Annotated in this window: 103 protein-coding genes (2 of these 103 only partly in view); 55 read left to right on the top strand and 48 right to left on the bottom strand. The window is 71.5% G+C overall.

Going from position 1 to position 114,318, the window contains the following annotated elements:
• The 3 genes from AB0K15_RS05865 to AB0K15_RS05855 form a co-directional block, all read right to left on the bottom strand.
• Positions 1–50, bottom strand: partial view of a hypothetical protein gene (locus tag AB0K15_RS05865; RefSeq protein ID WP_364046023.1) — the 5' portion only. Its footprint begins 160 nt before the window's first position; only the first 50 of its 210 coding nucleotides appear in the window; it begins with the start codon at positions 48–50; its stop codon lies off the left edge, out of view.
• 25 nt (positions 51–75) lie between these two features.
• Positions 76–285: a hypothetical protein gene (locus tag AB0K15_RS05860; protein WP_364046021.1), complete on the bottom strand. Its 210-nt coding sequence runs from the start codon at positions 283–285 to the stop codon at positions 76–78.
• A 668-nt stretch (positions 286–953) separates the two neighbouring features.
• A complete protein-coding gene (locus AB0K15_RS05855; protein ID WP_364046019.1) occupies positions 954–1,526 on the bottom strand; it encodes an ABATE domain-containing protein in 573 nt (190 codons plus the stop codon).
• 297 nt (positions 1,527–1,823) lie between these two features.
• Between AB0K15_RS05855 and AB0K15_RS05850 the strand changes: the two genes are divergently transcribed.
• The 9 genes from AB0K15_RS05850 (at position 1,824) to AB0K15_RS05810 (ending at position 8,477) form a co-directional block, all read left to right on the top strand.
• Positions 1,824–2,285, top strand: coding sequence for a DUF664 domain-containing protein (locus AB0K15_RS05850; RefSeq protein ID WP_364046017.1), 462 nt, complete (start codon positions 1,824–1,826; stop codon positions 2,283–2,285).
• 45 nt (positions 2,286–2,330) lie between these two features.
• A complete protein-coding gene (locus AB0K15_RS05845; RefSeq protein WP_364046015.1) occupies positions 2,331–2,756 on the top strand; it encodes an Ohr family peroxiredoxin in 426 nt (141 codons plus the stop codon).
• Between the two features lie 29 nt (positions 2,757–2,785).
• Complete coding sequence (locus tag AB0K15_RS05840) at positions 2,786–3,796, top strand: alpha/beta hydrolase (RefSeq protein WP_364046013.1); 1,011 nt, start codon at positions 2,786–2,788, stop codon at positions 3,794–3,796.
• A gap of 57 nt (positions 3,797–3,853) precedes the next feature.
• Positions 3,854–4,870: a helix-turn-helix domain-containing protein gene (locus AB0K15_RS05835; protein WP_364046011.1), complete on the top strand. Its 1,017-nt coding sequence runs from the start codon at positions 3,854–3,856 to the stop codon at positions 4,868–4,870.
• A 15-nt stretch (positions 4,871–4,885) separates the two neighbouring features.
• On the top strand, positions 4,886–5,119 hold the full coding sequence (locus AB0K15_RS05830) for an antibiotic biosynthesis monooxygenase (RefSeq protein WP_364046009.1): 234 nt from the start codon (positions 4,886–4,888) through the stop codon (positions 5,117–5,119).
• Between the two features lie 37 nt (positions 5,120–5,156).
• Positions 5,157–6,092, top strand: coding sequence for a polysaccharide deacetylase family protein (locus tag AB0K15_RS05825; RefSeq protein ID WP_364046007.1), 936 nt, complete (start codon positions 5,157–5,159; stop codon positions 6,090–6,092).
• 36 nt (positions 6,093–6,128) lie between these two features.
• The gene (locus tag AB0K15_RS05820; RefSeq protein ID WP_364046005.1) at positions 6,129–6,986 is read left to right on the top strand and encodes an alpha/beta hydrolase; all 858 of its coding nucleotides are present in this window, start codon (positions 6,129–6,131) and stop codon (positions 6,984–6,986) included.
• A 66-nt stretch (positions 6,987–7,052) separates the two neighbouring features.
• Positions 7,053–7,466, top strand: coding sequence for a hypothetical protein (locus tag AB0K15_RS05815; RefSeq protein WP_364046003.1), 414 nt, complete (start codon positions 7,053–7,055; stop codon positions 7,464–7,466).
• 36 nt (positions 7,467–7,502) lie between these two features.
• Positions 7,503–8,477: a zinc-dependent alcohol dehydrogenase family protein gene (locus AB0K15_RS05810; protein WP_364046001.1), complete on the top strand. Its 975-nt coding sequence runs from the start codon at positions 7,503–7,505 to the stop codon at positions 8,475–8,477.
• A gap of 76 nt (positions 8,478–8,553) precedes the next feature.
• On the opposite strand, the gene hpnH is transcribed toward AB0K15_RS05810, so the two are convergent.
• From hpnH to hpnC, 7 genes are read right to left on the bottom strand one after another with little or no spacing between them, the layout of a single operon-like run.
• The gene (hpnH, locus tag AB0K15_RS05805; RefSeq protein WP_364045999.1) at positions 8,554–9,555 is read right to left on the bottom strand and encodes an adenosyl-hopene transferase HpnH; all 1,002 of its coding nucleotides are present in this window, start codon (positions 9,553–9,555) and stop codon (positions 8,554–8,556) included.
• 3 nt (positions 9,556–9,558) lie between these two features.
• Entirely contained in the window at positions 9,559–11,025 is a 1,467-nt protein-coding gene (gene ispH, locus AB0K15_RS05800) for a 4-hydroxy-3-methylbut-2-enyl diphosphate reductase (RefSeq protein WP_364045997.1), read from the bottom strand.
• On the bottom strand, positions 11,022–12,944 hold the full coding sequence (shc, locus tag AB0K15_RS05795) for a squalene--hopene cyclase (protein ID WP_364045995.1): 1,923 nt from the start codon (positions 12,942–12,944) through the stop codon (positions 11,022–11,024). Before shc ends, ispH begins: the two co-directional genes overlap by 4 nt.
• Positions 12,945–13,994, bottom strand: coding sequence for a polyprenyl synthetase family protein (locus tag AB0K15_RS05790; RefSeq protein WP_364045993.1), 1,050 nt, complete (start codon positions 13,992–13,994; stop codon positions 12,945–12,947).
• Positions 13,991–15,343, bottom strand: a complete 1,353-nt coding sequence (hpnE, locus tag AB0K15_RS05785; protein ID WP_364045991.1) for a hydroxysqualene dehydroxylase HpnE — start codon at positions 15,341–15,343, stop codon at positions 13,991–13,993. The genes AB0K15_RS05790 and hpnE overlap by 4 nt, the downstream gene beginning before the upstream one ends.
• Entirely contained in the window at positions 15,340–16,197 is an 858-nt protein-coding gene (hpnD, locus tag AB0K15_RS05780; RefSeq protein WP_364045989.1) for a presqualene diphosphate synthase HpnD, read from the bottom strand. The genes hpnE and hpnD overlap by 4 nt, the downstream gene beginning before the upstream one ends.
• The gene (hpnC, locus tag AB0K15_RS05775; protein ID WP_364045987.1) at positions 16,194–17,069 is read right to left on the bottom strand and encodes a squalene synthase HpnC; all 876 of its coding nucleotides are present in this window, start codon (positions 17,067–17,069) and stop codon (positions 16,194–16,196) included. Before hpnC ends, hpnD begins: the two co-directional genes overlap by 4 nt.
• A gap of 199 nt (positions 17,070–17,268) precedes the next feature.
• Here hpnC and AB0K15_RS05770 point away from each other — a divergent pair, with 199 nt between their 5' ends.
• Positions 17,269–18,420 carry a helix-turn-helix domain-containing protein gene (locus tag AB0K15_RS05770; protein WP_364045985.1) on the top strand — a complete coding sequence of 384 codons (1,152 nt, stop codon included), beginning with the start codon at positions 17,269–17,271 and terminating at the stop codon, positions 18,418–18,420.
• Between the two features lie 160 nt (positions 18,421–18,580).
• Here the strand turns inward: AB0K15_RS05770 and AB0K15_RS05765 are convergent, their stop codons facing one another.
• Both AB0K15_RS05765 and AB0K15_RS05760 read right to left on the bottom strand, forming a co-directional pair.
• Positions 18,581–19,342, bottom strand: a complete 762-nt coding sequence (locus tag AB0K15_RS05765; protein ID WP_364045983.1) for an SDR family NAD(P)-dependent oxidoreductase — start codon at positions 19,340–19,342, stop codon at positions 18,581–18,583.
• Complete coding sequence (locus tag AB0K15_RS05760) at positions 19,342–19,995, bottom strand: VC0807 family protein (RefSeq protein WP_364045981.1); 654 nt, start codon at positions 19,993–19,995, stop codon at positions 19,342–19,344. The genes AB0K15_RS05765 and AB0K15_RS05760 overlap by 1 nt, the downstream gene beginning before the upstream one ends.
• A gap of 115 nt (positions 19,996–20,110) precedes the next feature.
• On the opposite strand from AB0K15_RS05760, the gene AB0K15_RS05755 reads away from it, so the two are divergent.
• A complete protein-coding gene (locus AB0K15_RS05755) occupies positions 20,111–21,079 on the top strand; it encodes a DMT family transporter (RefSeq protein WP_364045979.1) in 969 nt (322 codons plus the stop codon).
• 10 nt (positions 21,080–21,089) lie between these two features.
• Positions 21,090–23,540 (top strand): WS/DGAT domain-containing protein, encoded by a 2,451-nt coding sequence (locus tag AB0K15_RS05750; RefSeq protein WP_364045977.1) that lies wholly within the window; start codon positions 21,090–21,092, stop codon positions 23,538–23,540.
• A gap of 3 nt (positions 23,541–23,543) precedes the next feature.
• Here AB0K15_RS05750 and AB0K15_RS05745 read toward each other — a convergent pair whose 3' ends face one another.
• The 4 genes from AB0K15_RS05745 to AB0K15_RS05730 all read right to left on the bottom strand — a co-directional run bounded on the left by AB0K15_RS05745 (position 23,544) and on the right by AB0K15_RS05730 (position 26,482).
• The gene (locus AB0K15_RS05745) at positions 23,544–24,308 is read right to left on the bottom strand and encodes a DUF427 domain-containing protein (RefSeq protein ID WP_364045976.1); all 765 of its coding nucleotides are present in this window, start codon (positions 24,306–24,308) and stop codon (positions 23,544–23,546) included.
• Between the two features lie 166 nt (positions 24,309–24,474).
• Positions 24,475–24,981 carry a peptide-methionine (S)-S-oxide reductase MsrA gene (gene msrA, locus AB0K15_RS05740; RefSeq protein ID WP_364045974.1) on the bottom strand — a complete coding sequence of 169 codons (507 nt, stop codon included), beginning with the start codon at positions 24,979–24,981 and terminating at the stop codon, positions 24,475–24,477.
• 9 nt (positions 24,982–24,990) lie between these two features.
• Complete coding sequence (gene msrB, locus AB0K15_RS05735) at positions 24,991–25,464, bottom strand: peptide-methionine (R)-S-oxide reductase MsrB (RefSeq protein ID WP_364045972.1); 474 nt, start codon at positions 25,462–25,464, stop codon at positions 24,991–24,993.
• 91 nt (positions 25,465–25,555) lie between these two features.
• A complete protein-coding gene (locus AB0K15_RS05730; protein ID WP_364045970.1) occupies positions 25,556–26,482 on the bottom strand; it encodes a LysR family transcriptional regulator in 927 nt (308 codons plus the stop codon).
• 109 nt (positions 26,483–26,591) lie between these two features.
• Here AB0K15_RS05730 and AB0K15_RS05725 point away from each other — a divergent pair, with 109 nt between their 5' ends.
• Positions 26,592–27,848 carry an MFS transporter gene (locus tag AB0K15_RS05725; RefSeq protein WP_364045968.1) on the top strand — a complete coding sequence of 419 codons (1,257 nt, stop codon included), beginning with the start codon at positions 26,592–26,594 and terminating at the stop codon, positions 27,846–27,848.
• On the opposite strand, the gene AB0K15_RS05720 is transcribed toward AB0K15_RS05725, so the two are convergent.
• From AB0K15_RS05720 to AB0K15_RS05695, 6 genes are all read right to left on the bottom strand, one after another.
• Positions 27,820–28,239, bottom strand: a complete 420-nt coding sequence (locus AB0K15_RS05720) for an ATP-binding protein (protein WP_364045966.1) — start codon at positions 28,237–28,239, stop codon at positions 27,820–27,822. The two genes, AB0K15_RS05725 and AB0K15_RS05720, sit on opposite strands and share 29 nt — an antisense overlap.
• Complete coding sequence (locus AB0K15_RS05715; RefSeq protein ID WP_364045964.1) at positions 28,236–29,801, bottom strand: GAF domain-containing SpoIIE family protein phosphatase; 1,566 nt, start codon at positions 29,799–29,801, stop codon at positions 28,236–28,238. Before AB0K15_RS05715 ends, AB0K15_RS05720 begins: the two co-directional genes overlap by 4 nt.
• Complete coding sequence (locus AB0K15_RS05710) at positions 29,798–30,178, bottom strand: STAS domain-containing protein (RefSeq protein WP_364045962.1); 381 nt, start codon at positions 30,176–30,178, stop codon at positions 29,798–29,800. The genes AB0K15_RS05715 and AB0K15_RS05710 overlap by 4 nt, the downstream gene beginning before the upstream one ends.
• 102 nt (positions 30,179–30,280) lie before the next feature.
• Positions 30,281–30,742, bottom strand: coding sequence for a hypothetical protein (locus AB0K15_RS05705; protein ID WP_364045960.1), 462 nt, complete (start codon positions 30,740–30,742; stop codon positions 30,281–30,283).
• A 221-nt stretch (positions 30,743–30,963) separates the two neighbouring features.
• Entirely contained in the window at positions 30,964–31,146 is a 183-nt protein-coding gene (locus tag AB0K15_RS05700) for a CsbD family protein (protein WP_360595731.1), read from the bottom strand.
• 72 nt (positions 31,147–31,218) lie between these two features.
• Positions 31,219–31,374, bottom strand: a complete 156-nt coding sequence (locus tag AB0K15_RS05695) for a hypothetical protein (RefSeq protein ID WP_326834498.1) — start codon at positions 31,372–31,374, stop codon at positions 31,219–31,221.
• A 311-nt stretch (positions 31,375–31,685) separates the two neighbouring features.
• Here AB0K15_RS05695 and AB0K15_RS05690 point away from each other — a divergent pair, with 311 nt between their 5' ends.
• Positions 31,686–33,047, top strand: a complete 1,362-nt coding sequence (locus AB0K15_RS05690) for a PLP-dependent aminotransferase family protein (protein ID WP_364045958.1) — start codon at positions 31,686–31,688, stop codon at positions 33,045–33,047.
• A 4-nt stretch (positions 33,048–33,051) separates the two neighbouring features.
• On the opposite strand, the gene AB0K15_RS05685 is transcribed toward AB0K15_RS05690, so the two are convergent.
• Positions 33,052–33,339: a putative quinol monooxygenase gene (locus AB0K15_RS05685; RefSeq protein ID WP_364045956.1), complete on the bottom strand. Its 288-nt coding sequence runs from the start codon at positions 33,337–33,339 to the stop codon at positions 33,052–33,054.
• Positions 33,340–33,464: 125 nt separating this feature from the next.
• Here AB0K15_RS05685 and AB0K15_RS05680 point away from each other — a divergent pair, with 125 nt between their 5' ends.
• Entirely contained in the window at positions 33,465–34,214 is a 750-nt protein-coding gene (locus AB0K15_RS05680) for a polysaccharide deacetylase family protein (protein ID WP_364045954.1), read from the top strand.
• Here the strand turns inward: AB0K15_RS05680 and AB0K15_RS05675 are convergent.
• Positions 34,174–34,860, bottom strand: a complete 687-nt coding sequence (locus AB0K15_RS05675) for a histidine kinase (protein WP_364045952.1) — start codon at positions 34,858–34,860, stop codon at positions 34,174–34,176. The genes AB0K15_RS05680 and AB0K15_RS05675 overlap by 41 nt on opposite strands.
• 434 nt (positions 34,861–35,294) lie before the next feature.
• Between AB0K15_RS05675 and AB0K15_RS05670 the strand changes: the two genes are divergently transcribed.
• Both AB0K15_RS05670 and AB0K15_RS05665 read left to right on the top strand, forming a co-directional pair.
• Complete coding sequence (locus AB0K15_RS05670) at positions 35,295–35,891, top strand: response regulator transcription factor (RefSeq protein ID WP_364045950.1); 597 nt, start codon at positions 35,295–35,297, stop codon at positions 35,889–35,891.
• 64 nt (positions 35,892–35,955) lie between these two features.
• Entirely contained in the window at positions 35,956–36,951 is a 996-nt protein-coding gene (locus tag AB0K15_RS05665) for an NAD-dependent epimerase/dehydratase family protein (protein ID WP_364045948.1), read from the top strand.
• 409 nt (positions 36,952–37,360) lie between these two features.
• Here the strand turns inward: AB0K15_RS05665 and AB0K15_RS05660 are convergent, their stop codons facing one another.
• On the bottom strand, positions 37,361–37,720 hold the full coding sequence (locus tag AB0K15_RS05660; RefSeq protein ID WP_364045946.1) for a hypothetical protein: 360 nt from the start codon (positions 37,718–37,720) through the stop codon (positions 37,361–37,363).
• Positions 37,721–38,106: 386 nt separating this feature from the next.
• Here AB0K15_RS05660 and AB0K15_RS05655 point away from each other — a divergent pair, with 386 nt between their 5' ends.
• A complete protein-coding gene (locus tag AB0K15_RS05655) occupies positions 38,107–38,439 on the top strand; it encodes a hypothetical protein (RefSeq protein WP_364045944.1) in 333 nt (110 codons plus the stop codon).
• A gap of 1,703 nt (positions 38,440–40,142) precedes the next feature.
• Here the strand turns inward: AB0K15_RS05655 and AB0K15_RS05650 are convergent.
• On the bottom strand, positions 40,143–40,751 hold the full coding sequence (locus AB0K15_RS05650; RefSeq protein WP_364045942.1) for an XRE family transcriptional regulator: 609 nt from the start codon (positions 40,749–40,751) through the stop codon (positions 40,143–40,145).
• 258 nt (positions 40,752–41,009) lie between these two features.
• Here AB0K15_RS05650 and AB0K15_RS05645 point away from each other — a divergent pair, with 258 nt between their 5' ends.
• The 11 genes from AB0K15_RS05645 (at position 41,010) to rpmG (ending at position 53,071) form a co-directional block, all read left to right on the top strand.
• A complete protein-coding gene (locus tag AB0K15_RS05645) occupies positions 41,010–42,005 on the top strand; it encodes a 2-oxoglutarate and iron-dependent oxygenase domain-containing protein (RefSeq protein ID WP_364045940.1) in 996 nt (331 codons plus the stop codon).
• A 52-nt stretch (positions 42,006–42,057) separates the two neighbouring features.
• On the top strand, positions 42,058–43,059 hold the full coding sequence (locus AB0K15_RS05640; RefSeq protein WP_364045938.1) for a 2-oxoglutarate and iron-dependent oxygenase domain-containing protein: 1,002 nt from the start codon (positions 42,058–42,060) through the stop codon (positions 43,057–43,059).
• Positions 43,056–43,472, top strand: a complete 417-nt coding sequence (locus AB0K15_RS05635) for a VOC family protein (protein ID WP_364045936.1) — start codon at positions 43,056–43,058, stop codon at positions 43,470–43,472. Before AB0K15_RS05640 ends, AB0K15_RS05635 begins: the two co-directional genes overlap by 4 nt.
• Complete coding sequence (locus tag AB0K15_RS05630; protein WP_364045934.1) at positions 43,469–44,224, top strand: SDR family oxidoreductase; 756 nt, start codon at positions 43,469–43,471, stop codon at positions 44,222–44,224. Before AB0K15_RS05635 ends, AB0K15_RS05630 begins: the two co-directional genes overlap by 4 nt.
• A gap of 161 nt (positions 44,225–44,385) precedes the next feature.
• The gene (locus AB0K15_RS05625; RefSeq protein ID WP_364045932.1) at positions 44,386–45,474 is read left to right on the top strand and encodes a sugar ABC transporter substrate-binding protein; all 1,089 of its coding nucleotides are present in this window, start codon (positions 44,386–44,388) and stop codon (positions 45,472–45,474) included.
• On the top strand, positions 45,471–47,072 hold the full coding sequence (locus tag AB0K15_RS05620) for a sugar ABC transporter ATP-binding protein (RefSeq protein ID WP_364045930.1): 1,602 nt from the start codon (positions 45,471–45,473) through the stop codon (positions 47,070–47,072). The genes AB0K15_RS05625 and AB0K15_RS05620 overlap by 4 nt, the downstream gene beginning before the upstream one ends.
• Positions 47,069–48,088: an ABC transporter permease gene (locus AB0K15_RS05615; protein ID WP_364045928.1), complete on the top strand. Its 1,020-nt coding sequence runs from the start codon at positions 47,069–47,071 to the stop codon at positions 48,086–48,088. Before AB0K15_RS05620 ends, AB0K15_RS05615 begins: the two co-directional genes overlap by 4 nt.
• Before the next feature lie 15 nt (positions 48,089–48,103).
• Complete coding sequence (locus AB0K15_RS05610) at positions 48,104–49,426, top strand: amidohydrolase family protein (protein ID WP_364045926.1); 1,323 nt, start codon at positions 48,104–48,106, stop codon at positions 49,424–49,426.
• A gap of 118 nt (positions 49,427–49,544) precedes the next feature.
• The gene (locus tag AB0K15_RS05605) at positions 49,545–51,098 is read left to right on the top strand and encodes an amidase (protein WP_364045924.1); all 1,554 of its coding nucleotides are present in this window, start codon (positions 49,545–49,547) and stop codon (positions 51,096–51,098) included.
• The gene (locus AB0K15_RS05600) at positions 51,095–52,165 is read left to right on the top strand and encodes an acetamidase/formamidase family protein (protein WP_364045922.1); all 1,071 of its coding nucleotides are present in this window, start codon (positions 51,095–51,097) and stop codon (positions 52,163–52,165) included. The genes AB0K15_RS05605 and AB0K15_RS05600 overlap by 4 nt, the downstream gene beginning before the upstream one ends.
• 741 nt (positions 52,166–52,906) lie before the next feature.
• Positions 52,907–53,071 carry a 50S ribosomal protein L33 gene (gene rpmG, locus AB0K15_RS05595; protein ID WP_364045920.1) on the top strand — a complete coding sequence of 55 codons (165 nt, stop codon included), beginning with the start codon at positions 52,907–52,909 and terminating at the stop codon, positions 53,069–53,071.
• A gap of 88 nt (positions 53,072–53,159) precedes the next feature.
• Here the strand turns inward: rpmG and AB0K15_RS05590 are convergent, their stop codons facing one another.
• Complete coding sequence (locus AB0K15_RS05590; RefSeq protein WP_364045918.1) at positions 53,160–54,668, bottom strand: sialidase family protein; 1,509 nt, start codon at positions 54,666–54,668, stop codon at positions 53,160–53,162.
• 281 nt (positions 54,669–54,949) lie between these two features.
• Here AB0K15_RS05590 and AB0K15_RS05585 point away from each other — a divergent pair, with 281 nt between their 5' ends.
• Entirely contained in the window at positions 54,950–57,799 is a 2,850-nt protein-coding gene (locus AB0K15_RS05585; RefSeq protein WP_364045916.1) for a BTAD domain-containing putative transcriptional regulator, read from the top strand.
• A 4-nt stretch (positions 57,800–57,803) separates the two neighbouring features.
• On the opposite strand, the gene AB0K15_RS05580 is transcribed toward AB0K15_RS05585, so the two are convergent.
• Complete coding sequence (locus AB0K15_RS05580; RefSeq protein WP_364045914.1) at positions 57,804–58,421, bottom strand: LuxR C-terminal-related transcriptional regulator; 618 nt, start codon at positions 58,419–58,421, stop codon at positions 57,804–57,806.
• A gap of 206 nt (positions 58,422–58,627) precedes the next feature.
• Here AB0K15_RS05580 and AB0K15_RS05575 point away from each other — a divergent pair, with 206 nt between their 5' ends.
• The 13 genes from AB0K15_RS05575 to fgd all read left to right on the top strand — a co-directional run bounded on the left by AB0K15_RS05575 (position 58,628) and on the right by fgd (position 72,539).
• Entirely contained in the window at positions 58,628–59,659 is a 1,032-nt protein-coding gene (locus AB0K15_RS05575; RefSeq protein ID WP_364045912.1) for a hypothetical protein, read from the top strand.
• 93 nt (positions 59,660–59,752) lie between these two features.
• Positions 59,753–61,438, top strand: a complete 1,686-nt coding sequence (locus tag AB0K15_RS05570) for a sulfatase-like hydrolase/transferase (RefSeq protein ID WP_364045910.1) — start codon at positions 59,753–59,755, stop codon at positions 61,436–61,438.
• A gap of 46 nt (positions 61,439–61,484) precedes the next feature.
• A complete protein-coding gene (locus AB0K15_RS05565; RefSeq protein WP_364045908.1) occupies positions 61,485–62,111 on the top strand; it encodes a TetR/AcrR family transcriptional regulator in 627 nt (208 codons plus the stop codon).
• Between the two features lie 154 nt (positions 62,112–62,265).
• On the top strand, positions 62,266–63,105 hold the full coding sequence (locus AB0K15_RS05560; RefSeq protein ID WP_364045906.1) for an alpha/beta hydrolase: 840 nt from the start codon (positions 62,266–62,268) through the stop codon (positions 63,103–63,105).
• A gap of 315 nt (positions 63,106–63,420) precedes the next feature.
• Positions 63,421–64,140, top strand: coding sequence for a class II aldolase/adducin family protein (locus tag AB0K15_RS05555; protein WP_364045904.1), 720 nt, complete (start codon positions 63,421–63,423; stop codon positions 64,138–64,140).
• A gap of 219 nt (positions 64,141–64,359) precedes the next feature.
• A complete protein-coding gene (locus tag AB0K15_RS05550; protein WP_364045902.1) occupies positions 64,360–65,223 on the top strand; it encodes an ABC transporter permease in 864 nt (287 codons plus the stop codon).
• Positions 65,224–65,251: 28 nt separating this feature from the next.
• Complete coding sequence (locus AB0K15_RS05545; RefSeq protein WP_364045900.1) at positions 65,252–66,034, top strand: ABC transporter ATP-binding protein; 783 nt, start codon at positions 65,252–65,254, stop codon at positions 66,032–66,034.
• A gap of 70 nt (positions 66,035–66,104) precedes the next feature.
• Positions 66,105–67,151 (top strand): ABC transporter substrate-binding protein, encoded by a 1,047-nt coding sequence (locus AB0K15_RS05540; RefSeq protein ID WP_364045898.1) that lies wholly within the window; start codon positions 66,105–66,107, stop codon positions 67,149–67,151.
• A gap of 161 nt (positions 67,152–67,312) precedes the next feature.
• The gene (locus AB0K15_RS05535; RefSeq protein ID WP_364045896.1) at positions 67,313–68,086 is read left to right on the top strand and encodes a GntR family transcriptional regulator; all 774 of its coding nucleotides are present in this window, start codon (positions 67,313–67,315) and stop codon (positions 68,084–68,086) included.
• 126 nt (positions 68,087–68,212) lie between these two features.
• Complete coding sequence (locus AB0K15_RS05530; RefSeq protein WP_364045894.1) at positions 68,213–69,157, top strand: alpha/beta fold hydrolase; 945 nt, start codon at positions 68,213–68,215, stop codon at positions 69,155–69,157.
• Positions 69,154–70,545, top strand: a complete 1,392-nt coding sequence (locus tag AB0K15_RS05525) for a dihydroorotase family protein (protein WP_364045892.1) — start codon at positions 69,154–69,156, stop codon at positions 70,543–70,545. The genes AB0K15_RS05530 and AB0K15_RS05525 overlap by 4 nt, the downstream gene beginning before the upstream one ends.
• Positions 70,542–71,525: an LLM class flavin-dependent oxidoreductase gene (locus tag AB0K15_RS05520; protein WP_364045890.1), complete on the top strand. Its 984-nt coding sequence runs from the start codon at positions 70,542–70,544 to the stop codon at positions 71,523–71,525. The genes AB0K15_RS05525 and AB0K15_RS05520 overlap by 4 nt, the downstream gene beginning before the upstream one ends.
• 15 nt (positions 71,526–71,540) lie before the next feature.
• Complete coding sequence (gene fgd, locus AB0K15_RS05515) at positions 71,541–72,539, top strand: glucose-6-phosphate dehydrogenase (coenzyme-F420) (RefSeq protein ID WP_364045888.1); 999 nt, start codon at positions 71,541–71,543, stop codon at positions 72,537–72,539.
• A 52-nt stretch (positions 72,540–72,591) separates the two neighbouring features.
• Here fgd and AB0K15_RS05510 read toward each other — a convergent pair whose 3' ends face one another.
• On the bottom strand, positions 72,592–73,755 hold the full coding sequence (locus AB0K15_RS05510) for an MFS transporter (protein WP_364045886.1): 1,164 nt from the start codon (positions 73,753–73,755) through the stop codon (positions 72,592–72,594).
• Positions 73,756–73,905: 150 nt separating this feature from the next.
• The gene (locus AB0K15_RS05505) at positions 73,906–75,192 is read right to left on the bottom strand and encodes a D-arabinono-1,4-lactone oxidase (protein ID WP_364045884.1); all 1,287 of its coding nucleotides are present in this window, start codon (positions 75,190–75,192) and stop codon (positions 73,906–73,908) included.
• A gap of 121 nt (positions 75,193–75,313) precedes the next feature.
• On the opposite strand from AB0K15_RS05505, the gene AB0K15_RS05500 reads away from it, so the two are divergent.
• The 4 genes from AB0K15_RS05500 to AB0K15_RS05485 all read left to right on the top strand — a co-directional run bounded on the left by AB0K15_RS05500 (position 75,314) and on the right by AB0K15_RS05485 (position 83,674).
• The gene (locus tag AB0K15_RS05500; RefSeq protein WP_364045882.1) at positions 75,314–76,174 is read left to right on the top strand and encodes an NAD(+)/NADH kinase; all 861 of its coding nucleotides are present in this window, start codon (positions 75,314–75,316) and stop codon (positions 76,172–76,174) included.
• Between the two features lie 179 nt (positions 76,175–76,353).
• Complete coding sequence (locus AB0K15_RS05495; protein ID WP_364045880.1) at positions 76,354–79,200, top strand: AAA family ATPase; 2,847 nt, start codon at positions 76,354–76,356, stop codon at positions 79,198–79,200.
• An 87-nt stretch (positions 79,201–79,287) separates the two neighbouring features.
• Positions 79,288–79,476, top strand: coding sequence for a hypothetical protein (locus AB0K15_RS05490; RefSeq protein ID WP_364045878.1), 189 nt, complete (start codon positions 79,288–79,290; stop codon positions 79,474–79,476).
• A 28-nt stretch (positions 79,477–79,504) separates the two neighbouring features.
• Positions 79,505–83,674 (top strand): carboxypeptidase regulatory-like domain-containing protein, encoded by a 4,170-nt coding sequence (locus AB0K15_RS05485; protein WP_364045876.1) that lies wholly within the window; start codon positions 79,505–79,507, stop codon positions 83,672–83,674.
• 70 nt (positions 83,675–83,744) lie between these two features.
• Here the strand turns inward: AB0K15_RS05485 and AB0K15_RS05480 are convergent, their stop codons facing one another.
• From AB0K15_RS05480 to AB0K15_RS05430, 11 genes are all read right to left on the bottom strand, one after another.
• On the bottom strand, positions 83,745–84,911 hold the full coding sequence (locus AB0K15_RS05480) for an acyl-CoA dehydrogenase family protein (protein WP_364045874.1): 1,167 nt from the start codon (positions 84,909–84,911) through the stop codon (positions 83,745–83,747).
• A 50-nt stretch (positions 84,912–84,961) separates the two neighbouring features.
• Positions 84,962–85,618, bottom strand: a complete 657-nt coding sequence (locus tag AB0K15_RS05475) for a GntR family transcriptional regulator (RefSeq protein ID WP_364045872.1) — start codon at positions 85,616–85,618, stop codon at positions 84,962–84,964.
• Entirely contained in the window at positions 85,611–87,830 is a 2,220-nt protein-coding gene (locus AB0K15_RS05470; RefSeq protein WP_364045870.1) for a penicillin acylase family protein, read from the bottom strand. The genes AB0K15_RS05475 and AB0K15_RS05470 overlap by 8 nt, the downstream gene beginning before the upstream one ends.
• Entirely contained in the window at positions 87,827–88,792 is a 966-nt protein-coding gene (locus tag AB0K15_RS05465) for an oligopeptide/dipeptide ABC transporter ATP-binding protein (protein WP_364045868.1), read from the bottom strand. Before AB0K15_RS05465 ends, AB0K15_RS05470 begins: the two co-directional genes overlap by 4 nt.
• The gene (locus AB0K15_RS05460; RefSeq protein ID WP_364045866.1) at positions 88,792–89,745 is read right to left on the bottom strand and encodes an ABC transporter ATP-binding protein; all 954 of its coding nucleotides are present in this window, start codon (positions 89,743–89,745) and stop codon (positions 88,792–88,794) included. Before AB0K15_RS05460 ends, AB0K15_RS05465 begins: the two co-directional genes overlap by 1 nt.
• On the bottom strand, positions 89,738–90,583 hold the full coding sequence (locus AB0K15_RS05455; RefSeq protein ID WP_364045864.1) for a polysaccharide deacetylase family protein: 846 nt from the start codon (positions 90,581–90,583) through the stop codon (positions 89,738–89,740). The genes AB0K15_RS05460 and AB0K15_RS05455 overlap by 8 nt, the downstream gene beginning before the upstream one ends.
• Complete coding sequence (locus AB0K15_RS05450; protein WP_364045862.1) at positions 90,580–91,356, bottom strand: SDR family oxidoreductase; 777 nt, start codon at positions 91,354–91,356, stop codon at positions 90,580–90,582. The genes AB0K15_RS05455 and AB0K15_RS05450 overlap by 4 nt, the downstream gene beginning before the upstream one ends.
• Positions 91,353–92,207: an ABC transporter permease gene (locus AB0K15_RS05445; RefSeq protein WP_364045860.1), complete on the bottom strand. Its 855-nt coding sequence runs from the start codon at positions 92,205–92,207 to the stop codon at positions 91,353–91,355. Before AB0K15_RS05445 ends, AB0K15_RS05450 begins: the two co-directional genes overlap by 4 nt.
• Positions 92,204–93,193, bottom strand: a complete 990-nt coding sequence (locus tag AB0K15_RS05440; RefSeq protein ID WP_364045858.1) for an ABC transporter permease — start codon at positions 93,191–93,193, stop codon at positions 92,204–92,206. Before AB0K15_RS05440 ends, AB0K15_RS05445 begins: the two co-directional genes overlap by 4 nt.
• 1 nt (position 93,194) lies before the next feature.
• On the bottom strand, positions 93,195–94,715 hold the full coding sequence (locus AB0K15_RS05435; RefSeq protein WP_364045856.1) for an ABC transporter substrate-binding protein: 1,521 nt from the start codon (positions 94,713–94,715) through the stop codon (positions 93,195–93,197).
• An 82-nt stretch (positions 94,716–94,797) separates the two neighbouring features.
• Positions 94,798–96,033 (bottom strand): threonine synthase, encoded by a 1,236-nt coding sequence (locus AB0K15_RS05430; protein WP_364045854.1) that lies wholly within the window; start codon positions 96,031–96,033, stop codon positions 94,798–94,800.
• A 666-nt stretch (positions 96,034–96,699) separates the two neighbouring features.
• Between AB0K15_RS05430 and AB0K15_RS05425 the strand changes: the two genes are divergently transcribed.
• Positions 96,700–97,155: a hypothetical protein gene (locus tag AB0K15_RS05425; RefSeq protein ID WP_364045852.1), complete on the top strand. Its 456-nt coding sequence runs from the start codon at positions 96,700–96,702 to the stop codon at positions 97,153–97,155.
• Between the two features lie 118 nt (positions 97,156–97,273).
• On the opposite strand, the gene AB0K15_RS05420 is transcribed toward AB0K15_RS05425, so the two are convergent.
• Together AB0K15_RS05420 and AB0K15_RS05415 are read right to left on the bottom strand one after the other, a co-directional pair.
• Positions 97,274–98,140: an ABC transporter substrate-binding protein gene (locus tag AB0K15_RS05420; RefSeq protein ID WP_364045850.1), complete on the bottom strand. Its 867-nt coding sequence runs from the start codon at positions 98,138–98,140 to the stop codon at positions 97,274–97,276.
• Between the two features lie 154 nt (positions 98,141–98,294).
• Entirely contained in the window at positions 98,295–98,855 is a 561-nt protein-coding gene (locus tag AB0K15_RS05415; protein WP_364045848.1) for a GDSL-type esterase/lipase family protein, read from the bottom strand.
• Between the two features lie 88 nt (positions 98,856–98,943).
• On the opposite strand from AB0K15_RS05415, the gene AB0K15_RS05410 reads away from it, so the two are divergent.
• Positions 98,944–99,849: a cyclase family protein gene (locus AB0K15_RS05410; RefSeq protein ID WP_364045846.1), complete on the top strand. Its 906-nt coding sequence runs from the start codon at positions 98,944–98,946 to the stop codon at positions 99,847–99,849.
• Between the two features lie 6 nt (positions 99,850–99,855).
• Here AB0K15_RS05410 and AB0K15_RS05405 read toward each other — a convergent pair whose 3' ends face one another.
• Positions 99,856–100,521, bottom strand: a complete 666-nt coding sequence (locus tag AB0K15_RS05405; RefSeq protein WP_285968284.1) for a GntR family transcriptional regulator — start codon at positions 100,519–100,521, stop codon at positions 99,856–99,858.
• Positions 100,522–100,786: 265 nt separating this feature from the next.
• Here AB0K15_RS05405 and AB0K15_RS05400 point away from each other — a divergent pair, with 265 nt between their 5' ends.
• The 4 genes from AB0K15_RS05400 to AB0K15_RS05385 all read left to right on the top strand — a co-directional run bounded on the left by AB0K15_RS05400 (position 100,787) and on the right by AB0K15_RS05385 (position 104,866).
• On the top strand, positions 100,787–101,623 hold the full coding sequence (locus tag AB0K15_RS05400) for an alpha/beta hydrolase (protein ID WP_364045844.1): 837 nt from the start codon (positions 100,787–100,789) through the stop codon (positions 101,621–101,623).
• Between the two features lie 168 nt (positions 101,624–101,791).
• Positions 101,792–102,571: an amino acid ABC transporter permease gene (locus AB0K15_RS05395; protein WP_360595670.1), complete on the top strand. Its 780-nt coding sequence runs from the start codon at positions 101,792–101,794 to the stop codon at positions 102,569–102,571.
• Between the two features lie 2 nt (positions 102,572–102,573).
• Complete coding sequence (locus tag AB0K15_RS05390; RefSeq protein ID WP_364045842.1) at positions 102,574–103,356, top strand: amino acid ABC transporter ATP-binding protein; 783 nt, start codon at positions 102,574–102,576, stop codon at positions 103,354–103,356.
• Between the two features lie 34 nt (positions 103,357–103,390).
• Entirely contained in the window at positions 103,391–104,866 is a 1,476-nt protein-coding gene (locus AB0K15_RS05385; RefSeq protein ID WP_364045840.1) for a serine hydrolase, read from the top strand.
• A gap of 61 nt (positions 104,867–104,927) precedes the next feature.
• Here AB0K15_RS05385 and AB0K15_RS05380 read toward each other — a convergent pair whose 3' ends face one another.
• Genes AB0K15_RS05380 through acnA form a run of 3 tightly spaced genes read right to left on the bottom strand, consistent with a single transcriptional unit; the run spans position 104,928 to position 110,658 of the window.
• Entirely contained in the window at positions 104,928–107,225 is a 2,298-nt protein-coding gene (locus tag AB0K15_RS05380; RefSeq protein WP_364045838.1) for an aminotransferase class III-fold pyridoxal phosphate-dependent enzyme, read from the bottom strand.
• Between the two features lie 33 nt (positions 107,226–107,258).
• Complete coding sequence (locus AB0K15_RS05375) at positions 107,259–107,978, bottom strand: MBL fold metallo-hydrolase (protein ID WP_364045836.1); 720 nt, start codon at positions 107,976–107,978, stop codon at positions 107,259–107,261.
• The gene (gene acnA, locus AB0K15_RS05370) at positions 107,971–110,658 is read right to left on the bottom strand and encodes an aconitate hydratase AcnA (RefSeq protein WP_364045834.1); all 2,688 of its coding nucleotides are present in this window, start codon (positions 110,656–110,658) and stop codon (positions 107,971–107,973) included. Before acnA ends, AB0K15_RS05375 begins: the two co-directional genes overlap by 8 nt.
• 117 nt (positions 110,659–110,775) lie before the next feature.
• Here acnA and AB0K15_RS05365 point away from each other — a divergent pair, with 117 nt between their 5' ends.
• Entirely contained in the window at positions 110,776–111,744 is a 969-nt protein-coding gene (locus AB0K15_RS05365) for a threonine/serine dehydratase (RefSeq protein ID WP_364045832.1), read from the top strand.
• A gap of 68 nt (positions 111,745–111,812) precedes the next feature.
• Here AB0K15_RS05365 and AB0K15_RS05360 read toward each other — a convergent pair whose 3' ends face one another.
• A complete protein-coding gene (locus AB0K15_RS05360) occupies positions 111,813–113,369 on the bottom strand; it encodes a gamma-glutamyltransferase (RefSeq protein WP_364045830.1) in 1,557 nt (518 codons plus the stop codon).
• Between the two features lie 115 nt (positions 113,370–113,484).
• Between AB0K15_RS05360 and AB0K15_RS05355 the strand changes: the two genes are divergently transcribed.
• Positions 113,485–114,318, top strand: partial view of a MurR/RpiR family transcriptional regulator gene (locus AB0K15_RS05355; protein ID WP_364045828.1) — the 5' portion only. The gene runs 36 nt beyond the window's last position; the window shows 834 of its 870 coding nt (coding positions 1–834); its start codon is at positions 113,485–113,487; the stop codon falls past the right edge of the window.

Genomic DNA, 114,318 nt, shown 5'->3' with positions numbered 1-114,318 from the left:
TCGCCCGACGCGGTCCAGGTGCCGTCGAGGTCCGCGCCCGCGCCGTCCACCTCGTCCTCGGCGGCACGGGCACGCTCACCGTCGAGGACACCGGCACCCGCACGACCGGATGCCGGTGGGCTCGGGCGCGGCGATGAGCCGGTGCAGGATCGCAGATGCGGAAGTGCCGGCCTCGAACGACTTCTGCAGCGCCGCGGTGTAGTCGGGTACGGCGCGCTGCAGGCCGGCGGTGAGGTCGAACGCCGTGGCCGCCGCGACCGTCAGCAGCGCGACGCCGGTGGTCACGCGGATCGCCCGGGCGCGGGCGCGCAGGTACCGGACGCGGCGGGTCCGCGCGTCGCCGTCCGGCGACGCGCGCGAGCAGCGGGATCCCGGCCCCGACGCCGAACGCCCCGGTGAGGACGAGTGCGCCGAACCCGATCCGGTGCGTCGCGCCGAGCACGGCGATGGTCGCGAGCACCGGGCCCGCGCACGGCACGTAGACCAGGCCGAGGGCGAGGCCGACGGCGAACCCGCCCGCGTCCGGGCCGGCCGCGCGTCCGCGAAGACGTGCGAACGGCCGTTCCAGCAGCGCGCCGCGAGACCAGGCCCAGCCCGAGCAGGGCGAGGACCGCGATCCCGGCGTCGCGCAGCAGGTCCTGCGGCAGGTGGAACGCGCTGAGCACGAGTGAGCCGAACAGCGTCGCCAGGCTGAATCTCACCACGCGCACCGGCCGGCGCGACCCGGCCGTGAGGACCACGGGCAGCACCGGCAGCACACACGGCGAAATGCTCGTGACCGCGCCCGCGAGCAGACCGGCGAGCACAAGAGTGAGCATGGTTGCTCCGCGGGGTCGAATTGCTCGCAGCCTAGCGGCTTTTCGTAACCTGTCAGAGTGGTTATGATTTGTGGCACCAAAAAGGCTGGTGAAGGCGGAGTGCCTTCACCGGCCTGGTCGTGCCGGGGGAGTGGGTCAGCCGGCCTGTCGCGACGGGGACAGGGGCGGGTTGCCGCGCTGGCGCGCCCGGTAGGCGGCGGCCTTCATCTTGTTCCCGCAGGTCGCCATGGCGCACCACTCGCGCCGTGACCCGCGGGAGCGGTCGAGGTAGACCTGGGTGCACTCGGGCCTGCCGCACTCCTTGAGCAGGTCGGCGTCCGGCCCGCCGAGGATCTCCACGGCCTCGCGGGCCACCGACGACAGCGCCTGCGCGGGGGTCGCCTCGAGCCGGCGGCCCTCCGGCGCGAGCTGGGGCACGGTCGAGGGGTGTGCTGCGAACTCGTTGACCACGTCCATTGCCCGCAGGTCGGGCTCGTGGTGGGTCAGTCGCGCCGCGACCAGCGCGTAGATCGCCTCACGCAGCTCGATCGCGGCGGCCACGTCCTGTGGCCGGCTCCCCGGGCCGGTGTCGGTGACCCCCGACTCGCGGAACCACGCGTCGAGGTTGCGCGGTGAGCCGAGCTTCTCCAGGGGGTCGGCGTTGCGCCGGGCGCGCAGGGTCCCGACGAAATCGAGTGCCGGGTTCCCGCAGGGGAAGGCGTGTTCCATCGCACCAGTCTGACAGGTGACGAAAGAGAACGCAACAATCGCTAACCGGTAAAAGTAATTTAACTGGAATGTGCGGTAAAAATACATAACTGCCTTGACTGGTGACGAATAATCGTGCGAAAGTTTCGGCATCGCCACCGGGGCCCCGCGGAAACCGCGGTTCCGGGCCCCGTCCGGAAAGGTCTCGCCTTCGATGGATCCGACTGTCTCGTTCCTGCTCGTCCTCCGGAACCTGCTCGCCGTGCTGGGCGCGTTCACCGGCACCCCGGTGCCCGGCTTCGAGCCGGGGGAGTGCCGGTGATCACCGCCGGCCAGTACCTGCACGTCGTCACCCGGGCGCTGACCGGCATGGCGGCGATCGTCGAGCAGCTCGGCGACGACCTGGCCAACACCCGTCTCGCGCTGCCCGGCGCCAACACGCCGTACGCGGTGCTCAACCACTGCCTCGGCGCTACGGCCTACTGGGCCGGCGAGGTCGTCTCCGGCCGCGCGGCCCACCGCGACCGCGACGCCGAGTTCACCGCCGCCGGCCCGGTCGCGCCGCTGCTCGGCCGCGTGCGCAAGACCGTGCGGCAGCTCGAGAAGGACGTGATCCGCGCGGATCCCCACGCGCCCGTGTCCGCCGCGCCGGCCGGCCTCGGCGACCCGCCCGACGCCGGCGGCGCGCTGCTGCACCTGTGCGCCGACCTCGTCCAGCACCACGGCCAGCTCGAAATCCTGCGCGACGTCCTGCTCGCGCAAACCCGCATCCCCGCCTGACCCCCCGAAGTTCCCCCGAAGTTTTGTCGAGAAAGGACAGTTGCCATGACTGAAACCACCTACACCGCGGTCGTCACCGCCACCGGCGAAGGCCGCAACGGCGGGCGGGCCACCGCCGCCGACGGTTCGCTCGACGTCACCCTCGCCATCCCGAAGGAGCTCGGCGGCAACGGCGGCGCGACCAACCCGGAGCAGCTGCTCGGCGCGGGCTGGGCCTCGTGCTTCCTCGGCGCGGTGAAGATCGTGGCCGCGCAGAAGAAGGTGAAGCTCGCCGACCTCGCCGTGGTCGCCGACATCACCCTGCACAACGAGGTGGCCGACTTCTGGCTCAGCGCCGCCCTGCATCTCGAAGTGTCCGGTGTGGACCAGGCGACCGCCGAAGAGCTGGGCCACGCCGCGCACCAGATCTGCCCGTACTCGAAGGCGACGCGCGGCAACGTCGAGGTCACCATCGACGCCACTGTCGCCTGACAGTGCGCTCGGCCGACGAGGAGCACACCATGATCTCCCGGCGGGCGTTCGGGAAGGCCGTGGGCGCCGAGGCGGTCGCCGCCTCGCTCCCGGCCTTCCCCGTGGCGGCCGCGGCCGGCCCGGCCGTGGCCTCCGGGCTGGGCCCGGTCCGTCACGTGCGCACCGACCTGCTCGACCTCGCCCACCACGAGGTCGGCCCGGCCGGCGGCGACGTGGTGCTGCTCGGCAACGGCCGGCCGTGCAGCCCGCACGTCTGCGCCGAGGTCGCACTCGCGCCGGCCCGCCGCGGCTTCCGCGTGCTGGTCCCGTACCTGCGCGGGCACGGTGCCACCAGCTTCAGCGACGCGACGACGATGCGCTCCGGCCGGCAGGCGGCGCTCGGCGCCGACCTGATCGCGTTCCTCGACGCGCTCGGCGCCGAAAGCTCGGTGTTCGGCGGCGACGACTGGGGCGGGCGCGCCCTTGACGTCGCCGCGGTGCGATGGCCGCGGCGGTGCCACGCGCTGGTGTCGGTGAACCGCTACCTGATCCAGAACCCGGACCCGGACGTGCTCGCGTCCTCCCCGGACGCGCCCGGCACCGAATCGGCGCACTGGTACTTCTCCTTCTTCTTGACCGAGCGTGGCCGCACGGCGCTGTCGCGTTCGCGGCGTGACCTGGCGGAAGTCGTGTGGCGGCGCAACTCGCCCCAGTGGCGCTTCACGAGTGCCGACCTCGACATCGCGGCCGCGGCGATGGACAATCCGGACTACGGGGACGTCGTCATCCACAACTACCGGGTGCGCCAGGGCGCGGCGCCGGGCGATCCTCGCTACGCCGGCCTCGAGGCGCGGCTGCCGACGCAGCCACCGGTCACGGTGCCGGCGGTGACGCTCGACGGGCTCGCCGGCGGCAGCTCCCCGGCGACCGACGGCACGGCGTCGGCGAACCACTTCACCGGCCCGCGCGTGCACTACCGCGTGCCCGGCACGGGGCACAACCTGTCCCAGGAGAAGCCGCGCGCGTTCATGGCCGCCGTGCTCGAAGCGGTCCGGCTGTGACCCCGCTCGGCGGCGGGGGCCCCGGTCTCCTGGGCACCCGCCGGATCAGGAGCAGTGATGCACCCCGCGAAGACGCCCGTCACCTCGCGCGGCCGCGCCAAGCACGTGATCGCGGTGCTGGTGGTGCCCGATTCCGTGGCGCTGGAGGTCACGGTGGTGCACCAGGTGTTCGGCCCGCGGATGGCAGCGATCGCCGAGCTGACCGGCGAGGCCGGCAGCGCGTACGAGGTGGTGCTCTGCGGCGAGGAGCCTCGCCAGGTGTTGCCTTCGGGCGTGGACTTCGGGGAGCTCGCGCCGCTGGAGACACTGCTGACGGCCGACACGGTGATGGTGCCGGGGGTCGAGGATCCGCTGGCTGAGCGGCCGCGGTCCGTGGTGCAGGCGTTGCGGGCCGCCGCGGCGGCGGGCGCGCGCATGGTGTCCTTCTGCGGAGGCGCGTTCCTGCTGGCGCGGGCCGGGCTGCTGGACGGACGCCGGGCCACCACGCACTGGCTGTTCACCGAGGAGTTCCGCCGGGAGTTCCCGCAGGTCGAGCTGGAGCCGGGGTGCCTGTACGTGGACGACGGCCCGGTGCACACGTCGGGCGGGATCTTCTCGGCGATCGACTTGGCGTTGCACCTGCTGGCCGAGGACCTGGGCCAGGCCTATGCCGGCGACGTCGGCCGGCTGCTGGTGACGGCGCCGCGGCGTCCGGGCGGGCAGGCGCAGTTCGTGAAGGACTCGATCCGGATCTCGGAGGAGCCGGCGCTCGCGCCGTTCCTGGCGTGGCTGCGGGAGCACCTGCACGAGCCGCTGACGCTGGCCGGGCTGGCGGCGCAGGTGCACCTGAGCGAGCGGAGCCTGGTGCGGAAGTTCCGCCGGGCGACGGGGATGACGGTGTTCGACTGGATCAACCGCGAGCGCGTGGCGGCCGCCAAGGTGCTGCTGGAGACGACGGACCACCGGATCGCGGAGATCGCGTCGATGGTGGGGTTCGGGTCCGCGGAGACGCTGCGTCGCCACTTCGAACGCCAGGTCGGCACCACGGCGGGCAGCTACCGGGCCACCTTTCGCGCCGCTCCGGCCGCGTCGTGACGAACCCGGTGCCGGGTGCGGCTGACCGACGGGAAGTCCCTTGTGGACGCCGAACCGGGCACTCTGGCGTGGTTCGGCTTCCGCCTCGGGCCGTCGTCGGTCCGGATCTTCGACGCGGTCGAGACGGAGGAGGACCACGAGGCGCATCTCCAGGGCCAGGTGTGCCGGCAGATCGAGCTGCGCGGCGACGAGCGTCTCGCCGTGCCGCCCACGATCACGCCGGTGGGCCTGCCGGCTGCGAAGCACTGACCCTGCCGGGACGCGGCGGCCGTGCCACGCTGGATTCGTGCCCGAACCCCGTGAACCGGCCACCGCGTCGCCGCGTGACTTCGTCGGCTACGGCCGGTACCCGCCACGCGTGCGCTGGCCCGGCGACGCCAAGGTCGTGGTGAACGTCGTCGTCAACTACGAGGAGGGGGCCGAGTACTCGATCCCCGACGGCGACGGCCGCAACGACAGCTGGGGCGAATACGCGTCCGAGGTGGGGCCCGAGGTGCGTGACCTCGGCACCGAGACGCACTACGAGTTCGGCAGCCGGGTCGGCATCTGGCGGCTGGCGCGGATCTTCGACCGGTACTCGGTGCCGGTGAGCGTCGGCGCGTGCGCGGTGGCGCTGGAGCGCAACCCGGCCGTCGCGGAGTGGATCCGCGAACGCGGCCACGACGTGATCGGCCACGGCTACCGCTGGCTCGACTACGCGCGCATGTCCGTCGACGAGGAACGCGACCACCTGCACCGCGCCATCGAGTCGCTGGAGCGGACGACGGGGCAGCGGCCGCGCGGGTGGTACGTGCGGTCGTTCCCGAGTGAGCACACGCTCGACCTGCTCGTGGAGGAGGGCGGGTTTCTCTACGATTCGGATCCGTGCAACGACGAGCTGCCGTACTTTTCGGAGCGCGGGCTGTTGATCGTGCCCTACTCCAAGGTGTACAACGACACGCGCTACCTGCTGAGCCCGACCTACGGCTCGCCGGCGCAGTTCTTCGAGAGCCTGCGGCTCGCGCTCGACTACCTGTGCGAGGAGGCCGACGACGGCTTCGGGGCGCGGATGATGACCGTGGGGCTGCACCCGCGGTGGAGTGGTCAGGCGGGGCGCGCGGCGGCCGTGCGCGATTTCGTCCGGTACGCCACGGAGCAGCCGGGTGTCCGCTTCCTGCGGCGGCTCGACATCGCGCGGTGGTGGTCGGACCACCACCGCGAGTGGGAGCCGATCGGGCCGTGACTGTCCACAGTGGTCCTCGGTCGTTACGGTGTCCTCATGGTGGGTGACGCGAGGACGGTGTCGGTGCCGGTCGAGGGCGGCGCGCTGGCCGTGGAGGTGGTGGCCGCGGCCTCGGCGCCGGTGCTCGCCGTCCACGGGGTGACGAGCAACCGCCGGCTGTGGAACTGGCTGCGGGCCGAAGCGCCGGACCTTTCGCTGGTCATGCCGGACCTGCGCGGGCGCGCGGGCAGCTTCGCGGTCGCCGGCCCGTCTTCGTTGCGGCAGCACGCTTCGGACCTGGTGCGGGTGCTCGACGCGCTGGGGCACCCGGTCGTCGACGTGTGCGGGATGTCGATGGGCGGGTTCGTCGCGGTGGAGCTGGCCACGCGCTGGCCGGACCGCGTGCGCGGGCTCGTGCTGGTCGACGGCGGGCTCCCCATGGCCGCGCCGCCGGGTCTCACGCCCGAGACGGTGCCCGCCGCGTTCGCGCCTCAGCTGGAGCGGGTGTCGCGGCGCTGGGCGAACCTCGACGAGTACCTGGCCTATTTCACCCGCACCAACCCGTTGCTCGACGCCGTCGACCCGCTCCTGCGCGACTGCCTCGGCCACGACCTGTCCGAGGGCCGCGTGTACCTCAGCCGCGAGGCCGTACTGGCCGACGCGACCGACGTGTTCTTCGGCGAGTCGCGCTGGCGGGAGATCACCGTGCCGACCGAGCTGGTGTGCGCGGAGTGGAGCTCGGGATCGGGCACGCCGCCCGCGTACAGCGACGAAGCCCTGGCCGGTTTCCGCGCCGCCCTGCCTTCCCTGCGCCGTCCCCGGCGCATCACCGGCGCCGACCACGCGGCCACGATCATGACCCACTCCGGCGCGGCCGTCGTCGGCGCGGCGCTGCACGATCTGCTGGCCCGATAGAGCCGTACTTCGGTCGGGTGTGTCTCCCGCGCTTGACAATTATGACGGTTGTCATAACCTTCGGGGGTGGCTGATCCCTGGTTCTTCTCCCGCCTGTCACCCGACGTCCGCCTCGCCGGCACCATCCTCGAGAGCGTGCTCCGCGGCCCCGAAGAGGTGAAGACGCAGGTCCGCGCCGTGGGGGCGTGCTACTCGGGCATGACGGTCCGCTACCGTCTCGACGCCGGGGACCGGCACGTGGAGGAGTACACGGCCCAGGTCCGCGGCCACACCATCTTCGGCACCGGCACGTTCCACTTCGACGAGCGCGGTGAGATCGACGAGATCGTGGTGAACCACCGCCCGCTGGGGTCGGCGTTGGTCCTGGCGGGCCTGGTCGGGGGTGGGGCCGCGCCGAGTCTTGCGGTTTCTGCGGGCGAGCCGGCCGGCTCCGAGAGCGGTGCCGCGCCCGGCGCCTCGACGCCCGAGGGCTCGCACTGATCCGTTGCTGCCGACTTTTCCGAAAGGACTTCTCCGATGGCCCGTCTGCTGTTGACCGAGTTCGGCGACCCCGTCACCTCCGTCCGCCTCGACGACACCCCGGCTCCGGCGCCCGGGCCGGACGACGTCGTGGTCGAGATGCTCGCCGCCCCGCTCAACCCCGCCGACTTCCTGCTGATGCGCGGCCTCTACGGCGTCCGCCCGGCGCTGCCCGCACCCCTCGGCGCGGAGGGCGTGGGCCGGGTCGTGGCGGGTGATGCCGAACTGGTGGGCAAGCGGGTGCTCATCCTGCCGACCATGGAACAGGGCCTGTGGGCCGACGAAGTGGTGCTCCCGCGGCGCAACGTGCTGCCGGTCCGCGAGGACGCCGACGTGCTCCAGCTGTCGATGCTCGCCGTCAACCCCGCCACGGCCTACCAGCTGCTCCGCCTGCACGGCCGGCTCGAACCGGGCTCGTGGATCGCGCAGACCGCCGCGAACTCCGCCATGGGCCGCTACCTCATCACCCTGGCCCGGCGCGCCGGCCTGCGCACCCTGAACGTCGTCCGCCGCCCCGAAGCCGCCGCCGAGGTCCTCTCCGCGGGCGGCGACCAGGCCGTGGTCTCCGACGACAACCTGCGCGCCTCCCTCAAATCCGCCCTCGCCGGCGAGCGGCTGTCCCTGATCCTCGACGCCACCGGTGGCCCGGTCATCAAGGACCTCACCCGCGCCCTCGAAGACGGCGGCACCATCGTCACCTACGCCTTCCCCGAAGGCGCCCCCCGCGTGTCCCCGGCCGACCTCGTCTTCCGCGGCATCACCCTCACGGGCTTCTGGCTGATGAACTGGCTCCGCACCGCGTCGGCCGACGAGGTGACCACCTTGTACGGCGACCTCGCCGACCTGGTGGCCACCGGCGAGCTGACCGCGCCGGTCGAGGCGACGTATCGGCTGGCGGGCTACGAGGAAGCCTTCGCCCACTCCCTGACACCTGGCCGGCGGGGCAAGGTGCTCTTCACCTTCGGCGGGTGAAGGCCGACATCTCCACCGACGCAAGAAGAAAGCCGCAAGTCCCGAAAGACCTGCGGCTTTCCCTTGCGGCAAAACCTCAGTGCCCCACAGCCGCCCGCACCGACTCCTTCAGGGAGCCCAGCGTGGCGATCACCGCGGTCGGCTCGTAGCCGCAGTGGGCCATGCAGTTGTCGCAGCGCGGGTCCTTGCCGCGGCCGAAGGCGTCCCAGTCGGTGTCCTCGATGAGTTCCTTGTAGGTCTTGGCGTAGCCGTCGTCGAGGAGGTAGCACGGGCGCTGCCAGCCGAGCAGCGAGTAGGACGGGATGCCCCACGGGGTGCACTCCAGGTCGCGTTTGCCTTCGAGGAAGTCGAGGAACACGGGCGAGTGGTTGAGGCGCCAGCGTTTGCGGTTGCCGCCGCCGAAGGCCTTCGAGAAGAGCTCGCGCGTCTGCTGCACGCCGAGCCAGTGTTCCTGGTCCGGTGCCTTCTCGTAGGCATACGCGGGCGAGATCTGCATGTTGTCGACGCCCAGGTCGTTGAGGTAGTTGAGCACGTCGACCACGTCTTCGGCGGTGTCCCCGTCGAAGAACGTCGTGTTGGTCATCACGCGGAAGCCCTTTTCCTTGGCGAGCTTGATCGCCTCGACGGCCGCGGCGAACCCGCCCTCCTTGCGCACCGACGCGTCGTGGCGCTCTTCGAGGCCGTCGATGTGCACCATCCACGCGAAGTTGTGGTGGGGCTTGAACTTGTGGATGTGCTTGTGCAGCAGCAGCGCGTTGGTGCAGAGGAACACGATCTTGCGGCGGTCGAGCAGCTGCCGCACGATCTCGTCGATCTTCGGGTGCATCAGGGGCTCGCCGCCCGCGATGGACACCATCGGAGCGCCGCTCTCCTCGATGGCGCCCACGGCCTGCTCCACCGGCATACGCTGCTTGAGCAGGGTGTGCGGTTGCGCGATCTTGCCGCAGCCGGCGCACTTGAGGTTGCAGGCGAACAGTGGCTCAAGCTCGACCAGCAGCGGGAACTTTTCCTTGCGCAGCAGCTTCTGCTTCATCAGATAACCGCCCAGTCGCACGGACTGACGCAACGGCATGGCCATGGCTCAGAGCACCTCCCGAGGTAGGGTGAAAGTGATTTCTTCGTCCGTCAGCCGGCTTTCGGCGACGGTGACCGGCCCGAGTCCGCCCAGGCCCGCCACGACCTCGTCCACGAGGTGCGGCGGCGCAGAAGCGCCCGCGGTGAGGCCGATCCGGCCCGCGCCCGCCAGGCGGCGCAGGTCGATGTCCGAAACTCCGTCGACCAGCACGGCCGGCGTGCCCTCGCGCTCCGCGACTTCCACGAGCCGGCGCGAGTTGGACGAGTTGGCCGAACCCACCACCAGCACGAGGTCGACCTCGCGCGCGATCGCCCGCAGCGCCCGCTGCCGGTTGGTGGTGGCGTAGCAGATGTCGTCCTTGCGGGGCGCGGACAACCCGGGGAACCGCTCGCGCAGCACGGTCGCGATCTCCTCGGCCTCGTCGAGCGCCAGCGTGGTCTGCATGGTGTACGCGACCCCGCCGGTGGCGGTCACGGTCCGGGCCGCCGCGACGTCCTCCACCACCACGACCGAACCGGGAGCCTCCCCGACGGTCCCTTCCACTTCTTCGTGCTCGGCGTGCCCGATGAGGAACACCGTGTCGCCGCGCCCGCTGTAGCGGCGCACCTCGTTGTGCACCTTCGTCACGAGCGGGCACGTCGCGTCGATCACCGACAGGCCGCGCTCCGCCGCGTCGCGCCGCACTGCCGGGGTCACGCCGTGCGCGGCGAACACGAGCGTCGCGCCCTCCGGCACTTCCCCGACCTCGTCGACGAACACCGCGCCGCGCTCCTGCAGTTGCCGCACCACGTGGGTGTTGTGCACGATCTGGCGCCGCACGTACACCGGCGCGCCGTGCTTGGCCAGCGCCCGGTCCACGATGTCGATCGCCCGCTCCACGCCGGCGCAGAACGACCGGGGGCTCGCCATCAGCAGCTGCCGCGGCGCGGTCGCCGCTGCCCACGCCGTCAGCGCGGGCACGGCCGCACGGAGGCTGCGCAGCCCGGCCAGGCCGTGGAAAACCGTGCTGGGCCGGGCCAGCGGCGCGCCGACGGTGTCCACTATGGACCGTACGACGGCGAACGGCTGCCCGGGAGCGGCCAGCCGGTGTGACTCCATGTCGACCGCCAGCGCCCCCGAAGAGGCGAGCTCGCCGCGTTCCCGTTCCCCCACCACGTGGTCGACGCCGAGGACCGGTCCGAGGTGAACGGTCAACCCGAGCCGCCGCAACGCGCCGGCCAGCAGCGCGGCGGTCGGCACCGCGACCACCCCGTCGGGCCCGCGCACCTCGTCGGCCACCACCAGATCGCCCGGCCGCACGTGGGAGGCCAGCCCGCCGCCGACCCCGGCGACGAGGCGAGGTCCCTCGGGCAGCCGGGCCGCGGTGGCCGCCGCCCGCCGAGGGCCCAGACCCGTGCGCACCACCGGCAGGCCGGCCGAGCGCAACGCCGCTCGCTCGATCCGCAGCGGCACGCACAGCACGGCCGGTCTCACGAGCCGCTCCGCACGTACCGGCCGAGCGCCGACAGCGGGAACACCACGCGGTAGAGGTGGTAGGACAGGTAGAAGTCGCCGGGGAAGCCGGTGCCGGTGTGGAAGTCCTCGTCCCAGCCGCCGTCTTCGCGCTGCTGCCCGCACAGCCAGGCCACGCCCTCGGTCGTCGCGGCCGAGTCCCGCTCGCCGGCGGCGAGCAGCGCGAGCAGCGACCACGCGGTCTGCGACGGCGTCGACTCGCCGCGGCCCGACCACTTCCCCGGGTCGTCGTAGGAGCGCAGGTCCTCGCCCCAGCCGCCGTCGGGGTTCTGGTGCTCGGTCAGGTACCGCACGGCGCGGCGGATCCGGATGTCGGACGCGGGCACGCCGGCGAGGACCAGCGCGGGCACGACCGCGCCCGTGCCGTAGACGTAGTTCGCACCCCACCGGCCGAACCACGAACCGTCGGCTTCCTGGTTGTCCAGCAGCCACTTCACGCCGCGGCGGCACTCGATCGTGTCCGCCTTGCCCTCGGCCGCCAGCATCTCCACGACGTGCGCGGTGACGTCGGCCGACGGCGGGTCGATCACGGCGCCGAAGTCACAGAACGGCAGCTTCGTCGCGAGCACCTGCGTGTTGTCCGCGTCGAACGCGCCCCAGCCGCCGTCGCTGGACTGCATGCCCTCGAGCCACTTCACGCTGCGGTCGATCGCCCCGCGGATGCGCAGGTGGTCGGGCCGGCCCATGCGCCGCAGCGCCAGCACGACCTCGGCGGTGTCGTCGGTGTCGGGGTAGCCGTCGTTGGCGAACTCGAACGCGAACCCGCCCGGCGCCACCGTCGGGCGGCGGACCATCCAGTCGCCCGGCACGGTGATCTCCTCGCCCAGCATCCACTCCGTCGCGCGCACCAAGGTTTCGTCGCCGGGGGAGACGCCGGCGTCGAGCAGCGCGGTCATCGCGAGCGCGGTGTCCCACACCGGCGACTGGCACGCTTCGAGCCGGCGCACCCAGCCCTGCTCGGTCTCCTCGCGGATGGTGAAGCCTTCGAGCCCTTCGAGACCGGCCTTGAGCGCGGGGTGGTCGAGCGGGTAGCCGAGCAGGTGCAGCGCGAGGATCGAATACACCCACGGCGGCTGGATGCCGCCCCACGAACCGTCGGACTCCTGACGCGCGAGGATCCACTCGGCGGCCTGGCGCATCGCGACCTTGCGCACCGGGTTGAACGGCAGTTTCGCGTACGTGTGCAGTGCGGTGTCGAGGTTCTGGAACACCCCGTCCCACGTCCACGGCGCCGCGGACTTCTTCGGGCTCTTGCCGACGCGCAGCTCGGCGACGTCGAAGGGCAGCCGCCGCTGCGGCCGCAGCGTGCCGACGATCGTGAGCGGCACGATGGTCTGGCGCGCCCAGCACGCGAAGTCGTAGACGTTGAGCGGAAACCACGACGGGAGGAAGATCAGCTCCGGTGGGAGGTTCGGCAGCTCGTCCCACGACCACTGGCCGAACATCGCGAGCCAGATCCGCGTGAACACGCGGGTGCTTTCCAGGCCGCCGTTCGCGCGGATCCAGCCGGCCGCCTCGACCAGCCACGGCGCGTCGGCCGGGTCACCCGCCAGCCGCAGGGCGACCCACGCCTCCACCGTGGTCGACAGGTCCGCCGGGCCGCCGGGGAAGGTGGCCCAGGTACCGTCGTCGCGCTGCTGCGAACGGATCCACCGCGCCGACTCGGTCTTCTGCTGCTCGGTGAGGATGCCGAGGAACTGGCGCAGCAGCAGGTCTTCGGCGTCCATCGTGACGTTGGTAGCGAGCTCGCCCTTCCACCAGCCCGACGGGTCCTGCTCGCCGCGCAGGAACCCGACGGCGGCGGTGAGGGTTTCTTCCGGAGTACGCGAGCGTTCACGCGGGGTGTCCGAAGTGGACGTCCCGGGGACGGTCTGCGTCATTCACGCCTCCCTGTGCACGATGAAGCGGGCGATTCCGATGAGCTCTTCGCGCGGCCCGGCGGGGATCGCCGACAGCGCGCGCTCGGCCGTCTCGACGCGGCGCGCGGCCTCGGTCGTGGCCCACTCGCGGCCGCCGGCCGACTCCACGAGCTCGGCGACGCGCGCCAGCTCGGCCTCGTCGGCCGCGCTGCCGGTTTCCTCTCCCGCGAGCCACTGCGCGAGCTCGCGGCCTTTCGCGCCGCCGTGGGTGATCGCGTAGGTGACGGGCAGCGACTTCTTGCGCGCCCGCAGGTCGGAGTACACGGGCTTGCCGGTCACGGCGGCGTCGCCCCAGATGCCGAGGACGTCGTCCACGAGCTGGAACGCGAGCCCCACTTCTTCGCCGAACACCGCGAGGGCGTCGACGGTCTCGGCGGGCGCGCCGGCGAGCACGGCGCCGATCGCGGCGCTGCAGGACAGCAGCGCGCCGGTCTTGCCGCCGGCCATGGTGACGCACTCGGGCAGTGTCACGTCGTCGCGCTGTTCGAACTGGACGTCGAGCACCTGGCCGTGAATGAGCCGGCGGGTGGTCTCCGACAGCAGCCGTGCGGCGGGGATCGCGTGCGGGGAACCGCTGTCCAGCAGCACTTCCTGGGCGAGCGCGAGCATCGCGTCGCCGGTGAGGATGGCGGCAGGCGCGCCCCACAGCGCCCACACGGTGGCGCGGTGGCGGCGTTCGGTGTCGCCGTCCATGAGGTCGTCGTGAACGAGTGAGAAGTTGTGCACCAGTTCGACCGCGACGGCTCCGGGCACCCCGGTCCCGGCGGGCGCGCCGGCGGCCAGTGCCGAGAGCACGGCGAGCGCGGGCCGCACGGCCTTGCCGCCGTTGCCGCTCACCGGCGTGCCGTCGGCGTCGGTCCAGCCGAGGTGGTACGCGCTGATGGCGCGGCTGGTCTCGTCCAGCCGGTCGACGGCCTCGCGCAGCGCCGGCTGCACGGCGTCACGGGTGCGGCCGAGTGTTCCCGGCACGGCAGGGGCCGCCTCGGCGGCGGATCGCATGGTGGCGGTCATGCTCCGACTCCCTCCTTCTCCTCGTGCACGTTCTTCTCGAGGAGGGTGGTCGCCGCGGCCGCACCGCTGCGGGCAGCGCCCTCCATCGTCGCGGGCCAGCCGGTGGCGGTCCACGCCCCGGCCAGGTAGAGCCCGGCCGCGGACGTCTCCGCGCCCGGGCGCAGCGACGCCGTGCCCGGGCCGGGCCGGAACGTCGCGTGCCGTTCCCGGGTCACGAAGAAATCCAGCACCTGCGCGTCGCGGGCTTCGGGCAGCAGCCCGGTGAGCTCCGGCAGCAGGCGCTCGCGCAACGTCGCGGTCGGCAGGTCGATCAGGTCGTCGGCGGCCGACAGCGACATCGCCAGGTACTGCCCCGACTCGAGGCGCGACTGGCGCGTGCGGTCGAAGACCCACTGCACCGGCGTGCGCACGCCGGCGACGAACGGCTCGTCCAGCACGCGCCGGTCGAGCACCACGTGGACGTTCACGATCGGCGAGCTGCCCAGCCCGCCCGACCAGCCGGGCGGCAGCCGGATCGCCCCGGGCGGCGCGAGTTTCTCCGTGACGGGCGGGGGAGCGGCGAGCACGACCTGGCCGAACGTGGCCTCGCCGTCGTCGGTGCGCACGCGCCAGCCGCCGGCCGTCTCTTCGATGCCGCGCACCTTCGTGCCGGTCCGCACGTCGGCACCGGCCGTGGTCAGCGCGTCGAGCGCCGCGTCGCCGTGCAGCTCGCGCAACGGCACGAGCGACCAGCCGATGTCGGCCGCGGCCGGATCGGTGAGCAGGCCCTCCTGGAACACCGTGGCAGCAAGGGAAAGCGACGCTTCGTCGGCCGTCGCGTTGAGCGTCGCGACGCCCACGAGGTCCCACAGCGCCTCGATTGCCGCCGCGCTCTGCCCGTGGCGGCGCAGCCATTCGCCGAACGACTGCCGATCCGTGCGGTCGTCGGTCGGGTCCACGCGGCGCAACGCCAGTGCTGCCAACGCGAAGCGCGCGCGGTCGAGCGGGCGCAGCGGGTCGTAACGCAGCAGGGAAGCGGCCAGGTGCAGCGGCGCGGGCAGGTCGCCGCGGCGCAGCCACGTCGACTCCGTCGAGCCCGGCGTGCGGATCGGGATCTCCAGGCGCGGCTGCAGCATCACGCGGTCGGCGACGCCGAGGCGGTCCAGCAGCGCGAGGTAGGCGGTGCAGCAGCGGAGAAACACGTGCTGGCCGTTGTCCACGTGCAGCTCGCCGCGCGTGAACGAGTGCGTGAGCCCGCCCAGGTGCGGCCGGGCCTCGAACAGCGTCACCGGGCGCCCGGCGTCGGCGCAGCGCAGCGCGGTGGCGATGCCCGCGAGCCCGCCGCCGACGACCGCGACCTCGGAGGTCATCGGCCGATCCCCGTGAGCGCCCGAACCGCGACCACCGCCTTTTCCCGGCCGGACAAGGAAAGCCGGCGGTCGAACACCAGCGAGGGCTGCTCGTCGATGCGGTCGAGCAGCGTGCGGTAGATCCCGGACATCGCCGTGCAGCACGCGGCGCTGCGGCGGTCGAGCGAGGGCACGAGTTTCAGACCGCGGGCGTACCAGTCGCGGGCGCGCGCGGCGCTGAAGTGGACCAGCGCGGTCAGCCCGCCGCCGTCGTCGGCCAGCCGGCCGTCCTCGCCGACCTTGAGCTCCACCCCGAACCTGTCGAGGTCCTCTTTGGGCAGGTACACACGCCCGTTGAGGAGGTCTTCGCGGATGTCGCGCAAAATGTTGGTCTGCTGCAACGCGATCCCGAGCTCGTCGGCATACGTCGGCGCCTCGGGTTCGGGCTTGCTGCCGAACACGCCGAGGCACAGCCGCCCGACCGAACCGGCGACGCAGCGGCAGTACTCCACGAGGTCCTCGAACCGCACGTACTCGCGGCCGGTCACGTCCATCTCCACGCCGTCGAGCAGCTCCTCGAACGCGCCGAGCGGGATCGGGTAGCGCCGGGCCGCGTCGGCGACCGCGACGTACACCGGGTCGGTGCTCGCGGACAGGTCGCCGAGCGACTTGCGGATGTCGGCCAGGCCCTGCAGCTTCGCCTCGGGTGCGAGGTCGCCGTCGCCGATGTCGTCGACGATGCGGGCCAGCGCGTAGACCGCGCACAGCGCCGAGCGCTTGTCGGGCGGCAGCAGCCGGATCCCGTAGTAGAAGTTGCGCGCCTGCTCCTTGGTGACCAGCGCGCAGTGCTCGTACGCCTCTTCGACCGTGCTCATCCCGACCGCCTCCCCGTTTTGGGCTCACCCACCTGCAGCCACACCAGCCACGCCAGCACATCCGCCTTGCCCGGCTTGGCCTGCGTGGCGAGCACGTCTCCGTTCGTCTTCCTCAGCGCGTCGACGGTCGCCAGTCCGCCGGCCACGAACCCGCTCACGGCCAGCCGGCCCCAGCCGGGCAAGAGCCCGACCAGACCAGCGCCGCTGCCCAGAAGGGCCGCGGCGCGGTCGATCTCGAAACGCATCAGCTCTCTCAGCCGGCGAGACGCCCCCGCCGCACCGAGCTCGTCCTCGCTGACCCCGTAGGCCGCGAGATCCTCCTGCGGCAGGTAGATCCGGCCGTTGCCGTGGTCCTCGGCCACGTCCTGCCAGTGCTCCAGCAGCTGCAGCGCGGTGCACACGCGGTCCGAGAGCTCCTCGGCCTCGGGGTCGTGCACGTCGAACAGCCGCAGCACGATCCGGCCCACCGGGTCGGCCGAGAGGCGGCAGTACGCGCGCAGGTCCTCGTAGGTCGCGTACCGCGTCACGTGCTGGTCCTGCAAGTTGGCCTCGACCAGCCGGCGGAACGGTTCGAGCTCCACCCGCCCCGCGCGCATCGCCGGCACCAGGCCGCGGATCACGGGATCGGTGGGTTCGGCGCCGTCGAAGGCGGCCGAGAGCTCGTCGCCGAACGCTTTCAGCAGCGCGATGCGGTCACCCTCGGCCTCGTCGCCGAGGTCGTCGATCGTGCGCGCGACGGCGTAGACGGCCTGCAGATCCGACCGCAGCCGCCGGGGCAGCACTCGGAGCGCGACCGGGAAGTTCTCCGCGTCGCGCTTTTCCCGCAGACCGTCCGTGTCCGCTGCGTGACCGCCAGGTGAAGTCGATCTCATCGAACACAGTCTGACTCGCACTTATGGGCGGCTTCTGCAACCGGAAGAAGAATTTTGCTGGCTTCGACTTGGCACGAGCGGACAAAGTGGGGTCAGGATAAGGCGGACCGACCCCGTAGACCTGCTACCTGCTACGGAAGGACAAGCTGCGGACATGGGATCAGACCAGGTAACCCGTCTGGGTGAGCTGGAAACTGTCGTGACCAGGCGACTTCCGGCCATTCTGAACGAGGTTCGTGATCAGCTCGTCGAGCAGCACCCCGACTACGCTGCGTTCCTGACCGAAGAGCTGGCGGAGATCGTGACGGCCAGCGCCGGGTTCGTGCGCCGGCTCATCAACCTCGCCGAAGAACCGGACGAGGACCTGCCCGAGCTCGGCTCGGGCGTCGAGCAAGTGGTGTTCGAGGAGATCGGGCGGACGCAGTACCGCCAGGGCCGGCGCGTGACGAGCCTGCTCTCGGCCTACCGGGTGGGCGCGCGCGTCGCGTGGCGCCACGTGTCGGAGGCCGCGCTCGACCTCGAGGTGCCCGCGGAGCTGTTCGCCTCGCTCGCCACCACGGTGTTCGCGCTGGTGGACCAGCTGTCGGAGTCTTCGCTCAAGGGTTACCTGCAGGAGCAGTCCGACGCGGTGCGCATGCGCGAGCGGCTGCGCGACGAGCTGACCGAGCTGCTGCTCTCCGACCGCGCCGACGGAGCGGCGGTGCAGGCCGCGGCGCTGCGGGCGGAGTGGCGGCTGCCGCGTTCGGCCGCGGTGGTGCTGGTGGAGGACGAGAACCAGCTGGGCCGCGAGCTCGTGGCGCGGCTCGACGACACCTGCCTGCGGCTGCGCCGGCCGGGCCAGCTCGTGACGATCGTGCCGGACCCGGGTGGTCCGGGCCGGCGCGCGTGGCTGGCCCGGGCGCTGCGCGGCGGTGGCGCCGTGGTCGGCGCGACCGTGCCCGTCGACCGGCTGCCCGCGAGCCTGCGCATCGCCGAGGTGACGGCCCGGCTGCGCCGCGACCGCCTGCTGTCCGACGACCCCGTGTTCGCCGACGAGCACCTCGACGCGATCATCGTGCACCGCGACGACCGGCTGCTGGAGGTCCTGCGCAAGCGGTCGCTGGCCCCGCTGGACGATCTCAACGACTCCTCGCGCGAGCGCCTGCAGACCACGCTCCGCTCGTGGCTGCTGCACCTCGGCGACCGCAAGGCCGTGGCCGAGGACCTGCACATCCATCCGCAGACGGTGTCCTACCGGCTCGGCCGCCTGCACGAGCTGTTCGGGCCCGCGCTCGACGACCCGGAGGCCCGGGCGACGTTGCTGCTGGCCCTGGCCTGGGGACCACCGGGAGGCCGGCCGGATCCGGAATGACGTGCCCCGTGCCACACGGCGCGCGCGGAATAAGGGTTGCCCTCAGAATGGTTAGCAGGGCTAAGTTTATTGACGCCGATGCCAGACTACGGGCAGGGAGACGCTTGGTCGCATGACTCGGTGTGAGGGAGGTTCCGTGCTCGGTCAGCGCGGAGAGCGGTCAGCTTTCGGCGCCGAACCGCGTCGCGAGCGCGCGGTACGCGCCGGGCACCGCGCCCCGCAGCGCGACCGGCACGCGCAGCCAGCGGGGCACGTAGTAATCGCCCGGCCGGCGCGTCGCGCGCACGACCGCGGCGGCCACGCGCTGGGCGGACACCGGCCGTGGGGTCGTGCGGGTGTAGGGCCGGCCGCGCCGCTCGAAGAACGCGGTGCGCACCACGCCGGGCACGACCACGCCGACGTCCACCCCGGTGCCGTGCAGCTCGAAGCGGAGGCTGTCGGCGAACGCGTCGAGGCCGGACTTGGTGGCCGCGTACACGGCTTCGCCCGCGACGCCGGTGCGCCCGGCGATCGACGTCACGAACACGATCCGGCCGTGGCCTCGCGCCAGCATGCCGGGCAGCAGCGCGCGGGTGAGCTCGAGCGGCGCCGTGAGGTTCACCGTGACCAGCCGCGTGAGGAGCTCGAGGGAGAGCTCGGGAAGGGGCCCGGCCCAGCCGAGGCCCGCGTTGTTCACGAGCGTGTCGACGCGGCCGGTGACGGCCAGCGCGCGCTCGGCGAGCTTGCCCGCGGCTTCAGGGTCCGCGAGATCGGCTTCGAGGGCGGTGCCGCCGGTTTCCGCGGCGAGCGCGGTCAGGCGCGCGCGATCACGGCCGTGCAGCAGGACGTGGGTGCCGGCCGCGGCGAGCAGCCGCGCGGTGGCCTCGCCGATTCCCGAGGAAGCGCCGGTGACGAGCGCCGTGCCGCCGCGGGGAGCGGGCATCAGACGGCGGTGAGCGCGGGCTTGCGCGAGGCCATCCGCAGCACGATGCCCTCCGAGCGCAAGGAGCGCCGGAACCACAGCAGCGAGCCGACGATCGCCAGCGCGACCAGGCTGTACGAGCCCGCGGTGCTGACCATGAGGAAGTTGCCGACGGTCGCCTTCGCGAGCATCACCAGCGTCACGGAACCGTTCACGGCGAACACCAGCGCCCACAGCACCGACACGCGCTGGAAGAAGCGCCGCATGCCGGGGTGGCCAGACAGCGTGTCCGGGAACGAGCAGAAGTCACCGGCCAGCCGCGCGAGCAACGGTTTGTTGAACGGCGCGGACACGAGGAACAGGCTGGCGATAACGAAGTTCTGTAGGGTCGGCTGCAGGAAATACAGGAACGCACTGCCGGTGGCCAGGCCCAATGCGGTCCTGGCGATCAGCAGCGCGGAGGTGAGCCACAGGACCGCGGGGACGGGCTTGCGCATCACCACGCGCGTCACGATGACGACGACCGACCAGCACAGCGCCGCGATGACCCCACTGTCGAAGCTGACCAGAGTCAGGAGGAGGTAGAAGAGACCGGCAGGCACGAGCGTGGACTCCAGCAGATGCCGACCCCCGCCCACGACCAGGTTGCGGAACGAGGGGAGGTCGATCGTCATGTGGTGTCGCATGCGGTTCAAGTACCTCCGGTGCGGGGTGACCATCCCCCCACGGCCCACGAATTTTTCAACAGCATAGGCACGGCGGATGGGAATGGTGTGAGGTGAGTATTCCATGAGTGTCACGGGGGTGTCGCTTTTCGTGGCCGTCCCTGCCGCGGTGCTGGGCGCGGCGTGCATGGGAATCGCCAGCGCCGCCCAGGCAAAGGCGGCCAAAGAGGTCGAGCCGGCGAACCCGCTCGATCTCACGTTGTTCAGGCGCCTCGTCGGGCGACCATTGTGGCTCATCGGCATCGTGGCGACCGTACTGGGGCTCGTCCTGCAGCTCGTCGCGCTCGCGTTCGGACCGTTGCTGCTGGTCCAGCCTCTGCTCATCACTTCGTTGATCTTCGCCGGGTTCGTGTTCGCGCGGCTCGAGCGAAGAGGCCCCGACCGGGTGATGAGCGCCGGCTCGGCGTTGTGCGTGGCCGGGCTCGCGGTGTTCCTGCTGATCGCCCGTCCCAGCGGCAACGGCGACGTGCTCGTCACCGGGACGTCGCTGCTCCCGCTCGGCATCGCGCTGGCCACCGTGACCATCGCGGGTCTCGCGCTCGCCGCGCTGAGCCACAACGGGTCCGGGCGCGTGCTCGGGCTCGCCGTGGCCACGGGCGTGCTCTACGGCCTGACGGCCGGCCTGATGAAGGTCGTCGCCGGGCAGTTCCGCCACGGCCTGGACGAACCGTTCAAGCACTGGACGCTCTACATCGTCTGCGTGGTGGGCCCGCTCGGGTTCCTGCTCAGCCAGAACACCTTCCAGCAGGGCCGCTACCTCACGCCGGCGCTGGCCGTGATCACGGCGCTCGACCCGCTCGTGGGGGTCGCGATCGGGTTGTCCTGGATGGGGGAGACGGCCAACGGCACGCCGTGGGGGCTCGCGGGCGAGGCGTTCGCCGGTGCCGTGATCGTGGTCGGTATCGCGATGCTCTCGACGCGCGCGGCTCACCTGGACGTGGCCGCGATCGAGGAAGAACACGAACACGCCGAGGCCGAGCACGCCGGGTCGGACTCCGACGACGGGTACGGTCTGGCCGGATCCACCTGTTAGGAAACAGCTGGTGACCGCCGCTCGCGGCACCTCTGGCGAAGGGGGCGCGTTGGAGCGCGTGCTGATCGTCTCGGCGAACATGGGGGAAGGGCACAACGCCACCGGACGGGCGCTGGAGGGCGCCGTGCGGGAGCGCTGGCCCGCCGCCGAGGTGAAGTGGCTCGACGCCCTCGACCAGCTGGGGCCGGGGTTCGGGGGACTGTTCCGCCGCATCTACGTGGCCAACGTCGAGACCACCCCGTGGCTGTACGAGTTCTTCTACGACGCCATCTGGCGCCTCGCGTGGTTCGCCGCGGCCTCGAAGCGCTTCACCGCGTCCTGGTGCGGGCGGCGGCTCGCGAAACCGGTGGCGGACTTCGCACCGGACCTCGTTCTGTCCACCTATCCGATGGGCACCGCCGGGCTGGCGTGGCTGCGCCGGCGCGGGAAGCTGAAGGCGCCGATCGGCGCGTGGGTGTCGGACTTCGCGCCGCACCCGTTCTGGGTCTACGGGTCGGCCGACCTCACGATGGTGATGCACGAAGTCGCCGTGGGCCTGGCGCGCCGCTGCGCGCCCTCGGCCGTGGTGGGGGTGTCGGCGCCGCCGGTGCGCGCCGAGTTCCGGCCCGGTGACCGCGCGGGCGCGCGGCAGCGGCTGGGGTTGCCGCCGGAAGCGTTCGTGGCGCTGGTTTCGTGCGGCTCGCTCGGGTTCGGCGACGTCGAGGGCACGGTGCGGGAGCTGCTCGCGGCCGGGCCCGAGGTGGTGCCCGTGGCGATCTGCGGCCGCAACGAAGCTCTGCAACGCCGCCTCGAACGGCTCGACGAGCCGCGCCTGCGGGTCGTCGGCTGGACCGACCGGATGGCCGACTACACGATCGCCTCGGACGTCGTGGTGACCAACGCCGGTGGCGCGACCGGTCTGGAGGCCCTGGCGTGCGGGCGGCCCGTGCTCATGCACCGGCCGATCGCCGCGCACGGCAAGGCCAACGCCCGGCTGATGGCCGAGGCCGGTCTCGCGCTCGTGACCGAGCAGGACGGTGAGCTCACCGGCTCCGTCCGCACGCTGCTCGCCGAGCCGGAGCGGCTCAAGGCGATGGCGGAAGCGGCCACCCGCCACTGCGATTCGGCCACGTCGCTCACGGCGGCGCTCGAGTCGCTCGTGGACTCGCCGCTCAACCCGGCACCGCAGCGGCTGCGGCCCGAAGACGCGTTGTTCCTGCACGTCGCGACCCCGCAGGTGCCGCAACAGGTCGGCGCGGTGCTGATGCTCGACCCGAAGGCCGACGGCTCCCGCCCCACGCACGCGGACGCCGTCCACCTGCTGTCGGCGACGCCCGGCCTGCGCGCACGGCTGCTGCCGGGCGGTGGCCTGTGGCGGGCGAAGTGGCAGGAGGATCCGGCGCGCACCGCTGACGGCATTCTCGGCGACGTCGAGCTGCCGGCCGGCAGCGAGCTCGAATCCTCGCTCACCGCCCAGATGGACGACTTCTTCTCCGAGCCCGTCTCCCCGGAGCACCCGGTGCGTGCGCGGCTCGTGACCGGCATCGAGGGCGAGCAGGGCGCGTTGCTCATCGCGCTGCACCACGCGGCGAGCGACGGCATCGCGGTGATCGGCGCCCTCGTCGGGCAGGCCCGCGGCAAACCGCCGCTGGACCCGCCGCCGGCGCCGGTGCGCCGCGGCCGGCTGCGCGGGGCGGCCGACCGCGTCTCGGCCGCGGCGCGGAAACGCCCTGGGCGCCGGAAGGAAGCCGAAGAGCTGGCCCGCGGCGTCTGGGCGCTCGCGCGGGCGGGCACGGCGCCGCGCGTGCCGTGGGAGGCCGGGATCCCGGGGCCGCGGCGGCATTACGCGCGTGCGCACCTGTCGGCACCGCAGGTGCGGGCGGTCGCGCGCAAGGTCGGCGTGCCGACCACCGACTTCGTGCTCGCGCTCGTCGCGGAGGCCGTGCACCGGGAGCTGGGCGCGGCCGCGCCGGAGCGGGTGCGGGTGCTGATCCCGATGTCCATTCGCGACACCGGGACGTTCCGCCAGCTGGGCAACCACACGGGGGCCGCGAGTGTCGACCTGCCGACCGGGGCGATGTCGCTGCCCGAACGCGTGCGGGCGACGCGGGAGCTGCTGGCCGAGCAGGTGACCCGGGGCGCGCCCCGCGCGGGCAACGCCGTGGTGCGGGTGATCGGGATCCTGCCGCCGTGGCTGCACCGGCGCGTGGCGCGGCTGGTCTACCGCGGCACCTGGTTCAGCATGATCGCCTCGGTGCTGCCGGGCGCGCGTTCCCCGGTGGTGCTCAACGGTTCCCTCGTGCGCACCGTTTACCCCGTGCTGTCGCTGGCGCCGGACGTGCCGGTGGCGGTGGGCGTGATGACGTGGGCCGACCGGTTCACCGTGTGCGTGACGGTGCCCGCCGGCCACGCCGCGCGAGGCGACCGGCTGGCGGGCACCGTGATCTCGGCGTTCGCCCGGCTGCAGTCCGAAGTGGACTGACCTTCAGGAGAAGTGCGTGGTCGGCCGCGGGATCTCCCGGCCGTCGACGAAGAGGTCGACCTTCTCGTTGTAGAAGCAGATCAGGTTGGAGATCGCGCTGAGCGAGCGCGTCGGGAAGTCGTAGGACCAGGCCAGGTCCTGGTGCAGCACGTCGCCGGTGCGCACGGACCAGTAGCCGGTGGTGGTGCCCTTGTACGGGCACTCGGTGACGGTGCTCGTGGGCACGAGGTGGGAGAAGTCCACCTCGGTGCGGTTGAGGTAGTACCGCGTCGGCAGGCCGGTCTCGAACAGCAGCACCGGGGACGACGACTCCGCGAGCGTCCGGCCTTCCAGTGCCACGCGCACGTGCCGGGTGGAGCGGAGGGCGTCGACGCGCGTGTACGGGTTGCGCGGGTGGACGAACACCTGCTCGTCCTCTTCGAACCACGCGTCGAGGGCGGTCCACTCGAACCGGACGTGGTCCGCGAGGCCGGCGCCGGCGTCCGCACCATAGAGGCGCGCGGCGGCGGTCTTCACCTCGTCGCCTGCCTTGAGGGTCTGCCGGCGCGCGGTGCCGCGCTTGAGCCGCTGCCGGTGGTTCTCGTCCACGAGCACGCCGGGAGTCACGTCGGCGACCGGGATGTAGTACTGCGGGTAGTACGGCCACTCCCACACGTACAGCGCGCGGGTGGTGTCGAGCACCGTCTCGCCGCCGAGCACGGCGCGGATCCGCCGGGGCACGGGCTCGACGTGGTCGATCTGGGTGATCGCGTCCGGGTAGTCGCGCATCGGGATCTCCTCGGTTCGGCCGGGCCGTGGTCCGTTGTGACATCCCCGGCGGCGCTGGAACGAAGGCGCTGAAAAAGGGCGCCGAAGAAAATGCGCTGAAAAGGGCGGTTGCAAAAGGCGCTGAAAAACGCGCGGCGCGCGGACGTGGGTCCGCGCGCCGTCGTGATCAGGCCGTCGCCCGCTTGGGCAGCTTCCACCCGGGGCGGGGGAAGTGGCAGGTGTAGCCGTTCGGGTACTTCTGGAGGTAGTCCTGGTGCTCGGGCTCGGCCTCCCAGAAGTCGCCGGCGGGGGTGACCTCGGTGACGACCTTGCCGGGCCAGAGGCCGGAGGCCTCGACGTCGGCGATGGTGTCTTCGGCGACCTTCTTCTGCTCGTCGTTCGTGAAGTAGATCGCGGAGCGGTAGCTCATCCCGATGTCGTTGCCCTGGCGGTTCTTCGTCGTGGGGTCGTGGACCTGGAAGAAGAACTCGAGCAGGTTCCGGAAGTCGGTCGTGGCCGGGTCGTAGAGGACCTCGATGGCCTCGGCGTGGGTGCCGTGGTTGCGGTAGGTGGCGTTGGGTGTGTCGCCGCCGCTGTAGCCGACGCGCGTGGACACGACGCCGGGCTGGTGGCGGAACAGCTCCTCCATGCCCCAGAAACATCCGCCGGCGAGGATCGCCTTTTCGGTCGTCACGTCGTCTCCTTACTTGTCGGTGTTGTCGGTGTTGTCGGTGAAGAGGGCACGGAACTCTCCATACCCCTCTTTGTCCAGGTCGTCGAGGTGGATGAACTTCAACGACGCGGAGTTGATGCAGTAGCGCAGGCCGCCCTGGTCGACCGGGCCGTCGTCGAAGACGTGGCCGAGGTGGCTGTCACCGTGCAGCGAACGGACCTCCGCCCGGATCATGCCGTGGCTGAAGTCGTTGCGCTCGACGACGTTGGTCTTCTGGATCGGCCTGGTGAAGCTCGGCCAGCCGGAGTGGCTGTCGTACTTGTCCACGGAGGCGAACAGCGGCTCGCCGGACACGACGTCCACGTAGATGCCGGGCTCGTGGTTGTCCCAGTATTCGTTCGCGAACGCCCGCTCGGTCCCGTCCTGCTGGGTCACGCGGTACTGCTCCGGGGTCAGCCGGGACACGGCTTCCGGGTTCTTGTTGTACTGCGTCTGCTGGGACACAGCTCTCCCTTCGCGGCCTTTCGGCTCGGGCTGGGGAACCAGGTGAAACGCACCTGGACGTGTAGCTGTAAAGACACCGTACGGGCACTTTCTATTCCCTCGGACGGCCGATTGCGCGGCCGTCCGACTTCTGTAAGAAATCGGTCTCCACCAGCAGGTCGAGCAGGGTCCGCAGAGCCCGTCCGGGGGCCTTTTCACCGTGGCTCACCACGGAGAGGGGCCACGTGAGCCCGGCGTCGTCCAGTGGCACCACGGCGGTGCCGGGAGCGGTCAGCGGCACGAGGTCGGGGACCACGGCGACGCCCAGCCCGGCGGCGACGTACAGGGGCGTCACGCGGAGGTCGGCGACCTCCACCGGGACCCGGCGCGCGACACCGAGCGCCTCGCAGGCGCGGTCGATGGCGATCCGGTTGCCGAAGCCGCGCGGCGCGTCCACGAACCGCTCGCCGGTGAGGTCCCGCAACGAGATCGACGTGCGGCCGGCGAGCGGGTGCGCGGCCGGGAGCACGGCGAAGTAGGGGACCGTGACGATCGTGCGCACGGTCAGGCCCGGCAGTTCGCTCTCGGGCAGGCCGAGCAGCGCGACGTCGAGCCGGCCGTGGCGCACGTCCTCGGCCAGGCCGGTCGAGCCCGTGACCGACACCGTGAGGTGCAGGTCGACCAGGGGGTGCCGGTCGTGGAACGCGCCGAGCAGCGCGGGCAGGTCGAGGGCGCCGACGCTGGTGAGCGTGCCCACCCGCAGGCTCCCGCGCACGCCGGCCGAGGCTTCCTGCACCACCTCGCGGGCGCGCTCCACCGCGTCGAGTGCGGCCTTCGCCTCCGGCAGGAACAACGCGCCGGCGGCCGACAGCGCGACCCGCCGGGTGGAGCGGTCGAACAACGTCGTGCCCAGCTCGGTCTCCAGCGTGCGGATCGTGGCGGACACGGTGGACTGGACGGCGAACAACCGCTGGGCCGCGCGCGTGAAGCTGAGCTCCTCGGCCACGGCGACGAAGTACTCGAGCTGACGGGTCTCCACCAGCTGAATTATCGCATTGCACGATAACTGTCGCCAGGACTTTTCGTTGGACGGAATGAGTTGCCGAGGGGATGGTTGAAGGCACAAGGATCTTCCGGGGAAGGCAGCCATGCTCCACACCGTTTCGCCCGTCACAGCCCGCACAATCCGCACCGTCCGTCCGAGGCTCACCCATGACTGGGGCTTCCGCGTGATCGCCCTCGCGTTCGCCGCGTCGCTCGCGTTCTCGACCGTGCCGACGCCGCTGTACGCGATTTATCAGCGCCAGGACGGGTTCCCGGCGTTCGTGGTCACCTTCGTCTTCGTCGCCTACGCCGTGGGCGTGATGGCAAGCCTCTACCTCGCGGGTCACGTGAGCGACTGGCTGGGCCGGCGTCGCGTCATCGTTTTCGCCACACTCGCCGAGGCGCTCGCGGCCGCGCTCTTCCTGTCGTCACCGGAGGTGCCGGTGCTGCTGCTGGCCCGGCTGATCAGCGGCGCCGGCATCGGCGCGCTCACCGCCACCGCCACCGCGCACCTGTCGGAGCTGCGCGCCGTCGCGCGGCCCGGTGAACACGCCGGCCGCGCCGGGCTGATCGCGAGCGTGGTGAACCTCGGTGGGCTCGGCCTCGGCCCGATCGTCGGCGGGTTCTTCGCGAAGTACGCGACGAGCCCGCTCACCACGCCGTTCGCCGTGTTCCTGGTGGTGCTGCTCGTGGCCGCGATCGCCGTGGTGCTGGTGCCGGAGACCGTCGAGCCGTGGGACGAGCCGCCGGCGTACCGGCCGCAGCGGCTTTCGCTGCCGGTCGATGCGAAGCCGAGGTTCTTCGGCGCGGCCATCGCGGTGTTCGCCTCGTTCGCGATCACCGGCCTGTTCACGGCTCTGGCGCCGACGTTGCTCGCCCAGGGCCTGCACCGAACCGGCCACCTGCTCGCCGGGGTCGCGGCGGCGTCCCTGCTGGTCGCCGCGGCGCTCGGGCAGATCGTCTTCGCGCGGCTCACGGTCGCACGCCAGCTGCGGCTCGGCTTCGCGCTGATGGCCGTGGGACTCGTGGTGCTGCCGGTCGCGGCCCTGCTGCCTTCGCTGTGGCTGTTCTTCGCCGGCAGCCTGCTCGCGGGCACGGGCATGGGGCTCGGCTTCCGCGCGTCGGTGACCACCGTGGCCACGCTGGCCGGTCCGCGCTCGCGCGGCCAGGTGCTGGCGGCGCTGTTCCTCTCGGCCTACGCGGGCCTCGTCGTGCCGGTGCTCGCCGTCGGGCTGGCGCTGGTGTGGGTGTCGAGCCCGATGGCGCTGCTGGGCTTCTCCGCGGCCGAGCTCCTGCTGCTCGCGTGGTCGGCCAACCGCATCCTGCGGCCCGCTACCCGGCCGGTTCGAGCTGCCAGCTGAGCGTCACCGTGGTGCCGTCCGGGCGTTGCACGCACTCGCTTTCGTGCGCGAGGCCCTGCATCAGCGGCAGGCCACGGCCGCGCAGGCCGTTGGTCGGGCGGGGCGGCAGCCAGCGGCCGTAGTCGGTGACGACCACGGTGACGGTGCCGTCCACGCAGGTCGCGAGGACGTCGAGCACGCCGGGTTCCCGGCCCTCGTAGGCGTGTTCGGCGGAGTTGGCCATGGCCTCGTAGCTCGCCATCACCACGTCCTCCTGCTGCGTGGTGCTCATGCCGAGCCCCTCGACCCAGCCGGCGAGGGCGCGGCGCAGGCCGATCAGCGGCTCCGGCGCGGCCGCGACGCGGCGGCGGAACTCCGGTGTGGTGCGATCCTCGGTCGCGCGCCCGGTCACGCCGCACCTCCGTCGCGGCGGCGCACGTGGATCAGGGCGATGTCGTCGTCGTGGCTGCCGCCGGTGAGGTCGTGGATCAGGCGGTCCCACGCGGTTTCCGCGTCGGGTCCGGCGCGCAGCCCGCCGAGCGCGGCGAGCAGCCCGGCGATGCCGACGGTGAGGTCTCGGGTGCGGCTCTCGACGAGACCGTCGGTGTAGAGCACGAGGTCGGTCTCCGGCGGGAAAGCCACCTTTTCCTGCGGGAACTCGGTGCCGACGCCGAGTGGCTGGGCCAGCGCCTCGCCGATCTGCTCGGGCGTGCCGTCGGCGTGGACGAGCACGGCGGGCAGATGCCCGGCGTTCGCGTACGTCAGCGAGTGGTCCGCGGGATCGTGCACGGCGTAGAAACAGGTCACGAAGCTCGGCTCGGCGAACCGGCCGGTGAGCTGCGAGACGTTGCGCAGCACTTCCGAGGGCGGCAGCTCCAGCAGCGCGTACGAGCGGATCGCGGTGCGGACCTGGCCCATCACGGTGGCCGCGGTGACGCCGTGGCCGACCACGTCGCCGATCACGAACGCGGTGGCGCCCGAGCCGAGGCGGAGTACGTCGAACCAGTCGCCGCCCACCTTGCTGCCGGTGGCGGCGGGCAGGTACCGCGTGACGAGGTCCAGGCCCGGGATCAGCGGTGCGGCCGGCACCATGCTGCGGGAGAGCTCCGCGGCGAGGGTGCGCTCGCGTTCGAAGAGGCGGGCGTTGTCCAGCGCGATGGCGGCGTAGCCCGCGATGCCTTCGGCGAGGTACTCGTGGCGCTCGGTGAACCGGTCCGTTTCCGGGTGGCCGAAGAAGAACCCGCCGAGCACCTCGCCGCTGGTGGGGCTGACGACCGACACGGCGAGGTAGCTGCGCACGGGCAGGTGGCCTTCGGGCATGCCGCGGTAGGGCGCGTTGTGGCCGAAGCGCGGGTCGGTCGTGATGTCCGGGCTGCGGACGGTGCCGGTGCCGTCGAAGGTCGGGCCGAACACGGCGGTGTTGCGGGGCATGGGGAAGCGGGAGAACGCTTCGCGCGGCACGCCGGAGAGGGTGTAGAGCGTGTACGACTCGCCGAACTGGTCGATCAGGTTGTAGAAGAACGCGCCGAAGGCCGCGCCCGTCGCGCCGGTGGCGGCGTCGGTCGCTTCCTGGACCACGACGTCGAGATCGAGCTGCGCGGTGAGCCTGCGGCCGATGGAGTGCAGGGCGTCGACGACGCCGGCCTCGGCGCGCAGCCGGCTGACGGTGCCGGTGAGCTCGGCCGTCGCGGCGTCGACCCCGGCCGCGGTCGGCGCGAGGCGGGCGCCTTCGGGAGCGTCGGTGTGCAGCAGCACGGTGGCGTCCTCGTCGGCGACGACCACGGCGCCGGTCACGCGTTGAGCCGGGACGAGCTGGGCTACCGTCGCGGCGTCGGGGACCACAACCCGGCCGCGGCCCCGGAAGTCCGCGGCGTCGAGCCGGCGGACCCGTACGGCGACGGGCCGGCCCTCGGCGTCGACGAACGCCTTGCGCACGGCCTCGGCCACGGGCCCGAGGCCGTCGGCGGTCGTCATGCGCCCTCCAGCGCGGCGGGCAGGGACGGGAACACGGCGAGCTCGTCGGTCAGGCGGGTCAGCTCCAGCGGCCGCAGCGTGAGCCGGCTGCTCGCGACCACGCGCACGTCGGCGGGTTCGGCCTGCCGGTGGGCCCACACGAGCACCGCCATCCCCGCCGACGCCAGGAAGTCGACGGCGCTGAGGTCGATCACGAGCACCGGCGCCCCCGTGCGCGCGGCGCGGTCGACGAGCCGGCGCAGCTTGGGGGCGAGCGCGAGGTCGAGGGCGCCGCTCACGGCCAGCACCGCGGCGCCGTCGCTCTCACTCAGCGCGACGGCGCCGCCGGCGGTCTCCACCCGGCCCGCGTCGTCGGCGGGGGCACCGGACTCAGCCATGCGCAAATCATGCCAAGCCCGCGTCCGTCGCGCCCGGCCGTACCCCGTTCGGTGCAATGCCGGGCCTTCTCGGGGCCGCCGACCGGTTCGGTGACCGAATGATCAGGCGTCGTTCAGCGCCCGCGCGAAGGCGGTGTGCACGCGCAGGTACTGGCGCAACGGAAGGGCTTCGCCGGGTGTGGTGGACGCCAGCCGGCGGGTGGCCCACGTGTTCCACGTGAGGTGCGCTTGGGCGACCGACAGCCGTGCGGCCGCGGCGACCTCGGCGGGGCTTTCCCCGGCGAGGACGGCTTCGTGCATGAGAACGGGGCTGCTGCGCCGGATCCAGTCCTGCAGCGAAGCCATGGCCGCGAGGCGGTGCAGCTGCGAGCCGCCTTCGCGGGTGTCGGAGCCCGGGTCCGGGGCGGTCGTGTGCACGCCGGTGAGGTCCGGCGCGGTGGCGCCCGGCGCGCCGGTGTCCGGTGCGGGGGCGGCCGGAGCCGGTGCCGCACGCGGGAATTCGGGGCGTCCGGCGAGTTTCGCGGGCGCCGTTTCGGTGATCTCGGGGGTGAGTGAGGTCGTCATGGCGATTCTCCCAGGTCGGGCGGTCAGCCACACCGCGATCGTGGCCGCGCCGGTCGGGACGGGCGGCGTCCCACGGCTACCCTCTCACCCTTTGGTTCAATCCACGGTTCGGTGAGACCGTGATCTCACTCGTTCGGGCGCGATTTCCGTTGGGGCGCCTGGCATCCCGGGACGCACGAGCGCCGCCGGGCGATACCCGGCGGCGCTCGTTCACCCGCGTGTCAGTCCTTGTTCTTCAGCCCGTCGACGGCGTCCTTCACCTTCTCGCCGGCTTGCTTCAGCGCGCCCTTGGCCTGATCCGCCTTGCCTTCGGCCTGCCACTGCTCGTTTCCGGTGGCGTTTCCGAGTGCTTCTTTGGCGCGGCCTTTCAATTCATCGGCCTTGTTCTGCATTTTGTCGCTCACGACCGCTCCTTTCGCACAGGCGGGGGTTACCCGTTTTTCGGCGGTTCAAACCAGTGGCTCGGTATCAGCGGCTCAGTACCAGTGCGCGCGGCCGCCGACCTTGCGGCCGGTTCCGCCCAGGATGGCCAGGACCGCGCCGATGACCAGCAGGACGATGCCGATCGTCCAAAGGATCGAGATGCCGGTGATGAAACCGACGACGAGCAGGATGACTCCGAGCACGATCATGGATTCTCCAGCTGTTCAGTAATGGGGACCGATGGATGCTGAGTACCCGGCCGAGCGATCCCGCAAACACTTTCGTGTCCGGTCCGGTGTGGACGTACCAGTGGTCTGATCCGGTGGCTGAATCACCGGAACCGGTTCCGGGGGTTTCATTCGGTCACCGAAGGAATGTGCGCACAGGTGGGCGAAACCGCGGTTTTGTACCGCCTTTGCCGGGGCCGACCAGGATGTGAAACCGCTTTGCCGCCGGGTGCGGGCGGCCTAGCTTTCGATCTCGACAGATCGAATTCCCACCGAATGAGGGGAGCCGGTGCGTGGGCTCGGGTGAACTCGCGACGACCGCGCCGGTCGGGCTCGGCTGGCTCGCCGTGCGCATCGGCGAACGCACGGCGCGCGGCATCGCGGGCGCCGTGTCGGGCCTGATCCGTGACGGCGAGGTGCAGCCGGGGACGCGGCTGCCGACGGTGCGCGCGCTCGCGGCCGAGCTGTCGGTGAGTCCCACGACGATCGCGGAGGCGTGGGCGCAGCTGCGCGCGGCCGGGCTGATCGGCACCGGCCGCCGGCGCGGCACGACCGTGCTGGCGCCGCCCGCCGGGCTCCCGCCCGCGCGGATGTTCCCGGGCTGGCAGTCGGTGGACCTGGAGCACGGCTCACCCGACCCCGCGCTTCTGCCGCCGCTGGAGGACGCCGTGGCCGCCGGGGTGCGGTCGGAACGGCCCGCGGTGAAGGAACCGATCAGCTCCCGGCTGCGGGCCGCGGTGAAGCCGGCGTGGCCGTTCGCGGCGGAGGCCTGGACGGTCGCCGCCGGTGGGCAGGAAGGCGTGGCGCTCGCGTGCCGGGCGGTGGCGCGGCCCGGCGACGTGGTCGCGGTCGAGGAACCGACGGCGCCGTGGTTGCTGCGGCACCTGCGCGCGGCGCGCATCCACGTGGTTCCGGTGCGCTGCGACGAATCCGGCCCGCGCGCCGACGCGCTGGAAGCGGCGCTGGCGCACCGGCCCGTCGCTTTCGTCTACCAGCCACGAGCCCAGAACCCGCTGGGCCACACCGTGTCCGCCGCGCGCGTCGCCGAGCTCGCCGCCGTGCTTGCGCGCACCGACACGGCCGTGATCGAGGCCGACGACTTCGGCCCGCTCGCCGCCTCGGCGGGGGCGAGCCTGGGCACGCACCTGCCCGGGCAGGTGCTGCTGGTGCGGTCGTACTGCACGGCGTTCGGCACCGAGCTGCGCAGCTGCGTGCTCGGTGGCTCGGCCGCGCTGGTGGAACGGGTGCGCGCGCAGCGGGCGTTCGGCACCGCGTGGTCCAGCCGCGTGCTGCAGGACGCGCAGGCGTTCCTGCTCACCGACACCGCCACGGACGCGCTGGTCCACCGCGCGCGCTGGCGCTACGCGGGACGACGGACGGTGCTCGCGGAGGCCTTGCGCGAGCACGGCCTCGACGCGGCCGCGGGCGACGGGCTCACCCTGTGGGTGCCGGTGCCGGAGGAGACCCGCACGTTGGTCACGCTGGCCGCGCACGGCGTCTCCGTCGGCGCCGGCAGCCGCTGTTTCACCGGCCGTTCCGGCGCGCCGCACATCCGCGTCGCCGTGGGCCAGCTCCCCGACGACCCGGCCCCGGTCGCCGACCTGGCCGGCATGATCGCGCGGGCGGCCGGTGTCCGGTCCCGCCGCAGCGCCTGAGCCGTCAGACGGCCTCGAAGTGCTCCACCCGCGGCGGCGCGGCGAGGTAGGGCCCGAGCGACGCGCCGTATGCGGCGTAGCGGTCGGTGCCCCGGAAGTGCTCCAGGTGGTGCTGCTTCGACTCCCACTCGACGACGCCGACGAAACGGTCCGGGCTCTCTTCGCTGCGCATCATCCGCGCACTGCGGCAGCCGGGCGTGGTCGCGAGCAGCTCGTGGGCTTTCGCGTACGCGGCGGCGAATTCGTCCCCGGCGCCCGGTTTCACGTCGACGATCGCGATTTCGGTGATCACCCCTGTCGTTCTACTCCGGACTCGGGATCACCGGCACTGCCGGTACCGCCGGCTCGCTGATCGGCCGGAGGGACTAGTACCTCCGGCGCTTCCGGCGGGCGGGCCGGATGGGCAGGGTGGCGCGCATGATCCGTCCCCACCTGTCCCGGCGGGCCCGCCGCTGGACGATCTCGCTCGCCGTCCTGCTCGTGCTGGTGCTCGCCGGCGGGTACGCGCTGTTGCGGGTGGCCGACGTGCGCACATTCCAGTTCTTCGGCGGCCTCACCGACCGGGTCGACACCTCGCAGAAGGTCGTGGCGCTGACCTTCGACGACGGACCCGATCCGGCCGGTGTGGCGCCCGTGCTCGCCACGCTGGCCTCGCGCGGGGTGAAGGCCACGTTCTTCCTCATCGGCCGAGAGCTCCAGGCACACCCCGAGCTGGGCCGCGAGCTCGCTGCCGCCGGGCACGAACTGGGCAACCACACCTATTCGCACGAGCGGATGGTGCTGGTGACGCCCGGCTACGTCGCCTCGGAGATCGAACGCACCGACGCGCTCATCCGCCGGACCGGCTACCGGGGCGAGATCACCGTGCGCCCGCCCAACGGCAAGAAGCTGCTCGCGCTCCCGTACTACCTGAGCCGGCACGGCCGGCAGACGACCATGTGGGACGTCGAGCCGAACTCCTACCCCGATGTCGACGCTTCGGCCACCGCGACCGCGGAGTACGTGGTGAGCCACGTGCGCCCGGGCTCGATCGTGGTGCTGCACGCGATGTACCCGGCCCGCGAGGCGACGCGGCAAGCGCTCGGCCCGGCGATCGACGGGCTGCGGGCCCAGGGCTACCGGTTCGTCACGGTGTCGCAGCTGCTGGCGTTGCGGGGCAAGGGATGACGGCCACCACGGACCAGCCGCCGGCCACGGGGCCGGCCGTGAGCGAGCCGCCGTGCTCGGCCAGCTGCGCGCGCAGGCTGGTGAGGCCCCAGCCCGCGCCGGTGGTGGTCGCCGCCGGCGCGGTCCGGACCTCCGACGCGACGGCGATCCGGACTTGCCCGCCGGTCACGGCGACGTCGACGCCCAGACGCGTGCCCGGGCCGTGGTGGCGCAGGGCGTTGGTGGCGGCTTCGGCGATCACGCGTCCGGCGAGCGGGCGGACGGGGCCGGGGAAGGCCGCGGCGTCCGGCACCGCGTCGAGGACCAGACCGGCCGAGCGCAGCTGGTCGAGCACTTCGGTCAGCGCGGGTTCGGCGGCGGGCTCCTCCTCGTCGTGGAGTTCGCGCAGCGTCGCGCGGACCTGGCCGAGCGCGTCGCGGCCGGCCGACAGCATCGCGTCGACGCGCCGGCGGTCGGCGTCGGTCAGGTCGCCGGCCGCGCGCAGGGCCTCGGCCTGTACGAGCATCACGGTGGTGGTGCGCGCGAGCGTGTCGTGCAGCCGGCGCGCGGTGCGGTCGCGGCGTTCGGCGGCGAGGCGTTCCAGCCGGTGGCGGGTGCGTTGTGCGGCGAACTCCGCGCGCTCGGCGACGTGGCGTTGGCGTTCCACGCCGAGGAGCCACGCGACCACGCAGATGGCGGCGGTGAGCAGCGCCGTCCACGAATCCCTTGGCGGGCACCATCGCCGCGCCGACCGCCGCCGTCGTGGCGCCGCACAGCCAGAACCGCACGAGCGGGCGCGGCGACATCGGCGCGGTGTAGAGGGCGAGCAGGACCGGGAGGTAGTCGAGGTTGCGTGGGGCGGTGGTGAGGAGGTGGGCGACGGTCGCGGCGGCGACCACGGCGAGCACCCAGCCGGGGAACCGCCGGCGAAGCGGCAGCGGCAGCAGCTGTGCCACGACGAGCAGCAGACCGGCCCCGCCGTGCCCCGGCTGCCACGTGCCGCCCAGCGCGAGCAGGAGGGCGACCAGCAGCGTGGTCGCCAGGTCGGCGAGGAGCCGTCGATCGGCGAGTCGGCGCACGGGCCGAGGGTAGACTGCGCCGGTGATCGGGATCCGCGTCGTCGACGACCACGCGCTGGTCCGCGAAGGTCTCGCCCTCATCCTCGCCGCGCAGCCGGACCTCACCGTGACCGGTGTGCACGCCGACGGCGCCGAGCTGCTCGCCGTGCCGGGCGACCTGGGCGACGTGGTGCTGCTCGACCTGAACCTGCCGGCCCTCGACGGCCTCGAGGTGCTGCGGCGGCTGCGGGCGCGCTCGCCCCGTCCGCGCGTGGTGATGCTGACGACGATCGGGCGGGCGCGCGACATCCGGCGGGCACTGGCCGAGGGCGCGGACGGGTTCGTGCTCAAGGACTCCACGGGCGAAGAGCTGGCCGCGGCCGTCCGCGCGGCTCATGCGGGCGTGACCGCAGTCAGCCCGGCCGTCGCCGCGGAGCTCGGGTCCCCGGCCGAGCCGTTCACCCCGCGCGAACGCGACGTGCTGGCGTTGCTCGGCCGCGGACTGTCCAATCGGGACATCGCCGCCGAGCTCGGCCTGGCGGAACGCACGGTCAAGGTCCACGTGGGCAACCTGCTCGCCAAGCTGCAGGTGGGCAGCCGCACGCAGGCGGCGCTGGCGGCGGAGCGGGTGCTGGGCTGAGGGGTGCGTTCGCCCTCCGCGAGACCGGTGGTGGCGCCGGGGCGGGCGCGCCAGGGTGAGGGGCATGAGACTTCTCGTGCTGGGTGGGACGGTGTTCGTCGGACGGGCCGTCGCGGAGGAGGCGCTGCGGCGGGGCCACGAGGTCGTGTGCGCGGCGCGCGGCGAGTCGGGGGCGGTGCCCGACGGTGCGCGCCTGATCAAGGTGGACCGGGACGATCCGGACGGAGTGGCTTCGCTGCCCGAGTTCGACGCCGTGGTGGACGTGGCGCCGATGTCGTTCCCGTGGGTGGAGCGGGCGCTGGCGGCGCTCGCGGACCGCGTGGCGCACTGGACGTTCGTGTCGACGATCAACGTCTACGCCGACGAGGCGACGTCCGGCCAGACCCCGGCGACCGGCCCGCTCGTGGACCCGCTGCCGCGCCACGCGACCCGCGACGACCTGGCCGCGGAAGGCGGTACCGGGCTGTACGGGGGTATCAAGGTCGCCAGTGAGAACGCCGTGCGCGCCGCGCTCGGGGAGCGCGCCTTCGTCGTGCGGCCCGGCCTGATCACCGGCCCCGGCGACGGCAGCGACCGCTTCGGCTACTGGCCCGGCCGCTTCGCCCGCGGCGGCCGCGTGCTCGTGCCCGCCTCCGACCGGCTCGCGCAGTACATCGACGTCCGCGACCTCGCGGCCTGGATCGTCACCGCGTTCGAGACGGGGCTGGGCGGCACGTTCGACGGGATCGGCCCGGCGGTCGGGCTGGGCAAGCTGCTCGCGGACATCGCCGCGGCCGTCGGCACGGACGTCGAGGTCGTGCCCGCCACGGACACCCAGCTGGAGGCCGCCGGCGTCGCCCCGTGGTCCGGTCCACGCTCCCTGCCGCTCTGGCTCCCGCCCGCCTACGCCGGCGTCACCTCCCACGACCCGGCCCCGTCACTCGCGGCAGGCCTGGACGTACGCCCCCTCGCCGACGCCGTCGCGGGCGCCCTGGCGCGCGAACACGAACTGGGCCCGCACCGCGACCGCCGCTCGGGCCTGTCGGCGGCCGAGGAGGCGGAGGTGCTGGCGGGGCTGTGATCCCGGTGTGGGCCGGGAGAGGAGTGGCTGCCGGGGCAGCCGCTTCGCCGCCGGGCCCGCCCCCGCGCGGCGTCGAGCCGCGGCGAAATCTTGCCCCGCAACCCCGCGGCGGCCACCTTGGCCGGCGCGGGGTTGCCGACTGGCGCACCCTGCGCCGACGCGCCCGACGCACCGCCGCGCCGGGCCGCGGCAAGCGACTTCGCGGGCGGAAGGTCGCACGGCACATGGGCGGCACCGCCTGTTGTCAGGCGCTGTGGTGCCGGGTCAGCTGGCGGCGAGCCAATTCGCCGTGCCGGGGCAGCTGGGGGTCCTGCATTCGTGCGCGGCGCCGGGGAGGGTGGCTGCTGGTCGGAGCTGGGTCGGTTCGCGGGCGGCGGCTGTGCTGCCGGGCCTGCGTTGTGGTGTCGGGTCAGCTGGCGGCGAGCCATTTCGCCGTGCCGGGGCGGCCGGGGATCCAGCAGCCGCCCGCGGTGCCGGGGGTGGTGTCGTCCGGGAGGGCGAGGAGGTCGGCCAGCACGCGGGTGGCGGGGCCGGCCGCGCGCCACAGCCAGGTGGTCGGCGTGAAAACGTTTTCTTCGTCCGCCGGCATGCGGGTGGCGGTGGCGTCGTCCTCGGCGTCGAGGCGGAAGACGTCCACGATGTCGCCGTGGACGCGGACGCCGACGACCGCGAGGACTTCGCCGGTGGCGTCGCTGGGGTGCACGAACTGGTAGCCGCGGGCGATGAGGGCGCGCAAGCCGGACTCGACGTCGCAGGGTGGGTGGTCCATCGTCCCCGCCTTCCGTTGCCAGCTCGGGAATCCGCACGTGCATCCGCGCGCTGGCGCGGACGTTAGCACGACCTCCCCGGACGTAGGACAGACACACTTCTCTTTTCGGTCCCGCCTCCGCGCTTCTGTAGAAGATGGGTCCGCGCACGAAAAGGGTCGTTCGTACCACGGCTTCGTGGTCGACCGGGCAATGGCGACACGGGCGTGACGAATCTCCCTCACCATGTCAAGTGACGTTCACGAGGCGGACGCCACCACGGCCGGGTGGTGATCCTGTTGGCCACGTGGCAACCGGCGCTAGCATCGGCTACTCCGCGAAGCACGGGGGACGGACCGCCGAGCCGAGCGGTCACGGTGCCGGTGTCCGCGCACCTCTGGGGTCGGTGATGGAACTGTTCGCGACGGTGGCCGCCGGTCTGCCGCTGGCAGGCGGGCCACTCGCGGCTGCGCTGCTCGTGCTGCGCCGCCGCCCTGCCGTGCGCACCGCCGCCGCGCTCCGCACGCAGGCCCGGCTCGCCGAGGAGCTGCGCGCCGTCGCCGAGGTCCTGCCGCGCGTGCGGCCCGCGCCCGTGGCACCGCGCACCCCGCCGAAACGAGCCGAACCCGCACTTCTGGCCGGCTCGTGCCCGCCGTGCCTCGCAGCCGCCGTGCCCCAGCCCCGGCGCCCACCTGCCCCGGCCGAGCACCCGGCGGAGTCCTGCGCCGCCTGCACCCACTGACCGGCGCTTCGAACCAAGCCGGCACCTCCAGCGACCACCGCACCGCTCACCGGTGCATCCACCACAGTGCTCCAACCCAGCTCGACAGTGCTCCGCCTTCGCCGCCGCCCGCCTCCGCGCCCTGCCGCCCCACACCTCGCCCCCAATGCGCCATTGGCTGCGTTCAACGCACCGAACGCCGCATTGGGTGCGTTGAATGCACCGAACGCCACATTGGGTGAGTCGAGCGCATCGAACGCCACATTGGGGTGCTTTGGCCCCACCCAACTGCCGGTCGCCGAACCCAGCTCGCCGCTCACGCAAGTCACGCGCCGCACCTGCCAACTGCCGGCCGCCGAACCAGCTCGCCATTCACCCAAGCCACGCGCCTCACCTCCAACCCTCGGCCGACAACGCAACCAAGCCCAGCACCCAGCCCCACCCGGGCACCCCGATCCGAAGCCTCCCTGCGGCCGCCGACTCTGTGTCAAGGCGCGCTTCGCGGTCATTGTTTTGTTGACCTACTCTCGGCTACCTGGTCAACACGGACGAGGTTAGCGCTGGTAGGCGCGGTCGGCGGAGTGCTTGGCCGGGAACTGCCGGACGGTCTGTCCGCTTGGCGGCGCGGGGTGCGGCGTCCGGGGTGGGAAACCGTGCTCGCCAGGGTCGAGTCAGGGGCGTCCGACGGCTGCGTGGTGTGGCGCACCGACTGGTTGTTCCGCCAGCCGCGTGACCTCGAAGCGCTGATCGACCGCGCCGAGCACGATCATGTAGACCGCCTCGCTGGGGGACGCAGCACACCGAACCTGACCAAGTCGGCGAGACGCCACGGCAGTGGCCGCACGAACCACCGAAGGCGTTCGGCGGTTCCATGAGTGTCGCGTCGGGCAGGTAGATGTTCTTGGGGGTGCTCAGCGAGTGTCGGCGATCCCGTACAAGCGTGCGTGCGGCACAGCGGTAATGGATCCGGCAGTCTTGTGGCGTCCCTTCCATCTTGCGCTGACAGTGCCTGCACCGGACCCACCCCCGAAACGCGTACATCCACTTTGTCGCCATCGGACGTTCGAGCTTGCGGGGCGCGCTTCGAGCCCGCCGGCGGCACAAGAGCGACGAGAAAGCTGAGCCGCAGTGGAGTCCTCACCAGAACGATCACCGGGTGCGCGGGATTGCGAGAGCGCACCACCCCTATCCGGGTTGCCCGCCGAAACCTCGTCACGTGCCCAGCTGCGACATCGTCGGGAGCCAGAAGCATCTCCTGCCGCGCCCACCGCCCGAAAATCGCTTATCCGGTATACCGAGCTCCATGATCGATCGAACCGTACTGCGTTGCGAGGCGGTGCCCGTTCTACTCGGGACGCCGTGCAGAAGGGCAAGGAATTCCGTCACAGTTGAGTCTGTCGGCGATTGCGCGGTCGCCTTTCCGTTCAAGTGCTCGGCGAAGATCCGGCGAATGACAGCTGCCGTTTCCTCCTCGACCGCACGAATGCGAAGGCGAGAGTCTTGCGCGGGTTGGATGCGGCCCGGCGTCGACCACGACGTAGTCGTATGGCGCGGCCACCTTGTTGGCGTCCCTCGTTGACCACCTGCGCGTCCATCGTCGCACGTACTCGGGCCTGCACGTGCTGTTGTTCGGACGCGCGCCCCAGACCTGGGTCCGACAGGGGACGGTTCGAGTTCGCGACCTGTCCACGAGCGATGAAAGCCGCCGTCTGGATGGATCGGGGCTATCTGGGCGGCCGGCTGCGTTCTGGCTGGTCTGGCCCGAGAGTCGCCGTCGCTTCAAGGCTTTCTTGAATGAGAAGCACACGAAGCGAGCCCTTGTTGAGCTGCCGCCATCGGTGCTTGACGTGGCCGCCGTAGAACAGGCTCTCGCCGGCACCCAGCTTGAAGATGCCGTGGCCCTCGACCTCCATCTCGCACCGCCCCGTGGCGACGTAGATCATCTCGCGGGCGGCATGTGTGTAGTACTCCTCGAACTCGCTGGGCCCTGAGCGGTACTCGACTGGCAGGAAGGGCCAGGCTCCGCGGACGAGGAAGCGAGCCATGCCGGTGCTGTGCTCGACCTCCAGAGCTGAGCGTCGTTGGACTCCGCCGAAGTCTTCCGCGCTGCTCAACGCGACCAGGGCGTGGGCCGTGGTGTCGAGCACGTCCGCGATCAGCGTCAGCGTGCGCATGCTCGGGCGCGACAGGCCCCGCTCGATCTTGCTCAGAAACGGATGCGAGAGCCCGGTGGCTCCCTCGACATCCTTCAGGGTCAGCCCGAGCGACTGCCGACGCTCCCGGATCCCTGCGCCCAGGGCGCCGAGCATCCGGTCACTGCGTCCCTGATCCATCTGCTCCTGCTCTCCTTCATGCGAACCCGTCGTCCCGATCATATCGGCGGACGCTCACCGGTTCGTCGTCGACCATGCAACCAATGTTCCCCACGGGAACAGTTCACCAACGCGAAACACGAACATGCGAAGCCGGTAATAACCGCTCGCCACTGTTCCTCACAGGAACATTCCGCCCCGGGTCAGGATCCCCGCGACAGCGTGCGCTGCGCACAACTCCGCCGGCCCCCCAGCTCACCCAGGCAGGAGCCTCCCGACATGAAGCTGCTTGACGTTCCCGTCATCGACATGCACCCGTTCCTCACCGGCGATGCCAAGGCGCGCGCAAAGGTTGCCCGGGAGGTCGACCGCGCGTGCCGCGACATCGGCTTCCTCGTGATCAACGGACACGGCGTCGACCCTGCGCTCATCGAGCGCACCAGGGCGATCTCACGCCAGTTCTTCGACCTCCCGGCTGAGAAGAAGCTGAGCGTGGCCAAGCCGCAGCCCGGCGTCCTGCGCGGCTACCTGGGCGTGGCGGGTGAGTCCATCGGCCGCTCTCGCGACCTCAACGCCAAAGCCGGCGACTTGAACGAAAGCATGCAGATCGGGCCGATCGACTCCCCACCTGACGACTACGCGTTCGCGCCGGCGGCGGGCAAGCACTTCGCCCCCAACCTCTGGCCTGATGAGCCGGTGGAGTTCCAGAAGATCTGGACCGAGTACTACGGGGCGATGTCGGAGCTGGCGGACGAGCTGATGCGAGCCTTCGCGCTGGCCCTGGGCGAGGACGAGTCGTACTTTGAGGACAAGCTCGACCGCCACATCAGCAGGCTCCGGGTCCGCAACTACCCCGCGACCGACAAGCCGGCAGAGCCCGGCCAGATCCGGGCCGGCGCCCACACCGACTGGGGCAGCCTGACCATCCTGGCCACCGAGGACGCCCCCGGCGGGCTTCAGGTCCGCAACGCCGAAGGGGAGTGGCGCGATGTCCCCATTCTCCCGGGCTGCTTCATCGTCAACATCGGCGACCTCATGGCCCGTTGGACCAACGACGAGTGGGTCTCCACCCTCCACCGCGTCGTCAACCCCCCGGCTGAGCAGGCCTCGACGAGCCGGCGGCAGTCGCTGATCTTCTTCCACAACCCCAACTACGACGCAGTGATCGAGTGCATCCCCAGCTGCCTGCCCGAGGGCGCGACGCCCAAGTACCCGACCACCACGTCCGGGGAACATCTCCTGGAGATGTTCGTTCGCTCCCAGAACGACCGCTGAGTACCAGATATCCGAGCCACGTATCCAGCCAGCCAGAAAGTGAGTGAGCACAATGACGCTTCTTGACGTTCCCCTGATCGATCTCAGCGGATTCCGCGATGGAGACGAGGCCACCCGCCGGCGCATCGCCGACGAGGTCGGGCGGGCCTGCCGGGACATCGGTTTCCTGGTCATCACGGGGCACGGCGTGGCCCCGGAGAAGATCAAAACCGCCTACGAGACGAGCCTGGAGTTCTTCTCCCAGGACGTGTCCGCCAAGGCCGTGGCCGGCCGGCCCGACCCCTCGCACATCCGTGGCTACATCGGGCGCGGCGTGGAGTCGCTGGCGCAGCTCGACAACATGGCCGCTCCGCCGGACATCAAGGAGCTCTTCGACGTCGGGCCGTCCGATGTGCCTGCCGACGCTTACCACGAGGCCGGTGGTGCGACGTTCGCTCCGAACGTGTGGCCGGAGACGCCGGGCGCGATGAAGCCGGTCCTGACCGACATGTTCGACACCATGACGGGTACCGCTCAGATGCTCAGCCAGGTCTTCGCGATGGCGCTCGACCTCGAGCCCGACTACTTCCTCCCGAAGATCGACAAGCACACCAGCATCATGCGCGTCAACTACTACCCCGCTCAGGAGGAGCCGCCGCTGCCGGGACAGATGCGGGTGGGCCAGCACACCGACTACACCGCGTTCACGGTCCTGTGGCAGGAAGCGGTCGACTCCGGAGGCCTGCAGGTGCTCAACAAAGCCGGTGAGTGGGTCGATGTTCCGGTCATCCCGGACTCCTTGGTGGTCAACATCGGCGATTCCCTTGCGCGGTGGACCAACGACACCTGGGTCTCCACCATGCACCGCGTCGTCAACCCCGAGCACACCGTTGTTCCCACCAACACGCGCATCTCGATCGTCATGTTCTTCCAGCCCAACTACGACGCGGTCATCGAGTGCATCCCCACCTGCCAGGGCCCGGACCGGCCGGCGAAGTACGCCCCGATCAAGAACGGTGAGTACCTCGCCGCCAAGTTCGCTCAGCAGCAGATCGACGAGGAGGAGATCGCGTGACCACCGCCACGACCGCCGGCGTCCTGAACTGGGTCAACGTCTTCGCCAAGAACCTTGAGGACCTGCCCAGGTTCTATGCCGAACTGTTCGGCCTGAGTGAGGTCGAACAGATGCGCAACGAGGTCTTCCGCGGCTTCTCCACAGGCGCGAGCGGCCTGGGGTTCCTCGCCCCGGAGGTGTACGACCTGCTTCACTTGGAGCACCCGCACGATACCCAGGGCGCCGGCTTCCTGCTCAACTTCGAGACCGGCTCTCACGACGAGGTCCACACGCTGATCGACTCCGCCGTCGCCGCGGGTGCCACCCTGGTCAAGGAGCCCTACGAGACCTCCTACGGCTGGTACCAGGCCGTGCTGACCGATCCGGAGGGCAACGTGTTCCGGATCAACCACATCATCGGGAGCGTGGCGTGACCGGTCGCATGACCGGTGCGGTCGCCATCGTCACCGGGACCGCGCACCCCGACGGCATCGGCGCGGCCACGGCCCGCCGGCTCGCAGAGGAGGGCGCCAAGGTGCTGATGACCGACCTGCTCGGTGAGGTCGGAAAGCAGACGGCCGCCGAACTCACCGGCTGCGGCCTCGAAGTCAGCTTCGTGGTCCACGACGTCACCGCCGAGGCCGCGTGGCAGGAGACTCTCCAGGCCTGCCGGTCGACCTACGGCGAGCCGACCGTGCTCTTCAACAACGCGGGCGTCTTCAACGGCACGCCGATCACGGAGGAGGACATGCCGGGCTGGAGCCGCACCATCGCCGCGAACCTGACGAGTGTGTTCCTCGGAATGCGTGCCGTCATCCCGGCGATGATCGCCAACGGCGGTGGCTCGATCGTCAACACTTCCTCGATCTGGGGGCTCGTCGGTGCCGAGGGTGGCGCGGCCTACCACGCCAGCAAGGGCGGCGTCACGATGTTGACCAAGCACGCCGCAATGGCACACGTACGCGACGCCATCCGCGTCAACTCGGTCCACCCCGGCGGAATCGACACCGTGATCATGGAACAGTCCGGAAAGGACAACGCCGACCAGGTGGCAGCCCGTACGCCGATGGGCCGGCTGGGCAAGCCCGAAGAGATCGCCGAGGCGGTCCTCTTCCTGTCATCGCCGGGCGCCTCCTACGTCACAGGCACCGCGTTCGCCGTCGATGGCGGATACACCGCCCTGTGAGCCACCGATAGGGGCTTGCGCCGACGGCGCCGATGATCGGCGCACGCCCGACACACCTCCCCGAACACAAAGGTGCGGCTCAACAAGCGCCGGCGCGCACCTCTGAGCGCCATCCGCACCGTCGTGGCGCGACTCCTCAGCGAGCGAAAGGTCTCTCAGCCATGCCGACAATCACCCCACCGAAAAGTCGACCGGTGACTCGAGCTCGTTCCCGCCTGATCGCTGCGGCGATCATCGGATCGCTCGCCGCGGTAAGCCTCGCGGCCTGCGGGTCGTCGAGCTCTGCGGGCTCTTCGGACTCTGGTGCGAGCGGTGGCTCCTCGATTGGTGCCGTGGCCTTCTTCACCGATGGCCTCGGAAACTCCTACCTCCAGTCGGCGACGAACGCGGCCAAGGCACTGGCTGCGAAGGACGGCGTGAAGATGGACGTCTTCAGCGCCGACTTCGACTCGGGCAAACAACTGACTCAGATCCAGGACGCCGTCTCAAGCGGCAAGTACAAGGCCTTGGTCGTCGAGGCCATCGACGGACAGTCGGTGTGCAGAGCGCTGACCGACGCCGCCCAGCATCTGATCGTCTCCATCTACAACACGCCGATCTGCGGCCACGTGCAGGATCTGTACTCGCCCGGCACCATCGGATTCTTCGGCCGCCTGGAGTCCGAGACTGGCCGGCTCTTCGCCGGCTACATGCACAAGGCGCTCCCGAACGGCGGCAAGGTCGCCTATCTCCCGGGGCCAGCCAGCAGCTCGATCGTCCAGCTGACCACCCAGAACTTCCTCGACGAGCTCAAGAAGTATCCCAGCCTCGACCTGGTCGCCACCGTCCCGGGCAATTGGGACGGGGCCACCGGCCTCGCGGCCACCCAGGACATCATGCAGGCCCACCCCGACGTCAACGGGATCGTCTTCGGCGACGACAACACCGCCACACCCTCGATGAAGTGGCTCGTCGACACCGGAAAGCTGGGGAACATCAAGGTCGTCTCGCTCGCCGGAGCCGCCAACGTGGTCGACATGGTGAAGGCGGGACAGGTCTACGCCGACGTCGCCGGCCTGCCCGTGGAGGAAGCCACCCGGGCACTGCAAGCCGCCATCCAGACCATGCAAGGCGAGAAGATCACCGTCCCCGGCTTCGACCCCACGACGAAGGTCTACAACGTCCTCAAGGACCCGATGTTCCACGGTGGAGACCCGGTCATCACCAAGGCCAACGCCGCCGGCTTCACGTCGACCTGGAGCGTGGGATGAGCATCGCCCGTCCCGATCTGGGTGCTGTCCCGGGCGTGGAGCACGTCCGGGACGGGAGCGCACGCGCTCCGGGGCCCGAGGTGCTGGCTGCGGTGGGCCTGCACAAGGCCTACCCGGGAATCAAGGCTGTCGACGGCGTGACACTCACACTGCGCGCCGGGACGGTGCACGGTCTTGTCGGCGCCAACGGTGCGGGGAAGTCGACGCTGCTCAAGATGCTCACCGGCGTGGTCAAACCCGACGCCGGCTCGCTCATCCTCGACGAACACCAGGTGCACCTGCACGGTCCTCACCATGCCAGGAAGCTCGGCATCGCCGCTGTGCACCAAGAGCCCAGCCTCGTCCCCGGTCTGGACCCGGTGGCCAACGTCTTCCTGGGCCAGCAGATGCACGTCCTGGGCATCCGCAGACGGCGCAGGATGGTGTCGGCCTTCACCCAGGTGTGCACCGAGCTGGGGCTGGACGTGCCCACCACCGGCGCCAGCTTGGGCATGCCGGTCGCCGTGCAGCAGCAGATCGAGATCATTCGCGCGCTCCGGCACGAGTCCCGTGTGCTGGTCCTCGACGAGCCCACCGCCGCGCTCGGCGCCGAGGAGCGCCTCAAGCTCCACGCCATCATCAGGCTGCTTCGTTCCCGGGGCACCGCGGTGCTGCTCATCAGCCACCACCTCGAGGAGGTGCTCGAGCTCGGCGACGAGATCACCGTCCTGCGGGCCGGCGCGGTCGTGGCCCACGGCGAGGCATCGACCTTCACCATGGGCTCGTTGACCACAGCCATGGTGGGTCGCTCAGTCAGCGCGGTGACTCGCAACCGCCCGCGCCTCCCGGACAGGGACAAAGCCGCTCCCGCGTTGGAGTTGTGCAACATCGTGACACCCGGGCGGCTGCGCATCGACCACCTCTGCATCCGCCCCGGCGAGGTCGTGGGCCTGGTCGGGCTGGTGGGATCCGGACGCACCCGTCTGCTGCGAACCATCGCAGGACTGGAGCCTGTCCTCGGCGGGGAGATGCTCGTGGACGGGCGTGGCACGGCCTGGCCCAGCACTCCACGCCAGGCGCTCACCCGAGGAATCGCTCTCGCACCCGAAGACCGGCGCACCCAAGGCCTGATCCTACGTCAACTGTCCTGGACCAACATGACTGTCAGCACCATCGCACGGCCCGCACGGTGCGGCCTCATCAGGCGCAAGCCCGCCTTCGATGCGGCGGCCGACCGCGGTGCCGCGGTCAGCCTCCCCGCTCACCGTCTGAAAGCAGCGGCCGGCACCCTGTCCGGCGGGAACCAGCAGAAGGTCGTTCTCGCCAAGCTTCTCCACGCCCGCCCACGTGTCCTGCTCGTCGATGAGCCCATGCGGGGCATCGACGTCGGCGCCAAAGATGAGATCTTCCGTGTCGTCGAAGGCGCCGTCGCGGAGGGCACGGCGGTCCTGATCGCTTCGGAGGAGACCGATGACCTCCTCGGTTTCTGCGACCGCGTCCTGGTCATGCGACACGGCCGGATTGTCGCGACCGCCGCCGGAGCCCAGGGCCGCGACCAGGTGTACGCAGCCATGCTGCTCGAACCCACCCCCATCGCCGTAAAGGAGGGAGCCTCGTGAACTACCTGAACACCATCCGCTTGGCCGGCCGCCGCTATGGCATCGTCCTCGCCCTCGTTGTGATGGTCGTGATCGCCGGCGGGCAAAGCAGCTTCCTGACCGCCGGCAATCTGGTCAACATCAGCGACCAATGGACGCCCTTAGCCGTCATGGCGCTCGGCATGACTTTCTGCCTCATCAGCGGCGGCTTCGACCTCTCGGTCGGCGCCACCTACGCGCTCGCAGCGACGGTCAGCTCCGCGCTCGCCCTCCACAACCCGCCACTCCTCGCCATCATCATCACCCTCGCGATCGCCGGGGTCGTCGGGCTGGCCAACGGCCTCATGGTCACCAAGCTCGCCATCAACCCCCTGATCGCCACCCTCGGCAGCTCACAGATCGTCGGCGGCGCAGCCTTGCTCTACTCCGGCGGAGCGACGTACTCCGTCCACGCCGGGCTCATCGCCGACCTCGGCTCCGGCCGCATCGGCGGCTTGTTCCCCGTCAGCGCCCTCGTCCTGGCCGGCTTCACCCTCGTGGCAACGATCGTTCTCACCTTCAGCACCTACGGCCAAGACCTCTACGCCGCCGGAGGCAACAACACCGCCAGCTACATCTCCGGGATCCGGACCGACCTCACCCGCACGCTGACCTACGTCATCACCGGCCTGACCGCAGGAGTAGCCGGCATTCTCTACGTCGGCCGGGTCGGCTCAGGACAGGCCAACATCGGCTCCGGCATCGAGCTGCAGGTCATCGCCGCCGCACTGATCGGCGGCGTCTCCCTCATCGGCGGACAGGGCCGAGTCTGGCAAGCCCTCACCGGCGTGGCGATCCTGGCCGTGCTCCAGAACTTCTTCAACCAGGCAAGCATCAACGCCTACTGGCAATCCATCGTCCAGGGCTGCGTCATCGTCGCTGCGGTCGGCTTCGACGCTTTCAGCCGCGGCGAGTCCCTCACCGGTCTGAGGCACCGATTCGCCCGCATCCGCTACAGCCACCGCGCGGAGTCGCTTCCCGCCGCCGAGACATCCTGAGAGCCCTGGGAAAACATGAGCCGTCACGAAGACCACGACGCGATCAAGAACACCGTCTACGACCTTGTCATCAAGTCCGCCCGCGTCGCGTCCGGCGAGGCCCCGATCGACATCGGGATCTCCCGGGGAGTCGTGCGTCGCCTGGCACCCGGTCTCGCGGGCCGAGCAGCGCTGAACGCCGGCGGCAACCTGGTGACACCTGGTTTCGTCGACACTCACCTGCACCTCGACAAGTCCCGGCTGATGGCTCGCTACCGCCACTTCGACGGCACGCTCGCCTCGGCCATCACCGAGACGGCAGAGCTGAAGAAGGGCTTCACCGAAGGCGACGTCCACCGGCGGGCAGCGCAGACGCTTCGCGACTGCGTCCTCCACGGCACCACCCGCGTCCGCACTCAGGTCGAGGTCGACGACGTCGTCGCGTTGACGTCCTTCCGTGCCGTCAACGCAGTCGCCGAAGAATGGCGCGACTACGTCGACGTCGAGGTCTGTGTTTTCGCTCAAGAGGGTCTCACCCAGTCGGAGGAGACCAAGGCGCTCATCGAGGCCGCTCTGGAACAGGGTGCCCCCGTCCTCGGTGGTGCGCCGTACGCCGACGTGGACCCGCTCGGCCAGCTTGACTGGATCTTCGAGCGGGCGCGGCACTTCGGCGTCCCCATCGACCTCCATCTCGACCTCGCCGAGACCGCCGACGGCATGCTCCTCGAGGAGGTCTGCCGGCGCACCGTCCAGCACGGGATGCAGGGCAGGGTGACGGTGGGGCATGTCACCCAGCTCAGTTTCGTGACGCCGCAACGCTTCGCCGACCTGACGGCGCTGGCCGTCGACGCCGACCTCGCCTTCACCGTGCTGCCGGCCACCGACCTGTTCCTCATGGGCAGGGCACTCAGTCACGCCAAGCCCCGCGGAGTGCTCGACGTGAAATCCCTCATCGGCAACGGCTTGCGATGCTCGGTGGCCACCAACAACGTCCTGAACGCCTTCACTCCCTACGGGGATGGGTCGCTGATCCGGATGGCCAACCTCTACGCCAACATCACCCACCTGGCAGGGGAGGGCCTCGAACAGGCCTTCTCGCTGGTGACCAGTGGCGCGGCCCGGGTGGTCGACCCCGGCAGCGCGGCAAGCCTGGTCGAAGGAGCCCCGGCAGACCTGATCTGTCTGCCGGCCGACAGCGCGGCCGATGCGGTCGCCACCATCGCCGAGCCCTTGTGGGGCCTCAAGCGCGGGCGGCTCACCTTCACCAGACTCCGCCCAGTACTCCAGACACCACCCAACTTCGACACGTCCCGGCGGGACATCGGAGGGCCGGACCCGGTGCGAGCCGCTCCCGGCTGAGGGCAGGGCTCGTCACCGCACTGACGCCCAGGTCATCGGCTGAGCTCCGACACGGGATCGAACAGCAAGAGAGGCAACGTTGATATCCAGCACCCCCAATCCTCCCCCGGACGGTCTGATGCAGGCGTTCTGGAGTTACGAACACGCGCTCATGGACAACGATCTGGCCGGCTTGGCTCGGCTCTTCGCTCCGGGCAGCGCAACGCTTCGAGGCGATGCGGCAGGATTGCTGGTCGGTCACCACGAGATCACCTCATTCCGAGCCGCGCGTGGCGGTGCCGCACGCCGCTCCATCGTCGGGGTCCACGTACGGCCGATCGACGACAGCCATGCGATGGTCGTGGCCGTCACGGAGTTCGAAAGCGGGGGGCAGGGCCAGCAGACTCAATTGTGGCAACGCATCGACGGAGCGTGGCAGGTGACCGTCGCCCACGTCCATCAGCCGGCGCCGGCCCTTGACACGAGGATCTGGCGCATCGTCGGCAATCCGTTGGTCGTTCGCGCGGACGGAAGCGAAAACGGGCCGCTCGCCGGCGAGTCGGTGGCGATCAAGGACATCTTCGAAGTCCGCGGTTTCCCCGTCGGGGCGGGCAACCCCACCAGGCTCGCCCAGGCCTCGCCGGCGCGGGTCAACGCTCCGGCCGTGCAGCGGCTCCTCGACGCCGGCGCCTCTCTCAAGGGGATCGCACAGACCGACGAGTTCGCGTACTCCATCGCGGGCGACAACCACCACTACGGCACCCCGCCCAACCCCCGGGCGCCGCGTCGACACGCGGGAGGCTCGACGAGCGGGCCCGCGAGTGCGGTCAGCCTGGGACACGCGACCGTGGGTCTCGGGTCGGACACCGCCGGCTCGATCCGGGTGCCGGCCTCCTACCAAGGGCTCTACGGCCTTCGCACGACGCAGGGCGCCGTCCCGGTCGAGGGCATGATGCCGCTGGCACCCGCCTTCGACACCGTCGGGTGGCTGGCCCGCGACGCCGAGACCCTGGCCCGCGTCGGCAGCGTGCTGCTGCCACCACGCCGGACCAGGAGCCAGACGCGGGAGCAGGCGACGGGCGAGACGACCTACTTCGCCGCCACCGCGCTCATCGATCAGGCGGAGCCCAGCGTCGCCGCTGCGGTCCTGGCAGTCCTGCCGAGCCGCGCTCGGATGGACGAGGAATGGCGGCCGCCACTCGACGTCTGGAGTGAGGCCTTCCGCACTCTCCAGGCGTTCCAGGCATGGCAGTCGCACGGCGACTGGATCCAAGGGCGAGAAGAGCATCTCGGCGCCGACGTACGCGACCGGTTCGCCTACGCAAGCACCGTCACTTCCGAGGAAGCCCTCGCGGCGGCCGAGGTGGTCTCCTCGGCTCGGACCGAGATCCGAGAGACCCTCGCCGGCCGGGTTCTGATTCTGCCGACGACCCCCACCGTGGCTCCGCTCAGGCATGCCGAGATCCAGTCTGTGCGGCAAGCAACGCTCCAGCTCACCTGCCTCGCGTCGATAGCGGGCGTACCCGCCTTGAACATTCCGCTGAGAACCAGCGAGGGGTTGCCGTGCGGCGTGTGTCTGGTCGCTTCTCCCGGCCGCGACCACGATCTCTTGCGCCTGGCCCAATCGGTGGACTTCGCCACCGCTGCCGTCGGAGCGACGTCGGGTCAGTCGCGGGAAGGCGCAGGGCGGTGACGGGGGAGCCGATGCCGGCGCTGCAGCCCGGCACGGGGCCGATCCGGGCGGCGGCATACCTGCCGAGCACGCTCGACCACGTCCTGTGGGGCCGGCTGCCGTGCGCCACCGACAGCCCTGTGCTCACGGTCGACAGTGGCTCCAGCGTCACGTTCGACACGATCAGCCACGAGGGCATCCTCGAGGACCAGGGGCGCGACCCGAAGGCGTTCTTCGGTGCGCACGGCGTCGCCGAGGTGCTCGAAGACGCGATCTCCCTCGCGGCCTGCGGCCCCGCAGGAGAGCCCGACCACACGTTCGGCGTCGACGGGCCGCACGTGGTGTCCCGGCCGGTCGCTGTCAGCGGCGCGCTGCCCGGCGACCTGCTGGCGATCACGGTCGAGGAGACCCTGCCTCGCGTGCCCTACGGCGTGGTCAGCAACCGCCACGCGAAGGGCGCGCTCCCCGACACCTACCCGCTCGGCGACCAGCAGGTGCACAGCGTCTTCACCCCCGTCGTCGACCGGAAGGGGGTCATCGGGCCGGCCCGCTTCGACCTCGCCCCCTTCCTCGGGATCATGGGCGTCGCAGTGGCCGGCAACCAACGACCCCACAGCGTCCCCCCGGGGCCGCACGGCGGCAACCTCGACATCCGGATGCTCACCACCGGCGCCACCCTCTACCTCCCGGTGCAGGTCAACGAGGCCCTCGCCTACGTGGGAGACCCCCACTTCGCCCAGGGCGACGGCGAGGTCAGCCTCACCGCACTCGAGGCCAGCCTGCGCGCCACCGTGCGCTTCGACGTGGTCCCCCACGAGAGCGCCGTTCGGGACTTCGGCGACCTCGTGGCCCCGATCGCGGAGACAGCCGAGTTCCTCATCCCCACCGGCCTCGACGAGGATCTCGACGTCGCGATGCAGAACGCCGTCCGGGCCGCGATCGCCCTGCTCGGCATTCGCTACGGCATGGACGCACCGAACGCGTACGCCTACCTGTCGGCCGCCACCGATTTCCGCATCTCCCAGGTCGTCGACGTCGTCAAGGGCGTTCACGCCACCATCCGGAAGGCGGACTTCCTCGGCGGGTGAGAGGCCATCGCGTGCTCGATCGGTTGTGCGGGTTGTTCGGGTGCTCCCGCTGCTACTGGTTCTGTCGCGTGTAGACAGTCGTCACCCGAAGCCGGCCAGCCGGGACCTCGAGCTCGGCGACGGAGGTGTACGGGTGTCGTGGATGAGGAGCTCGACAGCTTCGGACGCCTCTCCGGCGCCGAGGAGTACGAAGACTTGTTCGGCTGAAGTGTGCATCTCGAAAGAGGGACGCCGGACTGGCCATCGCCTTGTCACCCTCGAAGCGGCCGGGCCAGCGTGACGCCAGCCAGACGCGTCTCGAAAAACGGCGTTCGAGCGACTGACGGGGACGGCTGGGACGGGGTATGGGTGAGGCGTCCCACCTGTCCCGACCAAAGGGTTCGCGGCTAGTGCGTGAATGTGAAGTGTCCCGTTGCCGGGACGGGCAGGACGGCCGGACCGGGTTCACTCAAGTCACAAGTAGGTAAACAAAGGAGTGTCCGCCTTTTCCGCCTTGACAGAGAGTCGGCGACCGTCAGCACAATCAAGCTTCGGGGTGCTCCCCAACAGAAGCCGCCCTGCGAGGACTGCATCCCCCCAAGCCCCACCGCACACGTCCGAAATGGACGGACACCAGCACCCTCCGCCGACGTGACCCCGACCACCACACACCGGGACTTTTCCGCCCCCTCCCACCGTTACACCCACTGCGGAAGCCGGAGGAACCCGGTGACCGCCACGAGCAGGAAGGGGTGAGAACCGATGGCGAAGAGCGTTTTGCGCCCGGTGATCAAGCTGCGTTCCACCGCCGGGACGGGATACACGTATGTGGCGACCAAGAACCGCCGCAACGACCCGGACCGGATGGTCCTGCGCAAGTACGACCCGGTCGTCCGCGGGCACGTGGACTTCCGCGAAGAGCGCTGACACCGAGCAACGCCCAGGGCTGAGGGTGGTCACCACGACCACCCTCAGCCCTTTTCGCAACCCCAGCCCCGGCCGCGGCCGGGAGAAGTCAGCCGCAGTGCCCCAGTGGCGCGTCGAACTTGGTGGTGCCGACCGAGCCGCCCCAGGTCACGCACTTGCCGGCCGCCGAAGCCGTGACCGGACCGGCGAACCAGGAGTACGACCCGGAGTCCGTCTGCTTCGTGCCGCCCTGCACCTGCAGGTACGCGGTGGTCTGCGATGCCGTGCCCGCGCCGGAATTCTTCATCGTGCTCACGCAGTTCTTGCCGGTGGCCGCGTTGTAGGACAGGTACACCGTGCCCGCGGTGCCGAGCGAGCCCTGGTCGATCACGCCGTAGCCCGAGCCGCACGCGGGCGCGCCCAGGTTCGCGTCGGTGAACTTCGCCCAGCGGATCGCCGCGCTGGAGTTGCCCTGCGGGCCGCCCTCGAACAGCACGCCGGCCGAGCCGGTGCCGAGCGAGACGAGGTCCGAGTAGGCCGCGTCCTGGCTCCACACCAGGAACCCGTCGGTGTCACCCTGCCAGCTGCCGCCCTCGTCGAACGACGAGCGGATGCGCAGCGCGTGCCGGTGGTCGCACACCGAGGGGCCCGCGAAGATCAGCCGCGTGTACGCGCCGCCGGTGTCCGTCGCGCTCATCGCGAGCGTGGAGCCCTGCACGTCGGGCGTCTTCGCCAGGCCCGGCTCGGTCACGAACTTCTGGCTGAACGTCTGGCCGCCGTCGGAGCTGATCGCGTACGCCCGCTCGACGGTGGAACACATCGTCCCGGCGTTGTTGCGCGCGGAGGCGTAGATCTTGCCGTCGGGCAGCTCGGTGAGGCTGATCTCCTGCGGGTTGAGCGCGGCGTTGTTCGTGCTCGCGTCGTGGGCGCCGAGGTGCCAGGTCGAACCGCGGTCGTCGCTGTAGATGATGGCGCCGGTGTCGGGCGCGGAGCTGTTGACCTGGTAGCTCATACCGGCGACCAGACGGCCCTTGTGCGCCCCGCGCGTGAGCACCGAAGCGTGCGACGGACCGGTCGCGAGCCAGCCCGGTGCCGCGGTGAAGCCGAGCTGCGTGGTGAGCACCTGGGGCGCGGCCCACGTCGAGCCGTTGTCCTTGCTGACGCTCACGCGGGGAACGCGGCCGCACGCGGCGTGCGGGGCGACGCACTGCATCACCGAAAGCAGCACCACGCGGCCGTCGGGCTCGTCCGCGGTCGGCGGCACGACGACGGGCGTGGGGTTGCCCTTCACGTCGCCGAAGCCCTGGATCACGATCTGCAGCGGGCCCCACGTGGAGCTGCCCTTGGCCTGGCGCTTCATGACCAGGTCGATGTCGCCGGTGTCGGCGCAGCTGTTCTTGCGCCCTTCGGCGAAGGCGAGCAGGTCGCCGTTGTTGGCCTTGACGATGGCGGGGATGCGGAAGCACGAGTAGCCGCCGGTGCCGGCCTGGTACACCACCGTGCTGGCCGCGTCGGCCGACGCGGCGGGGGTCGCGCCCGGCACCACGGCCGCCGCGGCGAACGCCGTCGCCCCGGCCAGCGCCGCGAGCAGTCCTCGTGCGACACGTCTCAGATTCACTGTCGGTCTCCGTCCTGGGGGCCGTTCCCCGCGATCGCGGGGCGGCTGCCGAAAGTGCTCCCAGGCTCCGGCGCGGTCGTACACACGGCGTACAACCGCACGCACAATCGCTTTTGTACCAAGGAGAACTGTTTGCCCGGCGGTGACCTGGCCGTGATCGTCCCACGTCCTACCTGCGGGACTGGTGTCCTGTCCGCAGGGCGCTCTCGCGGACCCGCGCTGTAGCGGGCGCTACGCTCAACAGGAGACGTGCCCGCAACCGGTGAGCGAGGGAGGAACCGGTGAGCGAACCCGGTGCCCCCACCGGCGTCCGGTTCGAGCTGCTGGGACCGCTGCGCGCCTGGCGCGGTGGCCACGAGCTCGCGATCGGGTCGCCGGCGCAGAACCTGCTGCTGGCGGTGCTGCTCGCGCGCGCCGGACAGCCGACCGGGGTCGACGAGCTCGTGGGCCTGCTGTGGGAGGACCAGCCGCCGGCCAGCGCGGTGAACGTGATCCAGCGCTACGTCGGCGCCCTTCGCCGGCTCGTCGAGCCCGACCTGCCCGCGCGTTCGCCCGGCCACTGGCTCGTGCGCCACCCCGGCGGCTACGGCCTGCAGGTCGACGCCGCCTCCTCCGACCTCGTCGAGTTCCGCACCCGCGCGCAACGAGCCCGCCGCGCGGAGAACGCCGACGACGCCCTCGCCGAGTTCAACGCCGCGCTCGCGCTGTGGCGCGGCCCGTGCGCGGCCGGGCTGATGATGCCCGGGCGCGCCCGCGCGCTGCTGGCCGGCATCGACCAGGAGGGCCTGGCCACGGTCGTCGAGGCCGCCGACGTCGCCCACGCGGCCGGGCGCCCGCTGCAGCCGTTGCTGCAGCATCTGGAGCGGGCCGTGAAAGCCGATCCCTTCAACGAGACCGTGCACGCCCGGCTCATGCTCGCGCTCGACTCGGTCGGGCGCCGGGCCGCGGCGCTCGAGGTGTACCGGGAGATCCGCAAGCGGCTGGTCGACGAGCTCGGCGTCGAGCCCGGCGCGGAGCTCACGCGCGTGCAGCACGACGTGCTGGCGCAGCAGTCCGAGGAAGTGCCCGTGGTCCGCGCGCCGCAGGCCCGTCCCGTGGTGCGGCCGGCACAGCTGCCGCCGGATCTGCCGACGTTCACCGGCCGCCGCGACCAGCTCACCCGGCTCGCCGCGTTGTTCGACTGCGCCGCCGAGCGCCGGCGCGTCACCGTCGCGGTGATCGACGGGCTGGCCGGCACCGGCAAGACCTCGCTGGCCATCCACCTCGCGCACCAGGTCGCCGACCGCTTCCCCGACGGGCAGCTCTACGTCAACATGCGCGGCTTCGACCCCACGGGCGCCACCGTCGACCCGGCCGACGCGCTGCGCGGTTTCCTCGACGTGCTCGGCATCGAGGCCACGCAGACGCCTTCGGGTCTCGACGCGCGCAGCGGCCTCTACCGCAGCCTGCTCGCCGGGCGGCAGATGCTCGTGGTGCTCGACAACGTGCGCGACTCCGAGCAGGTCCGCCCGCTGCTGCCCGGCAGCGCGGGCTCGGCCGTGATCGTGACCAGCCGCAACCGCCTCAGCGCCCTGGTCGCCACCGAGGACGCCGACCTGCTGACACTCGACACGCTTTCGTCGTCGGAAGCCCGCGAGACGCTCGTGCGCCGGCTCGGCGAGGAGAAGGTGGCGGCCGAGCCGGAGGCCGTGGAGGAGATCATCGAGCTGTGCGGCCGGCTGCCGCTCGCGCTGGCGATCGTCGCCGCGCGCGCCCGGACGCACCCGCAGTTCTCACTCGCCGACATCACCGCGAAGCTGCGGGCCACGCAGGGCACGCTGGAGGCATTCCGCGGCGACAGCGCGGGTGACGTGCGCACGGTGTTCTCGTGGTCCTACCGAGTGCTCGAAGCCGGTGCGGCGCGGCTGTTCCGGCTGCTGTCGCTGCACCGCGGCGCCGACTTCTCGACCGCCGCGGCCGCGAGCCTCGCCGGCGTGCCCCTGTCGCAGGCGCAGGACCTGCTCGACGAGCTCACCCGCATCCGCTACCTCAGCGAGCACCGCCCGGGGCGCTACCTCGCCCACGACCTCGTGCGCTCGTACGCGATGGAGCTGCGTGAGCAGACCGACCCGGCCGACGAACAGGCCGACGCCCTCGCGCGGCTGGTGAACCACTACCTGTGCAGCACCCACAGCGCGTACCTCGCGCTGAACCCGCACCAGCTCCCGATCGACCCGCCCGTGCTCGAGCCGGGTGTGACCGCCGACCTCGCGCGCGGCTACGGCGAGGCGATGGAGTGGTTCGAGGCCGAGCTGCCCGCGTTGACACTGCTGATCCGGCAGATCGCCGGGGTGCCACGGCTGGCCGGGAACGTGTGGAAGCTGGTGCTGAGCCTGCAGCCGTACTACCAGCGCAGCGCGCTCTACCACGACTGGCTCACGCAGGCGGAGCTCGCGTTGCGCGTCGCCGTCGGCACGGGCGACCTGGTGGCGCAGGCCAACGTGCACCGCAGCCTCGCGGGTGCCTACCACTTCGTCGAGCGCTACGACGAAGCGCTGGAGCACCTCAACCGCACCGCGGAGCTGTTCGAGCAGCTCGGGCTGGCGGCCGACCAGGCCTACGTGCACAGCAATTTCGGCACGGTGTTCGCCAAGCTGGGCCGGTTCAACGCGGCGCTGGAGCACCACGAGCGCGCCTTCGAGCTGTACCGGGCGAGCGGCAACGTGAAGGGCGAGGCCATCGGGCTCGAGGGCATCGGCCGCTGCCTCAGCGAGATGGGCGGCAACGCCGAGGCCGTGCCGCTGATCCTGCGCGCGATGAAGCTGTACGAGGACATCGGCGACCGCAACGGCGAGGGCAACTGCTGGAGCACCCTGGCCACCGCGTACGGCTCGCTCGGGCACCTCGACCAGGCGATCGACGCGTGGCGCCGCGCCGTGACCTACTACCGCGAACTGGGGAACCGCTCCGACGAGTCCGACTCCCTCGTGGCGCTCGGCGACGCGCTCGGCGAGGCGGGCGACCCGGAAGGCGCCGAGAAGGCGTGGCGCGAGGCGCTGCACGTGCTCGAGGCGTTCGGCATGCCCGCCGCCGACGACGTGCGCCTGCGACTCGGCGAGCCGGCTCCCCGGGTGGCGTCGCCCGGCTCGTGAGGGGTCAGATCAGGCCTTCGCGGATCGCGTAGGCCACGGCGTGGGCGCGGTTGCGCAGCTCCAGCCGGACGGTCATCTTGCTGATGATGTTCTTCACCGTGCGCTCGCTGTAACCCAGCTGGCTCGCCACTTCGCCGGCCGACAGCCCGTCGGCGAGGAAACGCAGGATGTCGGTCTCACGGCGGTCGAGGCGGTTCTGCCGGGCCGCCGCGTGGGTCAGCCGGCGCACCTGCGTGCTCAGCCGCTCGACCGGGTCCGCCGGGTGCGCGCCGGCCGCGTCGACCACGGCCTGCGTCACGGCCTCGCTGCGGCTGGTCGTCTTGTCCAGGATCGTGACCACGCGGTGGTGGGCGAGCTCGGTGATCGGCAGGTCGTCGAGCCGGCCGATGACCAGCACGGACGGGATGTCGAGCGTCGCGGCGACCCGTTCCAGGATGTCGCGCGTGCGCGGCGTGAACCGGTCGGTGACCACGAGCGAGACCTCGGCGCCCATCGGGCGCGTGCGGTCGACCACGGCGACTTCGGGCTGGCCGTCGAAGTAGCTTTCGAGGCACGCGCGCGTGAGCGCGTCGGAGACCGAGAGCAGGGTACGCACGGTTCCGGTCCGCAGGGTCTGGTTCATGTTGCCAGCATGCGCGAGTGGACTGATCAACTACTCCGGGCGCGTTCAGTCGTCGTTCAGTGGCCGCGCAGAGCACCCCGCGGCGGTGGCCGTTCGGTCACGCGTGCGGGAAAGTGCTCGACTCCCCGGCGGTGATCGAGTTTGATGCGGGCAGGGGGCAGGTGGGTCCTTCTCAGGACCCCGGACGACGAGCTGGTGCGAACAAGATGGACGACGTTTTGGCCGAGGTGGCCGAACTGGGGCTGACCGCGAAGCTGACTCCCGTGGCGGGTGGGATCGCCGCCGTGTGGCGCTGTGACCTGCTGCGCGACGGCGTGGCGCTCTCGGCCGGGCCGGGCTACGGCGCGGGTGCCACCGCGGAACGCGACGCCGTGCTCGACGCCCTGACCCGCCGCTTCGGCGGCGCCGCCTGGCTGCGCCCGGCCGACGTGCGCGCGGTGCCGGCGCCGGAGCTGGCGACGGGCCCGCTGGCCGCCGACGAGACCGTGTGCTCCCTGGCCCGCTACACCGAGCTGCCCGTCGGCACGCTCGCGTACCGGAAGTTGCTGCCCGCCGGCCTCGGCGCGGTCGCCGCCGTGCCGGCCGTGCTCGCGATCACCGACTACGGCCGCGCCGGCCACCTCTTGCTGCGTCACTCCGTGGGTGACGTCGTGGACTACGACGCGCTCGGCACCCGCCAGGCCGCCGCCTCGTGGGGCGCCGCGACGACCGGCGCCGAGGCGACCGTGCGCGCGCTGATCGGGCTGCTCGACCACAACGCCCACGAGTCGATGCTCGCCGGCGCCCGCCCGGCGCTGCTCGACCCGGCCGGCCTGCCCCCGGACCTGGCCGCCCTTCTCGCCTCCGCATCGCTCGCTTCGGGCGGGCCCGTGCGCGTCGCCGACCTCACGCCGCAGCTCGGCGTGCCCGCCTACCTGGCCGGCGACCGCGCCGCCTGGGGCGCCGGCGTGTCGTTCAGCCGGCGCTGCGCCCTGACCGACGCGTTGACGGGCCTGCTTCGCCGCCGCGCCGCGACCCCCGCCGCCCGGTGCCCGGCCCTGGCCGAGGCCGCGGAATCCGTGCCGTTCCGGGAGAACAACCTGTCCGGCACGGCGCCGGAGCTGCTGGCCGAGCTCCTGGACAGCCTCGCCGCGCGCGACCTGACGGCCTACCTGCGCGAGCACCACACCGGCCGGGTGTCGGTGGTCCACGTGTTCGTGCCGGGGCTGCGGTGCCGGGAGAGGCTCACTTCGGTGTGATCCGGGGCAACCCGCTGAACCGCTCGGCGTTTCCGTCCGTGTAACGAAGAGGAGCACCGGCCGCCGCGCCGGTTTCGGGCGGAAAGGAACCCCGTGTCACTCTTCACGCGCACCGACGACCGCGAGCTGTCCGGAGTGGAGGAACCGGACCCCGCGCCGCCGGAGCGGAGCCGGGTGCGGCGCGTGACGGCCGTGGTGCTGACGGTGCTGGCGTGCCTGCTCGTGCTGTTCGCGCTGGTGGCGCCCAACAACCTGGGGGAGCTCTCGCCCGCGGCGTTCATCCGGATTCCGGTGGAGGCGCTGGTCGTCACGGCGCTCGCGCTCGTGCTGCCGCCGCGGTGGCGGCGCGTGCTGGCCGGTGTGGTCGGCGCGGTGCTCGGCGTGCTGACGGTGCTGAAGCTCGTGGACATGGGGTTCAACGAGGTGCTCTCGCGCCCGTTCGACCCGATCTTCGACTGGAGCTTCGTGAGCGCGGGGCTCGACTTCCTGCGCGGTGAGGTCGGCGGCGCCGGGGCGATCGCCGCCGTGGTGGGTGTGGTGCTGCTGATCCTGGCGGTGGTCGTGTTCACGACGCTGGCCACGATGCGGCTGACGCGCCTGGCGGCCGGGCGGCGCACGGGCTCGACGCGTGTGGTGGCGGTGCTCGGGGTCGTGTGGATCGTCGCGGCGGTGTTCGGGGTGCAGCTCGCGCCCGGCCAGCCGATCGCGTCGCGCAGCGCGGCCGCGCTGGCGTTCGACGACATCCGGCAGGTCGGGACCGACCTGAACGACAAGCAGGACTTCGCGGCGCAGATGGCCGCCGACCCCTTCGCCGACACCCCGGGTGACCAGCTGTTGCAGGGGCTGAAGGGCAAGGACGTGCTGCTGACCTTCGTGGAGAGTTACGGCCGTTTCGCGATCGAGGGCTCCGACATCGCCCCGGCCATCGACGCCCAGCTAGACCAGGAGACGAAGAGCCTGCAGGCGGCCGGGTTCGCGGCGAAGAGCGGGTTCCTCGACTCGTCGACGTTCGGCGGCGGCAGCTGGCTCGCGCACTCGACCGTCCAATCGGGAACGTGGGTGGACAACCAGCAGCGCTACAACGATCTCCTGGCGAGCAACCGGCTTTCGCTCACCCGAGCGTTCGGCAAGGCGGGCTGGACGACGGTGCAGGACGTGCCGGCCCACACGATGCCGTGGCCCGAGGGCAAGTACTACGGGTTCCAGCACTACTACGACTTCCACAACGTCGGCTACCAGGGACCGGGTTACGCCTACGCCACGATGCCCGACCAGTACACGCTGTCCTTCCTGCAGCGCACCGAACTCGCCGCGCAGCACCGCAAACCCGTGATGGCCGAGGTCGACTTCGTGTCCAGCCACGCGCCGTGGTCGCCGCGTCCGTCGCTTGTGGACTGGAACAAGGTCGGCGACGGCTCGATCTTCGACCCGCAGCCGGCGATGGGGGAGGACCCGGAGCAGGTGTGGAAGGACCCCAACGCCATCCGCGCCGCGTACGGCAAGGCGATCCAGTACACGCTCTCGACGCTGACGTCCTACTTGCAGACCTACGGCACCGACAACACGGTGCTGGTGTTCCTGGGCGACCACCAGCCACCCGTGGTGACGCCGGCCGGCGTGACGCACCAGGTCCCGATCACGATCGTGGCGAAGGACCCGGCGGTGCTGAACCGGGTGTCGTCGTGGAACTGGACCGACGGCATGCGCCCGGCCACCAATGCGCCGGTGTGGCGCATGGACACCTTCCGGGACCGGTTCCTGACCGCGTTCGCCAAGTAACGGGCCGGTCGCTGCGCGCCGCGCGGGCATCGGGGAAGCTGTCGGGGTGGACGAGGACTCGGCGGAACGGACGGGCTATCGGCGGTCGGCGGGCTCGCCGCGCGGGGAGGCGCGGCGGCGCGAACTGCTGGCGCGCGTGACAGACGACCTCGCCGTGAACGGCCTCGTCGACTTCTCCCTCCGGCGCGCGGCGCGGGCGGCCGGCACCACGCACAAGGTGCTGCTCTACCACTTCGCCGGCGCGGAGGACCTGCTCGCCCAGGCCGTGTTCGCGTTGCGCGAGCGCCGGATCGCCAACGCGCTCGCGGCTATGGCAGGCGGCGCGAAGCAGCGCACGCTCGCCGGCCGCGTGCGCGTGGCGTGGCAGACGCTGCGCGACGAGGAGGCCGGCCTGCGCCGCGTGCTCGACCAGGCCGTCGGGCTCACCATGTACGACCCCGAGCGCTACGCCGACCTCGGCCGCGGCTCGACGCGGCAGTACCTGGACCTCCTGGGCTCGTTCTGCCCGGAGCAGTGGCCCGAGCAGCGCAAACGCGAGGTGGCCGAGCTGGTGCTGGCGACGCTGCGCGGGTTCGTCGTGCACCGCCTGACCAGCGACGATCCCGGCGGCGCCGACGCGGGTTTCGCGGCGCTGGAACGGGCGCTGCAGCGGGAGGAAGCCGCCGCGGACTGAGCCGCTCCGGCCCTGCTCCGGGCCGGCCGCACTGGACGGGTTTGCGAACCACGTGGTTCACTTCTGGTGGGGCGAACGACCGGGAGGTCCACATGGGGTGTCGACGAGCGGGGTTCGGGGAGCGGGGCGGTCCGTTCGCGGGGGAGGCGGGCGCATGACCGAGATCGAGCTGTCCGCCGGGACGATCGAGTACGAGGACACCGGCGGCGCCGGGCCTGTCCTGGTGTTCCTGCACGGGTTGCTGATGGACTCGTCGCTGTGGGCGGAGACGATCGCCGACCTCGCGGGGGAGTTCCGGTGTGTCGCGCCGACCTTGCCGCTCGGGGCGCACCGGAAGGCGATGCGGCCCGACGCCGAGCTGTCGATGCCGGCACTCGCGCGGCTGGCGGAGGAGTTCCTGGCGCGCTTGGATCTTCGTGAGGTGACGCTGGCCGGCGTCGACACGGGCGGGGCGCTCGTGCAGCTGCTGATGGCCGGGGACTCCGGCCGCTTGCGGCGGGTGGTGCTGGCGTCGTGCGACGCGTTCGACAACTTCCCGCCGGGACTGACGGGGAAGACGCTGTTCCTCGCGGGGCGGTTGTCTCCGGCGTTGTTCGGCGCTTTCCTGCAGCAGATGCGGCTGAAAGCCTTGCGCCGCTTGCCGATCTCGTTCGGGTGGCTCACGAAACGGGGCGACGCCGAGGTGGTCCGGTGGCTGCGGCCCCTGCTGACGGAGCCGGGGGTCCGCCGCGACACCGTCCGCGTGCTGCGGGCCGCGGCGGCCGAACCCGGGATCCTCGTCGAAGCCGCGGCGCACCTGCCGGAGTTCGACCGGCCCGCGCTGGTGGTGTGGGCGAGCGAGGATCGGGTGATGCCACCGGAACACGGGCGGCGGCTGGCGGAGCTGCTGCCCAAGTCTCAACTGTCCGAAGTGGACGACAGTTACACGCTGCTGCCGCTCGATCAGCCTGCCGAGCTGGCCCGGCTGATCGGCGAGTTCACGCGCACCACCTGAGCGCAAATCCACATAGGTCACTTCGCGGCCACCAGGTCCACGCCGGTCACCGTGCGTGTTCCTGGTGGCCGCGGTGCGCTCTCGGGACCCATTCGATGTTGCCGACTGTCGCGCCGCGACCTGATCGGGAAAATCGGAAGCGTTACCTCAGATGATGGCGCCGGGCGGCGCGGAGGCCTAACCTTCCCGCAACAACAGCCCCACCCTGCGCGCCGGCCGCAACTCCGTGGCCGGTTCGCGACCTGGAGATACTTCCGCTGTGAAAGTGTTTCCTTTATCCTGGATCCAATCGCCAATCCGAGAGGAAGGGCTTTCATGATCGATTCCCAGGCCGACGCCGACCGAGTACGGGCCGATCTCGTCACCTGCACCAGCCTGCTCGTGTTCAAGGGTGTCCTCGACTACAGCGGCCACCTCTCCGCGCGAGTGCCGGGCACCGACGACCGCATCTTCATCCAGCCGCGCGACGCCAGCCGGGCCGCGCTGCGACCCGAAGACCTGCTGGTCGTGGACCTGGACGGCAACCTCGTCGAGGGCGAGCTCCCGCCGCCGGCCGAGACGGCCATCCACACCGGCGTCTACCGCGCACGGCCCGAAGTGGACTTCATCTGCCACGGCCACCCCACGCTGTCGACCACCTTCACCATGGTCGACCACCCGTTCCTGCCGATGCGCCACTTCGCGTACAAGTTCCCCGACGGCTTGGCCGTGCACCCGGACCCGACGCACATCCGCTCGCGCGAGCAGGGTGACGCCGTGGCGAAGACCCTGGGCGACGCCGGCGCGTGCCTGCTGCGCTCGCACGGCACGGTCGTGGTCGCGAACCGCATCCAGGAACTGCTGATGGACTGCCTCGACCTCGAGGAGAACGCCCGCACGCTCCTCATCGCGCGCCAGCTCGGCACCCCGGTGCCGCTCACGCCCGAAGAGATAGTGCAGGTCGCCGAGAGCTACGACCGCGGCGGGCACCGCCCCGGCAAGCTCTGGGACCACTACGTGCACCTCGGCCGCCGCGCCGGTGTGCTCGCCGCCTGACCACACAGGACAGCTCCACACAGGACAGAACCCGTCGGCCGGGCAAAACCGGCCGGTGGCAGTCGTTGTGCGCACTTCTCGTGTCCACAGTGTACGAACCCGCGCCGCGCGACGCGGTGCACAGGTACGTCATCCCCGAAACGAACAGTTCACGGCCGGACTGCTTGACCTTGATGTCGAATGGATCCAGGCTCCAACTGACAACCGGAGGAGGTCACGGTGTCCCTCACCGAAGACACGAGCTTGGCCAGTTCGGCCCCGGACCGGGCCGGACCGCCGGCCGCACCACCCAGGAAGTTCCGGATCCCGTGGAACGCGAAGGTCCGCCGCCGGGTGCTGCCCGTCGCGTCGGTCGTGGTGTTCCTGGGCGTGTGGCAGATCTTCGGCGCGCAGGTCAACCCGATCCTGCTGGCCACGCCGTCGGCGGTCGCCACGTCCTTCGTGGACATCATCGGCAACGGTGAGCTCGGCGCGGCCTTCCTGCGGGCGATGGAGGTGCTCGCGGTGGGCTTCGGGCTCTCGGCCGTGGTCGGCATCGCGGTGGGCGTGTGGATGGGCCGGCGCGAAACCGTGTCGCGCGTGCTCAACCCCTACGTCAGCTTCTTCCAGGCCACGCCGTTGATCGCGCTCACGCCGCTGGTGGTGATCTGGACGGGCATCGGGTTCACCTCCGAGGTCACGATCACCTTCCTGCTCGCGGTGTGGTCGATCATCATCAACACCGCCGAAGGCACCCGCAACACCCCGGCGATCCTGCTCGACATGGCGAAGGTCTACCGGGCGGGGGAGTGGTCGGTGGTCCGCCACGTCGCGATGCCCAACGCCGTGCCCTACATCTTCGCCGGTCTGCGCATCGCGCTGGCCAAGGCCCTGATCGGTGTGATCATCGGCGAGATGGACATCAGCCTCAAGGGCCTCGGCGGGCTGATCCAGAACTACGGCGACTCGTTCCAGACCGCGCCGCTGCTCGCCTCGATCATCAGCTCCTCGATCGTCGGCGTGATCGGCACGATCGTCCTGGAGGTCCTGCGCCGCAAGCTCGCCCCGTGGTCGTCCAACGCCTCGGCCCACACCCGCGTCTGAACCCGGCATCGTTTACGAAAGGTCCGCCATGAGCGCACCCACGGCCTGCATCGAGATCGAGCACGTGTCCAAGCGCTACCAGCGCCCGGGCCGCAAGGCCGAGAGCTTCCTCGCCGTCTCCGACGTGCACTTCGACATCCGCCAGGGCGAGTTCATCTCGCTGATCGGCGCCTCGGGCTGCGGCAAGACCACGCTGCTGCGGATGATGTCCGGGCTCATCCCGGTCGACGACGGCCAGATCCGCATCAACGGCAACCCCGTGCAGGGCGTGCCGGGGTCGATCGGGTTCGTGTTCCAGGAGCCGGCGCTGCTGCCGTGGAAGACCGTGCGCGAGAACATGGTCTTCGCGTTGAAGGCCAAGGAGCTCTCGCCCGGGGAGGTCGACGCCGCGATCGACGCCAAGCTCGAGCTGACGAACCTGCAGGATTTCGCGGGTTACTACCCGTCGGCGCTGTCCGGCGGCATGCAGCAACGCGCCGGCCTGGCCAGGGCCCTGGCGTGCGACCCCGACGTGCTGTTCATGGACGAACCCCTGTCCGCGCTCGACGCCTTCACCCGGCGCCGGCTGCAGCAGGACATCGCCACGATCATCGAAGGCATCGGCGCGACCACGGTGCTCGTGACGCACGACGTCGACGAGGCCGTGTTCTTCTCCGACCGCATCGTGGTGATGGGCACCTCGCCCGGCTCGGTCCGCGATGTCGTCGAGGTCCCGTTCCCCAAACCGCGCAAGCACGCCGAGCTCCTCGGCGATCCCGAGGTGGCGAAGCTGCGCGACCACGTGCTGGGCATCGTGCTCGGCCTGCACTGAAGTTCCTGCTCGAACCGCACTCCCAACCCCCACCCCACCGTCAGATCCAGTCCAGAAAGGAGGGTCCGCGATGTCCGCTCCCTCTTCGCGGCGGCGCCGCACGGCGCTCGTCGTCGGCGCGATCGCCGCGCTCACCGTGTCGCTCACGGCCGCATGCGGCTCCGGCGACGCGGCCACCGGCTCCGGCGACAAGCTGCCGACCTCGGCCGACGGCACGCCGAACCTCAAGGGCACCACCATCCGGATCGTCACCGGCGCCGCCCCCGCAATCGAGGACACCAAGATCGCCCTTATGGCGCAGGTGCTCAAGAGCTGGGGCGCCGACGCGACGATCGTCAACCAGACCGGCGACCCCTCGGCCATCCGGGTGCTGCTCGCCGGCGACGCCGACATCGGCACGCTCGCCGTGTCGTCGTCGATCAACTCGGGCCTGAAGATCTTCGGGCCGAGCCAGCCGCGGCTGGACTACCACTTCATCGGCGCCCCTTCGCTGAGCTCGATGAAGGACCTGCCCGGTCACGTCTACGGCACCTCGAACGTCCACGGTGTCGAGGCGCTGATGTTCGCCGACCTGCTGGCGAAGAACAACATCGATCCCAAGGCGGTCACCACGACCGTGGCCGGTGGCGCGTCGGTGCGCGTGAGCGCCATGCTCACCCACCACATCGACGCCACGTTCGCGCACGCCACCGACGTCTCGAAGCTGACCTCGGCCGGCTTCCACGACCTCGTGACGATGTCGAAGACCGCGCCGGAGCTGGCGGACTCGTTCCTCGCGACCTCACCGCAGTGGCTCGCGAGCCACGGCGCGCTGGCCGTGGCGATCGACCAGGCGTGGATCAAGGCGGCGCAGATCTTCAACACCGACAAGGCCCAGTGGGTCAAGGCCGCGGTCGCCTACGCCAAGGCGGACGAGAAGGAAGCGTCGAGCACCTACGACGCCCTGAAGGCGGCGGACACGTTCCCCGCTTCGAAGGACGCCTACTCCGAGGCTTCGGCGAAGGTCCAGGAGGATCTGGCCAACAAGGTCGGCGCGATCACCAAGGCACCGGCCACGTCCGTGTGGGTCGACACCGCCACGTGGGACAAGGCGACGGCGGCCATGAAGATCAACTGAGCCACCTCCGCGGCGCCGGGACCCGGTGAAAAGCCCGCGTGGGAAAGGACTCGTCCGGGTCGGTCCGATAATGGATCCAGGATACGATTGTCCGGATAACCAGGTCGAACGGTAACCGCTTGACGGCCGGCGCACGCCGGTCGAGGGGAGGCTAGGTCACGATGGCTCAGCGTCAGTCCGGGGGAGCCGGTGGCGGTACGGGAGGCGGCACCCCGGAGGGGTCCGCGATCACCGGCCGCGCCAGCTTCGACGAGGTCGTGTCGCGGTTGTCGAGCGGCTACCGTTCGATCGGCGACATGGTCTACGAGGTCCTGCGCCAGGCGCTGCTCTCCGGGGCGTTCGCCCCCGGGGAGCACCTTCGGCAGGAGGCGCTGGCCACCGCGATCGGGGTGTCCCGGCTCCCGGTGCGGGCCGCGCTGCTGCGGCTCGACGCCGAGGGGCTCGTGGAGTTCCACCCCCGCCGCGGAGCGGTGGTGAAGACGCTGACGGCCGAGCAGCTCGTGGAGATCTACGAGCTGCGCGACCTGCTCGAGACCCATGCGCTGCGCAAGTCGATGAAGACGATGACCACGGACCGGATCGCGAGCCTGCGCCGCAACGCGGAGCTGCTCGACTCCGAGGAGGAAGGCGAAGGCTTCCTCGACGTCCGCGTGCGGTTCTACCGGGAGCTCTACGACGCCGAGCGCAACCCGCGGCTGGTGGAGCTGATCGAGGACCTTCGCAGCAGCGTCGGGCGGTACCTGCTCGGCTGGCGGGTGTCGGGCAGCCGCAGCCACCACGGGCGGCACACCACGCTGGTCGACCACATCGAGCGCGGTGACGCCGAGAAGGCCGAAGCGGCGCTGCACGACCACCTCCGCGAAGTGAGCGAAGGCGTCGCCAAGATCCTTTCCGGCGAAAGCGATCGCGAACCCGACAGCGAATTCCCCGCGTAACCGAATTCTTTCCCTTCGACAGAACACAGTTCCGTAATCGAATACAGCGTTGTCCGCAAACCCGGCCGAATCGCCGGGCAGGTACTCCTGCCCGGAAAACGGCGGGCAGGAGTGAACGGAAACGGCATGAGAACTGACGAGGTCTCCTGGTTCAGCGACGGCGAACGCATCAGCGGGCTGTGGCGCACCCCGGACGAGGGCGACGGGCCCTACCGCGTCGTCGTGCAGGGCCCGGGCTGGATGGGCCTGAAGGACGCGAAGCTCTACGTGCGCTACCACCAGGCGCTCACCGACGCCGGGTTCGCCGTGCTGGTGTTCGACTACCGCGGCTTCGGCGACTCCGAGGGCGACCCGGAGCTGCTGTCGCCGGCCCGCCAGCTGGCCGACCTGCGCAGCGCCGTCACCTACGCCGAGGCGCGGCCCGACGTGCTGCCCGACTCGATCGGCGTGTTCGGCAGCGGCGGCACGGGCGGGGGCAACGCGGTGCTGCTCGCCGCCGTCGACCCGCGGGTGCGGGCGGCGGTGAGCCAGCTGCCCGTGGCCGACGGCGGCGACTGGCTGCACCGGATGCGCAGCGAGTACCAGTGGCTCGACTTCCTGGCGGAGCTGGACGCCGACCGGCGCGAGCGGACGTTGCACGGCGTGGGCAAGCTCGTGAACCCGCGGGAAGAGATCATGGTGCCGACCTCGGAGCGCCGGGCCACGAGTGTCAAGTCCGATGTGGACGGACGCGTGCCGAAGCAGGTGCGCCTGGCGGCGGCGGAGGAGATCATCGCCTACCGGCCGGCCGAGGCGGCGGCGACGCTGGACACGCCGCTGCTCGTGATCGGGGTGGAGAACGACGCCACCACGCCCACCGACCACGCCGAGCGGATCTACGAAGCCGCGCGCGGGCCGAAGGAACTGATCATGCAGCGGCACACGAGCCATTACGCCGCCTACGACAAGTACTGGACCGCGACGACGCCTCGCATCGTCGCGTGGTTCGAGCAGTATCTCCGCCCGGCCGATGTGGTCGTGCGTTCGAGCCGGCCGGGCGGACACCCGGCCGTAGTGGAGGTGAAGGCATGAGCATCGATCTGCGCGTGAGCGGCGGCCGGGTGCAGCTGCCCGGCGGCGCCGTGGACGGCGACCTGCTGGTGAACGAGGGCAAGGTCGTCGGGGTCGTGTCCGGCTCCGTCGAGGTCGCCGACGTCGGTCGCACGGTCGACGCCACCGGGAAGCTGGTGCTGCCCGGCATGGTCGACGTCCACGTGCACACCCGCGAGCCCGGGTTCGAGCACAAGGAGGACATCTACACGACCTCGCTGCAGGCGGCCGCGGGCGGCGTCACCACGATCTTCGGGATGCCGAACCTGAACCCGCCGACCACCACCGCGAAGACGCTGCGCGAGGTGTTCGACCTCTACGCCGAGAAGTCCATCGTGGACTGGAACCACAACCCGGCGGCCACGCAACCCGACGAGATCGCGCCGATGGCCGCGATGGGCGTGAACGCGTACAAGATCTACATGGTCGTGGACACCGGCCGCACCTACCCGCACCCGGCCGGCACCGGCATGCACGGGCACGGCGACCTGCTGCGCATGATGGACACCATCGCCAAGACCGGTAAGCGCTTCATCATCCACCCGCACGACCAGTCCCTGATGGACTACATCGAGGGCGAATACCTGGCCCGCGGGGAAAACACGCCGCAGGGCTACGCGTCGGCCTACGCCGCCCGCAACGGCGTCATCTGGGACACCGCGATCGAGGTCGTGCTGCGCCTGGCCGAGGCCTCGGGCTGCAAGGTGCACCTCGCGCACATCCAGACGCGCCGCTCGGTCGAGGCGGTCCGCCGGGCTCGCGAGCACGGCGTGGACGTGACGTGCGAGGTCAACCACTGGCTGCCGTTCCTGTCCACTTGGGACGATGTGGAGAAGCTCGGCCCGTACGCGCTGTCCTACTGGGTGCCCGACGACGGCCGCGAAGCCGTGTGGGAGGGCCTGCGCGACGGCACGATCGACATGTTCTCCTCCGACCACGCGCCGCACACGCGCGAGGAGAAGGAGATCGGCTGGACGCAGATGTGGAGCTCCCACACGGGAACCCCCGGCATCCAGTACTTCTACCCGCTCGCGCTCGACGCGGTAAACAAGGGCTTGCTCACGCTCGACCGCGCGGTGGAGCTCGTCGCCGGCGCGCCGGCCGCGAAGTTCGGCCTGCAGGGTGTGAAGGGCGCGCTGACCCCGGGCTGCGACGCGGACTTCGTGATCGCGGACCTCGACGCGCCGTGGACCATCACGAACGACGGCGTGCTCTCGAAGATCGGCTGGACCCCGTACGACGGCCGGCAGCTCACGGCCGGCATCGAGCAGACCTACGTGCGCGGCACCGAGGTGTACGCGGACGGCAAGGTGACCGGCGAGGCCGGGCACGGCAAGCAGGCGGTGTCAGGAAAGGTGCAGAACGCATGAAGTTCGGACTGCTGCTCCCGCATTTCGGCGAGCACGCCTCGCGCGACAACGTGCTCCAGGGCGCGATCATGGCCGAGAAGGCCGGGTTCGACTCGGTCTGGGTGCGTGACCACCTGGTGTTCGAACCGCACGGCGAGATGGAGAAGCCCAACCGCACGTTCTACGACGCGCTCACCACGCTCACGGCGATCGGCGCCGTGACCGAGCGCATCGAGCTGGGCACGGGTTCGCTGATCCCGTTCCGGCACCCGCTGGTCACGGCCCTGATGACGGGCACGATGACGCAGCTGTTCGGCCCACGCGTCATCCTCGGGTTCGGGGCCGGCACGTTCGACCACGAGTTCGAGGCCATCGAGTGGGGCGAGCGCGACCGGGTGGAGCTCGTGCGCTCCAACGCCGAGATTTTCAAGCGGGTGTTCACCGAGAACGACGTGACCTACTCGGACGCGAACTTCTCGTTCAGCGACATCACGATCGAGCCGAAGCCGCTGGGCGGGCGGGTACCGTTCTGGTACTGCGGCGCCACCCCGCGTTCGGCCCGGCTCGCGGTCGAGTTCTGCGACGGCTGGATGCCGGGCCGGATTTCGATGGCGACGCTGGACAAGCGGGTGACGACCATGCGGGAGCTGTCGGAGGAGGCCGGGCGCACGATGCCGACCGTGGCCGTGATCCCGCCCACGTCGATCGAGCGCACGTACGAGGAGGCGGTGAAGCACGTGAACGTCCCGGGCCTGCTGGCCTGGGCGAACAAGGCGAAGTTCGCGGTGAAGCCGCCGTCGGGCACGTTCGAGACCGTGAAGGATCTCTCAGGGCAGCTCATCGTCGGTACCCCCGAAGATGCACTGGAAGAGATCGACCGCTTCGCCGCGACCGGGGTGGAGCACCTGGTGTTCGACTTCCGGTTCAAGTTCGATCGGTGGTTCGATCAGATCGAGCTGCTCGGGTCGGAGATCATCGGCAAGGTGAACGCGGGCGTCTGAGAAGGGACGAGTCCAGTGGTGAGGTTCGGGTACAAGGCGTCGGCGGAGCAGTTCGCGCCGGCGGAGCTGCTGCGCTACGGCGTGCTGGCCGAGGAGAACGGGTTCGACTCGGTGTTCGTGAGCGACCACCTGCAGCCGTGGCGCCACGACGGCGGTCACGCGCCGGCCGCGCTGCCGTGGCTGGGTGCGCTCGGTTCGGCGACGCAGCGGGTGGTGCTCGGCACGAGTGTGCTCACGCCCACGTTCCGCTACCACCCGGCGGTGGTGGCGCAGGCGTTCGCCACGCTCGGGTGCCTGTTCCCGGGCCGCGTGGTGCTGGGCATCGGGTCGGGCGAGTCGATGAACGAGGCCCCGCTCGGCATCGAGTGGCCGGAGCCGAAGGTGCGCTTCGCGCGGCTGAAGGAGGCGATCGAGCTCATCCGCCGCCTGTGGACCGAGGAGCGCGTGGACTTCGAGGGCGCGCACTACCGCACCGAGAAGGCCACCGTGTACGACCGGCCGGACGTGCCGGTGCCGCTGTACATCGCGGGCTCCGGCCCGGCGGCCACGCGGCTCGCGGGCCGGCGGGGCGACGGGTTCATCACCACGAGTGGCAAGGCGCCGTCGCTGTACACGGACACCCTGCTGCCCGCCGTGCGCGAAGGCGTCGAGCAGTCGGGCCGGGCGGTCGGCGACGTGGACATGATGATCGAGGTCAAGGTCTCGTTCGACGCGGACGCCGACCGCGCGTTGCAGGACACGCGGTTCTGGGGCGCGCTCGCGTTGAAGCCGGAGGAGAAGACCGGTGTCGAGGACCCGGTCGAGATGCAGCGGCTGGCCGACGCGCTGCCGATCGAGCGAGCCGCGAGCCGGTTCATCGTGTCGTCCGACCCGGACGAGCACGTGGCCGCGATCAAGCGGTACCTCGACCTGGGCTTCACGCACCTGGTGTTCCACGCCCCCGGGCCGGACCAGGAGCGGTTCCTGAAGGCCTACGGCACGGAGATCCTTTCGCGGTTGCGCAAGCTGGTGTGACGGTTGCGCCGCGGGCCCGGCGAGTGTGCCGGGCCCGCGGCGTCCACTGTGGTCAGTGCACGAGTTCTCGGGTCGCGGCGCGGTCCAGCCTTCCCGAGACGAGGGCCAGCGCGAGGGCGGCCACCGTCATGGCGGCGCCGACCCAGTTGGTCGAGGCGTAGCCGTAGCCCGCCGCGATGACGACGCCGCCGAGCCAGGCGGCCAGCGCGTTGCCGAGGTTGAACGCGCCGATGTTCACGGCGCTGGCGACCGTGGGTGCCGCCTCCGCGCTGGCCAGCATCCGCATCTGCAGCGGCGGCACGGTGGCGAAACCGAAGCCGCCGAGCAGGAACAGCGTGACGATCGCGGGCACGGCCGCGTGGGCGGTGAACGCGAACACCGCGAGCACCACGGCCAGCGCGACGAGGACCGTGTACAGCGTGGGCATCAGCGCGCGGTCGGCGAACTTGCCGCCGACGAGGTTGCCGAGCACCAGCCCGACACCGAACAGCACCAGCAGCCAGCTCACCGCACTGCCCGGGAGACCCGCGACCTCGGTCATCATGGGCGCGATGTAGGTGAAGCTGGCGAACACCCCGCCGAAACCCAGGATCGTCGTGCCGACCGCCAGCCACACCCGCGCGTGGCGGAACACGGCGAACTCCGCGCCGATGCGGGCGTTCGCGGGCCGCGGCGTGTCGGGCACCAGCGCCGCGACGCCCGCCAGACCGAGCACACCCAGCCCGGCGACCACCCAGAACGTCGCACGCCACCCCAGGCCCTGCCCGATGAACGTGCCCAGCGGCACGCCGAGCACGTTGGCCAGCGTCAGCCCGGTGAACATCAACGCGATGGCGCTGGCCTTCTTTTCGGGCTTGACGAGGTCCGCGGCCACCACCGCGCCGACCCCGAAGAACGCCCCGTGCGTCAGCGCCGCGACGATCCGCCCGGCCAGCAGCACCCCGTAGCTCGGAGCCAGCGCCGACAACGCGTTGCCGACGATGAACACCCCCATCAGCAGGAGCAGCAGGTGCTTTCGCCGCATCCGGGTGCCGAGCGCCGTCATCGGCAGCGCCCCGGCCGCCACCCCCAGCGCGTACCCGGTGATCAGCCACCCCGCGGCCGGGATGGACACCCCGAAATCGGCCGCCACCTCGGGCAGCAGGCCGGCGATCACGAACTCCGTCGTGCCGATGCCGAACGCGCCGATGGCCAGCGCGAGCAGGGCGAGCGGCATGGGACTTCCTCCTGAAGCGTGGACAACTACCGTCGCTGACAATAGTTGCATACGCCTGCTATTGAGACTGCCGACTGTGATCAGCGGAACTCAGGGCACGCGGAGGCTCGCCCCCCTCGTGATCGACGGGGGCGAGCGGTCAGCCGAGGGTCAGCTGCCGAAGACGTGCCGGTCCAGGAACGGGTTGCGGAACTTCCCCGCGGGGTCCAGGCGGGCCGCCAGGGAGCGGAAGTCGGCCGATCGCGGGTGGGCCAGGTCGAGTGCCTCGCCGTGGAAGAGCTTGCCCCAGTGGGGGCGGGGGGCGAAGGGGGCGAGGGTGGACTCGATGGTCGGCAGGAGGGCCTCGACCTCGGGCTGACGGGGGAGCCAGGTGAAGTGGATCGCCACGCTGTCGCGGCCCGAGGAAGGGCTGAGCCACAGGTCGTCGGCGGCGATGGTGCGGACTTCGGACACCAGGAGCAGCGGGGCGATGCGGTCGCCGATGCCGCGCAGGGCCTCGAGGGCGGCGGGGGCGGCGGCGCGGGGCACGAAGTACTCGGTCTGGAGTTCGGCGCCGACGCTCGGGGTGAAGCCGAGGCGGAAGTGGGGCAGGCGGTCGTACCAGGGGCCGGGCGCGCCGAGCTGGGCGGTGGTGTTGCCGGCCGGCACGCCGGCGGCGTGGGCGGGGTGGCGGGGACCGTCGGCGGGAACGGCGCCGAACAGCGAAGCCGGGACAGCGGGCAGCGAACCAGGGGCCTCGGTCTCGGTCCGGTTCTTCAGCCAGACCTGGTCGACGACATCGCGGGCCCAGTTGGTGAACAGGCTGACGCTGTACCCGGCCGCCTGGATCTCGTCGAAGTGCTCGACCGCGGCGGACCACGGCAGGTCGTCGAACACGTCCTGGCGCACGGTGAACGACGGGACCAGGTCGAGCGTCAGCCGGGTCACCACGCCGAGGGCGCCGACGCCGACGACGACCCCGGCGAAGTCGGCGTCGCCGCGGGTGAAGGTCAGCAGTGAGCCGTCGGCGGTCAGCAGTTCCAGCGCGGAGACGGCCGCGGCCAGGCCGGGGTGGCGTTCGCCCGAGCCGTGGGTGCCGGTGGCGACGCTGCCGGCCACGGTGATGTGCGGCAGCGACGCCAGGTTCTCCAGGGCGAAGCCGGCGTGGTCGAGGTGGGTCACGAGGTCGCCGTAGCGAACCGAGCCCCCGGCGGTCACGGTGGCCGCCCGGGTGTCCAGCGACGGCGGACCGGACACACCCGACAGATCCAGCTGCACGCCACCGGGGCTGTCGGCCACGTCGTTGAAGCTGTGGCGGCTGCCGAGCGCCTTGATCCGCTCCGCGCCGGCGACGAGCTCGCGGGCCTCGTCGAGCGTCCGCGGGGTCAGCACCTCACGGGCGCCGTAGGTGAGGTTTCCCGCCCAGTTGGCGGCCGCGCCGCGCGCACTCTCGATCACGAACGCCCAGCTTAGGCGGGGCTCGCCAAAGCCGTCCGATCCGGGCAGACTTGGCTCATGCTTCCCGAACAGCCAGTGCGCCCCGGACCGGCCGTGCTTCTCGCAGCGGCAGAGCGCTGACATGCACTCGGCCGGACTGGTACTGCACCCGAAGCGGGACTCCGCCCCGGCGGTCGAGGCCGTCCTCGGGTGGGCCGCGAACCGCGGGATCAAGATCCTCGGCATCGCCGAGGAGATCGTGCGCCTGGACTGCAAGGCGGTGGGGGTGTCGGCGGAGGAGCTCGCCACCCAGTCCGATCTGCTGGTGAGTCTTGGCGGCGACGGCACGATGCTGCGCGCCATGCGGCTGGCCGACGGGCAGCGCGCCCCCGTGCTGGGCGTGAACCTCGGCAAGCTCGGTTTCCTGGCCGAGGTCGACGTGCCGGACCTGCCCGGCGCGTTGTCCATGATCGACGCGCACGAGTTCACCGTCGAGCCGCGCCTGGCGGTCGACGCGGTGATCGGCGGCCGGACCGTGACGGCGTTCAACGACGTCGCCGTGGTCCGCGTGCCCGGCGACGGCTCGGCGCTGGTCGCGGTGCGCGTGAACGAGGAGCAGTTCGTGAGCTACGCGGCCGACGCGGTCATCGTCGCGACGCCCACCGGCTCCACGGCCTACAGCTTCTCCGCCGGAGGCCCGATCACGAGCCCCGCCGTGGAGGCGCTGCTGGTCACGCCGGCCGCGCCGCACTCCGCGTACGGCCGCGGCGTGGTGCTCTCGGTCGACGACACGCTGGCGCTCGAGGTGCTGCCCCACAGCGGCCGGCTGGCGGTGGAGGTCGACGGGATCGTCGAGGGCTACGTGCAGCCCGGCGAGCGCATCGAACTGTGCGCCCGCCCGAGCGCTGCCCGCGTGGTGCGGCTGGGCCGCACCACGTTCTTCCAGCGGGCGCGGCGCAAGCTGCGGCTCAGCGACTCCGCGGAGATCGCGCCGTCGTCCTGAGCGGTCCACTTCGGACGGTTGCGCCGATCGGCCGACGGCGCTGCGCCACTTGCGCGCGTCGTGTCGGTTTTTGTCGGAAACGTGTGACAGCAGTGTGAATCACGGTCCGGATCGCTTGCCCGCGCGGGGCCGACGTGCCGAGAATCCAGCGGTGATCGGCGAGGCGAGCGGGAGTACACGTGGCAGCGGACGGGCGTGACCTCCCCGCGGTCGGCACACCCCGGCTCATCGGCCGTGACGACGAGCTCACCCGCCTCGCCGCCGCGCTCGCGTCGCCGCCGGGCGTGGTGCTGGTCTCGGGCGAGGCCGGCATCGGCAAGAGCCGGCTCGTGCGGGAACTGCTGCCGGAGCGTGGCGTGCTCGTCGCGCGCTGCCCGCCGCTGCGGGAGGCGCTCACCCTCGGCCCGATCGTCGACGCGCTGCGCCAGGCCCGCCCCGGCGTCGCCGGCCTGCGATTGAGCCCGCTGGCCGGCACGCTGCGGCCGCTGTTCCCCGAATGGGACCTGCCCCCGGCTCCGGAGGCGCTGGCCGACGCGGGCGCGGCCCGGCACCGGCTGCTGCGCGCGCTGGCCGAGCTGCTCGACCGCATCGACGTCGACGTGCTCGTGGTCGAAGACGTGCACTGGGCCGACGAGACCACGCTGGAGTTCCTGCTCTTCCTCGCCGCCCGGCAGGAGCAGCGGCCGGGGCTCGTGCTCACCTACCGGCCCGACGAGGTCGGCGACGACAGCCTGCTGCTGCGGCTTTCCTCGCGCTACCCGCGCATCACCCTCGGCGCGCTCGACGTGGCGCAGACCGCGCAGCTGGTCTCGTCCATGCTGGGCGACGAGCGCGTCTCGGAGCCGTTCGCGCGGTTCCTGCACCGGCACACCGACGGGATCCCGTTCGCGTTGGAGGAATCCGTCCGGCTGCTGCGCGACCGCGCCGACCTCATCCGCCAGGGCGGCGAGTGGATCCGGCGGTCGCTCACCGAGATCGCCGTGCCGCCGACGATCCGCGACGCGCTGGCCGAACGCCTCGTGCGGCTCACGCCCGACGCCCAGGCGGTGCTGCGGGCGTGCGCGGTGCTCGCGACCCCCGCGGCCGAACGCGACGTCGTCGAGGTCTGCGGGCTGCCGGCCCGGCGCGCCGACCCGGCGATCGACGAGGCCGCGCGCAGCGGTCTGCTCGTCGAGGACGAACGCGGGCGCCTCGGCTTCCGGCACCTGCTGGCCGCGAAGGCCGTGTACGACGGCATCGGCGGGCGCGAACGCCGCGAGCTGCACCGGCGTTCGGGCAAGGCGCTGTCGGCGTGGGACCCGGCGCCGGTCGCCGTGCTGGCGCACCACTTCCGCGAAGCGGGGGAGACGGAGAAGTGGTGCGAGTACGCGGAACGCGCGGCGGATCTCGCGCTCGCGTCCGGCGACCACCACACCGCCGTGACCTTCCTCCACGGCCTGCTCGCCTCGCCCGCGTTGCCGCCGACGGCCGTGGCGCGGCTGACCCGCAAGACGCCGCTGTTCGCGTTCACCGGCTACCTCGGCCGGGTCGATCTCGTGCGGACGGTGCGCGGAGTGCTCGACAGTGCCGTGCTCGACCGGCGCGAGAGCGCGGAAATCCGCAGCCAGCTGGGCCGGTTGCTGATGCACGCCGGCGACTACGCCGAAGGTGCCGCCGAAATCGCCCGTGCGATCCCCGATCTGGCGGACAACCCGGCCGCTGCGGCGCAGGCGATGTCCGTGCTCGGCCGGCCCGCCGGAGCGTCGTGGCCCATCCAGGCGCACCGCGAATGGCTCGACCGCGCCGACGCCGTCGTGCGCTCGGCCGTGCCGGAGGGCGAGCGGCTGTCATTCACCGTCGACCGCGCGACGGCGTTGCTCGAGATGGGCGACGAAGCCGGCTGGACGGTCGCGGACACCCTGCCCGCGGACGACACCCACGATCCGCTGCAGATCACCCGGGGCCTGCTCAACTACGGCGACGCCGGATTGCACTGGGGCCGCTACGCCGACGCGCGCGCCAAGCTGACCCGGTCCGTCGAGCTGGCCGAGCGGCAGGGTTTGCAGCGGTTGCGCGACATGGGGCTCGCGACGCTGATCCGGCTCGACTGGCTGACCGGTTCGTGGCACGGGCTGGCCTCGCGGGCCGCGGAGTTCGCGGATCTCGCGGAGGAACCGCTGATCCAGCTGGACACGACGCTGGTGGGCGCGCTGCTGCAGTCGGCCACCGAGCCCGGCAGCGAGGCCGAGGTCGAGCGCAAGCTGACGCTGGTGCTCGACGCCGCCCGGCACCGCGGGATTGTCGACATGCCGCTCGAACCGGCCGCGGCGCTGGCCCGGCTGCACCTCGCGGCCGGGCGCCCCGAGCCGGCGCTGGCGGTCACCGAGGAACCGATGGCCGTGGTGGCGCGCAAGCAGATCTGGCTGTGGGCGGCGGAGCTGGCGCCGGTGCGGGTGGAAGCGCTGGTCGCGGCCGGGCGGGTCCCCGAGGCCTCGGCCGTGGCTGCCGAGTTCGCCGCCGGCTACCCCGGTGAGACGGGCGCGGTCCACTGGTGCCGGGCTGTGCTCACCGAGGCCGCGGGTGACCACATCGGCGCCGCACGGGAGTGGGCCGACGCCGCCGCCGTGTGGGCCGCGCTGCCGCGGCCGTACGACGCCCTGCTCGCCCGCGAACGCGCGGCATTGTGCCTGCTGGCCGGCGGTTCGAGGGCCGCTGCGGGGGAACAGCTGGAGTCGGTGCTCGCCGACTGCGTCGCCCTGGGTGCCGCCACCGCCGCCTCCCGGGTCCGCGCCCACCTCCCCGGCGCCGCCGTGTGGCGCGGCGGCCGCCGCGGCTACGGCGACCAGCTGTCCCCGCGCGAGCTGGAAGTCGTGCGGCTCCTGCTGACGGGCCTCACCAACCCGGAGATCGCCCAGGTCCTGTCCCGTTCCCCGAAAACCGTGGCGGCCCAGCTGAACTCCGCGATGCGCAAACACCGCGTGTCCTCCCGCACGGCCCTCGCGGTGAGCGCCACCCAGGCCGGCATCACCCCGGCGACAGCGGACTGAACCAGCGGTGGACTAAACAAGCGCGGGCGGGAGATTAGGTCATCCGCCCAATCGCGAACGCAGCGTGCGCGCCCCGATACTTCGCCGGTGAACGCGACGAGACCCGGCGATGACCGTCCGGTGGACGGCACCGTGGCACCCCGGCCCGGCGCGGGAACGGATCCCCACCCCTCCACCGCGGATCCCGCCGACGCCGCACCGGCGCCCGGCGAACGGTCCGACCGGGCAGCCGACGAAGGCGGGCGCGACCTGCCCGCGGGGTACGAACCCCTGTGACTGCCCGGGCGAACGGAAAGGTCATCTCTTGAGAGTCCCCCGGGGGCGCCTGCTGGCGCTCATCCTCCCGGTGCTGGCCGGCCTGGCGCTGGTCGTCGGCACCACCCAACCCGCCACGACACCACAGCAACCGTCCGCGAACGCCGCGAACGCACTGGCCGCCGCCGGACAGGGCGTGCTCGACGCGGCCAACACCTCCGGCGACGCGAAGCCCGTCGCCGCCGGCAAAGCCACCCGGACGGTCGCCGGCAAGACCCCCGCGAAGGCGCCCAAGGCGTTCTACGCCCCGACCGGCTGCAACCCCGCCAAGCCGAAGCCGCACACCGTCACGTGCAACTCGCTGTTCAAGGCGGGCAAGGACCTGCGCCCGCTGATCAGCAACACCGGCCCCCTGCCGGACTCGCTCGGCCCGGCCGACATCAAGGCCGCCTACGACCTGCCCGACGGCGGTGCGGGCAAGACCGTCGCCATCATCGACGCGCTCGGCGACTCCCACGCCGAAGCCGACCTCGCCGTCTACCGCGCGCAGTACGGCCTCCCGCCATGCACCACGGACAACGGCTGCTTCCGGAAGGTGGACCAGAACGGCGGCGTGAACTACCCGGCCGACGACGACGGCTGGGCGCAGGAGACCGCACTCGACCTCGACGCCGTCTCGGCCGCCTGCCCCGCGTGCCACATCCTGCTGGTCGAGGGCGCTTCCACGAGCCCGAACGACATCGTGGTGGGAGTGGACACCGCCGTGCGCCTGGGCGCGAAGTTCATCTCCAACTCCTACGGCATCGACGGCGAGGACCCCGAAGAAGGCACGCTCGACTCGCATTACACCGTGCCCGGCGTCGCGATGGTCGCCTCGACCGGCGACCACGCCTACGGCCTGCAGGGCTGGCCGGCCGCGAACCCGAACGTGGTCGCCGCCGGCGGCACGAACCTCTACCGCGACCCCGCGAACCCGCGTGGCTGGAGCGAGCAGGCCTGGTCCGGTGCCGGTTCCGGGTGTTCCCCGTACGAGCCGAAGCCCGAGTACCAGCAGGAGCTGGCCACCGGCTGCGCGAACCGCGCCGTCGCCGACGTCTCCGCCATCGCCGACCCGGCGAGCGGCTTCGCGATCTACGATTCGGGCAAGACCGGCGGCTGGGGCCAGGTGGGCGGCACGAGCCTGTCGTCGCCGCTGATCGCTTCGATGTTCGCCCTCGCCGGCGACCCGCGGCCGGGGACGAACCCCGCGACCTACGCCTACTTCAACCACGGCAACGACCTCTACGACGTCACCGAGGGCACCAACGGCTCGTGCGCGACGGTCCTGTGCACCGCCGGCCCGGGCTGGGACGGCCCGACCGGCCTCGGCTCGCCCCACGGCGTGGCCACCCTCGCCTACACCCCGCAAGGCACGGTGACCGGCCACGTCCGCGACAGCGCGGGCACGCCGATCGCGGGCGCCACAGTGACCGCCACCGGCCAGGGGACCGGCAACGTCTACCACGCCACGACCGACGCCCAGGGTGGCTACCACCTCGCCGTGGCCGCCGACTCCTACCAGGTTTCGGTCACCCGCTTCGGCTACGAGAACGGCGGTGGCGAACTGTCCATCGTGGACGGCCAGCAGGCGAGCGCCGACTACGCCGTGGCCAAGATCGCCACGCAGACGGTGTCCGGCACGGTCACCGACGGCTCGGGCCACGGCTGGCCGCTGTACGCGAAGATCACCGTCGACGGCTACCCCGGCGGCGCGATCTACACCGACCCGTTCTCCGGCCGCTACAGCGTCGACCTGCCAGAGGGTGCCGCCTACCAGCTGCACGTCTCGGCCGTGCAGCCCGGCTACGCGCCGATCGACCGGCAGGTGAATGTCGCCGACGCTGGCGTGCGGCAGAACTTCACCGCGACCGCCGACCAGCAGGCGTGCAGCGCGCTCGGTTACGGCCACGCCGCGCTGACGCACTTCGACGGCTGGCTCGGCACCACCCCGAAGGACGGGTGGACGATCGGCAACGCCGACCCCGCGTCGACCGGCTGGACGTTCGACGACAACACCGAGGCGTACAACTTCATCAGCACCGGCAACTACGCCCTCGCGGCCCCGTTCACCCGGGACGGCAAGCCCGAGGACACCACACTCGTCTCGCCGGTGTCCGACCTCACCGGTGACAGCGCCCCGGTGCTCTCCTTCGGCGGCGTCTACGTCCCGGATGCCGGCACCTCGCTCGACGCGGATCTGAGCCTCGACGGCGGCGCCACGTGGAGCACGGTGTGGCACCAGACCACCGCCGTCGTGCAGACGCAGGTGTCGGTCCCATTGCCGCAGGCCGCGGGCAAGCAGTCCGTGCGCGTGCGGTTCCACTACCAGGGCCAGGGCGGTTCGCTGGCCGAGCTGGACGATGTCGTGATCGGCTCGTGCACGTCGACCGAGGGCGGCCTGGTCGCCGGGGTGGTCACCGACGCCAACACCGGTGAGGCGCGCGACGACGTGACGGTGGCCGACACCGCCACGGCGGCCCACTCGGCCGTCAGCATGCCGACGACCGACGACGCCGCTCTGCCGGACGGCTTCTACGAGCTGTTCGACACGACCGGTGCGCACCAGTACACGGCGACCGCGCCGCGCTACACCTCGCCGGCCCTGTCGGTGACCACGGCGCTGAACTCCGTGGCCCGCAAGGACGTCAAGCTCAAGGCGGGACAGCTCGCGGTCGGTTCGCAGGCCGTGGACCTGACCAAGTCGATGGGCCAGACCGGCGGCCAGGCGGTCAAGCTCACGAACACGGGCACGGCACCGCTGCACGTCTCGCTCGGTGAGCACGCGACCGGCTTCACCGCGGTCGACGCGTCGGCCACGGCCGGCTGGCAGCCGCTCGCGACCGTGCCGGAGTTCACCTACGAGAGCGCGCTCGGCGGGTACCAGGGCAAGGTCTACACCGCGGGCGGCATGCCCGCGGGCGGGCTCGCGCCCGTGGCTCGCGGCTACGTGTACGACCCGGTCACCGCGCAGTGGTCACCGATCGCGGACATGCCGGAACCGATCATGCGTGGCGCGGCGGCGTTCCTGAACGGATCGCTGTACGTCGTCGGCGGGCTCGGGATCCCGGCGCAGGTGGCCACGACGTACGCCTATCACCCGGAGACGGACACGTGGTCGCGGATGGCCGATCTGCCGGTGAAGCTCTTCGGTGCCACGGCGGCCACCCTGGGCGGGAAGCTGTACGTGGTCGGCGGCTGTGCGAGCAAGTGCGGCTCGGACCCGGTGAAGTCGGTGTTCGTCTACGACCCGGCGCACAACACCTGGTCGGCGCTCCCGGACTACCCGGTGGCCCAGAGCGACGCGGCCTGCGCGGGCATCCAGAGCGAACTCGTGTGCGCCGGCGGTTACGTGGCCGGTGGCGGGAACACCCGCTCGACCTACGTGTTCAAGCCCGGCACCGGCACGTGGACCCAGGTGGCCGACGCGCCGTACGCGGTGTCGCAAGGCATCTACAGTGGGGCGAACGGCCGCTTGCAGCTGGCCGGCGGGTTCATCGGCGGTGACGCGCCCAGTAGGCCGATCGACGAGACCGCGCACACCATCGAGTACGACCCGGTGAGTGACAAGTGGTCGTCGCTGCCGGATCTGCCGCAGGCGTTCTACGGCGGTGGCCGCGGTGCCTGCGCGCTGTACCAGGTCGGTTCGTTCGTCCCGACCCTGCGCACCACGGCGGCGTTGCCCGGGTACGACCAGTGTGGCGACGACGACGCCGGCTGGCTCTCGGAGAGCAGCACCGAGCTGGACCTCGCTCCCGGCGCCAGCGCCAAGGTCACGGTGACGGCCGACTCGGGCAAGGTCACCCAGCCGGGCAAGTACACGGCGACGGTCGCGTTCGACACGGACACCCCGTACGCCGTGGCGGCCCTCCCCGTCTCGCTGCAGGCCACGCCGCCCAAGACGTGGGGTGAGCTCTCAGGTGACGTGACCGACACCGCGTCCGGAGCACCGATCGCCAACGCCACGGTGCAGGTCTGCACAATGGTCCACAACGGAGTGTGCGGCCAGGTGTCGTACACCCTGAAGACGGACGCGCACGGCCACTACCGGCTGTGGCTGGACAAGGGCTACAACCCGCTGGTGGTCACCGTCGCCGCCAACGGCTACCAGCCGCAGTTCCGCCAGACCAAGGTCAGGGCGGGAGAAGCCACGGTGACCGACGTGGCATTGCCGAAGATCTAGGCACGACAACAGGAAACGAGCGGTCCCGTCCGGAGTCGTCCGGGCGGGACCGCTCGTTGCGACCTGGGCTTCAGTACGACTTGGGCAGCCCGAGCACGTGGGTGGAGACGTAGTTGAGCACCATCTCCTGGCTCACCGGTGCGATCCGCAGCAGGCGGGCTTCGCGGAAGTAGCGCTCGACGTGGAACTCCTTCGCGTAGCCCATGCCGCCGAGGGTTTGCATCGCGCGGTCGGCGGCTTGGAAGCCCGCGTCGGCGCAGAGCCACTTGGCCATGTTGGCCTCGCGCCCGCACGAGAGGCCCTGGTCGTAGCGCCAGGCGGCGTTGCGGGCCATGAGCGCGGCGGCGTCGAGACGCGTGCGGGCTTCGGCGAGCGGGAACGCGATGCCCTGGTTCTGCCCGATCGGCCGGTCGAACACGATGCGCTCGCGCGCGTAGGCCACGGCGCGGTCCATCGCGGCGCGGCCGAGGCCGAGGGCCTCGTGGGCGAGCAGGATGCGTTCGGGGTTCAGGCCGTCGAGCAGGTAGCGGAAGCCCTGGCCTTCCTCGCCGATGCGGGCCGATGCGGGCACGCGCAGGTCGTCGATCGCGACCTCGTAGGAGCTGACGGCGTTGCGGCCCATTTTCGGGATCGCGGTCAGCGTGACGGCTTCGGGATCGACGTCGACGAGGAACAACGACATGCCGTCGGTGGGCCGCTCGACGTCCTCGAGCGGGGTGGTGCGCGCGATGAGCACCATCTTCTGCGACTGGCCGGCCTTGGTGATCCAGACCTTGCGGCCGTTGATCACGTAGCCGTCCCCGTCGCGGCGGGCGAAGGTGCGGATGCGTGTGGTGTCGGTGCCGGCGTCGGGTTCGGTGACACCGAAGCAGACGTGCAGCGAGCCGTCGGCGGCGCGGGGGAGGATCTCCTCCCGCAGGGCGGCGCTGCCGTGTTTCACGATGGTGTTGAGGCCGAAGATCGTGAGGTGCATGGTGCTGCACCCGTTCATCCCGGCGCCGGACGCGGCGACTTCCTCCAGCAGCAGCGCGGCTTCGAAGATCCCGAGCCCGCCGCCGCCGTACTCCTCGGGGATCGCGATGCCGAGCCAGCCCGCGTCGGCGAACGCGGTGTAGAAATCCCACGGGAACTCACCCTCGGCGTCGCAGCGCGCCCAGTACTCGTCGGGGAACTTCGCCGCCAGCTCGCGGGCGCCGCGGCGCAGTGCTTCCTGGTCTTCGGTCAGCCCGAAGTCCACGTGCTCCACCTCCGTGTGTCGTTGTTCGGGCAGTTCTACTCGGGCGGTGCTTATTCGGGCAGAGCCGACTCCAACGCCCGGATCACCTGGGCGACGTGCCGGCGCGTCGCCTGTTCCGCGGCCGCCGTGTCGCCGGAGCGCAACGCGTCCAGGATCTCCCCGTGCTCGTCGAGACTGGCCTCGGGACGCCCGGGGACGGTGATCGTCACGTTCTGGCCCAGCTGCAGCTGCGCGCCGAGCAGGTCGGCGATGGCCAGCAGGCGGCGGTTGGCCGAGCCTTGCCAGATCAGGGCGTGGAACTCGCGGTCGAGCTCGGCGTAGCGCGGCACGTCGCCGGCGGCCAGCGCCGCGTGCTGGCCCTCGACGAGGTCGGCCAGCCGGGCGAGCAGCTCGACCGGTTGCGTGCGGGCGATGTCCCGCGCGGCGAGCGTGTCGACGGCGGAGCGCAGTTCGTAGATGTCGCGCATGTCCGCGACCGTCAGCTCGGCCACGAAGTACCCCGAGTGCTGGCGGGCCACGAGGAACCCCTCGCGTTCGAGGATCGCCAGCGCGGCCTTGACCGGCGTCGGCGAGATGCCGAGCCGCTCGGTCAGCGGCCGCACGGTCACCCGCTCGCCGGGCAGCAGCTGCCGGTCCAGCACGGCCTCGCGGATCGCCCGGTACGCGGTGCGGACCAGGCTGGCCGGTTCGGGGGGCTGGTCAGTCACCGGGTCGCGGCTCCTCGATCGTGGTTGCGTCCGCTGTGGTCGCGGGCGGGTGCATCGGGACGAGCTCGTGGCGCTGCCACACGACCAGCTGGTCAGAATAGTGCGCCGAACCGGGCGAGCCGGACGCTCCGCCCGGAATCACCCAGCCGGCGGCGTCGAGATCGGCCAGATCGAGCACCTGGCGGTAGACCGACAGGTTGGTGATGTCGAACCGCCCGCCGGGAGCCCAGCCGTAGGCGCCGTTCTGGATCGTCTCGTTGTCCCCGCCGATGCCGGCGGCCGGCGGGTCGAACTCCGCGCCGACGACGGGGTGCAGCGGGTGCTTCGCCGCCGTCCGGTGGACCTCGCCCCACGGCCGCGGGCCCGTCTCCGCCACGCGGCGCCAGGCCGCGGCGAGCGCGTCGGCGAGCAGGTCGTCGCCGAGGCGCTCGGCGGGCCACTCGCCCTCGCGCGGCCAGGTCAGGCTCGCGAACCAGCGGCGCAGCACCACCGGCATGCCCGGCAGCCCGCACTTCATCAGCCACGCCCGCGTGTCCGCGCCGATCTCGGCGTCGAGCACGCGCGCGGCGACCTCACGGCGGAAGCACGCGTGCACGAGCCCCGCGGACTCGTCCGGTCCGAGGTCGCCCCGGCCGGCCACGATCACGGCGCGGGCCAGCTCCGCGTCCGCCGAAAAACCACCGTACGGGCCGCGCCTCTCGAGCAGCTGCGCCCAGCGCCGGGCCGCGACCGACGTCGTGTCGCCCTGCCACGCGCGCATGTCGCCGGCCGTCGCGGGGCCGGCCGCGGCGGCCAGCTCGTGGATGCGCTCGGCGCGGTAGGAGTCGTTGACGGCGTGGGAGATCACCGGGTGCGTGGCGGCGGTGACCGTGTTGTTCGACGTGACGATGAGGTCCTCCGGCGGGTCCTCGGTCCGCGGCATGTCGCCGAACGGCACGCGGCCGCGCCAGCGGTGCGCGGGCTCCCAGCCGGGCACCGGCAGCTGGGTCGCGGCGTGGTTGCCGCGTGCCGGGAGCTGCCCGCGAAGCAGGTAACCGAGGTGCCCGTCGACGTCGGCGGCCAGGAGGTTGTTGACCGGGTCGACCCAGCCGTCCTGCGCGTCGAGCAGCACGGGCACTCCCTCGGCGAGCAGCATCCGGCGCAGCACGCCGAACTGCTCGCACGCGCCGTCGGTGGCCGTCCAGCGCAGCGACAGGGCCGCGCCGCTCGCGGGATCGCCGTGCACGACGGGACCGTTCGGGGTGAGCCAGCAGCGTTCGACGCGGTCCTCGCCGTCGCGGACCCGGATGACCTCGTCGCGCACGGACGCGTCCGCCCAGCCGTCGGCCGTGCGCACCTGCTCGCCGCGGAAGTGCTCCACGTAGAGGTCCTGCGCGTCGGCGGCGGCGTTCGTGATCGCCCAGCCGACGCGGCCGTTGTGGCCGAAGTGCGGGAAACCCGGGAGCCCGGGGAACGTCGCGCCGGACACCTTGAACTCCGGGCAGCGCACGTGGGCCTGCCAGTAGGTGTTCGGCACGTCCAGCGCGCGGTGGGAATCGTTGACCAGCAACGGTTTCCCGCTCGCGGTGCGGCTCGGGCCGAGGACCCACGCGTTGGACCCGCCCTCGGACTCGCCGAGGAAGCCGAGGTGCTCGGCCGCCGCCTCGACGTCGGCGCGCGCCTGCTCGAACAGGTTCGCGCGGGCCTCGTCGACCCGGCCCAGCGGCGGCACCGTCACGCGCATGCCCGGCAACGGCCGCGGGTCCAGTTTCGCGGCCGCCTCGGCACCGGCCGTCGCGCGCAGCACGGCGCGGGCGATCTTGTACTGCCACACGCCCATCAACACGTGGCGGATCTTGAACATCAGCAGCGAGTCGCGGGGCGTCCACGGTTCCCAGCCGATGCCGCCGCGCTCGTGCTCGACGCCGGTGCCGTGCTCGGCGACGTGGGCGTTGACACCCGCCGCGTAGTGCTCGAACGTCGCGAGCGTGGCGGGGTCCATGGCCGCCAGGTCGCGGTCGGCGGCGTCGGCGAGGCGCAGCCGGCGCGCGAGCCGGTCGGCGGCCACGGCCGGCTCGCCCACGACCTCGGCCCAGCGGCCGGCCGCGCGGCGGCGGTCGTACTCCAGCTGCCACAGCCGGTCCTCGGCGGCGGCGCGGCCGAGCTCGAACCACGCCTGGCCCTCGGTTTCCGCCACCACCGAAGGGATTCCGTACGCGTCGCGAGTGATCATGCGGCCCCGACCCGCGCGGTCTCGGCGTAGTGGCACGCCGCGGCTCGCGTGTCCGCGAGCGGCCGCAGCGCGGGATCCTCGGTGCGGCACCGGTCCGTGGCCAGCGGGCAGCGCGGGGCGAACGCGCAACCGCCCGAACGCGTCAGCGCGCTCGTGGCCTCGCCGAGCTGCTCCACCGGCTCCTGCCGTTCGTGGTCGCGCACGCGTGGCCGGGGCGCGGCGGCGAGCAGCAGCTGGGTGTACGGGTGGCGCGGGTCGGCGAACAGCTCCTCGGTCTCGCCCTCCTCGACGATCCGCCCGAGGTACATCACGGCCACGCGGTGGGCGAGGTGGCGCACCAGCGCGAGGTCGTGGCTGATGAACAGGTAGGTGATGCCGCGCTCGTCCTGCAGGCGCCGCAACAGGTTCACCACCTGCGCCTGCACCGAGACGTCCAACGCGGACACCGGCTCGTCGCACACGAGGAACTCCGGGTCCAGCGCGATGGCCCGCGCGATCGCCACGCGCTGGCGCTGCCCGCCCGAGAGCTCGTGCGGGTACCGCTGCGCGAGCTCCGGCGCGAGGGTGACGGCTTCGAGCAGCTCCCGCACGCGCGCGTCGAGATCACCGCGGAACCGGTGCACGCGCAGGGGTTCCGAGACGATCTGCCCGACGGTCATGCGGCCGTTGAGGGAGTCGTAGGGGTCCTGGAACACCGGCTGCATCGTGCGCCTCAGCTCGCGCAGCTGCTTCTTGCCGATCGAGTGCACGGCCTGGCCGGCGACCTCGACGCTGCCTTCGTCGGGCCGTTCCAGCGCGAGCAGCAGCCGCCCGGTGGTCGACTTCCCGCAGCCGGACTCGCCGACGAGCGCCAGCGTGGTGCCCTGCCCGACGCGCAGGCTCACGCCGTCGACGGCCGCCATCGTGCCTCCGCGCACGGCGTAGCGCTTGACCAGTCCTTCCGCGACAACGAGATCCGCCATCACGCCACCTCCTGGGATTCGCGGGACACCGGGTGCCAGCACGCGACGCCCTCGACGAGCGCCGGAGCCGTGGCGCAGGTGTCGTCGGCGTGGTCGCAGCGCGGGCGGAACGGGCAGCCTTCGAGCACCGCGCCGACGGCGGGGACCTGCCCGGGGATGGTGGGCAGTTCCCCGGCCGCCGGCCGGTCGGGATCGGGCACCGAGCGCAGCAGCGCCGCGGTGTAGGGATGGCGCGGGGCTTCGAGGACTTCCCGGACGGTGCCGGTCTCCACGACCTTGCCCGCGTACATCACGGCGACGCGGTCGGCGATCTCCGCGACCACACCCATGTCGTGCGTGATGAACAGCAGTGCCGTGTCCCGCGTCCGTTCCCGAAGCAGCGCGAGGACCTGGGCCTGCACCGTCACGTCGAGCGCCGTGGTGGGCTCGTCCGCGATGAGCAGCTCGGGACTGCCCGCCAGCGCGATCGAGATCATCACGCGCTGGCGCATGCCGCCGGACAGCTCGTGCGGCATCTGCCGGGCTCGCGCCGCGGCGTCGGTGATGCCCACGGACTCCATGAGCTCCACGGCCTGGCGCAGCCGGGCCGAGCGCCGCATCGGCGAGTGGATGGCCAGCACCTCGGCGATCTGCGTGCCGATGCGGGTGGTCGGGTTCAGCGAGCTCATCGGGTCCTGGAAGATCATCGCCGCGCGGGTGCCGCGCAGGCGCCGCAGCTCGCGTTCGCCGCGGCCGATCAGCTCCGTGCCGCCCAGCGTCGCCGACCCCGTCACCTGCGCGGCGGCGGGTTCGAGACCGAGCAGCGACAGCGCGGTGAGGCTCTTGCCGCAGCCGGATTCCCCGACCACGGCGAGGGTTTCGCCGCGGCCGACGGTGAGGTCGACGCCGCGCACGGCTTCACGGCCGGCACCGAACGACACCTTCAGGTCCTGCACTTCCAGCAGCTCAGTCATGACCGGGCCTGCCCAACTCCTCGAGGGGGACTTCGTATCCGGTGCCGTGCTCGCGGTGGTGCGCGGCGAGCTCACCGGCGCATGCGGTGGTCAGCTCGTCGTCGGCGACGACGGAGGCGAGCAGCGCTTCCAGCGTGGCCACGCGGGCGGGCCGGCCCGACAGCCACGGGTGGACGGTGATCATGCACAGCGACCCGAGCTTCCTGGCCGCCGCGATCTCGGCGGCCCAGCCGGCCAGCACCTCCGGTGTGGTCGCGGGCGGCCGAGGATCCCCGCCGACGTAGCGGTAGTAGGGCGCGTCGTCGGTGGCCCAGTCGACGGGGACCTCCACGACGTCGTCGACGAGGTAGGGCCGGTCGTCGCCCATCAGGGAACTGTCATACGTCAGGCCGAGCTCGTGCAGGACTCCGAACACGTCGGTGGTCATGTCCCAGCTGGGGGAGCGGTAGCCGACCGGCCGTTCGCCGGTGATCGCGGTGAGCGTGTCCGCGGCGCGGGCCAGCGTGCGGCGCAGCTCGTCGCGCGTCAGGCCCGTCGGTGCTTCGTGGCACCAGCCGTGCAGGGCCAGCTCGTGCCCGCGGGCGTGGACCTCGGCCACCTGCTCCGGGTAGCGGTCGGCGATCCAGCCGGGCACGAACACCGTCGCCCGCAGGTGCAGGTTGTCCATCATGGACAGCAGGTTGCGGATCCCGCGCCGCGGCCCGTAACGTCGCTGCTCCAGCTCACCGACGGAGGCGGGCGGGTTTTCCCGGGTGCGCCACAGGTGAGGTGATTCGCCGTCGAAGTCGAGGGTGAAGCACACGGCCGCGCGGGCGCCGCCGGGCCAGGGGTAGCTCACGACGCACCTGCCGAGGGGGTGAAGTCGCCGGCGGTGCGGCCGCCGTCGACGTCGAGGGTGGTGCCGGTGACGAACGACGCGGCGCCGGAGCACAGCCAGAGGATCGCCGACGGCGCGTCGCCGGGGCCGGACGTGCGCCCGAGCGGGATCGCCCGGCGCATCTTGGCGACGTGCTCCTCCGGCAGTTCGCTGACCTCGCTTCCGGGCGCGAAGCCGGGGCCCACGCTGTTGACGCGGATCCCGGCCTCACCCGTCTCGAGGGCGAGCGACCGGGTGAGCATCTCCAGCGCCGCCTTGCTCGCGGAGTAGACGCCGCCGGTGCGGGTGGGGCGTTTCGCCGCGCCGGAGGACAGGTTGACGATGCAGCCCTGCGTGCCGGTCGCGGTCATGGTCGCGATCACGTGCCGCGCCAGCTGGTAGGGCGCGAGGACGTTGACGGCGAAGATCGTCTCCACGGTCTCGCGCTCGGTGGTGGCGACCGGCGTGCGCGGGTAGATGCCGGCGTTGTTGACGAGGATGTCGGCCGTCGGCCAGCGCTCGTCGATCGCCGCGATCAGCTCGTCGACGCCGGCGCCGGTGGCCAGGTCGGCCACCGCCGCGTGCGCGCCGAGCCGGTCCGCCAGCTCCCGCACCGGCTCGGGCCGGTTGTCGGACAACAGCAACTCGGCGCCTTCGGCGTGGAACGCCTCGGCCGTCCACGTGCCGATCAGCCCGGCCGCGCCCGTGATGACCACGCGCTTGCCGGTGAACTCGCCTCGGTAGTCGGGGATCATGCGGTCTGCCTCGCCATCCGTCGAAGAAGCCGCGGGCGCGGCAGCTCGGCGCGTTTCGCCGGGTCCAGCCGGTCGCGGGCCGCGTCGCCCAGCAGGTTCACGGCGAGCACGAGGAGGAACAACGCGATGCCCGGGAAGGTCGCGAGCCACCACGCCGACGCGATGTACTGCTGGCCGTCGGAGAGGATCGAGCCCCACGACGCGGTGGGCGGCTGCACGCCGAGGCCCAGGAACGACAGCGAGGCCTCGTAGATCACCATCAGGCCCAGCTCCAGCGTGGCGACCACAATGGACACCGGAAGCACTTCGGGCAGCACGTGGCGCACCACGATCCACCACGCGGGCGCGCCCGTCGCCGTGGCGGCGCGGACGAACCCGCGGCCGCGGGCCTGGAGCGTCGCGGAATGGGCGACGCGGGCGTAACGCGGCCAGCGCACGAGCGCCAGGCACACCACCACGTTGAGCAGGCTCGGCCCGAGCACCGCGACCACGAGGATCGCCAGCAGGAAGAACGGCACCGACAGCACGATGTCGACCACGCGCATGATCACCGCACCGAGCCAGCCGCCGCGCCAGCCCGCGAGCACGCCGAGCGCGATGCCGACGACACCGCCGGCCACGACGGCGCCGATCGCCACGAGCAGCGAGACCTGAGTGCCGTAGATGACGCGGGAGAGCACGTCGCGTCCGAGGGCGTCGGTGCCGAGCCAGTGGTGTGCGCCCGGGGGCAGCAGCCGCTGCGCGAGCGTGACCTTGTCGGGGTCGAACGGCGCCAGCAGGGGAGCGAAGACCGCGGCCAGCACGTAGATCGCCAGCACGACCAGGGGAATGACGATCGCGCGCCGCTTCACGCCGCACCTCCGTTGCCACCGGTGGCGACGCGCCGGTCGATCACGCCGTAGAGCAGGTCGGTGAGCAGGTTGATCACGATGTACACCGCGGAGGCGAACAGCACGATCGCCTGCACCACCGGGAAGTCGCGCGCCGACACCGACTGGATCGTCAGCTGGCCGATGCCCGGCCACGCGAAGATCACCTCGGTCACCACCGCGCCGCCGAGCAGGTTGGCCAGCTCCAGCGCGGCGACCGTGAGCACCGGGATCGCGCTGTTGCGCGCGAGGTGACGCAGCACCAGCCGCGTGGTGCTCGCCCCTTTGGCCCGCGCGGTGCGCACGTAGTCCTGCGACAGCTGTTCGAGCACCGCGCCGCGTGTCACGCGGGCGATCGCCGCCGCCGAGAGCGAGGCGAGGGTGACGGCGGGCAGCAGCAGGGAAAGCGGCCCGTCGTACCCGGTCGACGGCAGCCAGCGCAGCGCCACCGAGAACACGAGCACGAGCAGCAGGCCGGTCCAGAACGCGGGCATCGCCTGTCCGATGAGGACGATCGGCATGAGCACGCGTTCCTGCCACTTGCCGCGTTTGAGCGCCGTGATGACGCCGATGACCACGCCGAACACCACGGACAGGATCAGCGCGGCCACCGCGAGGTTCGCGGTGTAGGGCAGCCGCTCGGCGATCAGCGCTGTCGCCGGCCGGTTCTGCACGTACGAGTACCCGAGGTCGCCGCGCACGGCGTTGCCGAGGAACGAAAGGTACTGGTGCCACAGGGAATCGCTCAGTCCGAGCTGCTCGCGCACCCGCTCGATGTCGGCCGCCGTCGCGCCCTCGGGCACGAGCAGCCGCGCCGGGTCGCCGGAGAGGCGCAGCGCGAAGAACACGATGGTGGTCACGCCGAACAGCGCGAGCACGGCCTGGCCCAGCCGGCCCGCGACGTACCGCGGGGTGGCCGGCAGGCTCCTCGTCCGCCTCCGGCGGGCCGACACTGCGATCGCCGTCATGTCAGCTCACCTTCATCTGGTCGAGGAACAGGCTTTCCGACGCGTCGGGTGTCCACTGCAGACGCGAGTTCGCGCCGTACACCGCGTATGCCTGGAACAGGCCGATGCCCGGCAGGTCGCGGTTGAGCAGCTCGAACGCCTGCGAGTACAGCTTGGTCCGCTGCGCGGGGTCGATCGTCTCGCGCGCCTGCTCCACGATCTTGTCGAAGGCGGGGTTGCTGTAGGAGCTCCAGATCTCGCCGGTGTGGAACAGCGGGTAGATCACGCCGTCGGAGTCGAGGCACGAGCACGACCACTTGCCGAAGCGGATCGAGCCCCACTCGTGCGCCGGGTCCTGCACCTTCTTCAGGTACGTCGCCTGGTCGCTGTTCTGGATCTCCACCTGCAGCCCGACGGCCGCCAGGTCACCCTGGATCGCCTGCACCACCTGCGGGTCGAACGACGGCGAGGTCGCCATCACCAGCTTCGCGCCGACCGCGTGCGCTTCCTGCAGCAGCCGTTTGGCGTCCTCGGGGTCGTGGTGGTTGTCCGGCAACGACTTGTCGTAGCCGAACGCCAGCGGTGTGGCCATGGAGTTGATCGGCTTGGCGTAACCGCGCTGGAGGTTCTTGATCAGGGCGTCGTAGTCGATCGCCTCGGCGATGGCCTTGCGCACCCGGGGGTCGTTCGTGGCGCCGCCCTTGATCGTGTTGTACGCGAGGTAGGCGACGCGTTCGGTCGGCGTGGACAGGATCGCCAGCGTCGGGTCGCGGCGGATCTGGTCCGCGGCGTCCGGCGTGAGCGTGGTCGCGAGGTCGACCTTGCGCGACTGCAGGTCGGCCACGCGGCTGGCCACGTTGGGCACCGCGCGGAACACGGCCGTGCGGATCTGCGTGGGCGGCCCCCACCACTTCGGGTTGGCCGTGAGCACGACCTCGGAGCCCGCCGTCGCCGACTGGAGCACGAACGGGCCGGACCCGATCGGCTTCACGGCGAACTGCTTGTCCCCGACGCGCTGCACGTAAGCCTTCGGCACCACCGAGAGCGTGGTCAGGTAGCTCAGCAGCGTGGGGGAGGGCACCGACGTGTGCACCACGAGGTCGCCGCCGTCGGCCGTGGCCTTGTCGATCACCGAGAAGTTCGCGTACTGCTGGCTGCCGAACTTCTTGTCCAGGATCCGGCTGATCGAGTACGCCGCGTCCTCGGCGGTGAGCGGACTGCCGTCGCTGAAGGTCACGCCGGGGCGCATGGTGAAGCGCCAGGTGAGCGGATCGGTCTGCTGCCACTTCGTGGCGAGCCAGGGTACGACCGCGTTCGTCTTCGGGTTCCGGCGCAGCAGCTGGTCGAAGATGTTGCGGTACACCGAGTACGTGTCGGTGTCGTACTGCTTGCCGGGGTCCAGTGTGGACGGGTAGTTGGCGGTGTCGATCGTGATCGTGCCGGGGCCACGGCCCGCGCTCGCCGGCTGGATGCCGCACGAGGCGGCACCCAGGGCGAGGGCGGTGGCCAGGAGGAGCGCCGCACGGAAACGTCGTCGGTTCATGGGCTCGGTCCTGTCAGATCGGCTGCTGAGGTGGGGACATCAGATCAGATCCAATCGAGCTGGCGATGGCCTGCGAGCAGAGTTAACGCGCTCGCAACGCACCCCGGGCCGGGATCGCGTCGGTCTTCGCCAGCAGCGGCGCGTCGACCTCCACGGTCTCGGGGTACTTGATGCCGGCGCCGGTGTTGAGGACCACGACCTCGTCGTCCTCGCTCACCCAGCCGGACTCGCGCAGCTGGTCCAGCGCCGCGAAGCAGGCTGCGCCCTCGGGGCAGACGAACGCGCCCTCGAGTGCGGCCAGCCGCCGTTGCGCGGCCAGCAGTTCGTCGTCGGTCACCGCGATCGCGGTGCCCTCGGTGGCCCGGACGGCGTCCAGCACTAGGAAGTCGCCGAGCGCCTTCGGCACGGTGATGCCGAAGGCGACGGTGCGCGCGTCGGGGAACAGGGTGCTTTCCGTCGCCCCGGACTTGAACGCCTCGACGATCGGCGCGCAGCCGGTGGCCTGCACGGCGACCAGGCGCGGCAGGTCGCCGGAGATCCAGCCCAGCTCCCGCATCTCCAGCAGTGCCTTGTAGATGCCGATGATGCCGACGCCGCCGCCGGTCGGGTAGAGGATCACGTCCGGCACGCGCCACCCGAGCTGCTCGACGATCTCGTAGCCCATCGTCTTCTTGCCCTCGAGCCGGTAGGGCTCCTTGAGGGTGGACACGTCCTGGTAGCCCTGGCGTTCGGCCACGGCGGCGCCGACGAGCTTGCCCGCGTCGCCGATCAGACCGTCCACCCGGTACAGCTCGGCGCCGGCGGCCAGGCATTCCTTCATGGTGATGGCGGGGGCGTCGTCGGGCATCGCGATGAGACTGTCCATCCCGGCACGGGCCGCGTAGAGCGCCCAGGCCGCACCGGCGTTGCCGTTGGTCGGCATCGCGACGCCGCGCACGCCGAGCTCGGCCGCGCGCGATACGCCCACCGCGGCGCCGCGCGCCTTGAACGACCCGGTGGGCACCAGGCCCTCGTCCTTCATGAGCAGCTTCGGCACGCCGGACTGCTTGCCCTGGTTCGGCAGCGGCAGCAGCGGAGTCAGGCCTTCGCCCAGGCTCACGATGTTGTCGCGCGAACGCACGGGCAGCACCTCGTGGTAGCGCCACAGGCTCGGCTCGCGGGTCGCGATGTCCTCGCGCGTCACCGTTTCCCGCACCCGCTCCAGGTCGTACCGCGCGAGCAGCGGTGCTCCCGCGGCCGACGTGCCGGCCACCTGGTCCGCCTCGTACCGGTCTCCGGTCCGGGAGCACTCCAGGTGACTGAGGAACGAGAACGTCATGCCGCCTCCACAGGTCGGGTCGGAATCCCCGAGAGTTTGGATCCAAAACGGCGGTTCGTCAACCGGGTCCACCCTTCGGTATCGGTTCCGAAGCCTCTTCGGCCCTGCTCGGTCGCGCAGCGGTGATCATGGAAAACGCGCCGGCGGAATGCGCGACCACGGGCTCGCGCACCGTGACCTGGGCTGCGCGGAAAGGCGGCTGAGGCCGTGTCAATGGCGGGTAGCCGGAAAGTCAACATCACTGCTGACCTGCATCGATCAGTGTTGATCTGTGCGGACAATCACTCGTCAGTGACATTCCCGTGTCCGATTCGTAATGTCGAGGCCGCTTTGCGTGTGCCGTATCCCCCGAATTAGCGGCGCGCGTTCCCCGAGCTAAGAAAATGGTGCACCAGGATGTCCGGAAGACATCGCTACCGGTCGCTGTCGTGGCGGCTGCCAGTCGGAGTCGGCGTGTTCGCCGCCCTCGGGCTGGTGGCCCTCGTGTGGCTGACGGGCGCTATCCCGGGCGGTGGGCAGGTCTCGGCCGCCGACCGCCTCGCCCTCAGTTCACCGCAGCCCGCTTCGAGCGCTCCGCTGTCCGGCGCCCCCACGCCGAGCAGCACGACGCCAAGCAGCCCGACCCAGACGACCCCCAGTACGACTCCGAGCACATCGGTTCCCCGTATGTCGGCCGCGTCCCTGAAGCCGACGACGACGAAGCCGGTCGCCAAGACCAAGCCGAAGCCGCCGCCCGCGGCGAAGAACACCTTGTCGGCAGGTAAGGCGTGTTCGTCCACTTTGGCCGGTGCGCAGCCCAACGCGGCCCAGGTGGGCAACCACATCCTCACGAAGTTCAAGGTCGGCTCCGTCGGCGGCCGCGCCGGCCGGGCGGGCACGAGTGACCACCCCACCGGTCTCGCGCTCGACTTCATGGTCGACACCGCGACCGGCAACGCACTCGCCGCGTACGTGCTGGCCCACCAGGGCGAGTTCGGCGTGACGTACGTGATCTGGCGCCAGCGCATCAACACCGGCAGCGGCTGGGACCCGATGGAGGACCGCGGCAGCCCCACCGCGAACCACTTCGACCACGTGCACGTGTCGTTCAAGGCCGGGGCCAAGGTGTCCGTCACCTGCTGAGCGGGGGAGCCGAACACCGGAAACGACAAGGGGTTTCCTGCCCGGCGTGGGCAGGAAACCCCTTGTCTCCCCGCTGCGCGCCACGGGAAGGCGCGGCGGAGCACCGAGTCCCGTCCGGCTACGGCGTCGGCTTGCCCTGCTTCTCGATCTGCTGCTGGATCGACGGCCAGAACTGGTACATCTGCGTCGGGTACGGCAGGTTCGGGAAGTACTTCTGGTACAGCTTGAGGAACGTGCCGTCGTTCGCGAGCGCCGTGAGCTCGGTGTTGTAGGCGTCGAGGAACTTGGTCAGCTTCTTGTTGACCGCCTCGGCGCCCGGCTGGTCCTGCGGTGAGGTCAGCGCGACCTTGAGCTTGCCCGGGTGCTCGGTGAAGATCTGCCCGACGTGCGTCGAGCCGAGCACCATCGCGTCGAGGTTGCCCGCGAGCAGCTGGTTCACGCCCGCGCCGTCAGTGGCCTCGGACACGAGCTGCGACGTGGTCATCTTCTTCTTCGCGAAGTCTTCCTGCGTGCTGTTCGCGCCGGCGCCCACGCGCTTGCCGGCCAGGTCCGGAATGGACTTCGCGGTCGAGCTCGCCGGGACCACGACCACGTTCTGGCCCCAGAAGATCGCCTTCGTGAACGCCACGCTCTTCTTGCGTTCGTCGCTCGCCACCAGGCCCACCGACATCAGGTCGTACTGACCGCTGGTGAGGCCGGGGAGTCCGGCTTGGACGGTGGTCGTCTTGTAGACGATCTTGAGGTGCATCCGGTCGGCGATGAGGTTGTTCAGGTCCACGAGCATGCCGACCGGCTTGCCGCTGGCGTCGGGGGAAACGAACGGGTAGTCGCCCGCCGTGACCGCCGCCGTGATGGTGCCGGGCTGGGCGAGGCCGAAGTCGTTGCCGGCCGCGGAATCGCCTCCACCGCACGCGGTGACTGAGGCGGCGGTGAGTGCGGCGAGGCCGAGCGCACCGAGCGCGCGCCGCAGGGGAAGTCGGTTCATGGGTCTCCTTCGCCAGACCGGGAGCGGGAGGGTGAGGGGTGGAGCGGGAGGGGGGAAGCGGGGAGCGCTCACGATGGAGCGGAACTATAGGCTATAGAACTTCAGAACGTCAACGACTTGTAGTTCCGGCTTCAATGCGAGGCCTTCCGGAAGATCAGTGCAGGTCAGACGTGGTGCCGGCGGCCGAGATCCGCTCGGCGAGCGCCGAGATCACGAGCCGGTAGGCGTCTCCGGTGAGGTGCAGACCGTCCTCGTGCACGGGCTCGCCGGCGGCGACGAGCGGCGCCACCGCGGCGTCGGTGTCCACCGCGTTCGCGGCCGAGACGACCTCACGCAGCACCTCCCGGTAGGTGCCGAGCACGGCGTTCGTGCGCCCGCGCCTGCCGACGCCGTCGATCTCCTCGATCGAGGGCGGCAGGAACCCGATCAGCGTGGCCGGGGCGAAGGCGTCGGCGATCGTGCGCATGTTCTCGGCGTACGCGTCGAGCTCCACCAGCCGGTCGGGCGCGCAGTCGTTGGCGCCGAAGGACAACACCACCACGTCGGGGTCGGTCCGGGCGATCGTGGCCGCGCGGCGCGCCCCGTCGTCGCTCTTCCAGCCGCCCGCCGCGCAGTTGAAGACGAGCACGTCGCCGGCCTCGGCCTCGAGCTGGTCGATGCGGGGCTTGGTGAACCGGCCCAGCATGCTGTCGCCGAACAGGACGATCTTCTTCACTCGTCGCCGCCTTTCCCACGGTTGACAATCTGGTACTTGTCGCTTAGAAAATACCAACATTCAGAGGCGAGCCGGAAGAGGTGGAGCGGTGGCGCGTGACTGGACCCGCGCCGAGGTGGAAGAGCAGCTCCACGGCCGCAGCAACTGGGGCCGCTGGGGCGCCCACGACCAGGTCGGCGCCGTCAACCTGATCACCGCCGCCAAGCGGGCCGAAGCCGCGCGGCTCGTGCGCGCGGGCCGCACGGTGTCGCTCAGCCGGCCCTTCCCGACCCGCCCCGACGTGGACAACCCGCGCCCGGCTTCGCACTACACGACCAAGACGCCCCGCGGTACCGGCGGGATCTCCGGTGACTACTACGGCATCGAGTACCACGGCGTCGCCGCCACCCACGTCGACGCGCTCTGCCACGTCTGGGACGAACGCGGCCTGTGGCAGGGCCGCGACCCCGACGTGGAGCTCACCTCGCGCGGCAGCCGCTGGGGCTCGGTGGACCATTGGCGCGAAGGCATCGTCACGCGCGGGGTCCTGCTCGACGTGCCGGCCTTCCGCGGCGAGCCCTACGTGACCCTCGACCGCCCGGTGCACGGAGCCGAGCTCGAGGAGATCGCCGAGGCGCAGGGCGTCGCCGTCGGTCCCGGCGACGCGGTGGTCGTCCACTGCGGACGCGACGCGTGGGACCGCGAGAACCCGCCGTGGGGCACCGAGACGAGCCGCCCGGGCCTGCACGCCTCCTGTCTGGCGTTCCTGCGCGACCACGACTGCGCCGCGCTGGCGTGGGACATGCTCGACCGCGCCCCGAACGACGGGGGAGTGCCGTGGACCGTGCACGGCGCGATCTTCGCCTACGGGCTGGCCGTGGTGGACAACTGCGCGCTCGAACCACTGGCCGCCGTGTGTGCCGAGGAAGGTCGTCACGAGTTCCTCTTCGTGGTGGCGCCGCTCGTGGTCGAGGGCGGGACGGGCTCGCCGGCCAACCCGCTGGCGCTCCTGTGAGCGCCCTCAGGCCTCCAGCGCGGCGATCGCCCGGCGGCCGAGACTGCCGAGCACGTGCTTCTTCATGGTCCGTTCGGCTGTGCGGGCGTCACCCGAGATCACGGCCTGGGCGATCTCGATGTGCTCGCGACGCACGCGTTCCTGGTCCTGCGGGGAGTCCGGTTTGGACTGCAGGCCGATCAGCCGGTAGCGGTCGGCCTTGTCCCAGAGTCCTTCGAGCAGCGTCATCAGCAGCGGGTTGTGCGAGGCCGTGTAGACGCTGCGGTGAAACGCGCGGTGCACCAGCAGCGAGTCGAAGCCGGTGGACGTGCTCAGCGGCTCGAGGTCCTTGAGTGCCGACTCGATCGCCGCGATGTCGGCGTCGGTCCGGCGCGTGGCGGCGAGCTTGGTGGCCAGCGGGTCGAGGCGTTCGCGGACCTCGAAGAGGCTGCGGGCCTCCTCGGCGTTGAGCCGGCTCACCCGCGCGTCGCGGTGCGCGTCGATCGTCACGAGCCCCTCGGCGTCGAGCCGCCGCAGCGCCTCGCGCAGGGGAGTGGTGCTCACGCCGAGCTCCGCCGCGAGCTGCTCCTGGGAGATGGACTGGCCCTGGATCAGCTCGCCGGCCAGGATGCGCCGGCGCAGCTCCTCGTAGACGTAGGCGTTCTTCGTGAGGGCTGGGCGGGGATGGGTCATCGGCCTGGTTGTCTCTCTCCGCGGACATGGGGGGACCGCAAGGATATCGGTCTCCCTCCCGCTCGGTGGGCAGGCTGTGGCCTGCGGCCTGCATTCTGTCGGGCCGAACGAAGCCGCCTCGTGGGTCCGCCCGCCCGGAGTTGTCGCATCGCACACCGTCAAAAGCTGTCTTCACGCCCTTGACCAGATCTATAGCCTATATCGTCTTCGTGCGTAGTGCATCGTCCCTGCGCGTCCCCCGAACCCCGAGGAGCTCCCGGCTGCCATGACCACCACCACCGAACCCGACTCCCAGGGAGCCCACTTCGTCGGCGCGACCCCGTTCTTCGCCTCCGGCCACGACCAGCGCCTGTCCTACGCGTTGTTCGTACCGAAAGACCACACGCCCGAAGCCGCCCCGCTGCCGCTGGTCGTCGTGCAGCACGGCACGGGCCGCTCGGCCGAGCTCTACCGCAACCAGTGGGCGGACTTCGCGACCCGCCACGGGTGCGTGATCCTCGCGCCGCTGTTCCCGGCCGGCATCGGCAAGCGGCGCGAGCTCCACGGCTTCAAGTTCCTGGAGTACGACGGGATCCGCTTCGACGAGGAGCTGCTGCACATCGTCGAAGAGGTCGGCGAGGAGTTCAACACCGAGACCGAAACCTTCTTCCTGCACGGTTTCTCCGGCGGCGGGCAGTTCGCGCACCGGTTCTTCTACGCCCACCCCGAGCGCCTCGCCGGCGTCTCGATCGGCGCGCCCGGTCGCATCACGCAGCTCGACGACTCCCTGCCGTGGTGGCTCGGCACCGGCGGCTTCCGCGAGAAGTTCGGCATCGAGCTCGACCTCGCGGCCCTGCGCCGCGTGCCGGTGCAGATGGTGGTCGGCTCTGCGGACGTGGAGACGTGGGAGATCAACAACGCCGGTGGTCCGAACTGGATGGACGGCGTGGAGAAGACCGGCCGCACGCGGATCGAGCGCATCGAGACGTTGCGCGACAGCTTCGAGCGCAGCGGGCTCTCCGTGCGGTTCGACGTGGTACCCGGGGTGGCCCACCAGGGCAGCCTGGTGATCCCCGTGGTCCAGGACTTCTTCGCCGGGCTCCTCGCGAGCCGGGTGAAGTGAACACTTCAGACGTTGACTATCTTGTCGAATCTGCTACCGTGAGCGCCACGTCACAGTTATAGTCTATAAGACGAACTGCCGGCCGGTACCGGCGCCGACCCCGCTGAGGCCGGGTCCGCGCGCACTCCCGCGGTCCGCGGCCGAACCGAGGTAAGGACACCTGGTCCCATGGGCGATTTCCTGCATTCCTTCTTCGACATCCACCAGATCCTCGCCGTGCTGCCTTCGCTGCTCGGGGAGGGCCTGCGCAACACATTGATCATCGCGTCACTCGCGCTGATCCTCGGACTGGTGGTGGGCCTGCTGCTGGCGATGCTGCTCATCTCCACGCGCTGGTGGCTGCGGATGCCGGCCCGCGTCTACGTCGACGTGTTCCGGGGCCTGCCCGCCATCGTCACGGTGAGCCTCATCGGCATCGGGCTGCCGTCGGCGGGGGTCCGCCTGTTCGGCCAGTCGCCGATGGGCTACGCGATCCTCGCGGTGGGCCTGATCAACGCGGCCTACATCGCGGAGATCTTCCGCTCGGGCATCCAGAGCGTGCCGCCCGGCCAGGCCGAGGCGGGCCGCAGCCTCGGGATGAGCCACCTGAGCACACAGCTGCTCGTCGTGGTGCCCCAGGGCATCCGCAACGTGCTGCCGGCGCTGGCGAACCAGTTCATCGTGGCCGTGAAGGAGAGCTCGCTGGTTTACCTGCTCGGCCTGGCCGTCGGGGAGCGCGAGCTGTACTTCATCGCGCAGCAGGCACAGTCCATTTCGTACAACTCGTCGTCGTTCGTGGCCGCGGGCCTGGTCTACATCGTGTTCACGGTGCCGCTGACGCACCTGGTGAACTGGTTCGACAAGCGGCTGCGCGAAGGCCGCCGTCCGGCGAGCGGCGGTGGCGGCCCGGCAGCGACGCCGCAGCCGCTGATCCCCGTCGGTGCCACCGGATTCGAAGCGGGAGCGTGAAGGTGAACCAGGTCTCGACGTCCCCTCAGGCGCCGGACGAGGCGAAGGCCGACGTCCCCGCGATCGAGCTGGTCGACATCTGCAAGTCCTTCGGCCTCGTCGAGGTGCTCAAGGGCGTGTCGGCGACGGTCGCGCGCGGCGAGACCGTGTGCCTCATCGGCGCTTCGGGCTCGGGCAAGTCGACGCTGCTGCGGTGCGTGAACCTCCTGTCCCCGCCGACCTCGGGCACGATCCGGCTGCACGGGCAGACGATCACCGACCCGAAGGTGGACCTCAACGCCGTGCGCTCGCGCACCGGCATGGTGTTCCAGCACTTCAACCTGTTCCAGCACAAGAGCGCGGTGGACAACATCGCGCTCGCGCTGCGGCGGGTGCGCAAGATGTCGCGCGAACAAGCGCGGGAACGCGCGCTGCAGCAGCTGGACAAGGTCGGCCTGCGGGCGCTGGCGTCAGCGCGGCCCTCGCACCTGTCCGGCGGGCAGCAGCAGCGCGTGGCCATCGCGCGTTCGCTCGCGATGGAGCCCGACATCATGCTGTTCGACGAGGCGACCTCGGCGCTCGACCCCGAGCTGGTGAAGGGCGTGCTCGACGTGATGCGCGACCTTGCGACCTCGTCCGGGATGACGATGATGGTGGTGACGCACGAGATGAACTTCGCCCGCGAGGTCGCCGACCGCGTGCTGTTCGTGGACAGCGGCGTGATCGCCGAGGAAGGCCCGGCCCGGCAGCTGCTGACCGACCCGCGCACGCCGCGGCTGAAGTCGTTCCTTTCGCAGGTTTTGTGATTCTGTAAAGAAGTTCCGCACGAGAACGGTGAGCATGAGCAACGCCTTCCACGACCCGGCACCGGCGCTGGACCCGGGCCCGGTCCACACCCTGCTGCAGACCCTGGCCGAACGTGGGATGCGCGTGCACTCCCTGCTCGTGCACCGCCACGGGCGGACCGTGCTGGACCTGTGGCAGTGGCCGCACGAACCCGGCCTGCGGCACAAGGTGCACTCGGCCACGAAGAGCTTCACGTCCGCGGCCGTCGGGTTCGCCGAGGCCGAGGGCCTGCTCTCGCTCGACGATCCGGTCGTCGGCTTCTTCGCCGGCCGGCTGGCCGGCGAGCCGGGCGAGAACCTCGGCCGCATGCGCGTGCGCGACCTGCTGACGATGTGCACGGGCCACGCGCGCGGGCTGTCGGGCGCCACCACGCGGCTGCGGCGCACGGGCTGGGTCGACGAGTTCCTCGAGGAGCCCGTGGTCGAGCTGCCGGGGCGCAACTTCACCTACAGCAGCACCACGAGCCACGTGCTGTCCGCGATCGTGCAGCAGGTTTCGGGGCTGCCGGTCGACGAGTACCTGCGGCCACGGCTGTTCGACCCGCTGGGGATCACGGACTACACGTGGGAACGGGACCCCGAGGGCGTGTCCAGCGGGGGCAACGGGCTTTCGCTGCGCCCCCGCGACCTGCTGAAGTTCGGGGTGCTGCACCTTCGGGACGGCGTGTGGGACGGCTCCCGCGTCCTGCCGGCCGGCTGGGTGCAGAAGGCTTCCGCGCTGCACGTGCGCCGCGCGATCAGCGGGGAGTGGAACGGCAAGGAGCTGGTGCCGCCCGCGCCCGACGTCGTCGCCGACGAGGGGTACGGCTACCAGTTCTGGACCACCGAGGCCGGGATCTACAGCGCGTCGGGCATTTTCGGCCAGGAATGCATGGTTTTCCCGCGCCACGACGGCGTCGTCGTGATCACCGGCGCCATGGGCGACGGCAGCTACCACGACCTGCCGGGCATGTTGCGCTCCGCGTTCACCTCGGCGTTCGAGAGCCCCGCCCGCGAACAGTCCGAAGTGGACGCTCTGGCCGCCTGGGTGGACCGCGCCCGGGAGCCGGAAACCGTCGGCGCCGCGGTCCAGCGCGCCGGGTTCACCGCGACCTACGACTTCGAGCCCAACGAGCAGGGCCTCGTGTCGCTCGCGGTCGAGGTCCGCGACGGTTCGGTGCACGTCGTCGTCGAGGACGAGCTGGGCCGGCACCCGATCGACCACGGTTTGGGCACCTGGACGCGCCAGGACACCGGCGTGAGCGTGTGGCGCCTGCACCACTCCTACCAGGACCCGACGGCAGCCGTCCTCGCCGCAGGGCAGTGGTGGTCGGCCGACGAACTGCACCTGACGTGGCACTTCCTGGAGTCGCCGTTCGTCGACCGGCTCGACCTGACCTTCGACGACACCGGCGTCACCGTCGGCCACGCCACGAACGTCAACTCCGGGCCGACGACCCTGCCGCCGGCCCGCGGCGAGCTCCGCAGGTAATCCCCGGCCCGGCCGTGGGGTCCGCCGCACCGACGGCGGACCCCACGGCCGGTTTCCGTTGTCAGGCGCGCATTTCCGCCAGCCCTCGCCGCAGCCGCTCCAGGAACTGGCTCACGTGCGCGTCCTCCCACACCAGCGGCGGGCGCACCTTCAGCACGTCACCGCGCGGGCCGGTGGAGCCGGCGAGCACACCCTGCCCGACCAGCTCCGAGACCAGGGCGCGCGTGACCTCGCGAGATGTGGACGCACCGGAGCCCACCACGTCGACGCCCGCGAGCAGTCCGGTGCCGCGGACCTCGCCCAGCAGCGATTCCTCCGCGGCCAGGGCCCGCAGGCCCTCCCGCAGGAACGTGCCCGTCGCGGCGGCGCGGGCGGGCAGGTCGGTGAGGCTGAGGACGTCGAGCACCGCGTGGCCGGCCGCCGCGGCCGCCGGTGTGGCGGCGAAGGTGGAGAAGTACTCGTAGCTGCCCGCGAGCGCGTCGGCGATCTCGCGCCGCGTCACGACGGCGCCGATCGGGTAGCCCGCGCCCATCGGCTTGCCCAGCGTCACGAGGTCGGGCGTCACGCCGGCGAGCAGGAAGCGCCACAGCTGCGGGCCGCTGCGGCCGTAGCCCGACTGCACCTCGTCGGCGAGGTACAGCGCGCCGGCCGTGTGGGCGCCCGCGACGAGGCCGGCCACGAACTCGCCGGGCGCGTCGAGGATGCCCTCGGAGGTGAACTGCGAGTCCGCGAGCACGAGCGCCGGGCGTTCCCCCGCCGCACGCAGAGTCTCGTCCGCCCGGCGGATCCGTTCGGCCGCAACGGTTTCCGTCAGCTCGGGAGCCGGGCCGCGGGGTGCCACGAACGTCGCGACGTGCGCGGGCCGGTAACCCGCGGGCCACTCGTTCGAGCTCAGGTCCGCCATCCACTTCGACGCCCCGTGGTACGCGTGCTCCGCGATCACGGCCGCGCCCGCACCGGTGTACTCGGTGGCCAGGCGCCACGCCAGCTCGTTGGCCTCGGTGCCGGACGTGGTGAACAGAACGGTGTCGAGCGGCGCCGGCATGGTCGCGAGGATGCGCTCGGAGAGCTCGACGATCCCCGCGTGCAGGTAGCGCGAGTGTGTGTTCAGCTGCGCCAGCTGCCGGCTCACGGCCTGTGTCACGGCGGGGTGCGTGTGGCCGATGACCGCGACGTTGTTGTACGCGTCGAGGTACCGCGCGCCGTCACGGGCGTAGAGCCACGGCCCCTCGCCGCGCACGATTTCCAGCGGCCGCCGGTAGAACAGCGGGGAGAGCTTGCCGCCCATGGCCCGCGCGCGCCGCGCCGGGAGGCTGTCCGGCGAGATCGCTGCCGTGAGGTCCCGCGTGCCCGCCAGCCGCGCCAGCCGGTCGGCGAGCTCGCGCACGGACAACGCCGACAGCAGCTCCAGCGCCTGCTCGCTGTTGGTGTCGTACTGGGTGATGTAGCGGTGGTTGTCCGCGTGCGGGCCGCGCCGGGTCGCCGACACCGCGAGCGTCGTGAGCAGGCGTGCGATCACGAGCTCGCCCAGCACCGCCACCTCGGCCGGGGACAGCGAGCGGTGGCGCTGATAGCCGCGCAGCACGGCGTCGGTGAGGCGCCACAGGCGGTCCGCGTCGCCGCCGCTGAGGCGCAGCACGGACGTCAGCGTCACGGCCAGGTCGGCGACGGCGGCCGTGTGGTGCATGTCGCCGAAGTCGATCACGCCGGTCACGCTCGCGCGCGCGGCCAGCACGTTGGTGAGGGTCACGTCGGCGTGCTGCACCCCCGACGGGAGCGTGGCGGTGGCCGCCAGCGCGGGGGCGACGCGCTCGGCGAGCTCACCCAGCCGCCCCGTCGCGATCCCGGCCGCCGCCAGGACCTCCGGCATCCGCCGGATGTCCCACATCAGCGTCCGGCCGGCCGAGGGGTGGAAGAACCCTTGCAGCGCCACGGAAACGCGCGCGGCGACCGCCCCGACCTGCGCGGCGAGGTCGGGGTCGAGCGGTCCGCCTTCGAGCGGTGAGCCGGGCAGCAGCGTGATCAGCCGGGCGAGGCATTCGCGTCCGGCGTCGTCACGCGGGCGCGCGACGGGTTCGCCGGCCGTGGTCGCGACCGTCTCCGGCACTGGCAGCTCGGGGTCGGCGGCGTGGACGTGCTCCAGCGCGCGGGTCTCCATGTCCACGACGTCGGCCTGCTCGGCGGGGTTGGAGATCTTGAGCACGAACCGGCCGTCGACGAGCACGTTGAGGTCGCGTTCGCTGTCGAGCGGCTCGAGGACCGGGGCGGTGAGCGCCCAGTGCTCGCCGAGCACGGCGCGAAGGCCCTCGGTGGAGAACTTCGGTGCCGGCTCGGCGAAGATGCCGGTGGCGGTGGTCATGCTGGGGAGCTTCCTTTCGGCGGAGACCCGCGCCTAGACCGGCGCGGGCGGGTCGTCGGTCAGCGGGTCGGGCGCGCGCACGTCGAGGTCCACGCGCGGGAACAGGTACCGGCCGGGCAGCCCTGCCTCGATCGTGAACGGCCGGTCGTGGCCGGGGTACACCACGTCGGCTCGGGTCCGCACGAGCTCGATCGACGCGGCGGCCGCCTCCTCGCCCGCCGCCGCCGTGGTGCAGCGGCGGGCGCGCAGTGCGCGGGAAGAGGGGACGGCGTCGCCGGTGAGCAGCGCCGTGCCGTCGGCGGTCTCGACGGTGAGGCCGAGTGAACCCGCGGTGTGGCCGGGCAGCCCGGTGATCGTGACGCCGGGTGCCAGCCCGACCCCGTCGAGGCCGTCGAGCAGGGTCAAGCCGGCGAAGATCGCGTCCGTCCACGGGGGAGTGACCGGGTCGCCGGGCCCGGGTTCGCGTTCGGCCGGGTGCAGGAACACCTCGGCGTGGGTGAACAGATCGGCGTTCTGCACGTGGTCGTAGTGCGCGTGGGAGAGCACCAGGGTGTCGACGTCGCGCACGCCGAGGCCGTGGCGGGCCAGCGCCCGCTGCAACGCGCGGCGGCGGCCCGCGTGGCCGCAGTCGAACAGGATGCGCCGCCGCGGCGTCTGCACGAGGTAGACGCCGCAGAAGCCGATGCTGCCCTGGTCGGACGAGAGGCCGTAGCCGAGCAGCAGCGGGTCGACGACGGGCGCGGGATCAGTCAAGCTCACCTCGCAGGATCAGCCGGTGCACGTACGGCAGCACGCCGCCGTTCGCGTAGTAGGCGGCTTCGCGAGGGGTGTCGAGGCGGGCGCGGACGGAGAACTCGAACGCCGGCCGGTCCGCCGGGCGCACGCGCACCGTCAGCGGCCGCGCCGGATCCTCGACGACACCGGCGATCCCGGAGAGGTCGAACTCCTCCGTGCCGTCGAGCCCGAGCGAGGCCGCGCTGTCGCCGTCGAGGAACTGCAGCGGCAGCACGCCCAGCGCCACGAGATTGGACCGGTGGATCCGCTCGAACGACTGCGCCAGCACGGCTCGCACCTTCAGCAGCGAGGTCGTCTTCGCCGCCCAGTCACGCGACGAGCCGGTGCCGTACTCCTGGCCGGCGATCACGATCAACGGCACACCCGCCGCGGCATAGGACACCGAAGCCTCGTGGATGGGCACCAGCACGCCGTCCCGCGTGAAGTCGGGGGTGACGCCGCCGGCGGCGTCCGGGGCGAGCAGGTTGGCCAGCCGCGGGTTGGCGAAGCCGCCCCGCACCATGACCTCGAAGTTGCCGCGGCGCGAGGCGTAGGTGTTGAGGTCGGTCTCGCCCAGCGCGGTGAGATAGCGGCCCGCGCTGCTCGCCGCGGGGATGCGGCCGGCGGGGCTGATGTGGTCGGTGGTCACGGAGTCGCCCAGCAGCACCAGGGTGCGCGCGCCGGTCACGTCCGCGGGTGCGGCGACGGTTTCGGCCACCTCGTCGAGGAACGGCGGGCGCCGCAGGTACGTCGAGTCCGGCTCCCACGCGAAGTGGTGGCCCTCGGACGCGGGCACGCCGGCCCAGTGCTCGTCGCCGCCGAACACGTCCGTGTACGCCTCGCGGAACAGCTCGGGCGTGAGGTGCGCGCGCACGACCTCGTCGATCTCGGCGTCGTCCGGCCACAGGTCCGCGAGCAGCACGGGCTCGCCGTCGGCGCCGACACCCAGCGGCTCGGTCGTCAGGTCGTGCTCGACCGAACCGGCCAGCGCGTAGGCGACGACGAGCGGGGGAGAGGCGAGGTAGTTGAGGGACACGTCGTTGTTGATGCGGCCGTCGAAGTTCCGGTTGCCCGACAACACGGACGCCACCACGGCGCCGCGCTCGGCCACCGCCTCGGCGGCGGCGGGCAGCAGCGGGCCGGAGTTGCCGATGCACGTCATGCAGCCGTAGCCCACGAGCTGGAAACCCAGCTCGTCGAGCGGCCCGGTCAGCCCGGCCCGCGCCAGGTACTCGGTGACCGTCTTCGAACCCGGCGCGAGGCTCGTCTTCACCCACGGCTTCACCGTGAGCCCCCGCACGCGGGCGTTGCGCGCCAAGAGCCCTGCGGCGACCATCACGTGCGGGTTGGAGGTGTTGGTGCACGAGGTGATCGCCGCGATGGCAATGGCTCCGTCGGGAATCTCGCTTCCCTGTGGCTCTTCATCGCGAGAAGCGCGCACGCGCTCGATCGCGGCCGTGGCGTTGGCCGGCATGGCGGCGAGCGGCACGCGGTCCTGGGGACGCCGGGGTCCGGCCAGTGATGCCGTCACAGTGGAGAGGTCGATCCGCAGGCGCTCGTCGTAACGCGGGTTCGCGGCCGGATCGTGCCAGAGGCCCTGTTCCTTCGCGTAGGTCTCCACCGCCGCGACGTGACCGGGCGTGCGGCCGGTGAGGCGCAGGTAGCCGGTCGTCGCGTCGTCGATGGGGAACATCGCCGCGGTGGCGCCGAACTCGGGGCACATGTTGGAGATCGTCGCGCGGTGCGCGAGGGGGATCCGCGCCACGGCGTCGCCGGTGAACTCCACGAACTTCCCGACCACGCCGTGCGCGCGCAGGGTTTCCACGACGGTGAGCACGAGGTCGGTCGCGGTGACGCCGGGGCCGAGCTCGCCCGTGAGCTCCACGCCGACCACGGGCGGCACCAGCATGCTCAACGGCTGGCCCAGCAGCGCCACCTCCGCCTCCACGCCGCCGACACCCCACGCCAGCACGCCCAGCGCGTTGACCATCGTGGTGTGCGAGTCGGTGCCGGCGCAGGTGTCGGGGAACGCCCAGCCGTCGCGGCGTTCCACCACGCTCGCGAGGTACTCGAGGTTGATCTGGTGCATGATCCCGGTGCCGGGCGGCACCACGTGCACGCCGTCGAGCGTCTCGCCCCACTTGAGGAAGCGGTAGCGCTCGGCGTTGCGGGTGTACTCGATCTCGACGTTGCGGCGCAGGGCGTCGGCCCGGCCGGAGACCTCCGTGGCCACGGAGTGGTCCACGGTGAGGTGGCTCGGGATGCGCGGGCGCACGCTGCGCGGGTCACCGCCGGCCGCGGCGACGGCGTCGCGCAGCGCGGCCAGGTCCGTGAGCACGGGCACGCCGTTGGTGTCGTGCAGGAACACCCGGGAAGGGGAGAAGGCGACGACGTCGTGGGCGGCGTCGGAACCGCCGCGCACCAGAGCCGTGATGTGCTCGGCCGTGACGGTGTGGCCGTCTTCGTGCCGCAGCAGGTTCTCCAGCAGGATCTTGTGGCTCAGGGGCAGCCGTTCGGAGCCGGGGACGGCGTCGAGGCGGTGCACCCGGTAGCTCTCGCCGCCGAGGGCGAGGCGGGCGAGGCTGCCGAAGCTGTCGGGTCCTGCGGTGGCTGAGGTGGCTGCGGTCTTCGACGCTGCGGTGTTCGGCGCTGTACTCAAGGCGCTCCTTCCATACAGCTTATAGGCTATAATACGCTCGGAAGTGAGACCAGCGGCCCTGGCGGAGCGTCCGGGGCCCCATCCGGAGAACCCCCGAGAACCCCCGAGGAGCCCCGCGTGCCCACCCTCTTCGACCGCATTCTCGACGCGCACCAGGGCATCCGCCCGCAGGTGCCGGTGAGCACGCTCGAACGCAGCCGGCTGCTGTCGGACGAGCTCGGGTGCGAGGTGTGGCTCAAGACCGAGCACCTCATGCCCACCGGTTCGTTCAAGGTGCGCGGCTCGGCCAACAAGATCCGCGTGCTCGGCGAGAGCGCGAAGCGGACCGGCGTGATCACCGCGTCGACCGGCAACCACGGCCAGGGCGTGGCCCGCGCCGGCAACCTCGCCGGAGTCGGGGTCACGGTGTACGTCGCCTCCTCCACCACGCCGGCCAAGATGGCCGCGATCCGGGCGATGGGGGCCGAGCTCGTGGTGGTCGAGGGCGGCGCGCTCGACGCCGAGCAGGAGGCGCGCCGGCAGGCGGAGCGCCTCGGCAAGCCGTACGTGGCGCCCTACAACGACCTCGACACCGTCGCGGGCCAGGGCACGCTCGGCGTCGAGCTGGCCGAGCAGGCGCCCGACCTCGACGCCGTGTTCGTCTGCACCGGGGGCGGCGGCCTGATCGGCGGCACGGGCACGGCGCTGAAGCGGCTGAGCCCGCGGGCGAAGGTCGTCGGCGTGTGGCCGGAGGCCTCCACCTGCATGCTCGACTCGCTGAAGGCCGGCGAGATCATCGAGACGCCGGAGTTCCCGACGCTGTCCGACGGTTCGGCCGGCGCGGTGGAACCCGGTTCCGTCACCTTCGGCATCTGCCAGGAGGTGATCGACGAGACGGTCACGGTCACCGAGCCGGAGATCGCCCGCGCCATGCGCAAGATCGCCGAGGGTGAGCGCTGGATCGTCGAAGGCGCCGCGGGTGTCGCGGTCGCCGGCCTGATCCGCACGGCCGGGCAGTACCGGGGCAAGAAGGTCGCGGTCGTCCTCTGTGGACGCAACGTGGCGCTCGAGACGTTCCTGGGCGCGATGGCTCTCGCCCAGGAGTGAGCCGCGCAGGGTGGCGAGCCGGTCGCGGCTCGCCACCCGGGTCCTTCAACCGGGCCGCAGGCGCCCCGTCACGCCGGGACCACCGCGGCGGAGCCGTCGGAACGAGGATCGCTGCCGGCGGTGAAAGTGCCGTCCGGCGCGAGCGAGACGACATTGGTGTGGCCCAGGAACTCCGTGCGCGGCGGGACTTCCCGCAGCGGGAAGCCGTCGGCGGCCAGCTCCGCCACGGTCTCGGCCGCGAGGTCGGCTTCGTGGTGCACGGTGTCGGAGGACTGGCCCTCGGCCCGCGCGCCGACGACCCAGCGCGGCGCGCTCACGGCTTCCCGGGGCGAGTCGCCGGCGAGCAGCCGCAGCAGCACCTGTGCGTGGATCTGCGGCTGGCCGTGCCCGCCCATCGTCGAGCTGACCCAGCGGACGCGGCCGTCCTCGTGGGTGACGAGCACGGGCATCAGCGTGTGCTTGGGCCGCTTGCCCGGCGCGATCACGTTGGGGGAGCGGGGATCCAGCGAGAAGCTCGTGCCGCGGTTCTGCAGGATGACGCCGGTCTCCGGTTCCAGCAGGGCGGCGCCGAAGCTGTCGAACACGCTCTGGATGATCGACACGGCGTAACCCGCGGAATCGGCCGCTGCCACGCCCACGGTGTCGCCGCGGGGGATCGAGTGCGCCGTCACCACGTCGGCGGCGCGCGGGTCTCGCAGGCTCGCGATCAGCTCGGCGAACCCGTCGTTCTCGACGTCGGTGGCGGCGAACGCCGGGTCGGCCAGCAGGGTGTCGCGCACGCGTGTGCCGTCGTGGAACAGACGGCCCAGCACGGCGGCCGGGACCGTCCACGGAGTGGCGGCGAAGCCCAGCTCGGTGAGGGCCCGCACGGTCCGCAAGAGGGCGAACCCCTGGGTGTTGGGCGGGCTGGTGTGCACGCGGAACCCGCCCAGCGGCGCGGAGATCGCGGCGGTGTCCCGGGCCACGTACCCGGCGAGGTCCGTGGTCGTGAGGGGACAGCCGAGGGCCTGCAGGCCACGCACCAGGGCCGCGCCCACCGCGCCTTCGTAGAACTCGCCGGGTCCGCCGGCCGCGATCGCGCGCAGCGATTCCGCGAGGCGCGGTTGCACGAGCAGGTCGCCTTCGCGCAGCGACGCACCGAACACCGCACGCGATCCGGCGTCGGCGTCGAGGAGCGCCCGGTCGGTCACGAGAGCGGCGGCGAGCGAGCGCGCCACGGGGACGCCTTCGGCCGCGTACCCGATCGCGGCGTCGAACTGCGCGGACCAGTCCAGCGCGGCGCCGTGGCCGCGCAGTGCCTCCCAGCCGCGTACCGCGCCGGGCACGGTGACGGTGTCGGGGCCGCGTTCCGGCAGCCGGTCGCCGTGGCGGGCGCGCAGCGCGGCGAGGTCGCGGGCGGCCGGTGCCGTGCCGGTGGCGTTCACGCAGGTGATCGAGCCGTCGGGGGTGCGCACCAGGGCCACGAGGTCGCCGCCGAGCGCGGTGTTGTGCGGGTAGACGACCGTGAGCGCGGTGGCGGCCGCGAGTGCCGCGTCGAGGGCGTTGCCACCCGCGCGGAAGGCCTGTTCCCCGGCGTGGGTGGCGAGGGCGTGCGGCGAGGCGATGGCGCCGGTGATCGGGGACAAGGCAGCTCCTTCTTCGCGGCGGGCAGGTGTGCGCGGCGAGGCCCGGGGCAGTCCCGGCCCGGCGGGGTAAGCTGCGGTCACTGTAGCAGTGACGACAGAAACGGCACTAGCTGAATTGGATACTTCAGAACCGCGCACCCTCGCGAGCCGGGTCAACCACGAGTGGACTCGGCTGAGCAAGACCGAACGCGTCGTCGCGCGGTACCTCGTCGCGTCGCCGCCGCAGCGGATCATGCTGGCCACCGCCGGCGACATCGGCCGCACCACGGGCACTAGCGACGCCACGGTGGTCCGCACCGCGCGGCGGCTCGGGTACGCCGGGCTCCCGGACCTCAAAGCCGCGCTGGGCGCCCATTTCGGTGACGCCGCGCCCCCGCAGATCAGCGAGCGCCTCCAGCTCGCCCGCACGGCGCGGGACTTCTCGGCCACGGCCGAACGGGTCCTGGGTGACGCCCACGAGCGGATCACCGCGCTCGGCCGCAAGACCGACCCGGCCGCGCTGGCGCAGGCGCTGCAGCTCCTCGCGCCCGCGGCCACGGTCTTCTGCTACGGCTGGGGCGTCAACGAGCTGAGCGCCCGCTACCTCGCCCTGAAGCTGAACCGCATCGGCAAGTTCGCCGTCTTCTCCGGGGCCACGGGCTTCACCCTCGCCGACGACCTGCTCGGCCTCTCCGCCCGCCACGCCGTGGTGATCTTCGCACCTGGCCGCGCGTTGCCCGAGCTCGAACTGCTCGTCGCCCACGCGCGGGCCGCCGGCGCCGGGCTGATCCTCGTGACCGAGAACCTCGGCGAGGAGCTCACCGGCGCCGTGGACGTCGCACTGCGCGACGAGGCGTCCGCGGGTGGCCTCACCGCCGAGCCGCTCGGCGGGATGCTGCTGGCCGACATGCTCGTGCTCGCCACGATGGCCGTCGGACGCGACCCCGCCGTCGACACCTACGAACTGCTC

This window comes from Amycolatopsis sp. NPDC049253 (genome assembly GCF_040678995.1).
Taxonomy (GTDB): domain Bacteria; phylum Actinomycetota; class Actinomycetes; order Mycobacteriales; family Pseudonocardiaceae; genus Amycolatopsis.
Note: the sequence above shows the minus strand (reverse complement) of the source record. Positions and strands in the feature narration are given on the sequence as shown.

Bases quoted from the DNA above. Each gene is read 5' to 3' on its own strand.
- AB0K15_RS05835 (WP_364046011.1), top strand. From the start codon at position 3,854: ATGCACCCCGCGAAGACGCCCGTCACCTCGCGCGGCCGCGCCAAGCAC.
- rpmG (WP_364045920.1), top strand. From the start codon at position 52,907: ATGGCGAAGAGCGTTTTGCGCCCGGTGATCAAGCTGCGTTCCACCGCC.
- AB0K15_RS05405 (WP_285968284.1), bottom strand. From the start codon at position 100,521: ATGACCCATCCCCGCCCAGCCCTCACGAAGAACGCCTACGTCTACGAG.
- AB0K15_RS05540 (WP_364045898.1), top strand. From the start codon at position 66,105: ATGTCCGCTCCCTCTTCGCGGCGGCGCCGCACGGCGCTCGTCGTCGGC.
- AB0K15_RS05715 (WP_364045964.1), bottom strand. From the start codon at position 29,801: ATGACGACCGCCGACGGCCTCGGGCCCGTGGCCGAGGCCGTGCGCAAG.
- AB0K15_RS05400 (WP_364045844.1), top strand. From the start codon at position 100,787: ATGACCACCACCACCGAACCCGACTCCCAGGGAGCCCACTTCGTCGGC.
- AB0K15_RS05525 (WP_364045892.1), top strand. From the start codon at position 69,154: ATGAGCATCGATCTGCGCGTGAGCGGCGGCCGGGTGCAGCTGCCCGGC.
- AB0K15_RS05535 (WP_364045896.1), top strand. From the start codon at position 67,313: ATGGCTCAGCGTCAGTCCGGGGGAGCCGGTGGCGGTACGGGAGGCGGC.
- AB0K15_RS05705 (WP_364045960.1), bottom strand. From the start codon at position 30,742: ATGACGACCTCACTCACCCCCGAGATCACCGAAACGGCGCCCGCGAAA.
- hpnC (WP_364045987.1), bottom strand. From the start codon at position 17,069: ATGAGATCGACTTCACCTGGCGGTCACGCAGCGGACACGGACGGTCTG.
- AB0K15_RS05500 (WP_364045882.1), top strand. From the start codon at position 75,314: ATGCACTCGGCCGGACTGGTACTGCACCCGAAGCGGGACTCCGCCCCG.
- AB0K15_RS05790 (WP_364045993.1), bottom strand. From the start codon at position 13,994: ATGACCGCCACCATGCGATCCGCCGCCGAGGCGGCCCCTGCCGTGCCG.
- AB0K15_RS05460 (WP_364045866.1), bottom strand. From the start codon at position 89,745: ATGACTGAGCTGCTGGAAGTGCAGGACCTGAAGGTGTCGTTCGGTGCC.
- AB0K15_RS05620 (WP_364045930.1), top strand. From the start codon at position 45,471: ATGAGCATCGCCCGTCCCGATCTGGGTGCTGTCCCGGGCGTGGAGCAC.
- shc (WP_364045995.1), bottom strand. From the start codon at position 12,944: ATGACGCAGACCGTCCCCGGGACGTCCACTTCGGACACCCCGCGTGAA.
- AB0K15_RS05760 (WP_364045981.1), bottom strand. From the start codon at position 19,995: ATGACGATCGACCTCCCCTCGTTCCGCAACCTGGTCGTGGGCGGGGGT.
- AB0K15_RS05520 (WP_364045890.1), top strand. From the start codon at position 70,542: ATGAAGTTCGGACTGCTGCTCCCGCATTTCGGCGAGCACGCCTCGCGC.
- AB0K15_RS05580 (WP_364045914.1), bottom strand. From the start codon at position 58,421: ATGAACCAGACCCTGCGGACCGGAACCGTGCGTACCCTGCTCTCGGTC.
- AB0K15_RS05725 (WP_364045968.1), top strand. From the start codon at position 26,592: ATGCTCCACACCGTTTCGCCCGTCACAGCCCGCACAATCCGCACCGTC.
- AB0K15_RS05385 (WP_364045840.1), top strand. From the start codon at position 103,391: ATGAGCAACGCCTTCCACGACCCGGCACCGGCGCTGGACCCGGGCCCG.
- AB0K15_RS05855 (WP_364046019.1), bottom strand. From the start codon at position 1,526: ATGGAACACGCCTTCCCCTGCGGGAACCCGGCACTCGATTTCGTCGGG.
- AB0K15_RS05450 (WP_364045862.1), bottom strand. From the start codon at position 91,356: ATGATCCCCGACTACCGAGGCGAGTTCACCGGCAAGCGCGTGGTCATC.
- AB0K15_RS05665 (WP_364045948.1), top strand. From the start codon at position 35,956: ATGAGACTTCTCGTGCTGGGTGGGACGGTGTTCGTCGGACGGGCCGTC.
- AB0K15_RS05510 (WP_364045886.1), bottom strand. From the start codon at position 73,755: ATGCCGCTCGCCCTGCTCGCGCTGGCCATCGGCGCGTTCGGCATCGGC.
- AB0K15_RS05645 (WP_364045940.1), top strand. From the start codon at position 41,010: ATGAAGCTGCTTGACGTTCCCGTCATCGACATGCACCCGTTCCTCACC.
- AB0K15_RS05755 (WP_364045979.1), top strand. From the start codon at position 20,111: ATGAGTGTCACGGGGGTGTCGCTTTTCGTGGCCGTCCCTGCCGCGGTG.
- AB0K15_RS05640 (WP_364045938.1), top strand. From the start codon at position 42,058: ATGACGCTTCTTGACGTTCCCCTGATCGATCTCAGCGGATTCCGCGAT.
- AB0K15_RS05430 (WP_364045854.1), bottom strand. From the start codon at position 96,033: ATGACGTTCTCGTTCCTCAGTCACCTGGAGTGCTCCCGGACCGGAGAC.
- AB0K15_RS05610 (WP_364045926.1), top strand. From the start codon at position 48,104: ATGAGCCGTCACGAAGACCACGACGCGATCAAGAACACCGTCTACGAC.
- AB0K15_RS05845 (WP_364046015.1), top strand. From the start codon at position 2,331: ATGACTGAAACCACCTACACCGCGGTCGTCACCGCCACCGGCGAAGGC.
- AB0K15_RS05810 (WP_364046001.1), top strand. From the start codon at position 7,503: ATGGCCCGTCTGCTGTTGACCGAGTTCGGCGACCCCGTCACCTCCGTC.
- AB0K15_RS05435 (WP_364045856.1), bottom strand. From the start codon at position 94,715: ATGAACCGACGACGTTTCCGTGCGGCGCTCCTCCTGGCCACCGCCCTC.
- AB0K15_RS05425 (WP_364045852.1), top strand. From the start codon at position 96,700: ATGTCGGCCGCGTCCCTGAAGCCGACGACGACGAAGCCGGTCGCCAAG.
- hpnE (WP_364045991.1), bottom strand. From the start codon at position 15,343: ATGACCTCCGAGGTCGCGGTCGTCGGCGGCGGGCTCGCGGGCATCGCC.
- AB0K15_RS05655 (WP_364045944.1), top strand. From the start codon at position 38,107: ATGGAACTGTTCGCGACGGTGGCCGCCGGTCTGCCGCTGGCAGGCGGG.
- AB0K15_RS05650 (WP_364045942.1), bottom strand. From the start codon at position 40,751: ATGGATCAGGGACGCAGTGACCGGATGCTCGGCGCCCTGGGCGCAGGG.
- AB0K15_RS05820 (WP_364046005.1), top strand. From the start codon at position 6,129: ATGGTGGGTGACGCGAGGACGGTGTCGGTGCCGGTCGAGGGCGGCGCG.
- AB0K15_RS05420 (WP_364045850.1), bottom strand. From the start codon at position 98,140: ATGAACCGACTTCCCCTGCGGCGCGCGCTCGGTGCGCTCGGCCTCGCC.
- AB0K15_RS05605 (WP_364045924.1), top strand. From the start codon at position 49,545: ATGCAGGCGTTCTGGAGTTACGAACACGCGCTCATGGACAACGATCTG.
- AB0K15_RS05745 (WP_364045976.1), bottom strand. From the start codon at position 24,308: ATGCGCGACTACCCGGACGCGATCACCCAGATCGACCACGTCGAGCCC.
- AB0K15_RS05530 (WP_364045894.1), top strand. From the start codon at position 68,213: ATGAGAACTGACGAGGTCTCCTGGTTCAGCGACGGCGAACGCATCAGC.
- AB0K15_RS05440 (WP_364045858.1), bottom strand. From the start codon at position 93,193: ATGACGGCGATCGCAGTGTCGGCCCGCCGGAGGCGGACGAGGAGCCTG.
- AB0K15_RS05660 (WP_364045946.1), bottom strand. From the start codon at position 37,720: ATGGACCACCCACCCTGCGACGTCGAGTCCGGCTTGCGCGCCCTCATC.
- AB0K15_RS05765 (WP_364045983.1), bottom strand. From the start codon at position 19,342: ATGCCCGCTCCCCGCGGCGGCACGGCGCTCGTCACCGGCGCTTCCTCG.
- AB0K15_RS05840 (WP_364046013.1), top strand. From the start codon at position 2,786: ATGATCTCCCGGCGGGCGTTCGGGAAGGCCGTGGGCGCCGAGGCGGTC.
- AB0K15_RS05380 (WP_364045838.1), bottom strand. From the start codon at position 107,225: ATGACCACCGCCACCGGCATCTTCGCCGAGCCGGCACCGAAGTTCTCC.
- AB0K15_RS05710 (WP_364045962.1), bottom strand. From the start codon at position 30,178: ATGGCTGAGTCCGGTGCCCCCGCCGACGACGCGGGCCGGGTGGAGACC.
- AB0K15_RS05625 (WP_364045932.1), top strand. From the start codon at position 44,386: ATGCCGACAATCACCCCACCGAAAAGTCGACCGGTGACTCGAGCTCGT.
- AB0K15_RS05545 (WP_364045900.1), top strand. From the start codon at position 65,252: ATGAGCGCACCCACGGCCTGCATCGAGATCGAGCACGTGTCCAAGCGC.
- AB0K15_RS05465 (WP_364045868.1), bottom strand. From the start codon at position 88,792: ATGGCGGATCTCGTTGTCGCGGAAGGACTGGTCAAGCGCTACGCCGTG.
- AB0K15_RS05560 (WP_364045906.1), top strand. From the start codon at position 62,266: ATGACCGAGATCGAGCTGTCCGCCGGGACGATCGAGTACGAGGACACC.
- hpnD (WP_364045989.1), bottom strand. From the start codon at position 16,197: ATGAGCACGGTCGAAGAGGCGTACGAGCACTGCGCGCTGGTCACCAAG.
- AB0K15_RS05575 (WP_364045912.1), top strand. From the start codon at position 58,628: ATGGACGACGTTTTGGCCGAGGTGGCCGAACTGGGGCTGACCGCGAAG.
- AB0K15_RS05470 (WP_364045870.1), bottom strand. From the start codon at position 87,830: ATGATCACTCGCGACGCGTACGGAATCCCTTCGGTGGTGGCGGAAACC.
- AB0K15_RS05555 (WP_364045904.1), top strand. From the start codon at position 63,421: ATGATCGATTCCCAGGCCGACGCCGACCGAGTACGGGCCGATCTCGTC.
- hpnH (WP_364045999.1), bottom strand. From the start codon at position 9,555: ATGGCCATGCCGTTGCGTCAGTCCGTGCGACTGGGCGGTTATCTGATG.
- AB0K15_RS05695 (WP_326834498.1), bottom strand. From the start codon at position 31,374: ATGATCGTGCTCGGAGTCATCCTGCTCGTCGTCGGTTTCATCACCGGC.
- AB0K15_RS05395 (WP_360595670.1), top strand. From the start codon at position 101,792: ATGGGCGATTTCCTGCATTCCTTCTTCGACATCCACCAGATCCTCGCC.
- AB0K15_RS05680 (WP_364045954.1), top strand. From the start codon at position 33,465: ATGATCCGTCCCCACCTGTCCCGGCGGGCCCGCCGCTGGACGATCTCG.